Source organism: Vibrio sp. R11-SG3-ISO9 (genome assembly GCF_059834255.1).
The window spans coordinates 403700-488522 of the sequence record NZ_JCBDGU010000056.1; the positions used below are offsets into that span (position 1 = coordinate 403700).

Annotated in this window: 74 protein-coding genes and 2 pseudogenes (1 of these 76 only partly in view); 48 read left to right on the top strand and 28 right to left on the bottom strand. The window is 46.5% G+C overall.

The window, feature by feature from the left end:
- The 4 genes from putP to AC6R05_RS22765 all read right to left on the bottom strand — a co-directional run.
- Positions 1 to 524, bottom strand: the beginning of a protein-coding gene (putP, locus tag AC6R05_RS22750) for a sodium/proline symporter PutP (RefSeq protein WP_150870339.1). 967 nt of this gene lie to the left of the window's left edge; only the first 524 of its 1491 coding nucleotides appear in the window; the start codon lies at positions 522 to 524; its stop codon lies off the left edge, out of view.
- 145 nt (positions 525 to 669) lie between these two features.
- On the bottom strand, positions 670 to 1374 hold the full coding sequence (locus AC6R05_RS22755) for a 1-pyrroline-5-carboxylate dehydrogenase (protein WP_150869799.1): 705 nt from the start codon (positions 1372 to 1374) through the stop codon (positions 670 to 672).
- A gap of 11 nt (positions 1375 to 1385) precedes the next feature.
- Positions 1386 to 4517: a bifunctional proline dehydrogenase/L-glutamate gamma-semialdehyde dehydrogenase PutA gene (gene putA / locus AC6R05_RS22760; protein WP_500648739.1), complete on the bottom strand. Its 3132-nt coding sequence runs from the start codon at positions 4515 to 4517 to the stop codon at positions 1386 to 1388.
- 185 nt (positions 4518 to 4702) lie between these two features.
- Positions 4703 to 5527 (bottom strand): helix-turn-helix domain-containing protein, encoded by an 825-nt coding sequence (locus AC6R05_RS22765; protein ID WP_500648740.1) that lies wholly within the window; start codon positions 5525 to 5527, stop codon positions 4703 to 4705.
- 469 nt (positions 5528 to 5996) lie between these two features.
- Between AC6R05_RS22765 and AC6R05_RS22770 the strand changes: the two genes are divergently transcribed.
- Positions 5997 to 7100, top strand: a complete 1104-nt coding sequence (locus tag AC6R05_RS22770; RefSeq protein ID WP_500648741.1) for a PEGA domain-containing protein — start codon at positions 5997 to 5999, stop codon at positions 7098 to 7100.
- Positions 7101 to 7122: 22 nt separating this feature from the next.
- On the opposite strand, the gene AC6R05_RS22775 is transcribed toward AC6R05_RS22770, so the two are convergent.
- Positions 7123 to 7353, bottom strand: a complete 231-nt coding sequence (locus tag AC6R05_RS22775; RefSeq protein ID WP_172974273.1) for a hypothetical protein — start codon at positions 7351 to 7353, stop codon at positions 7123 to 7125.
- Between AC6R05_RS22775 and AC6R05_RS22780 the strand changes: the two genes are divergently transcribed.
- Both AC6R05_RS22780 and AC6R05_RS22785 read left to right on the top strand, forming a co-directional pair.
- Complete coding sequence (locus AC6R05_RS22780; protein WP_500648742.1) at positions 7244 to 9073, top strand: SUMF1/EgtB/PvdO family nonheme iron enzyme; 1830 nt, start codon at positions 7244 to 7246, stop codon at positions 9071 to 9073. The genes AC6R05_RS22775 and AC6R05_RS22780 overlap by 110 nt on opposite strands.
- A gap of 443 nt (positions 9074 to 9516) precedes the next feature.
- Complete coding sequence (locus AC6R05_RS22785; protein ID WP_500648743.1) at positions 9517 to 10251, top strand: helix-turn-helix transcriptional regulator; 735 nt, start codon at positions 9517 to 9519, stop codon at positions 10249 to 10251.
- A gap of 166 nt (positions 10252 to 10417) precedes the next feature.
- Here AC6R05_RS22785 and pdxH read toward each other — a convergent pair whose 3' ends face one another.
- On the bottom strand, positions 10418 to 11053 hold the full coding sequence (gene pdxH / locus AC6R05_RS22790) for a pyridoxamine 5'-phosphate oxidase (protein ID WP_032553753.1): 636 nt from the start codon (positions 11051 to 11053) through the stop codon (positions 10418 to 10420).
- Positions 11054 to 11219: 166 nt separating this feature from the next.
- On the opposite strand from pdxH, the gene AC6R05_RS22795 reads away from it, so the two are divergent.
- From AC6R05_RS22795 to AC6R05_RS22820, 6 genes are all read left to right on the top strand, one after another.
- Positions 11220 to 13037, top strand: coding sequence for a sensor histidine kinase (locus tag AC6R05_RS22795; RefSeq protein ID WP_500648744.1), 1818 nt, complete (start codon positions 11220 to 11222; stop codon positions 13035 to 13037).
- A gap of 48 nt (positions 13038 to 13085) precedes the next feature.
- Entirely contained in the window at positions 13086 to 14375 is a 1290-nt protein-coding gene (locus tag AC6R05_RS22800; RefSeq protein WP_500648797.1) for a sigma-54-dependent transcriptional regulator, read from the top strand.
- Between the two features lie 111 nt (positions 14376 to 14486).
- A complete protein-coding gene (locus tag AC6R05_RS22805) occupies positions 14487 to 15878 on the top strand; it encodes an HlyD family type I secretion periplasmic adaptor subunit (RefSeq protein WP_032553750.1) in 1392 nt (463 codons plus the stop codon).
- A gap of 62 nt (positions 15879 to 15940) precedes the next feature.
- Positions 15941 to 16612, top strand: coding sequence for a transglutaminase-like cysteine peptidase (locus AC6R05_RS22810; protein ID WP_500648745.1), 672 nt, complete (start codon positions 15941 to 15943; stop codon positions 16610 to 16612).
- Positions 16613 to 16617: 5 nt separating this feature from the next.
- Positions 16618 to 18528, top strand: coding sequence for a bifunctional diguanylate cyclase/phosphodiesterase (locus AC6R05_RS22815; RefSeq protein WP_500648746.1), 1911 nt, complete (start codon positions 16618 to 16620; stop codon positions 18526 to 18528).
- A gap of 15 nt (positions 18529 to 18543) precedes the next feature.
- Positions 18544 to 20658 carry a type I secretion system permease/ATPase gene (locus AC6R05_RS22820; RefSeq protein ID WP_500648747.1) on the top strand — a complete coding sequence of 705 codons (2115 nt, stop codon included), beginning with the start codon at positions 18544 to 18546 and terminating at the stop codon, positions 20656 to 20658.
- Positions 20659 to 20757: 99 nt separating this feature from the next.
- Here AC6R05_RS22820 and AC6R05_RS22825 read toward each other — a convergent pair whose 3' ends face one another.
- The 4 genes from AC6R05_RS22825 to AC6R05_RS22840 all read right to left on the bottom strand — a co-directional run bounded on the left by AC6R05_RS22825 (position 20758) and on the right by AC6R05_RS22840 (position 27186).
- Complete coding sequence (locus AC6R05_RS22825) at positions 20758 to 22434, bottom strand: flagellar assembly protein A (RefSeq protein ID WP_500648748.1); 1677 nt, start codon at positions 22432 to 22434, stop codon at positions 20758 to 20760.
- Positions 22435 to 22834: 400 nt separating this feature from the next.
- The gene (locus AC6R05_RS22830; protein ID WP_500648749.1) at positions 22835 to 24901 is read right to left on the bottom strand and encodes a tRNA(Met) cytidine acetyltransferase TmcA; all 2067 of its coding nucleotides are present in this window, start codon (positions 24899 to 24901) and stop codon (positions 22835 to 22837) included.
- A gap of 87 nt (positions 24902 to 24988) precedes the next feature.
- Positions 24989 to 25963 (bottom strand): ParB/RepB/Spo0J family partition protein, encoded by a 975-nt coding sequence (locus tag AC6R05_RS22835; protein ID WP_032553740.1) that lies wholly within the window; start codon positions 25961 to 25963, stop codon positions 24989 to 24991.
- Between the two features lie 5 nt (positions 25964 to 25968).
- Positions 25969 to 27186, bottom strand: coding sequence for a ParA family protein (locus tag AC6R05_RS22840; RefSeq protein ID WP_285465865.1), 1218 nt, complete (start codon positions 27184 to 27186; stop codon positions 25969 to 25971).
- Between the two features lie 1262 nt (positions 27187 to 28448).
- On the opposite strand from AC6R05_RS22840, the gene AC6R05_RS22845 reads away from it, so the two are divergent.
- Positions 28449 to 30422 carry a replication initiator protein RctB domain-containing protein gene (locus AC6R05_RS22845; protein WP_032553738.1) on the top strand — a complete coding sequence of 658 codons (1974 nt, stop codon included), beginning with the start codon at positions 28449 to 28451 and terminating at the stop codon, positions 30420 to 30422.
- 394 nt (positions 30423 to 30816) lie between these two features.
- Here AC6R05_RS22845 and AC6R05_RS22850 read toward each other — a convergent pair whose 3' ends face one another.
- Genes AC6R05_RS22850 through AC6R05_RS22860 form a run of 3 tightly spaced genes read right to left on the bottom strand, consistent with a single transcriptional unit; the run spans position 30817 to position 33056 of the window.
- On the bottom strand, positions 30817 to 31293 hold the full coding sequence (locus tag AC6R05_RS22850; protein ID WP_500648750.1) for a transcriptional regulator: 477 nt from the start codon (positions 31291 to 31293) through the stop codon (positions 30817 to 30819).
- On the bottom strand, positions 31290 to 32222 hold the full coding sequence (locus AC6R05_RS22855) for an ATP-binding cassette domain-containing protein (RefSeq protein WP_261884011.1): 933 nt from the start codon (positions 32220 to 32222) through the stop codon (positions 31290 to 31292). The genes AC6R05_RS22850 and AC6R05_RS22855 overlap by 4 nt, the downstream gene beginning before the upstream one ends.
- Before the next feature lie 9 nt (positions 32223 to 32231).
- Entirely contained in the window at positions 32232 to 33056 is an 825-nt protein-coding gene (locus tag AC6R05_RS22860) for an ABC transporter ATP-binding protein (protein ID WP_150896935.1), read from the bottom strand.
- Positions 33057 to 33420: 364 nt separating this feature from the next.
- Here AC6R05_RS22860 and AC6R05_RS22865 point away from each other — a divergent pair, with 364 nt between their 5' ends.
- Both AC6R05_RS22865 and ybiA read left to right on the top strand, forming a co-directional pair.
- Entirely contained in the window at positions 33421 to 33615 is a 195-nt protein-coding gene (locus AC6R05_RS22865; protein ID WP_032553733.1) for a PA3496 family putative envelope integrity protein, read from the top strand.
- Between the two features lie 205 nt (positions 33616 to 33820).
- Positions 33821 to 34369 (top strand): riboflavin biosynthesis intermediates N-glycosidase, encoded by a 549-nt coding sequence (gene ybiA / locus AC6R05_RS22870; protein WP_500648751.1) that lies wholly within the window; start codon positions 33821 to 33823, stop codon positions 34367 to 34369.
- A gap of 53 nt (positions 34370 to 34422) precedes the next feature.
- Here ybiA and AC6R05_RS22875 read toward each other — a convergent pair whose 3' ends face one another.
- Entirely contained in the window at positions 34423 to 35181 is a 759-nt protein-coding gene (locus AC6R05_RS22875) for a substrate-binding periplasmic protein (protein ID WP_500648752.1), read from the bottom strand.
- An 86-nt stretch (positions 35182 to 35267) separates the two neighbouring features.
- Between AC6R05_RS22875 and AC6R05_RS22880 the strand changes: the two genes are divergently transcribed.
- The 5 genes from AC6R05_RS22880 (at position 35268) to maiA (ending at position 41888) form a co-directional block, all read left to right on the top strand.
- A complete protein-coding gene (locus AC6R05_RS22880) occupies positions 35268 to 37643 on the top strand; it encodes a response regulator (protein ID WP_500648753.1) in 2376 nt (791 codons plus the stop codon).
- Positions 37644 to 37961: 318 nt separating this feature from the next.
- Positions 37962 to 39035: a 4-hydroxyphenylpyruvate dioxygenase gene (hppD, locus tag AC6R05_RS22885; protein WP_500648754.1), complete on the top strand. Its 1074-nt coding sequence runs from the start codon at positions 37962 to 37964 to the stop codon at positions 39033 to 39035.
- Positions 39028 to 40158: a homogentisate 1,2-dioxygenase gene (locus AC6R05_RS22890; RefSeq protein WP_500648755.1), complete on the top strand. Its 1131-nt coding sequence runs from the start codon at positions 39028 to 39030 to the stop codon at positions 40156 to 40158. Before hppD ends, AC6R05_RS22890 begins: the two co-directional genes overlap by 8 nt.
- Positions 40159 to 40167: 9 nt before the next feature.
- Positions 40168 to 41205: a fumarylacetoacetate hydrolase family protein gene (locus AC6R05_RS22895; RefSeq protein ID WP_500648756.1), complete on the top strand. Its 1038-nt coding sequence runs from the start codon at positions 40168 to 40170 to the stop codon at positions 41203 to 41205.
- Between the two features lie 14 nt (positions 41206 to 41219).
- Positions 41220 to 41888 (top strand): maleylacetoacetate isomerase, encoded by a 669-nt coding sequence (maiA, locus tag AC6R05_RS22900; protein ID WP_500648757.1) that lies wholly within the window; start codon positions 41220 to 41222, stop codon positions 41886 to 41888.
- 51 nt (positions 41889 to 41939) lie between these two features.
- Here maiA and AC6R05_RS22905 read toward each other — a convergent pair whose 3' ends face one another.
- On the bottom strand, positions 41940 to 43916 hold the full coding sequence (locus tag AC6R05_RS22905; RefSeq protein ID WP_500648758.1) for an acetoacetate--CoA ligase: 1977 nt from the start codon (positions 43914 to 43916) through the stop codon (positions 41940 to 41942).
- 282 nt (positions 43917 to 44198) lie between these two features.
- Here AC6R05_RS22905 and phhA point away from each other — a divergent pair, with 282 nt between their 5' ends.
- The 4 genes from phhA (at position 44199) to AC6R05_RS22925 (ending at position 46547) form a co-directional block, all read left to right on the top strand.
- Positions 44199 to 44993, top strand: a complete 795-nt coding sequence (gene phhA / locus AC6R05_RS22910; RefSeq protein ID WP_500648759.1) for a phenylalanine 4-monooxygenase — start codon at positions 44199 to 44201, stop codon at positions 44991 to 44993.
- Positions 44983 to 45321, top strand: coding sequence for a 4a-hydroxytetrahydrobiopterin dehydratase (locus AC6R05_RS22915; protein ID WP_032553721.1), 339 nt, complete (start codon positions 44983 to 44985; stop codon positions 45319 to 45321). The genes phhA and AC6R05_RS22915 overlap by 11 nt, the downstream gene beginning before the upstream one ends.
- 202 nt (positions 45322 to 45523) lie before the next feature.
- Positions 45524 to 45733, top strand: coding sequence for a DUF3283 family protein (locus tag AC6R05_RS22920; RefSeq protein WP_032553719.1), 210 nt, complete (start codon positions 45524 to 45526; stop codon positions 45731 to 45733).
- Between the two features lie 97 nt (positions 45734 to 45830).
- On the top strand, positions 45831 to 46547 hold the full coding sequence (locus AC6R05_RS22925; RefSeq protein ID WP_032553717.1) for a YebC/PmpR family DNA-binding transcriptional regulator: 717 nt from the start codon (positions 45831 to 45833) through the stop codon (positions 46545 to 46547).
- Positions 46548 to 46716: 169 nt separating this feature from the next.
- On the opposite strand, the gene AC6R05_RS22930 is transcribed toward AC6R05_RS22925, so the two are convergent.
- A complete protein-coding gene (locus AC6R05_RS22930) occupies positions 46717 to 46974 on the bottom strand; it encodes a DUF2798 domain-containing protein (protein ID WP_500648760.1) in 258 nt (85 codons plus the stop codon).
- 82 nt (positions 46975 to 47056) lie between these two features.
- Between AC6R05_RS22930 and AC6R05_RS22935 the strand changes: the two genes are divergently transcribed.
- Together AC6R05_RS22935 and AC6R05_RS22940 are read left to right on the top strand one after the other, a co-directional pair.
- The gene (locus tag AC6R05_RS22935; RefSeq protein WP_500648761.1) at positions 47057 to 47959 is read left to right on the top strand and encodes a LysR family transcriptional regulator; all 903 of its coding nucleotides are present in this window, start codon (positions 47057 to 47059) and stop codon (positions 47957 to 47959) included.
- 13 nt (positions 47960 to 47972) lie between these two features.
- Positions 47973 to 48848: an NAD(P)-dependent oxidoreductase gene (locus AC6R05_RS22940; protein ID WP_500648762.1), complete on the top strand. Its 876-nt coding sequence runs from the start codon at positions 47973 to 47975 to the stop codon at positions 48846 to 48848.
- Positions 48849 to 48955: 107 nt separating this feature from the next.
- On the opposite strand, the gene AC6R05_RS22945 is transcribed toward AC6R05_RS22940, so the two are convergent.
- Positions 48956 to 49837 (bottom strand): LysR family transcriptional regulator, encoded by an 882-nt coding sequence (locus AC6R05_RS22945; protein WP_500648763.1) that lies wholly within the window; start codon positions 49835 to 49837, stop codon positions 48956 to 48958.
- Positions 49838 to 49953: 116 nt separating this feature from the next.
- Between AC6R05_RS22945 and AC6R05_RS22950 the strand changes: the two genes are divergently transcribed.
- Positions 49954 to 50931 (top strand): DUF1254 domain-containing protein, encoded by a 978-nt coding sequence (locus AC6R05_RS22950; RefSeq protein ID WP_500648764.1) that lies wholly within the window; start codon positions 49954 to 49956, stop codon positions 50929 to 50931.
- 131 nt (positions 50932 to 51062) lie between these two features.
- On the opposite strand, the gene AC6R05_RS22955 is transcribed toward AC6R05_RS22950, so the two are convergent.
- Together AC6R05_RS22955 and AC6R05_RS22960 are read right to left on the bottom strand one after the other, a co-directional pair.
- Entirely contained in the window at positions 51063 to 51656 is a 594-nt protein-coding gene (locus tag AC6R05_RS22955; protein ID WP_500648765.1) for a short chain dehydrogenase, read from the bottom strand.
- A gap of 14 nt (positions 51657 to 51670) precedes the next feature.
- Positions 51671 to 52639 carry a haloalkane dehalogenase gene (locus AC6R05_RS22960; RefSeq protein ID WP_500648766.1) on the bottom strand — a complete coding sequence of 323 codons (969 nt, stop codon included), beginning with the start codon at positions 52637 to 52639 and terminating at the stop codon, positions 51671 to 51673.
- Positions 52640 to 52794: 155 nt separating this feature from the next.
- Between AC6R05_RS22960 and AC6R05_RS22965 the strand changes: the two genes are divergently transcribed.
- The 13 genes and pseudogenes from AC6R05_RS22965 (at position 52795) to rlmJ (ending at position 68217) form a co-directional block, all read left to right on the top strand.
- Positions 52795 to 53655, top strand: coding sequence for a LysR family transcriptional regulator (locus tag AC6R05_RS22965; RefSeq protein ID WP_500648767.1), 861 nt, complete (start codon positions 52795 to 52797; stop codon positions 53653 to 53655).
- 192 nt (positions 53656 to 53847) lie between these two features.
- Positions 53848 to 54531, top strand: coding sequence for a hypothetical protein (locus AC6R05_RS22970; protein ID WP_500648768.1), 684 nt, complete (start codon positions 53848 to 53850; stop codon positions 54529 to 54531).
- 28 nt (positions 54532 to 54559) lie between these two features.
- Positions 54560 to 55258, top strand: coding sequence for an ABC transporter ATP-binding protein (locus AC6R05_RS22975; protein WP_500648769.1), 699 nt, complete (start codon positions 54560 to 54562; stop codon positions 55256 to 55258).
- Positions 55246 to 56526, top strand: coding sequence for an ABC transporter permease (locus AC6R05_RS22980; RefSeq protein ID WP_500648770.1), 1281 nt, complete (start codon positions 55246 to 55248; stop codon positions 56524 to 56526). Before AC6R05_RS22975 ends, AC6R05_RS22980 begins: the two co-directional genes overlap by 13 nt.
- A 58-nt stretch (positions 56527 to 56584) precedes the next feature.
- Positions 56585 to 57340: an outer membrane lipoprotein-sorting protein gene (locus tag AC6R05_RS22985; protein WP_500648798.1), complete on the top strand. Its 756-nt coding sequence runs from the start codon at positions 56585 to 56587 to the stop codon at positions 57338 to 57340.
- 10 nt (positions 57341 to 57350) lie between these two features.
- Entirely contained in the window at positions 57351 to 58718 is a 1368-nt protein-coding gene (locus AC6R05_RS22990; RefSeq protein WP_500648771.1) for a hypothetical protein, read from the top strand.
- Positions 58718 to 59746, top strand: a complete 1029-nt coding sequence (locus tag AC6R05_RS22995) for a sensor histidine kinase (protein ID WP_285468027.1) — start codon at positions 58718 to 58720, stop codon at positions 59744 to 59746. Before AC6R05_RS22990 ends, AC6R05_RS22995 begins: the two co-directional genes overlap by 1 nt.
- A gap of 37 nt (positions 59747 to 59783) precedes the next feature.
- Complete coding sequence (locus tag AC6R05_RS23000) at positions 59784 to 60593, top strand: LytR/AlgR family response regulator transcription factor (RefSeq protein WP_500648772.1); 810 nt, start codon at positions 59784 to 59786, stop codon at positions 60591 to 60593.
- Between the two features lie 177 nt (positions 60594 to 60770).
- Positions 60771 to 63560, top strand: coding sequence for a M16 family metallopeptidase (locus AC6R05_RS23005; RefSeq protein ID WP_500648773.1), 2790 nt, complete (start codon positions 60771 to 60773; stop codon positions 63558 to 63560).
- 403 nt (positions 63561 to 63963) lie between these two features.
- A pseudogene (locus AC6R05_RS23010) lies at positions 63964 to 64245 on the top strand (hypothetical protein); the annotation flags it as partial.
- A 161-nt stretch (positions 64246 to 64406) separates the two neighbouring features.
- The gene (gene secD, locus AC6R05_RS23015) at positions 64407 to 66206 is read left to right on the top strand and encodes a protein translocase subunit SecD (protein WP_500648774.1); all 1800 of its coding nucleotides are present in this window, start codon (positions 64407 to 64409) and stop codon (positions 66204 to 66206) included.
- 2 nt (positions 66207 to 66208) lie between these two features.
- A complete protein-coding gene (secF, locus tag AC6R05_RS23020; RefSeq protein ID WP_500648775.1) occupies positions 66209 to 67147 on the top strand; it encodes a protein translocase subunit SecF in 939 nt (312 codons plus the stop codon).
- Between the two features lie 200 nt (positions 67148 to 67347).
- Positions 67348 to 68217, top strand: a complete 870-nt coding sequence (gene rlmJ / locus AC6R05_RS23025; protein ID WP_500648776.1) for a 23S rRNA (adenine(2030)-N(6))-methyltransferase RlmJ — start codon at positions 67348 to 67350, stop codon at positions 68215 to 68217.
- 269 nt (positions 68218 to 68486) lie between these two features.
- Here rlmJ and AC6R05_RS23030 read toward each other — a convergent pair whose 3' ends face one another.
- From AC6R05_RS23030 to AC6R05_RS23040, 3 genes are all read right to left on the bottom strand, one after another.
- On the bottom strand, positions 68487 to 69593 hold the full coding sequence (locus tag AC6R05_RS23030) for an alkene reductase (protein WP_500648777.1): 1107 nt from the start codon (positions 69591 to 69593) through the stop codon (positions 68487 to 68489).
- Positions 69594 to 69667: 74 nt separating this feature from the next.
- On the bottom strand, positions 69668 to 70861 hold the full coding sequence (locus AC6R05_RS23035) for an MFS transporter (RefSeq protein WP_500648778.1): 1194 nt from the start codon (positions 70859 to 70861) through the stop codon (positions 69668 to 69670).
- Positions 70862 to 70946: 85 nt separating this feature from the next.
- Positions 70947 to 71630, bottom strand: a complete 684-nt coding sequence (locus tag AC6R05_RS23040) for an SDR family oxidoreductase (RefSeq protein ID WP_500648779.1) — start codon at positions 71628 to 71630, stop codon at positions 70947 to 70949.
- 123 nt (positions 71631 to 71753) lie between these two features.
- Between AC6R05_RS23040 and AC6R05_RS23045 the strand changes: the two genes are divergently transcribed.
- From AC6R05_RS23045 to AC6R05_RS23060, 4 genes are all read left to right on the top strand, one after another.
- Complete coding sequence (locus AC6R05_RS23045) at positions 71754 to 72686, top strand: LysR family transcriptional regulator (protein WP_500648780.1); 933 nt, start codon at positions 71754 to 71756, stop codon at positions 72684 to 72686.
- A 100-nt stretch (positions 72687 to 72786) separates the two neighbouring features.
- Positions 72787 to 73179, top strand: coding sequence for a GFA family protein (locus AC6R05_RS23050; protein ID WP_032498153.1), 393 nt, complete (start codon positions 72787 to 72789; stop codon positions 73177 to 73179).
- Positions 73180 to 73189: 10 nt separating this feature from the next.
- On the top strand, positions 73190 to 73657 hold the full coding sequence (locus AC6R05_RS23055) for an OsmC family protein (RefSeq protein ID WP_500648781.1): 468 nt from the start codon (positions 73190 to 73192) through the stop codon (positions 73655 to 73657).
- Positions 73658 to 73665: 8 nt separating this feature from the next.
- Complete coding sequence (locus tag AC6R05_RS23060; protein WP_500648782.1) at positions 73666 to 74010, top strand: ribosome recycling factor family protein; 345 nt, start codon at positions 73666 to 73668, stop codon at positions 74008 to 74010.
- 32 nt (positions 74011 to 74042) lie between these two features.
- Here the strand turns inward: AC6R05_RS23060 and AC6R05_RS23065 are convergent, their stop codons facing one another.
- The 6 genes from AC6R05_RS23065 to AC6R05_RS23090 all read right to left on the bottom strand — a co-directional run bounded on the left by AC6R05_RS23065 (position 74043) and on the right by AC6R05_RS23090 (position 79783).
- Positions 74043 to 75245, bottom strand: a complete 1203-nt coding sequence (locus tag AC6R05_RS23065) for a Gfo/Idh/MocA family protein (protein ID WP_150896964.1) — start codon at positions 75243 to 75245, stop codon at positions 74043 to 74045.
- A 9-nt stretch (positions 75246 to 75254) separates the two neighbouring features.
- Positions 75255 to 75929, bottom strand: coding sequence for a hypothetical protein (locus AC6R05_RS23070; RefSeq protein ID WP_500648783.1), 675 nt, complete (start codon positions 75927 to 75929; stop codon positions 75255 to 75257).
- A gap of 13 nt (positions 75930 to 75942) precedes the next feature.
- Complete coding sequence (locus AC6R05_RS23075) at positions 75943 to 77163, bottom strand: Gfo/Idh/MocA family protein (protein WP_500648784.1); 1221 nt, start codon at positions 77161 to 77163, stop codon at positions 75943 to 75945.
- Positions 77164 to 77178: 15 nt separating this feature from the next.
- On the bottom strand, positions 77179 to 78204 hold the full coding sequence (locus tag AC6R05_RS23080) for a DctP family TRAP transporter solute-binding subunit (RefSeq protein ID WP_500648785.1): 1026 nt from the start codon (positions 78202 to 78204) through the stop codon (positions 77179 to 77181).
- A gap of 282 nt (positions 78205 to 78486) precedes the next feature.
- Positions 78487 to 78930: a type II 3-dehydroquinate dehydratase gene (aroQ, locus tag AC6R05_RS23085; protein WP_500648786.1), complete on the bottom strand. Its 444-nt coding sequence runs from the start codon at positions 78928 to 78930 to the stop codon at positions 78487 to 78489.
- A 13-nt stretch (positions 78931 to 78943) separates the two neighbouring features.
- Complete coding sequence (locus AC6R05_RS23090) at positions 78944 to 79783, bottom strand: shikimate dehydrogenase family protein (RefSeq protein WP_500648787.1); 840 nt, start codon at positions 79781 to 79783, stop codon at positions 78944 to 78946.
- A gap of 283 nt (positions 79784 to 80066) precedes the next feature.
- On the opposite strand from AC6R05_RS23090, the gene AC6R05_RS23095 reads away from it, so the two are divergent.
- The 7 genes and pseudogenes from AC6R05_RS23095 to AC6R05_RS23125 all read left to right on the top strand — a co-directional run.
- Positions 80067 to 80744 carry a 4-carboxy-4-hydroxy-2-oxoadipate aldolase/oxaloacetate decarboxylase gene (locus tag AC6R05_RS23095; protein ID WP_500648788.1) on the top strand — a complete coding sequence of 226 codons (678 nt, stop codon included), beginning with the start codon at positions 80067 to 80069 and terminating at the stop codon, positions 80742 to 80744.
- Positions 80737 to 81801 carry a 4-oxalomesaconate tautomerase gene (locus AC6R05_RS23100; protein ID WP_500648789.1) on the top strand — a complete coding sequence of 355 codons (1065 nt, stop codon included), beginning with the start codon at positions 80737 to 80739 and terminating at the stop codon, positions 81799 to 81801. Before AC6R05_RS23095 ends, AC6R05_RS23100 begins: the two co-directional genes overlap by 8 nt.
- Positions 81802 to 81828: 27 nt before the next feature.
- Positions 81829 to 82707 carry an amidohydrolase family protein gene (locus AC6R05_RS23105; protein WP_105058663.1) on the top strand — a complete coding sequence of 293 codons (879 nt, stop codon included), beginning with the start codon at positions 81829 to 81831 and terminating at the stop codon, positions 82705 to 82707.
- A 1-nt stretch (position 82708) separates the two neighbouring features.
- A complete protein-coding gene (locus tag AC6R05_RS23110; protein WP_105058664.1) occupies positions 82709 to 83059 on the top strand; it encodes a protocatechuate 4,5-dioxygenase subunit alpha in 351 nt (116 codons plus the stop codon).
- Between the two features lie 2 nt (positions 83060 to 83061).
- On the top strand, positions 83062 to 83901 hold the full coding sequence (locus AC6R05_RS23115; RefSeq protein ID WP_032553675.1) for a class III extradiol dioxygenase family protein: 840 nt from the start codon (positions 83062 to 83064) through the stop codon (positions 83899 to 83901).
- Between the two features lie 237 nt (positions 83902 to 84138).
- Positions 84139 to 84672: a YbhB/YbcL family Raf kinase inhibitor-like protein gene (locus AC6R05_RS23120; RefSeq protein ID WP_500648790.1), complete on the top strand. Its 534-nt coding sequence runs from the start codon at positions 84139 to 84141 to the stop codon at positions 84670 to 84672.
- 20 nt (positions 84673 to 84692) lie between these two features.
- Positions 84693 to 84823 (top strand): annotated as a pseudogene (locus AC6R05_RS23125) (AraC family transcriptional regulator); the annotation flags it as partial.

The window sequence follows — 84823 nt, forward strand, 5'->3', positions numbered from 1 at the left end:
AGCGTGTAGGACACAACACATACTGTGCCGATGATAACCGCTGTGGTGTAGTCTAAGCCAAATACTGTTTCAAACAACTTACCGCCCGCTACCAAGCCTGAGCTCGTGTAGAAAAGGAAGAAGAGAAGAATGAAGAAAGCAGAAATTGTTTGGATCAGCTTAGACGTATCATTGAAACGACGAGCTAGGAACTCAGGCAGAGTCAATGCATCTGTTGTAATGCTGTAAGTACGCAGACGCTTGGCACTGATTAACCAGTTGGCCCAAGTACCAACTAGTAGGCCACCAGCCAACCAGAAAGCTTCAAAACCTGCTGCATACGCGTAGCCAGGCAGACCTAGTAGTAGCCAACCACTCATATCCGACGCACCAGCAGAAAGTGCTGCAGGCCAAGGGCCTAGTGCACGACCACCAAGAAAGTAGTCAGTTGAGTTAGATGTACGTTTGTAAGCAATAACCCCGATTGCCAGCATCATAATTAGATACGCAATGAACGTTGATGTTATTGCAAAACTGTTTTCTATCATTTGATAGTCCTCATTTAGAAAAATCCTTCCATGCCTAGCCAATAAAACTTAGCCAACACAATGTTGGCCAAGTTTAGTCAGATAGGGTTCCTGATATCACGACACAACCGAAGCTGCCTCCAGTCATCAGTGGTGTTGAAGGTTAGTGGGCTTCGCTCCCAAGCTCAAGCAAGGTCGCATTACCACCCACGGCTGTTATATTTATGGTTCGTGTACGCTCAGTAATAAAGCGCAACGATAGGTGTGGATCGTGAGCAACATGCATTGCCGTCAGATCCGTTTCAGACACTAAACCGACGATAGCGCCGTCTCGCTTAGCAAGTTGTAAATTAATCGCTTGTTCAGTTTGTGGATTGCCCACATACGCCACGCTACGAACATCGCAAGCAAGCAGTTGCTGAGACGCATCGAACGATGTCGTTTGAACAAGGTTTGATGGCAGATTCGCTTGTTTTGCTGCATCCGCAATCAGAGTATTGAACTGAGTATCATCACTACACACAATCACGCTGTTACCTGCAACAAGCGCAGCCGTCAGCATTGCCGTTGCCGTTTGCAGCTTTGGTAATGAATCTTGAGTCTCATCAACGATAACCAAAGCTACACCACGGCCTGCCGCATATAGCTCATTCGTTTCGCCCGTAGGACCTACAAGTAGGTGCTCTTCAGCTAACAGAGAAGAAGCCTGTTCGATGTGATAGCCAGCAACCGCCGCTAATGGCGCTGATTGACTCTCGATCTCAGATTTTAATGCCAGAATTTGAGCACTCTTGTGATCAAAATCGGTTAGGTTCCACTGTTCCCACGCTTGAAATGCATCGGAAAAACCTGTCACTTGATGAACCATGATATCGCTCCTTATGCCTGCGCTTGAGAAAAGTAAACATCGGTAAAGCGGTATAGGTAGTGTGGTCCACCCGCTTTCGGTCCTGTTCCTGATAAACCTTGACCACCGAATGGTTGAACGCCTACCACCGCACCAACTTGGTCACGGTTGATGTAGCAGTTACCCACGCGAACGTGTTTTTCAATCCAACGGTAAGTGGTTTCGTTACGACTATGAATACCCATAGTCAGTCCGAAGCCTGTTTGGTTTATCTGTTCAACCACTTGCGCCAGCTCGCTCGCTTTGTAACGAACAATGTGCAGCACAGGGCCAAACTGCTCTTCAGTTAGGCAGCTAATATCGTTGATCTCAAAAGCGCTTGGTGGCACGAAGTCACCGTGTTCGCACGCGTCACCTAGGGTTAGTTGAGCAACACGCTTCTGCGTTTGAGTCATGTTCTCAAGGTGAGCCATTAGCTTCTGTTTCGCATTGCTGTCGATAACAGGGCCAACGTCAGTCTTGTGTAGGTGTGGAATACCAACACTCAACTCGTTCATCGCACCTTGGATAAGAGCGACAACGCGATCAGCAATGTCTTCTTGGATGTAAAGCACACGTAGTGCTGAACAACGCTGACCTGCAGAAGCAAACGCTGAACGAATAACATCACGTACTACCTGCTCTGGAAGCGCCGTACTGTCGACGATCATCGCATTCTGGCCGCCTGTTTCCGCGATAAATGGAACAGGTTTAGCTGTACGACTTGCCAATGACACGTTGATACGCTGAGCGGTTGGTGTAGAGCCTGTAAACGCCACACCTGCAATCGCATCGTGGCTAGTTAGTGCGCTACCGATTTCTGCACCGCGACCCGGTAGAAGCTGAATTGTGCCTGCCGGGAAGCCAGCTTGTTGCATCAACTCAACTGCGCGAGCAGCGATTAAGCTGGTTTGCTCTGCTGGTTTTGCAACGACAGTGTTACCTGCAACTAATGCAGCTGTAATTTGACCAAGGAAGATCGCCAGTGGGAAGTTCCAAGGGCTGATACATACAAACACACCACGACCTTGGCGAGATGCCAAACGAACTTGGCCATCAAAGCCTTTCAGTTCAAATTCTTGTAGGTTGTCTGCCTGTTTTGCGTAGTAACGACAGAAGTCGACCGCTTCACGTACTTCATCAATGCTATCGTGAATTGTCTTACCCGCTTCTTGATGACAGATTGCCACCAGCTCAGCAAGGTTCTCTTCCATCAGGTCAGCCAACTTCTCAAGAGCCGCAGCTTTAACTTCAACAGAAGTCGCATTCCAATCTGCGAACGCCGCGTCTGCGCCGCTGATCGCTTCGGAAACATGATCAAGGTTTGCGAAAGCCACCTGACCAACATTGATACGACGATCGTATGGTGCTGTTACTTGCTCAACATTCTGATCAGCCTTGATCATGCTCTCGGCAAGAGCTTCACCGTTGATGATCGGGCCAGCCGTCCACTGTTTATCCAAGAAGCCTTTTACTTGTTCTTCAAAACTGTGCGCTTCACTTTCGATATCAATGTTGACACCGTAAGAGTTTTTACGCTCTGGGAACACAGATGGTGGCAGTGGAATCTTAGTGTTGTTCAGCGTATCGAACGCTAGAAGCATGTCCACTGGGTGTTGCGTTAGTTCTGCCACAGGACAGCGTGCATCCACCAAGCGGTGTACAAACGAGCTGTTCGCACCATTTTCTAGCAGACGACGAACTAGGTAAGGAAGTAGATCCTTATGGCTACCAACTGGCGCGTAAATACGCACTGACTGTTGGTAAGCTTCCATCGCGTGGTTGTACAGGGAATCCCCCATACCGTGCAGGCGTTGGAATTCAAAATCTTTGTGGTCAGCCATTACAGCAATAGCAGACACAGTGTGTGCGTTGTGGCTCGCAAACTGCGGGAAGATGTTGCCACGAACACTTGGGCTCAGTAGGTAACGTGCACAGGCTAGGTAAGCAACATCGGTTGCTTCTTTGCGTGTGTAAACCGGGTAGTTATCAAAGCCAGCTTGTTGCGACCATTTGATTTCGCTATCCCAGTACGCACCTTTTACCAAACGCAGTGGGATCAGATCGCCCTGCTCTTTTGCTAAGCGGTTCAGCCACACCAATACCGGAAGTGCACGCTTAGAGTACGCTTGAATAACCAGACCAAATTTACCCCAGCCTTTTACTAGTTCGCTGCGGTAAAGTTTCTCGAACAGTTTTAGAGAAAGCTCTAAACGGTCTGCTTCTTCAGCATCGATGGTAATCGCAACATCAAGCTCGATCGCGCGGCGCAGTAACTGCTCTAGCGTGTCGCAAAGCTCTGTCAGAACACGCTCTTCATTCGCTACTTCGTAACGTGGGTGCAGTGCAGAAAGCTTGATAGATACTGATGGTGCAGGGCTAGATTTTGATGAAACATAAGTGTCTCGACCTACAGCTTCAATCGCCATTAGGTAATCTTTGAAGTACTTGTTTGCGTCTGCAGTCGTCAATGCCGCTTCACCTAGCATGTCGTATGAATAGGTAAAGCCTTTGTCACGCATAGGTTTGCCGTTCTTTTGTGCCTCAGCAATGCTGCGACCCAAAACAAACTGATGACCCATTACCTTCATCGCTTGGTGCATCGCTTTACGAATCACCGGCTCAGAAAGCTTGTTTACTAGACGGTTTACCGCCTGTGTTGGGCTCTGCTCATTTGATGAAAGGCCCACAACCTTGCCCGTAAGCATTAGACCCCAAGTGGATGCATTCACAAACACAGAGTCAGAATTCTTCAGGTGAGATTTCCAGTCAGCAACGCTTAGCTTGTCACGAATCAATGCATCCGCAGTTGCAGCATCAGGGATACGCATCAGTGCTTCAGCAAGACACATCAACAAAATACCTTCTTGCGTATCTAGACTGTATTCAAGCAGCAGTGCATCGATCATTTGAATCGATGTTTTGTCTGCACGAATCGTTTCGATAAGCGAGGTTGTCTTGTCCGCGATTTGTTGCTTTTCAGACTCAGAAGGCGTAGCTAGCGGCAGAAGCTGCTCTAGCCATTGGGTTTCATCCACCATATATAATGGTGAGATAAGCGACCACAGCTCACCAAGCGATTGCTCGTTGAACTCTGGTTTTAACACATCAGTAGCTGTAAACATGCGTTTTCCTTAATCTCACACCCGAACAAAAAACGTCCGAGATTTCTACAATGGCTGCAGTGTATTGAGAGTATATAAGGAATACTTGTCAAAAACTCCGAGTTTTTTGCTAAAAACTGGGTTTATTAACAAAACAAAAACATCATCACATATGAAACTTCAAACGAATGTGCCGTTTTGTTTCACTATTTAACAGTTATTTGCTTTTTGTATTGAGATGGTGACATCCCCTGAAGGCGGGAAAAAGTATGGGTAAATGCCGACTGACCAGAGAAGCCTGCCAGCTCTGCTACCTGACCAAGGCTGAGGTTGCCTTGCTCAATTAAACGGCGAGCGCGGTCGATTCGCTTACCTAATACGTACTGGTGTGGAGTGATGCCCATCTGCTCTTTAAACAGCATATGGAACTGACTTTCACCTAAGAACACACTACCAGCCAATTGCGCCACTGAGATTTTATTTGCTAAATGCTGTTCGATGTAGCGATCCAGCGCTTCAAGGTCAAAGCGTGACTCTTTAACGGATGTTTCAAACTCAGAGATATGGCGTTGTAAAAGCGCGATCACCGTGTCATTACAAGCTCGGCTTAATAGCAGATCGTCCGGACTTGCTTGCATCTCCTGCACAAGCATCTGAATCAGCTTTTGGATCTGCCCGTCCAACTGGAAGTAAACGTTAGATGACGCAAGCTGATTGATCTTCTCTAACATCAATGGGTCATCATTACTTGGCATAGGCATGTTCAACACCAAGATATCAGACTGCCCCACCACGCCACCGAAAGCATGATCAGAGCAAGCCGTTACTACACAGCCTTGACCAGGCCCGACTAAATTACCCTTACCGCTAACTTCGAACTCAGCTTGACCTTTAAGCCCGATCACCACTTGCGAATATTGGTGCTCGTGACAATCCATATGAGATGGCAAAGTCACGATCTCAGCAGGACGAGGGTCTGATAAGCCTAGCGGTGAAAGATCGAGGTTGGGCATGATGGGTAATTTTGGCATGTCGAAACAGTTTTGATAGTCACAGATCGGGGATAATACTCTGATTTTAGCTCAAGATGAATTTGTAAATGATCATGAGAGTCATTTAGCACAGGTAATCGCCACAAGATCATTCTTGCGATCACGGTGATCATGCCTCCGGAAAGATGATCAAGAGTGTACAAACTACGGGGAGTGTAAAACCAACTTTGAGCGACTTATGTAAAACAAGCCACCAGCGCTTCTTGGTGTGACTCATCATTGAGAATCTAATCGATAGGACATCGCAAGAGATTTTCGTATATAGCTCAAATAAATCACCTTCAGTTTATAAAAATTAGTAATAAGTCTACCCATTTCGGTAGATTGAAAGGGAATAAAACGGTATAAAGTCGGGTACTGTGTTAATTGCTAATAATCTAGTGACTTACAACTAGGAAGTAGACACCGTATCAACGAGCCAATTTCAATCTATAAGTTGCAGGGACCTATGACTAACTTTCGAATTTCAGCGCTTTTGCTTGCGCTATCCCCTCTTTGGGTATCTGCATCGGTATCAGCTGAAGAACTGAATCAAGTCGATCCCGTTTCAGCTATCGATGCAAAACTCACTGAGAAAAACTCAGACATTGAGCGTATTTCAGAAACCCAAGTATCGGCTGCTGAGAAGCTAAAAGAGCTACAAAACAACAACAGCAAATTGGTGCGTGAGGGTGAAGAACTCAAGGCAAAACGTAACAGAGCCAAGTCTGCACTCGATAAACAGTACAGCCGTCTACTTGAAGACCCAGAAACCGATCTTATCTCTTTCCAGAAAAGCTACCAAGATGCGTGGGCAGCCGTTAAAGAAAATCAATCGGCTCAGCTAGACAACCAACAAGCGATCAACGAGAGCGAAATTCACCTCTCTCAGATTAAGCAAAAGCAGGCTCGCATGAACAACGAGCTGGCCAATCTAAAAGAGCTAAAAGTTGAAGCACGTGTAAAACGCATTGCAACAGAGCTACGCGAAAGCGCCGTTCTAGAAACCAGCTACACCACGACTTGTGCCTCAACAATGACGCTAGGTGAGTGTACTGCTCAGGGTAAATACCTAACCAACCAAAAAGCGGTACAGACGTTCAAGAGCCAGTTGCTTGAGCAGCTCACAGAAAGCACATTAGCGAAGCAGAACTTGCAAGGTGTTCAACTCAATATCCATGTTCAAGACAGCCAACCAATCAAGAGTGGCTTCTCTGGTAACAACTCATACTTCATGCAGATGCAAGCTCAGCTACAAGCTAAACCTGAAGCAATTGCTGCATGTAACCTGCTGAACGTATCAACACGCTACTGTTTAACAGGCAGCGACGCAGCTGTGACTAGCAAAAACAATAAGCAATGGGCTAACGTGACCGTTCGTTCTGACCAGTACAACGACTCTGTTACGATTAATGGCATCAAGTATGGCAGCACACCACTGCAAGTTGCGCTACCAAGCGGTCGTCACCAAGTAACAGTTTCAAAGCAAGGTTACGAGTCTTACAACCGCACAGTGACGATCAACGGCAGCGATACTATCTGGGTTAAGCTTCTTCCAAACAAGGAAAGCTAAACCTGCCTATCGGCTTAGCGCTTTATAGAGCTAAGCCGATGTAAAACTCTCCATTGTGTTGATAGTGATACGACTCAACTGCAGCCAACATGGCTTTCGCTAAAACATTTGATTCACCCATTTTACGAATGAAGTAGCCCATCATGCGCCAAGGTTTACCCACTCTACTGTTTGCACTCGCTCCTAGCTTAATGGCACCCGCTATTTTGGCAGAAGCGACATCACCCGCTGTCACTACATCTGTTATCGACATAGAAAGCTCACTTTTCGAAAAACATGCCGATTTGGCAGCAGTCGAAAAGAAGATTGCCGACAAACAGAACCAAGTTGACAATCAAACAGAGCAAGTGGTCCGCCTTACCAAGTTATCTGAACAATCACAGCAAAAGCTTGCGACAGCGAAAGCAAGTTTAGAGCAAGATTACAGCCGCATGATTGATGAGCCTGATTTCGATATATCGCCAGCTCAAAACCGATTTCAAGATGCTTGGAAATCGGTAAAAGAGGGGAAACTGGCTGTTTCTGATTCTGAGCAAAAACAACAAGCGTTAATGATGGAACTAGAGGCCTTCCAAGCCGAAAAGAGTTCGATTGAAACTTCAATTGCGGATCTGGACAAAGGAAAACTAAGAGCGAGAGCCGATCGACTCAGAAGTGAGATCACCAAAACCGAAGAGAAGACGGTTAGCTTTACCAATCGCTGCAGCGATGACATGACACTAGCGCAATGCTCGGAGCAAACGGTGACATTGGCGCTTCAAAAGGCCGTTGAACAGTTCCAAAACAGTGTGATCGACAACGCGACAGAATCAAAGACAGCAAAAGAGCATTTGGCATCGACATCGCTAAACATTCACGTTCTACAACACAAAGTGACAAGTTCAGGTTTTGGTGCCGAAAACCGCTACCAAGCAAACATCACAGCAAACCTAGAAACTCGCCCAGACAAGAACACCCCTTGTCGCCTGCTTGGGATACAATCATCTCACTGCTTTACAGAAACTGACCAGAAAGCCGATGATCAGCAAAAAGAGGTCGCTTGGGTTAACTTGGTGGTCCGTTCAAACCAGTACAACGACAAGGTATCAATCAATGGTGTTAACTACGGCAGTACACCCGTTGAAGTCATGTTACCGACTGGCCAGCACATGGTGACGATTGAAAAAGAGGGGTACCTCTCTTTCCATCAAGAACTTAAAATTGCTCGCGACCACAACCTAAGAGCTGTATTGCAAGCCAAGCAAAACACACTCAACGTCGGTAGTAAGTTTGCTGATCCTATGGGTGATGATAGCCAGAGCCCAGAGATGATCGTCGTCGGTGCGGGTCGTTACCTGCTAGGTGAGAACAATGCTAAGCAAGTGACGATCAAAAAGCCATTTGCATTAGCGGCCACACCAACCCGAGTTCAAGATTTCAAAGCCTTCATCGACAGTACTGGCTACCAAACAGATGCCGAGCTGATGAACACCTGTGATACCTTCGTCAATACCGAGATCACTGCCGTATCGAATAGTTACTGGCGAAATCCTGGCTTTAAGCAAACTGACAGCTCACCTGTGGTTTGTGTTAGTCAAAACGACGCCAAGGCCTACACGCGTTGGTTATCTAAAAAAACAGGCTTTACCTATCGTCTACCTACACCGCAGGAGTGGGAAGCGGCAGCACGTGCAGGCCAAGACACCAATTTCTGGTGGGGTAACGAGTTCCGCTCAGGCAAAGCGAATACTGGCTGGGCAGGAACACCATGGTCAAACATCAGCACTTCGCCAGTGAAATCATTCTTACCGACCCCAACAGGGTTCTACGACATGGTAGGCAATGTATGGGAGTGGACAACCAATCACAAAGGCATCGCTAAGGGGGGAGCATGGAGCTTCTCTCCTGAAGAAGCTAAAGTTTTCAATGAACTCTACGTTCCACCGACAACAGCAGCCAACCACTTAGGCTTCAGAGTATTACGAGAGTTATAGGCTCTCGATTACTAACTTCTCGACTCCCCCTCTCACAAAACAGGGCTCTCACTTCTCATTTGTCGTGTTGAGTCTTGTTTATAGGGGAATTCCCCCCTTATGCATTCGCACTCCTAGGAGTAAATTTGTCGACAGAGTAGTAAGTCACTCTGGGTATCTCACTGATACCTCAGGTTAATTTGCATGACCCTCGTGAATTAATCTGAAATCTTCTACACGTCGACAAGGCAGATCTTGTCTTTAGCCAGCCCGTCTTCAGGCTGGCTTTTTTTTGCTTAAAATATGCTGTGGCGGATCAACTCGCGATACCCAGATACTCATCCCGCTCCCTATCCTTGATCATTCTTCCCTTGATCATCGTTTCGGGACGCTTCCATGAATTTACAATACAGCGTTATAAGAAACTGATATCATTAACTTAGTTCCGAAACTGAGATAATATTTTGTCGAAAACACTTAACTCAATACAACGCTCTCTGTTTGAACAGTTGCCGGGCTGCTGGGGATGCAAAGATACTGACTCTGTCTTTGTTTATGCTAACCAAGCCTACAATCGACTGATCGGTTTGACCGACAACCAAAACAGCGCAGGTTTGACAGACTTCGATATGCCAAGCCAAACAACGGAATGTGCGCAAGACTTCAGAGCGCAAGATAAATACGTGATGGAAACACGTAAGACTTTAAAAATTCTAGATATTCACCCATATCCTGACGGCCGTTGGCACGCCCATATTTTTACCAAAACGCCTTGGTTAGATGATGATGGCGAGGTGCAGGGAACGATATTCTATGGCCAAGAGCTGACTGATACTGCCATTTTGGAGGTGGGTCACTGGGTTTGCCAAGCGACCAGTGCCAAGAAGAGTGATGGCTCGATTGCTGGTTCAGAGCCTAGACAATCAAAGCTCAATAAGAAGCTCACAGCTCGCGAATCCGAAGTGCTGTTTTTGCTGCTGTTTGGAAAGAAGCCTCAGTACATTGCGCAGATTCTGACGATTTCGATCAAAACCGTAGAGGGTCACGTGGCACGCCTTAAGCAAAAGTTCGATGCCAACAGTAAAAGCCAATTGATTGAGTTTGCACTGGACTCTGGCCTTGGTTCTGTCATTCCAGAGAGCTTGCTCAATCGGCAGATTTCAGTGGTGCTGCACAGTGAAGTGACGACAACCAGTTAACCATGATACTCATCAACCACCCAATATGACTCACAACGGTTAATGATCACTGGCTTTTATCTCTCTTCCACCTCATTTCAAAAGCCATAAAAAAACACCGCGCCAATCTTTGAAGATTACAGCGCGGTGTTTAAGTATTTAGCCTTGGTAAACTCGGAACGCCTAACTACGGCGCAAGTCGATCGATATCCCAACGGTTATCTTGACGAGAGAACAAGAAACGGTCGTGTAAGCGATGTTCACCACCTTGCCAGAACTCAATGCTGTCTACTCGAACACGGAAACCACCCCAGAAGCTCGGTACTGGGATCTCACCCTTAGCAAACTTCTGTTTAAGTTCTAAGTACTTGCCTTCCAAGATGCCACGTGCAGAAATGCGGCTGCTTTGCTTACTTGCGATTGCCGCCAGTTGGCTCTCTTTTGGACGAGAAGAGAAGTACTTCATGTTCTCCACAGCACTCAACTTCTCTGCGGTACCAGTGATGTGCACTTGGCGCTCTAGTGGGTGCCATGGGAAGTGCAAGCTGATCTTGCTGTTGTGCTCTAGCTGCTGCGCTTTGCGGCTGCCAAGGTTTGTGTAGAAAACGAAACCTTGTTGATCGACATTCTTAAGCAACACAATGCGCTGAAAAGGTTGGCCGTCCTTATCGACCGTCGCAACTGTCATCGCAGTTGGGTCGGTAAGTTTGGCTTCAATAGCCTGCTCAAGCCAAAGATTAAATTGGTCAATCGGATCAGCCGCTAAGTCTTTGCGTCTCAATCCACCCTGAGCATATTCACGGCGAATATCTTTCAGTTCCATTTCGTTGCTCCTTTTCATTTTTTGTGATTCTGCGCTTTCGCATAGGGAAATACAAGTCTGTGGTAGCCGATTGTGCTATCTCTTGGATTCGGTGTTAACAAGATCTCGGTACTTTGATAGCCATGTTGCTAATCTATATACACTTTCAACCTGCTCTGAGTTCACCTTGGCCAACAAAATATCCCGTTTCTTCACCCCTTTTGTTATCGCTTCACTGTCATTGGGTGCAGCGGGCTTTGCTGCTACTCACTTATTGGCAGAGCAATATCAGCAACGTCTGGTTGGTGAACAGCTGCAAGAAGCCGCCAACAAGGCCAATCTTCAACTCGACTCTGAGATCGCCAAGTTCAAACAGGTGCCCGCAATCCTGAGTCACGACCCTCGAATCCTTGGGTACTTTTCAGAGCAGACCTCGGCTCAGCAGCTCAACCTGTTGTTAGAAGAGTGGGCCAACCAGAGCTTAGCCGACACGATCTACATCCATGACGATAGCGGTACCGTGGTCGCATCAAGCAACTATCAAGATCCAAAAACCTTTGTTGGTGAGAACTTTGCGTTTCGTCCCTACTTCAGTCAGGCGATAAATGGCCTCAGCTCGCAATACGTGGGGCTTGGTGCAAGATCGAATGTGCGCGGCTACTTTCTCTCATCTCCTTTATACGTGAAACAAGAGATTGTTGGCGTATTAACGGTAAAAGTAAGCCTAGAAAACATCGAAGAGATCCTAACCAGTGATGGGTTCGATATTGTGGTGCTCGACAACAACCAAGTGGTGTTTTTATCAAGCCAGCCACATTGGCTCTATCACTCCCTTCAACCGCTCACCCCTATTCAGCAACAGCAGATTGCCGAACAGCGTCAGTATGGGTTAGATAAGATCACATTGATTGATGCCTTCCTCGATTTACCACAAGCCGACAACGCTTTGCCGAGTGAGAAATTAAGCAGGATGGGGACATTTAACATCTACCCTGCTGCGGCCAGTAGTCAGCAGTACCAAGTCGTCGCGCTTAAAGGTCGTGACACAGAGATGAAAAAAGTCATGCAGATCGACGTGATATTCTTGGTGATATATAGCCTAGTGCTGTTGATCGCTTGGTCATGGCGTCAAACCTACAAAGCCAAAGTCGCGCTGACTACACTCAACCATAAGCTCGAAGAGACGGTTAATAAGCGTACTCTTTACCTACAACAATCAAACCAACAGCTGCAACAAACCATACACCAGTATCAAGAGTCGCAAAGTAAGCTCAAACAGACGGAACAAGAGCTGACACAAACCGCCAAACTCGCGGTATTGGGAGAACTCTCTGCGAGCATCAACCACGAGATCAATCAACCGCTAGCCGCCTTGAGAACTTACAGCGAAAACAGCCTCAAGCTACTTGAAATGGGGCGCGATGATATGGTGAAAGGCAACTTGGAAAAGATGCTAGCGCTTAACCTATCCATCACCGACATTATTGCACGTTTAAAAGTCTTTACCCGTAAGGTGACTAAACAAGAGAATCATACCGCCAACCTTCACCAAGCGGTCAACAATGCCACGGGAATCTTAAGTGCACTACTGATTAAACACGGTATTACGCTGCGCATGACCTCAATCAGTGACGATATCCAGATCGCGATTCATCCGACTGAGCTGGAGCAGGTGTTGGTGAATTTAATCCACAACGCCGCCCAAGCTCTACACCAGCAACCTAGCCCTCAGATCGGCCTAGATTGGCGGTTGGAATCTGAAACCTGTGTCCTGGATATTTGGGACAATGGCGTCGGCCTTCCGGAATCAAAGCTATCTCAACTCTTTGATCCCTTCTTCACCACCAAACCGGAGGGACTAGGGCTTGGCCTATCGATCTCAAAGCGGATTATTGAAGCGTATCACGGCACGATCACCGCAACGCGGCGCGAGCCTTGTGGCATGGTATTCTCACTAAGAATTCCCTTGCACAACGCATGCAATAACACCTCAAGCACTGATTAAGCGTGCTGATGATAATGACTGATAACAAGGAATGTCGCTTTGACAACCATGCCTGCACTCTATTTTATTGACGACGAACCTGCGATTCGAGATTCCGTAGAACAAGCAATGCTCATTGAAGGCATTGAAATTCGCTGTTTTCCTAACGCTGTAGAAGCGCTCAAGCAAATCCCATTAACCCAAGCGGGCGTCGTCATCACCGATATACATATGCCGGTGATGGACGGCATTCAATTTACCGAACAACTCTTAAAACACAATCCGCACTTTCAAGTGATTGTATTAACGGGTCATGGCGACGTTCAAACAGCCGTTACCGCAATGAAGGTGGGCGCTTGTGATTTTCTTGAAAAACCATTCGTTGTGGACGCTTTAATGGCTGCGGTTCACAAAGCCGCAGACAAATTAGCACTGGTTGAAGAGAACAACCTACTGCGTAAAGAGCTGGCGATGCAGACCCATGTCGGGCCTAAGCTGATTGGTCAGTCCCCCTCTATGGTAGCGTTAAGACGAGATTTAATCACTCTCGACATCCGCAAGGACCCGATGATCATTCTCAAAGGCGACATCGGAACAGGTAAACGAATTACCGCGCAATACACTCACGATTTACACAGTCATCAGAGAGGGGAACTCTACCCTGTAGCCGCGTTCAACCTACCTAAATCGAATCAAGAGACTTTTTGCGAGTTCCTCAAGCAACTGTGCATTAAGCACCGTGGAGGAACTCTCTATATACATGAAACAGAAGTATTAATGTCTCAGCAATGGGAGTGGTTTAAGCAAGTAAAGTCAACGCTGCTTCATGAAAACGAGTGCAATTCAAATGCAACTTGTATCATTATCGCATCCACGACTGTACCCGCTACAATTAAAGGGGAGTTTCGTCAGTTTGAGCTGCTACCACTAGTAAAAAGACCCGAAGACATTGGTTCGCTGTTTAAACATTTCGCGCGAGGTGCGGCAAGTCGATATCAACTGCCGCCCCCAATCATCACCAAACAAGATGTAGAGAGGCTCGTCGCCAAGCCTTGGCCTGAGAACTTGCGTCAACTACGCCAAGAAGCGGAGCTTAGAGTACTCACACAGGCAAAGCAGCCTGAGGATCAGGAACAAGATAAGAGTAGCGAAGATGAAGGGGCGTTCGATACGACGATTAAACAGCTCTCGCTTAGCGAACGTACCGACAACTTTGAGCAAATCATTTTGATAGAAGCCTTACATCGTCATCAAGGCATGCTCAAAGAAGTTCAACAAGAGCTTCAAGTCTCTCGTAAAACGCTTTATGACAAACTACGTAAGCACCAACTAGATAAAACAGATTTCAAAAACCGATGAGTGATTAAACATTTATAAATACAACGCTTTATGGGAACAAGATCTTAACATTTCTTAAAACTAAGAATACACTCAATAGGCTTGCACCAAATTTCGCAGACAAGGATTGTTATGAGCCAAAAAAGTTACAACAAGCTGAACGATACCGAACTTGAGTACGTCGATGATAAAACAGCGGCACTGCTACTCAATACGCCAACCAGCGCGCGTATCATGCTGTGGGTTATCGTTCTATTCTTTGTTGCTGCGATCGGATGGGCGGCTTGGGCCGAGATTGACAAAGTCACGGTCGGCCAAGGCAAAGTCATCCCCTCTTCTCAAATTCAAGTAGTCCAGAACCTTGAGGGCGGTTTGGTGAAAGAGATCCTTGTAAAGGAAGGCCAACAGGTACAAAAAGGCCAGCAGCTACTCCTTATCGATGATACTCGTTTCCGTTCCGACTTCCGCGAACGCGAACAACAAGTGGCCAACCTGACTGCAAGCGTACTAATGCTTTCTGCGTCTTTGACCAGTGTGGTGATTGACGAAAACTTCTCTGTCGACAATTGGCAACAGAGCGTCACACTCAACTACGGCAAACTGGCATTCCCACCACAGTTTATTGAGCGACAGCCTAATCTGATTCAGCGCCAGAAAGCCGAATACCGCCAAGACCTTAATAATCTTCGTAACCAACTCTCTGTTTTTGAACAACAAGTTGAACAGAAGCAGCAAGACTTGGTAGAGGTGAGAGCCCGTGTCGATAACCTGCGCCAAAGCTACAACTTTGCTCGCAAAGAACTGGATATCACCAAGCCGCTTGCTGATGAGGGTGTGGTACCGCGTATCGAGCTTCTTAAACTACAGAGACAAGTGAACGATACGCGCCGTGAGCTGACCTCTAGCGAGCTAAAAATCCCTGTACTACGCTCGGCAATCAAAGAGTCTATGCTCAGCCGCGTCGATGCAGCACTTAAATTCCGTTCAGAACAGCAAGAGAAGCTTAACCAAGCGCAAGATAAACTCTCTGCTCTTACCGAATCTGCTGTTGGCCTAGAAGACCGAGTCAATCGAACCGTGGTTATCTCCCCTGTTACAGGTACCGTCAAAACCTTAGGCATCAATACCGTTGGCGGTGTTATCCAGCCAGGTATGGACATTGTTGAGATTGTACCTACCGAAGATTCGTTGCTTGTAGAAGCCAAGATTGCGCCACAAGACATCGCCTTTTTACGTCCAGAGCTACCAGCCATTGTTAAGTTTAGTGCTTATGACTTCACCAAGTATGGTGGTCTAGAGGGCGTGTTGGAGCACATCAGTGCCGATACGACTCAAGATGAAGAAGGTAACAGCTTTTACATCGTGCGTGTGCGCACCGAAAAGTACAGCTTTGGGCACAACGAAGAGCTGCCAATTATTCCGGGCATGACTGCATCGGTTGACATTATTACGGGTAAAAGAACCGTTCTAGATTACATGTTGAAGCCGATACTTAGCGCTCAAAACAACGCATTGAAAGAGTAAGGGTGTGTGATGTTTTCCCCTTTCTACACAGATAACTGCCGCAGTAACAAGGCAGTTTGCCAATGAAGATTCGTTCCACAGTCGCGTTGCTGGCATTGATATCGTCTTGTGCATCATTTGCACTGAACACCACTGAGCAGCGCTGGGTGAGTGCGGTCTCTGAAACCTATGGTCAAAGGGCTGCTAAACGCGTGGAGACATGGCGATCGAATATCGACCAGTTTAGCACTCAAAGTGAAACGCAAAAATTGGAATCGGTAAATCGATTCTTCAACCAACTCTACTTCGTCGACGACATCGTGCTGTGGGGTAAAAAAGATTACTGGGCTACGCCACTCGAGTTTCTAGGAAGTAATGCAGGCGACTGTGAAGACTTCACCATCGCTAAATACTTTTCGCTACTGGAACTCGGTGTACCCGACAAAAAATTGAGACTGGTCTACGTCAAAGCGTTGGAGCTGAATCAGTTCCACATGGTACTAGCTTACTACTCCACGCCCAGCGCAGAACCCGTCATTTTGGATAACTTGAATCCAGAAATTAAACGAGCGTCAACTCGCAGAGACTTACTGCCGATATACAGCTTTAACGGTAAAAACCTATGGCTAATGAAGTCTTCAGCAGGAAACGGACAGCTTGCAGGTAAATCATCCAGATTGAGCTTGTGGAACGATCTTCGTTCACGCGAGCGCTCTCTAAAATTAAACAAACCCATTATCAATTACGATGAGTAGGTACAATGACTTTATATAAACAGCTTGTAGTCGGGATGGTAGCGGTCTTTATATTACTGATGACGTCAGTATTTATGATCGAATTTAATACCACTCGAGGCCACCTAGAAGCGCAGCAGCGCTCAGAGGTAAGCAATACCATCAATACCGTTGGTTTAGCGCTAGCTCCTTACCTAGAGGATAAAGACCCAATCGCGGTTGAGTCGGTCATCAATGCATTGTTTGATGGCAGCTCCTATTCGGTAGTAAGGCTCATCTTCCTTGATAGTGGTGACGACATCCTGCGTTCATACCCGGTAAAGCCGAGCACAGTGCCTAGTTGGTTTACTTCGCTCGACCTGTTTGAGCCGATTCATGACCGCCGTGTTATCACTAGTGGTTGGATGCAGTTGGCTGAAGTGGAAATTGTTAGCCACCCGGGCCCAGCCTACTCACAGCTTTGGCAATCTTTTACTCGCCTAGCAACCGTATTTGCTCTTATTTTTGTGATTGGTTTATTGGCCATTTCGTGGATCGTAAAACGATCGTTGAAACCACTCGACTTGATCATCGCCAAAATGAACCAGATTGCGAAGAACCAATTTGGTGAACCCCTTGCACGACCAAAAACTAAAGATCTGATCTTAGTCGTAGATGGTATTAACCATATGTCGACGCAAGTTGAACAAGCCTTTAAGAATCAAGCTCAAGAAGCTCAGCGCCTGCGTGAACGTGCCTATATCGACCCAGTATCGCAACTCGGTAACCGTGCTTACTACATGTCTCAACTCAACCAGTGGTTGGCGGAATCCAGCGTCGGTGGCTTAGCGGTTCTGCAAGCACAGTTCATTGCTGACGAATACGATGATAAGGGTTACCAAGAAGGCGATGCACTTGTCCACGACTTAGCAGAGCACTTACAAGCCTCTATCTCATCACCAGATCTAACCATGGCTCGTATTTCAAAAGATGAGTTCGGCTTTATCTTGCCAAATATCGATGAAAGCGAACTCAAACTCATTGCAGACAGCATCGTTAACTGTGTTCAAGGTTTAGGCTCCGATCCTACTGGGACGGCTCGCGCTAATATCTCACTTGGTGTGACTCACAGTAGCCAAAGCAAAACTAGCACAGAAATCATGTCGCTGGTGGATAACGCCCTCTCTATAGCAAAAGCGAACCGTGAAATGAGCTACGGCTACATCACCGCTGATGATCACGGCGCTGTGATGGGTAAACAGCAGTGGCGCACACTGGTTGAAGAAGCAATCATCAATGATCTCTTCACCTTCCGTCTGCAAGCGGCGAATAACAGCTTCGGTAAAACTTTCCACCAAGAAGTGTTCTCAGCGATTGAAAAAGACGGCGTTCGCTACAGCGCGGCTCAATACCTATTTGCACTTGAACAACTCGGTGCCAGTCATGAACTTGATCAGTACGTGATCGAGAAAATGATTGAGAAGCTACACGCTAAAGAGATCACTACCCCAGTGGCTATCAACATCTCAGCAAGCAGTATCTCAGAACCAAGCTTCATCCGCTGGGTTGGTGAAACACTAAGCAAAAATGCATCTATCTGTGACATGCTGCATTTTGAAATCCCTGAAAACTGCTTCGTTAATGAACCGCACTACACGGCACTACTGTGTACCGCAATACGCAACACCAACGCAGTATTTGGTGTTGATAATTACGGTCGTAACTTCCAGTCTCTGGAATACATTAATGAGTTCCGCCCAGGTTACGTTAAGTTGGACTACCTCTACACCCACAACTTGGATGATGAGAAACAGAAATTCACTCTAACGTCGATCTCTAGAACGGCGCATAACTTGGGTATCACCACCATCGCCTCACGTATCGAGACCCAAACGCAGCTTGATACATTGTCAGACAACTACGTTGAAGTGTTCCAAGGCTTCATCGTTGATAAGTAGTAAGGTGGTTATTTAATGCAAGATCCATTACTGAATTCGCTGATATACGTCAGCCGATACTACGGTCTAGCAAACTCCCCAGAGGCGCTCGTCAACGGGCTGCCTCTTGCGGATGGTAAACTCACCCCCTTCCTGTTTCCTCGTTCAGCAGAGCGCGCAGGGTTAGTTGCCAAAGAGAACCGCTCAAACCTAGAGAGTATTCCAGAACTGATTCTGCCAGCAGTGCTGCTACTCAAGCAGGGCGAAGCGTGTGTTCTCAACCGAATTGATTTTCAGAAACAAGAAGCAGAGATCATTACCGCTGAAAGTGGCATGGTGCCGATTCTCATTCCGTTGGAAGAGCTAAAAGCACAGTTTATTGGCCGCTACTTCCTAGTTAAAAAACAGTTCCGTTACGATGAACGCTCACCTGAGATTCTGAAAACGCGTCACGGTCATTGGTTCTGGGGCACTATCTGGGAGTCGAAAAAGATCTACCGTGATGTGTTGATCGCCTCGATTCTAATCAACCTGTTCGCGATTGCTGCACCGATGTTTACGCGCTTGGTGTACGACAAAGTGGTTCCCAACCTCGCCTTTGAAACGCTCTGGGTATTGGCGAGCGGCATCTTTGTGGTGTTCACTTTCGATCTACTGCTCAAATTAATGCGCAGCTACTTCATCGACATTGCCGGTAAAAAGTCTGACATTCTGATCTCTTCGAAGCTATTTAGTAAGGTTCTCGGGATTCGTATGGAAGCGAAACCAGCCTCCGTGGGTGCTTTCGCCAAGAACTTACAAGAGTTCGAATCAATTCGAGAGTTTTTCACTTCAGCGACCATAGGTTCTCTGATTGATCTCCCTTTCGCGATTCTGTTTCTAACTCTGATCTGGTTGATGGCTGGCGATCTGGTGTATGTACCGATTGTCGGTGTCGTAATTCTGGTTATCTACGCAATCATCATTCAAGGGCCTCTGCGCCGCACTATCGAAGAAGGTTCTCGGCTTGCTTCGCAGAAGTACGCGAACCTTATCGAAAGCTTGGCGGGTCTAGAAACCGTTAAGCTCTTCAGTGCGCAAAGTCAGTTCCAATTCCGCTGGGAAGAAGCGGTAGCGCACATGGCAAACTGGAATATTAAGAGCCGCCGAATCACCGACAGTATCCAGAATACAGCCGGGTTCGTTCAACAAAGTACTAACGTAGGTATGATCATCTTTGGTGTGTACTTGATTGCCGAAGGCGATCTCACCATGGGTGGTTTGATTGCAGCAACCATGTTGAGTGGTCGTGCGATTGGTCCACTAGTTCAGCTCTCTATTCTTTCGACTCGCTACAACCAAGCCAAGTCATCGATGACGTTGATCGAGCAGGTTATGGATATGCCTGATGAGCAAGAAGAAGGTAAACGCTATATCCACCGCCCAATCATTCAAGGCCACATTGCACTGGATAAAGTGACTTTCCATTACCCTGATTCACCAATCGCATCAGTGCGCGACCTCAGCCTCTCGATTACCCCGGGTGAGAAAGTTGCCATCATCGGTCGTATTGGCTCGGGTAAGACAACACTAGAACGGCTTATTATGGGGCTGTACAAGCCGACAGAGGGCCATGTACGCATTGATGATACCGATATGGAGCAACTGCATCACGTCGACGTACGTCGTAATATAGGCTGTGTCCCTCAAGACAGTAACCTCTTCTACGGTTCCGTTCGTGACAATATCACTCTAGGCCGTCCGTTGGTGGATGATCGAGATGTGATGGACGCAGCCAACCGAGCTGGTGTAACGAACTTCACTCAGCAAGATCCTGCTGGCTTAGAGCGCCAAGTTGGTGAAGGTGGCGGATTGCTATCAGGTGGACAACGTCAAGCTGTGGCTATCGCTCGCGCTTTCCTAGGCCGTCCTCCAGTACTGTTGATGGATGAGCCAACCAGTGCGATGGATAACCGCTCAGAGATGCACATCAAGCACCAACTTAATCAGTTGCTGCCGAGCGAGACACTTATCCTTATCACTCACAAGACGTCGATGTTAGATGTTGTAGATCGTGTGATTGTAATGGAGAAAGGCTGCATCATTGCCGATGGACCAAAAGCCAAAGTACTGTCTGACCTTAAACAAGGGAAAGTGAGAGCAGTCAGCTAAGTCCAAATAAGGATTAACCTTTCAACCTAAATGTAAAAAGGAGCCACTGGCTCCTTTTTTATTTCTATCGTTCTCTGCTCATAAGAATTAATGACGTAGCTACAGCTGTTCCCCAATGTCTTCTTTTTCCATCTTGAACGAACATTGAATCTCATATTGGTTAAACGAGAACACACTGCCACCATGAGTGCGCTTAGTCGTTACGGTTTCATCGCCATATTGAATCGTCACACGGGTATAGACCTTCTCATGCGCCTCGACAGTACACTCTTCAAGTAACGTATCAAATTCAGCCTCAAGGGTATCAATCTGCTGCTTAGTCGATTCAATCGCTTGGTTGTTCTGTTCCTTCATTGACTCTATGCGCTGCGCCTCTTCGTCTGTACGCTCCGCTTTAGGTCGCTTTTTGAATTCCAACTCTTGGCGAATCACATCCATGGTTTTCTCTTGAGCTGCTTTATAAACGTCTCTCAACGCACCCATCTTCTGCTTGTAGCTGTCATAGCGAGCAAAACAATGAACTTTAGTAGCCGTATCGCCCTCAACGCCTAGGAAGACACACTCCACTTTACCACCGACTTTCGCTTCACCGCCGCTTAACGTGCCGTGCTTCTTCATTCCATCAACGACAATCAAATCGTGACCACAGCGTATCTCATTACTCATACTGTGTACTGTCAGCCTAATGTCAGTACCTGCTTGTAGCTCTGAGTACTGAGCATAGCTCGCTTCAATAGCCCCCTTGGTCAGCACCTTACAGCTTTTACTCTCTCCCTCTTTAACCGTGTGACCAATGATACCTTTCGCGACTTTTATATCTCCTTGGGCTTGTACTTCGGCTGATTCAATAAACCCGCCAACCGTAACACTGCCCGTCGCCTTCACCACCATGCCCGGGTCGATGTTGCCGGACACAAATACATTCCCTTTAAACTTAACGTGCCCGGTTGCGACACTGACGCTGTTTAAACACAACGCCTCATCAACTTCGATGGTACGCTCTTTAATAAGTGGGAGTCCTGAACAGTTTGCGACAAGAAGATTCGGATCATCAGAAGAAATGGTTGTTCCTTTGCCGGGCTTGAGCAGGCTATCTTTACCAGGGAGTGGCGGAAGAAGTTTTCCTTGAACAGTAAAACCAGCAGTACCTTTGGTTGCTGGCGTACGCCTCATTACGGGATCGTTTTCTCCGACTGTAATGGTTTCGCCCAAGTCTCGCATATCGATTTTGCCAGACTCTTTGCTACGTGGTTTAAGGACCTGGTGAGTAATGTCAGGAACGAGCGCTTCAAATTTTGCGTCTTTCCCTTTTACGGGTTGTTTACCTTGAGCAACGGCTTGGGTGAACTTCTCCCCCGCTTTGAGTTTGTTGCTCATCACTAGCACCTTTTTCAATGCCAGTTTATTGATTCCTTTGGTTACATGAGCCTGAGCAAGTGCATGTACAATTTCAGCACCTCTTAACCCACGCCCTGCGTAAGCACCAGTAACAGTAATACTTGCAAGCATCTCATCGTCAGATAGCTCTACGACCATACTTGCATTACGTACTTCAGCGACAGCCACGCCTTCATACGCTTCACCCTTCCCCTCTTTTGCTAGGTTCACGAAGCGAATGATTTCATCGTCTAAAGGATAGAATTGGCTAGCTTCCAATTTCTCTAATGATGCAGGAAGCTCTTTCTGGTCAAAACTGCTGTCCACGACAAAGCCAGATTGCAAACGAGCAATCACTTCATTTCCGTCCTCAGACAATGTAACTATGTTGTCCCACATACGACTGCCACTTCCTTAGCAAAAGAGTATGATTTCAGTTTATAGAAGATACTGTTTTGTGAACATATTCCTTTTTCAATAACAAGGGATAAGTCACTTTACTCAATATTTTCTCAATAATGAGCTACTACACATCAATTGGCAACTTATTGACTTAAAGCATTAAATTGATCTGAAGGGCATCATCAAAGGTCAATTATGTGCTGGCATGCAGGATATTCTCCTGGTGCTCAACAAACCTAAGTTCAGTATTGCTAGTATAATTCACGATATTTTCAAGTTGTCAAAAGAAGGCAGAAGAACGAGGAATACGCTTTGAGGAATTGAGTTTACAGTGTAAATTGAGTTGTCATTCAGTTTACACTGTAAATCGATTATTGAGGCTGTTTAAATGGTGGCGCTATTTACACTGTAAATTGGAAAGCAGTAATCCAAGATCGTGTCGAAGAGCTGATTCGGTTTGCTTACGACCGGCAAGATTGGCTAACTCACTGCACTCTGTCCAAGTTCTTTTCTGAACAACTTTCCAAAGCAGTAAATCACTCGTTTGCTCTAGCTGCACTTTATCCAAGTTATAGATTAAGTTCTCTAGCATGAAACCAACACTATCAAAGCTGTTCCCTCCATCAACGTAATAACCGAGTAGAGGATTAATATCCTCAACCAAAAGTTGACGTGGTTGAGAGGATAGCAATGAACGCACAATGACTGGTTCAAGCGAGTGGTATGTCGTGGACAACAGATAACGAAGGCCGGAGTAAAAATAGAGACTCCCTTCCTCAACCCAATGACGACTTTCTTCATTCAAAGTTCGACACATCAACAATGAATGACAACCGCTCGACTGATCTCGCTGGTGGCCAAGGTGTACTGAGACGAAGCCATTACTGCACCAGAAGTCGACTAGCTCACCGGTCGCGCCAAAGCTCGTTGCCAAATAATCGAACTCTGCATTTGCTTTGACCAAGTGGGCAATCATTCGATGTCCCAAGCCCTGCCCTTGGATATCAGGGTGAACAGCAATTCTCATAATTCGAATGCATTTCTGCACTGCAGCTTTATCAAGACCTAAATGGTTAGCGAGAAGTGTCGGAGCCAGATGACCGCGAGGGCGACGCTTACCAAGCTGAACATCTTGAATAAGTTCATGTGACAATGCGCCCTCTTCAACCGTTAGAATGCACCCCAAGCAATGCTGGTCTGAAAACAGTGCGTACAGTGACATTTGAGGGTTGTCTAAAAGTTGAATCAAGTCATTAGGCGACGTTTGATAATGAGCGCTGACTAGTAAACCAAAACACTGAGTCAAGACCTTAGGGTTGTCGAGTAGCGTTTGTTTATCAAACTGATGCCAAGACAACCCTTCAAGTTCGACATCCTTTGGTAGAGCCTCGATATCAGAATCCAACAAGAAGGTATCAAACAACCAACTTTCCAACGGGTCGTTTACGTTCCAGCGTATTGGCTGTTCAAGTTTGAACGAGCGCCAGTTAGGGCGTTGCTCAGACAGCCACTTTTCAAACTTGATACCAAAGCCTCGTCCACTGCCCTCATATCCGTGAACCGTAGTTGAGAAAACCATACGATGATAGCTTTCAACCATACGTTGCAACATTGGCAACGGAATTGCTGCGGCTTCATCAACCAACAACAGGTCACAATCGGGTTGTGTTCTCAATACTTCGTCCGGAGCAACAAAGACAATTTTGCTTTGTTCATGGACGAGCGTATGTCGATTCTCCATAGAAGAGCTAGGAAGCAACTTCTGCGCATGTTCAAACAGAGGCTGTATCGCTTTGACGTTCGGCGCAGTGACTACAATCGTGACTGAGCTTTTAGCCTTAATAATATTAGCTGACGCGATACCCAGCGCGGAGCTTTTACCACGACCACGGTCAGCAGTTAAAACAAGTGGGCGCTTGCGATGACCAAACATTACTTTTTCAATCGCTTCGATAGCGAGCTTTTGTTGCTCATACTTATCGAAACCATCTGGTGTGACAACCACTTCAGGTAGCGCCGGCATTGCAGATACGTCAGCCACTTCAGAACCTTCTGACAGCGCCTTTTGCGATAAACAGATAAGCTTATCAAACTGACGTCTCAGCCAAACTTGCGATAAAGTAGTTTCATGGTCTGCTGGCGGGATGACAAATAACACCCCTCCCCCAACTAGCGCACCTAATGCCGCGGTAAAACTATTTGCATCAAACCCTGTTCTAAAATCACAAATCAGAACTTGGCACTCTTGCCCTAATAATTGTTGGCCTTTATTGAAGGCGATATTTGTAGCGCCGGCTACGCTTAGTTCACCCAAAACAAAAGCCGTGGGGCTGTCTAAATCAGAGAGATAAGACTCAAGCTCTTGAGATTGCCACGCTTGATCGCCTTCGAGTAGGACACCATAGCGGTGGTTATTATTTAGGGCTACTGTGGAGAGTTGAGTTAAGAAAGGGAGAGTCGTCATAAATTGCGTCCAAATTCGTCTAAACACAGTTTATCACAGGTAAATAAAAAGCCGCATCAAGCGGCTTTTAATCGGTAAGTGAGGAGCTTAGTTCAGTTTAGATTGAACAAAAGCGAGAATTTCTTCCATAGTCGCATCATCAACTTTTTTAAGATTCAATGCCAGGTTAGCGCCTTTACGACTGTAAGAAGCACGGCCCTTAACAAGTTCAACTTTTGGCGTTGTCTTTTTCGCTGGTGCTGGCGCAAGTTCAGAAATCCAGTTCTCTAGTGTTTCTGTCACATCTTTAGTCAAACGAGTAACACCTTGAGCGTCGCTGCGCTGCCAAACAAAACCATCTGTTGCATCGCATTTAGTTAGCAAGCTTTGTTGCTGTTCTTCGTTAAGGGCACCAAATTGCTTGTGCAGTTTAACGATTGTTGGACGACCTAAATCGCTCACATTTGGGTATGCTTGTAACAGCTCTAACGGAAGTGATGCGGCTTTCAATGCGCCACTCACTAATGCTTCACTACACTGGAACATTTTCGCCAATGCTTTTTGGTCCTCAGCTTCGCCTTTATCTAGCTTAGCTTGCATCTCTTTACCTTTCTCATAAAGAGATAGAGGTTTGTGTGCGTTAGCCACATCAGAAAGGAACTTAGCATGTTCACCGTTAATGTTCTCTGCTACATAGATAAGAAACTCTTTGTCAGCAAGAATACAAGACATACGACGACGGCTACCGTCTAGAACCTCAATCTTGCCATCTTTGTTCTTACGACCAACGGCAGGATATTGTTGTCCGCGTTCTTTAAGAGTGGTTAAAACGTCAGAAAGTGCATGTTCGTTTAGGAAAGATTGCTCACGAGCATTCTCTTCGAATACGACGGTTTGCGTTGCAACTTGGTCAGCAGGAATACGTACCAGCTCAAAAGAAACCATTTGTTCACCAGCAACAGCCAGTTCAATGACTTGAGCCTGTTCTTTTGCTGCGGTTTGAGCTTCTTGAGGAGTCGCTACTCGACGCTTATTCGCTTTACCAAATAGCTTTGCATTTAGATCAGATGTTTTAATTGCCATGTTAATTATCCCTGATTAAGTGAAGACCAGTTGCTGTGTAATACACGCTCTAGTTCAAGCGCACTCTTTTGAACGGCATCTTGAGCGACAGCAAGCGTCTTCTTACCACCCTCAAAATCACTTGTCGTTAAGTCGAAAACCGTACTGTAGGTATCGGCACAAGTTTCAAATGCACGACTACGAGGAATGGTTGCCATCATAACTTGGTCATTCAACAGGTAATTCATCTCAGTTAGTACAGAAACCTGTTTCTTGTTGTCATCTTCAAACATTGTTGGCATCAAGCGAATGAACTCAAGCCCTTTCCAGTCGTCTGGGAACATCTCGTAAACTGTTGGTAGATGCTGGAAAAAGTTAACTGTTGATGCCCAGTCCAGACGTTTTGCAGCACATGGGATCAATAGTGCGTTCGATGCGTACATTGCATTCCATACCAGCGGGTCAACGTGAGGACCTGTATCGATCATAATGACATCGAAGTCGTCAGCGATTTTATCAATCAACTTCTCTTTCAATAGACGAACAATGTCCAAAGACTGATCTTGAGAAAGGCTTTGCCAAGCTTCCGCATTGAACATTGCATCTTCCGGGAACGCTGACACAGTCTTCAAATTTGGGTATTGCGTAGGAAGTAGTACGTTCTTATGTAAGAACTCAGCGTCAACTTCTTGCCCTTCAGGAACATTGTCCAGCATGATATCAACCGCTGAATAGATGCTGTCGTGCTCTGCACCACTAATTTGAGGGTTCAAAAACAAACGTAAAGAGCCCTGTGGGTCAAGGTCAATTAGACAGATGCGGTAGCGCTTATCCAAGTTAAGAGAGAGACAAGCAGCCAAATGTACAGCTGTCATCGATTTGCCGGTACCGCCCTTCTGGTTCTGAACGTTGATTATCCAAGGCTTATTATCTGCGTGTTTCTTACGTTCATGGAACTTAGCAACACCCGCAGCATCCATTAGCATGTGTGCTTCGGTAAGAGAAATTGAGTAGTGGTTGGCGTTATTCTTTGTGAACTGGTGACCTTCAGATTCAAGCTTTGTGATCGCTTCGTCCAACTTACGACGTGTCAGGCCAGAGCGTGTCTCCATCATCGCCTTAGACATTGGAGGAAAGTGTTCATCACTTCGCTCTTCTAAGATGATCTCAATTCGGTCAGCCTGAACTTGTTGAGTCTGTTCGGCTAGCTGATAGAGCTTATCAATCGTTTGTTCTCTTTTCATTGCCAATTTCCGTTATGGTTAACTTAGTTAGAATTGTACAGCAAATAACAATAAATCCAACAAAAACATGAACATCCATTTATGAGTAAAATCACATAAAATTGATGGTATATGTTGTTTTCTATGTTAGGAGACCTGCCTAGGTGAACAAAAATAACTCAAAACATTTACTGTAACTACCAATGTAAAGTCACACATTTAAAGTGTTACATTGTCACCAATTTACAATGTAAATGAAAAATTGGCCGTTTTTCTCGGAACGATTGAAATTCAAGCACAAACTACGGCGAATGTGATTTCTACTGAAAAAACAGTTCATGAATAGTAGAAAGAAAAAGTACATTCGATTCTAGCAGCTAACAACAAGCATGAATCTAACGATGGTCAATATCAGAATGACATTATTTGCGTTTCACCAGTCTCTGAAAACGGAACGATGATCAAGGAGGCTTCTATTTTCATGCTTTCGTCAAACACAGTATTATGAAGCATGATCAAGGGGAGTTGACTAAACATAGGGTCGTGACGAGCTGAATTTGGACAAGATCCATTTACGGAAAAATGATCAAGAGTATACGACTCCGGAAGCATGTAATTTTAATGCTAAATTACGGAAGAATGTAGACAGACTGGGCTTTGAGCTCAATTCTCATGTTTCTACTTGATAAATCAATCGACACACAACTGAAATACAAATGTCATTGAATATCCTGATCATGCTTCCAACAGAATATTCAAACCAGCATCAAACCAATAATCTATATTTGAAGCGCAGAATGCGTTTAAACATGCAACAATTGTGGCTAGTTGTTATTAAAACAGGCCTTTCCATGATCATTGTTCCGATAAATACACCAAAATTATTACTCACATTCGATGTTCAGCGTACATAGTTTAACCGACGTCTGTGGATAAGCTGTAGAATGCTAATGATCATGCTTTCGGAACTATAATGATCATAGTTACAAGAACTTAGTGATCATTGTTCTGTGGTTTATTGATCATGCTTTCCGAGTTTCTTTGATCATGTTTTCGGACTTGTTATGATCATGCTTTCCAACGGTTTTTATTTTTATCCCAATTATTCAATAACTTACACGCAACCCGAGCGCTAGATCATTAGATCACTTAATCATTTAAGATCAGATTAATCAAAAAGATCAGTTATTTAAAAGATAATAAATTCTCTTTATTTATGATCATTTTTTCTTTATTCTTCAGGAACTATAGTGAAATTACGGCTAGTGTGATACGGATCAAAGATGAAACCAGATGAAAAGTTACTGATTAAGGCAAGAAGCCATAAAGATGGTCATTTATTTGAGGTATCAGAAAGCGCAGTAGAATGGATAGAGCAGTATCAACACTTTAAGGGAGTCACTAAAAGTATTGTTGAGCTCCTTAATCTTATCTCCTTGCGTGGCTTTAGCAGTAAAGATGGTTATGTATCTACGACCGAGATCATCGATGCGACAGATGGTCAGGTTACTCGTGCTGCTCTTCAACAACGACTCAGAGCAGCCGTTAACATTGGTCTCTTTAAGCAGATCCCTGTTCGCTTTGAAGAAGGTTTAGCTGGAAAAACCATGCTTCATCGCTTTGTTAATCCGAATCAACTGATTTCAGTACTCGGTGCCACCAGCTTAGTGACTGAAAGCGTTAAACAGAACGAAAAACAGAAGCGTTCTAAAGCGTTGGCTCAAACACAAGTCAACAAGCGTTTGCTGAATGAACATGGTCTGAATACTCCCCCAACGATGAAAGATGAAGCGGATCAGTTTATTGTCTCACCAACGAACTGGGCCGGTATTATTGATCAAGCGTTAGCGCCGCCGCGTACTCGTAAAAGCTATCAAAAATCGATGGTTTCGATCTCTGGAACACGAGCTGTGATCGAGACAAGATCATCGAAAAACATCATGACTGTTGACGATCTCATGACTCTTTTTGCACTGTTTACACTGACCGTGCAATATCATGACCACCATCAAGATGATTATCATCTTGATGCGAAATCAACACCAAACAAGACGCCGTTATATATTACCGACATTCTTTCTTTACGTGGTAAGAAGGACAGTGGTCCTGCTCGCGATTCTATTCGCGATAGTATTGATCGTATCGAATTTACCGATTTCCAATTGCATGAACTGACAGGCCGTTGGTTGAGTGAAAATATGCCTGAGGGCTTCAAGAGTGATCGATTCCGCTTCCTAGCACGCACAATCACTGCATCGGAAGAAGCGCCGACAGAAGGCGCTGACGGTGAAATCCGTATCAAACCGAATCTATACATTCTTGTTTGGGAGCCATCGTTTTACGAAGAACTCCTCACGCGAGACTACTTCTTCCTATTTCCACCAGAGATCCTGAAGCAGCATACCTTGGTATTCCAGCTCTACTCTTACTTCAGAAGCCGTATGGCACGCCGTCATTCAGATTGTATGTTGCTAAGCGAACTTAACCAGAAGCTCGCAAGAAACATCGATTGGCGTCGTTTTTCGATGGATTTGATCCGAGAATTAAGAAAGTTGGGTGAAGTCAGCGATCAAGACGATACTTTCTTAGTGAATTTATGGGGTTACCATTTAACGATCACCTCAATGATCGAAAAAGACAAAACCGTCGATTACCAGGTGGATATTAAATGTAACGTCGAAGAAGTATTGCGCTATTCACGCGCTCGTACCACCAATGCGGGCAAACGTAATATGGCGCCGACACTACCAAACCCTCTGCGTAACGAAATGGTTTCAAAACAGAAACTAGAAGAATTGTCAGAGATCATCGATGGTGAGTTCGAACCGATCCAACGAAAAGCCCCTTCGCCTCGTGGTAAATTAGGGCGCCGAGTTAAGCTGCGTAAACACTCTGTAGAGATCAATGCTGATGAAATTACCATTACTCTCTCAAAATATACCTCTCCAGAGGCTCTAGAACGCAGTATAACGGCTCTCTCCGCTATGACAGGGCATTCACACGCCTCGATTAAAGAAGAGTGTTCAGAGCTCGTAGAGAAGCTCGATTGGTTGAGAGTTGCGGAAGAAGTGATTCCGTACGAAACGCTAAGTCGTACTATCGAGCTGTACAACGATCGTGATACCAATAAACATCTATCGATCGAACGTTTGATTTCTGGATTGGCGGTAAGACGCAAAGTGTGTAAACAGATCCACGAAGGGCACCTCGACGAAAACGTCTTTTTAGCACTGGATGAGATGGCTATCGGCCACTAAATTTGTGGGCGGAACAGGCATGAACGGATAGAGTACGAGGTGAGTAAACAGTGACGTAATGAATCGTTCAATGAAATTGATTGGATATTGATGGTAAATCCACCTAACGCTGACAATTCACTGACATTGGCCATGAGGAAGCTGGTTATTATTTATCCCGAATAGACAACCTTTTGTCCTTTCTTATGATTAATAGATTGGCTCATATTTTGTTACATCATACTGAATAGATTTTTCGCGAGTTCCACTGGAGCTCGCTTTTTTTTGCTTATAAATCAGTAGGTAAACTCACTAACAACGAAATTAGTCGGCTATTGATCTTGTTTGATTATCGAAAGCATGATCAAGAGTGAGATCGAAACGCCCGTTAATTGCCTTGATCATCTTTCCGTTATCAGTGGGAATAAGAGGAGTGACCTACTTGATCACGGTTATGAGGGTGGTGAGTCATGAATTTCACATGTGATTCGATCAGCCTTTCCGATTCGCTTTGCCATCGCGGATCCTGTTGTTGGTTGGCAAACTCAAGTGCGAGCACACACAAATGCTGCATGCGTTTACTGCACCAATCACGAAGCTCCGTTTCAGCTGTTGCGTCGCCCGACACTGCCTGAAGCTTACTGTAGGCAAACATCACAAACTGAAAGGCCTTCTCTGACTGGTCGGTAGTGGATTGTTTGTAGTGGGTATAAACTCGTAAACAGCCATCGAGCCAACATGCAATGGCCTTGCTCTGTTTATCATCAATCAACGGCCCCCAGATCGCGTCTGGAGGCGTTAAGATCAGACTTTCAAGTTTACTTACTTGATCATGCTTTCGAGAACGATACCAATTTTCGATGTTCTCTAACCATGCGTCTAGTTCATTCATGCAACACTATCCCAATGTTTTACATAGTGATTTTCAGCAACTTGATTCACCTTATGCTGAATAATACTGCTTCGCTCGCGCACGAGATCCGCGTCTACCGAATAGTTTGGTTCATTTTTTACCAGTTCGCCAAATGGAAGATCAGGATCTGGTACCGCTGAGATCAGCAGCTTAGTGTATGGATGTTGCGGGTTGGTGAGGATCGATTGGGTTGAGCCCCACTCGACGATCTGCCCTTTGTACATCACTGCGGTCTCTTCAGCGATATAGTGAGCAGTAGCAAGATCATGAGTAATATAGAGAAAACCGATACCAAGCTCTTTCTTCATTCGTTGCATTAGATTGAGTACACCCAAACGAATCGATACATCGAGCATTGAGGTTGGTTCGTCAGCCAAGATGACTTGTGCGCCAACACCTAGCGCTCTTGCTAGGTTAACACGCTGTCTTTGGCCTCCACTGAGTTCATGTGGATACTTAGCTAAAGTTTCGATAGGAAGCTCAACCAGCTCTAATAACTCCTTGAGGCGGCTCTCAAGGGCTTGTTTAGAGTCGACCTGTTTGTGAATCTTAAGTGGGCGAGTTAGATGATGTTCAATGGTATGGGTCGGATTGAGTGAGCCGAATGGGTCTTGGAATACCATCTGTACCTTGCTGCGGTAGTCGAGAACCTCTTTACGACTCTTGAGTGTAGAGATGTCCTGACCATTAAACAAAATCTCACCTTCAGTGGCAGGGTAGACCTTGGTCATCAATCTCGCGCAGGTGCTTTTACCACAACCTGATTCACCCACCAGCGCTAGAGTTTTCCCCGCGTATAGGTCGAAGCTGACCCCGTGTAGCGCTCTAAAAATCTCTTCTTTGCCCAATCCACCACCGACAGTGAACTCTTTAACGACGTTTTTAACTTGGATAATTGGCTGTTGCATCATGCTCTCCTAGCTCGCAATCGCGTGTGACTGTTCGTGAATGTTTGGGAATGAACTCCACAGTTTTTGGGTGTATTCATGTTGTGGGTTATTGCGGATCTCATGCGCGTCGTTGACCTCGACGATTTGGCCATAGCGCATAATGGCAATGCGGTCACACAACTGACTCATCAACGCTAAGTCGTGGGTGATGAAGAGGATAGAAAAGCCAAACTCTTCACGTAGTTGGTGTATCTGCTGCAAGATTTCTCGCTGCACTACAACGTCAAGCGCCGTGGTCGGTTCATCCATGATGATCAGCTTAGGGTTGAGTGCCAGTGCGATGGCGATAACAAGGCGTTGTCGCATCCCACCACTAAACTGGTGTGGATACTCTGAGAGGCGATTGCGTGGAATGTTCACCAGGTCTAAGAGCTTTTCGGCTCGGTCTTTAGCTTGCTCGTCGCTCATCCCTTTATGGTGGCGAAGCACATCGGCGAACTGCTCTTGAATGGTTAGGACTGGATTGAGCGAGTTCATGGCACTTTGGAATACCATGGCAATCTCACTCCAGCGCAGAGTGTTAAGTTGCGAGTCTGAGAGTTTTAGAAGGTCTTGCCCATCAAACAAGATCTCTCCACCGGAAATAAACGCTGGCGGCTTGTGTAGACGGTTAATGGCAAAGGCGATGGTGCTTTTACCGCAACCAGACTCACCGGCGAGGCCAAAAATTTCCCCTTTGCTAATATGAAAGCTCACGGATTTCACCGCATTGAAGTCACCATCGTCGGTGATGTAGTCCACGCAGAGGTTTTTTACCTCAATCAATGGCGTGCTTTTTAGTTCACTGGACATAGTTATCGCTCGTTATGATATTGATAATAATTATCAATATCATGTTGTGCTATTAGGGAAAGCGGAGAGCATAGAAATGTTGAAGTGACTCGTAATTAATTTGCACCTGTTTGCAGGAATTTTCAGGTGAGGAAATGAGTTGTGAGGTGGCCAAAAGTGGGAGTTAGATCAAACCACATTTCTTATGGGGAATCTTTTAAATGTAATGGCATAAATTCGGCTTGGCAAAGTTTAAATGAGGCATTTGTTAATTAGCTTTATGAAGCGTCGGAATCATCACATTTCGGTACAGAAAATCTTAACAACAGAAATGGCATTTGCTACAGATTACCTGTCCATTACATGGTGCTTTTCGGAGGAAAACATGTCCATTAATTCAATCAACCATGATGAAATGACGAACATTGCCAACAAGTGGGATGGTGATGAAGAAGTATCCCTAAAACCAGAGAAACAGATGAAATCGGCTGAAGCTCGCCGTCGTATTGAGGCTCTTAGAGAAATTAGAGAAAGCGGTCTGAGCCTTGAAGAAGCGAGAGAATTAGGTCTGATTCACTGATCTTTGATTATTCCTTTTAGAGCGACCAAGCGTCGCTCTATCTGTATTTCCACCCTATTTACAGCATGATGTCTCTTCGGTTAAGTGAACCCCATTCACAGACTCACACTTCACTGGCGCACTCTATTTGACACCACTATCACGCAGCACTAATTTTAAAAGAAAAAGATAAGCGCTGAGATGCACTGTTGGTGAGGAGTAGAGGATGGCGAACTGCAAAGAGGTTCTGTTTTACGAGCCAGAAGACCCAAACGGTTACCTTTCAAATTTCGCGGCCTGTCCGATTCGCGTTGGCGATGAGATATGGGCGACCAGCGAACACTATTACCAAGCGATGAAGTTTACCTGCGAGAACCTTAGACAGCAGATTTACATGGCAAGCTCGCCTGCTGAGGCCTTCGCATTGAGCCGCGATTATGATGAACAAGTGCGCGAAGATTGGTATGACATTCGCGTCGAGGTAATGCGCTTTATTGTGACCGAGAAATTCAAACAGAACCCTTGTTTCGCTCTGTTTCTTATCAATACCGGTGACTCAGTCATCAAGGAGCACTCGCACAAGGACAGCTTCTGGGGCGATGGGGGAGACGGCACAGGTGAAAACCACCTCGGCAAGATCTTAATGAGCGTTCGCAGTCAGCTTAATGATCAGCCCGTCTGCTTAAAGCCTGTAGCGACACACAGTGAGCGTGACTTGCTGTCGGTACCTCTACTGTTTTCACGTCCTAGAGAGAGTTTTAAAGTTCATCACTAAAAAAGCCCCAAGATAATCTTGAGGCTTTCGCTTGGGTTGAGATATCTAGCTAATTAAAGGTATTTACCAACAATATCATCAAGTTGCCCATTATCTCTCATTTCTACCAAGCGCTGATTGATAAATGATTGCAGTTCAGGCTTCATTTGAGGGTCAAAGGCGAGGTGAATCGGGTAGTCACTGATTACCGAACCAAACCTTTGCAGTTGGTAGTCATTGATGTCGAGGTTTTGATCGTTGAGGTTGTACTTAATACGTGACTCCATCTCAACAAACACAGTGTCACCTGGGGTACGGTTAAGAACACGGAAGGCGGCAGTATAGTCCTTTACTCGAATCTCGTTGAGCTTACCTTCGGCAATGTAGGGCTCAAGGTTTGGATATTCAAAACCTAATAGTAATACTACTGCTTTGCCTTCTAAGTCATCGATAGTATTGAACTCAAATGGTTTTTTTCCGCTGCTGAGGAGAGAGTGTTTTACATTGTAAATCGGAATGTCTGAAAGGTTCTCAGATTGGATATTCCCCCAGCTTGGGCTGCCATAGGTTACCCAGTTGTCATTCTCGCGAGCTTCCAGCTTTGAGATCATACGATTGAATGGGTAGGTGTGATAATTGATGTCGTAATCGCTGTCTTGGAATACGGCTTCAACAATATCTGTGACCATGCCTTCGTGAGCGCCACCTTCCTCTTCTATCTGAAAAGGTTGGGCTTGGCTAGCAATGATGTAGTAATGAAGTGGTTCAGACGACACCGCGTAACCACTTGAAAATAAAGCTGCTATTGCAGTTGAAAGAAGATATTTTTTCATAACCTTCCCTGGTTATTTGTAGGACGACTACTATTATACTAGTTGAGTAATAGTAATTTACTAAACTTAAAAAACGGAATTTATCTATGGTGAAACAAGGAAAGCGCTATATCGGACTATCTCGTCAACTCATCGGGATAATCATCGCTATCAGCACTTTGTTCACTGTTATTGTGACAGGGCTCAGCCTATATGTTGAGTACCAAGATCGCGTTTCTTACATCAGCACTCAAATTGATCAAGTAAAAACCGGTCACCTTCCTGGATTAACCTCAAGTCTTTGGGTTGAAGACCGTGATCAACTGAATGTACAAGCCGAAAGCGTCTACCAACTGCCGACGGTCAGTTATCTCCTGATTGAAGATAGCAATCAAGCTGTGATTGAGCTAGGGCAGCCGATTATCGGCAGAGCCTATTCAAAAACTTGGGATATGGTCTATCAGTTAGGGGAAAAAGAATACCCACTGGCAAAACTGACGGTTCAGTCCGATCTTAATTTGATTCTGAATGACTTTGTTGATCGTGTACTTGTTTTAGCCGTGTTTGAAGCAGTGAAGGTATTCCTACTTTCACTCGTTTGCCTGACAGTCGTCTATCGTCTTGTCGTTCGACGTTTGATGACCATCTCTGCCCAAATAGATGAACAAGACCAGCAAGCCGGACCGCAAAAGCTTACACCTGTGGGGCACACCTATTCTGACGAGATCACCACACTCGAGTACAGTTACAACCAATCAGTAGAGCGTATTCGTCAACAGTATGAAGAGTTGAAGCAAGCTAAAGAAGCCGCTGAAGTGGCCAATCAAAACAAGAGTGAATTCTTGGCAAACATGAGCCATGAGATACGCACACCGATGAATGGGATCATTGGCTTGTCATCTCTACTGGCTGATATGGATATGCCAAAAGAGCAAAAAGAGTATGTGCGCATGCTCAATACCTCATCATTAACGCTGTTGGATCTGATTAACGATATCCTCGACTACTCAAAAATCGAAGCAGGGCACCTCGACTTGCAATCTGAGCCATTTCGTATTGCCAATATTATCGATGATGTAGAATCGACGTTCCGTATCAAAGCAGAACAGAAAGGCCTCAAATTCCAACTAGTCACCGACCCGCGTATTCCTGCTGTGATTAAAGGTGATGGCACGCAACTTCGTCAGGTGCTGAACAACTTGGTGGGTAATGCTATTAAGTTCACTGAGCAGGGCCATGTGACTCTTTCTCTGTCTCTAGAGCCATCATTGAATGGCGCTCCGAACAGCGATAAAGCTCGAATCAAGTTTGAGGTGAAAGACAGTGGCATAGGCATCGCGGAAGACAAGCAGCGCAGCATCTTTGAGAAGTTCCAACAAGCCGATGGCAGTACCACTCGTAACTACGGTGGCACTGGGCTCGGGCTCGCTATTTGTGAGAAAATTGTCACGCTGATGGATTCAAAGCTTGAACTGTACAGTATCGAAGGTAAGGGGAGCTCTTTCTACTTCTCCGCTGACTTTGATGTGTGCAGCGAAGTGACGCAAACCCAAGTGGATATGAGCAAGGTGTCGGTGCTGCTAGTGGACGACAGCCAACTCAATATGCGTATTACCTCGGCACAACTGAAGGCATTCGGTTGTCAGTCTCAGAGCTGTGATGGCGCAGAGAGAGCCGTTGAACTTGTCGCTCAATCGTTGGAGAAAAACACCCCTTACGACTTGATATTGATCGACAAAGTGATGCCATCAGTCGATGGTTTCCAGTTGGCAGATACCTTAACGCAACGATTTAAAGATCAGTGTCCGCTGCTTGTGATGATATCCGCCGATCCGCACCTTGAAGACGAACAGAGAGCCAAACAGGTGGGGTATGTGGCTTACATTGCACGCCCTTATCACGATAACCAACTGAAGTGGACGGTGAACCGTGTCCTCTCAAATAGAGCATCTGAACAAGGCTTTACCTATGCAAACCGCGGCGAGGTTTCTTTCAAAACCGTCGCTACTGAGCAGCCGAAACCAGAAGTAGAGCCGCCAGTTGAGCAAGCGCCACTGCCTCAATTCGAAGGTAAAGCGCTGGTGGTTGAGGATTCTCGAGTGAATCAGCAGGTTGCCAAAATGATGATCAAGAAATTGGGGCTTGAAGTAGATATCGCGGAGAACGGTAAGATCGGCGTCGAGATGTATCAAAAAGCCGACTACAAAATCGTGTTTATGGATTGCCAAATGCCTGTCCTCGACGGCTTCGAAGCGACCAAGCTGATTCGCGCCATTGAAGAGGGGTCTGAGCGACATGTACCAATTGTTGCTTTAACCGCTAACGTGGTTCAAAGAGACAAGCACCTCTGCTTCGAAGCGGGGATGGATGAGTTTATCGCTAAACCTGTTAACCAACATAAGCTGCTGGCTGCTGCCGAGAAGTTTTTGAGTCTGCCGAAGAAGGCGCTTGATAAAGATGGAGTCGAGCAGCAGATCATTTAACTTCTTTATTAATTGTAAACGGGCCATGCAAGATGAGTTGTATAGCCCGTTTTTTATGCTCGCCCGAATTCTGCCGACAAGCTTCAATGTAACAATTCATTCACACTTGACTTGCCTTGTAAACCCCGCCTTTAACCCTCAATCGCTTGATTGGGTTAGCTTTCAGCCTTTTTATTCTTGAGTGTAACATCTCGTTTACATTTTCATTGTGAAAGGTCGATTTTGCTGATTTTGTTGAGGATTTTCAATCTCACGAGTTCTGTTCCAAGTTTAAGTTAAGCGCGTTCTACGTGCTGCAATTTTCACAAGGAGAGAAACATGGTCGATAGCTACAACCCGTTAGGTACGGATGGTTTTGAATTCGTTGAGTACACAGCAGCTAATGATGAAGGGATAGAGCAACTGAAGGCGCTGTTTGTGTCACTGGGTTTTGCCGAGATTGCCAAGCACCGCTCGAAAGAGGCATGGCTATATCGACAAGGGGACATCAGTTTTATCGTCAATGCGCAGCCTCACAGCCAAGCTGAGGAGTTTGCGAGAGTACATGGCCCATCAGTCTGTGGAATGGCTTTTCGTGTTCATGATGCCAATGTGGCGCTACAGCAAGCATTGGACAACGGCGGTGAGGAATACATCACTGATATTGGCCCGATGGAGCTCAGCATTCCCGCGATTTATGGTATCGGCGAGAGTCTTTTGTATTTCGTTGACCGCTATGGAAAACAGAGTATCTATGACGTCGATTTCCGCTTCTATGATGATGCGGACCAAAGGCTAGCAGGTGCCGATGTCGGTTTGTACGAGATAGACCACCTGACCCACAACGTGAAACAAGGCAATATGGATTTATGGTCAGGTTTTTACGAGCGTATCGGTAACTTCAGAGAGATTCGCTACTTCGATATCGAGGGTAAACTTACGGGTCTTGTAAGTCGTGCCATGACTGCACCGTGTGGCAAGATCCGTATCCCAATCAATGAGTCTTCCGATGATAAATCTCAGATTGAGGAGTTCATTCGCGAATACAACGGCGAAGGGATTCAGCACATTGCCCTGACTACTGACGATATCTATCAAACGGTTTCGACCCTGCGTGACCGAGGCATGGATTTTATGCCAACGCCTGACACCTACTATGAGAAAGTCGACCAGCGCGTTAAAGGCCATGGTGAGGACACCAGTCGTTTACGTGATTTGCGTATCTTGATCGATGGCGCACCCACCAAAGATGGCATCTTGCTTCAGATCTTCACGCAAACCGTTATTGGGCCGGTGTTCTTTGAGATCATTCAACGCAAAGGTAACGAGGGCTTTGGTGAAGGTAACTTTAAAGCGCTGTTTGAATCGATTGAAGAGGATCAGATTCGACGCGGAGTGTTGACCGATGAGTAAATGGATCCCTTTTCCTCATCGTGAGGGCACTTGCTCTAAGCAAGCGCACGCCGACTTTCCAAAGGAGGCGATTTATGAGCGCGAAGCAGGCCGAAGCGGCTTCTTTGGCCCCGCTGCACACTTTCACCATCAACACGCTCCCACGGGTTGGTCGCAATGGGAGGGGGAGCTACGTCCTCGCGCCTTTGACTTTACTCGCGTTGAATCCGCTGTTCAGGTGTCGCCTTGGCAAGTGCCACACTTGTTGCACAATGCGAACTGCAAGATTCGAGTTTGGAAAGTTGAAAAGAGTATGGAGCACTTAGTCCGTAATGCCGATGGTGATGAGCTGTTGTTCATCCATCAAGGCAGCGCACATCTTTACTGTGACTACGGACACTTAGAAGTGAGGGATGGTGACTACGTCATGCTCCCGCGCTCCACCAGCTGGCGTTTAGAGCCTAATGAGCCGATGTTTATCTTGATGATTGAAAACACCGACGCTGCGTATACCTTGCCGGAGAAGGGCATGGTTGGGAATCATGCGGTGTTCGATCCGGCTGTGCTTGAGGTGCCTTCTATCGATGAAGCATTCCAAGCCCAATACTCAGAAAACGAGACACAGGTTCATGTGAAGCGCCATGACCAGACTAGTGTGATCACCTATCCGTTTAATCCGTTAGATGCGATTGGCTGGCATGGTGATCTGGCGGTTGTGAAGGTCAATTGGCGCGATATCCGACCTTTAATGTCACACCGTTACCATTTACCTCCATCTGCCCACACGACTTTTGTTGGGGCTGGATTTGTCGTGTGCACTTTTGTACCACGTCCGATAGAGAGCGACCCCGGTGCGCTGAAAGTGCCGTTCTACCACAACAACGACGATTATGATGAAGTGCTCTTCTATCATGCGGGTGACTTCTTCAGTCGCGACAACATCGAAGCCGGGATGGTGACATTCCATCCTGCAGGCTTCTCGCATGGCCCACATCCTAAAGCCTTCAAGGCAGGATTAGAGCATAAAAAAACTTTTACCGATGAAGTCGCCGTCATGATTGATACACGCCACGCTCTATCGTTCGCTGATGAACTCGACGCGGTAGAGAACAAACAATATGTCTACAGTTGGCAAGAGAAGTAGGGAGCAAGGATGAAATTAGCAACCAAGAAAAATGGGACTCGCGACGGGCTATTGATGGTCGTGAGCCGAGATCTTTCTCGATGTGTCCCTGCAACAGAGATTTTCCACGCACTGCATCTCTCGCCGACGATGCAGACAGCCATGGATCATTGGCAACAGGTCGAATCGTCACTGTCTGAACTTTATGAAGCGCTTAATGAGCAGAGAGTCGAACAGAGCGAACCTTTTGAGGCGGTTGATTGTGAATCGCCACTGCCGCGTGCCTACCAATGGGCGGATGGTAGCGCTTATGTCAACCATGTTGAATTGGTCAGAAAGGCGCGTGGTGCGGAGATGCCCGAGAGCTTTTGGAGCGATCCGTTGATGTACCAGGGCGGTTCAGACTCTTTCATTGGCCCTCGCGATGATATTGAATTTGCGAGTGATGAATGGGGGATAGACTTTGAAGGGGAAGTCGCCGTGATCACTGGTGATGTGCCGATGGGAGCAAATCGAGAGCAGGCAGAAGAGTCGATTCGCTTGTTAATGCTGGTGAACGATGTTTCCCTGCGAGGATTAATCCCAGCCGAACTAGCCAAGGGTTTTGGTTTTTTCCAATCAAAACCCTCATCTGCATTCTCGCCCGTGGCCGTTACCCCAGACGAGTTAGGGCAGGACTGGCACCAGAGCAAAGTCCACCTTCCTCTGATCTCGACCTATAACAACGAGCCGTTTGGTTGCCCCAATGCTGGAGTTGATATGACGTTTGATTTTGCGCAGCTGGTTATGCACGCCTCAAAAACGCGTCCATTGTCGACAGGCACCATCATCGGCTCTGGTACCGTGTCGAATAAACAGGGCACTGACCATGGCACGTCAATTCAAGAGGGTGGTGTTGGCTATTCATGTATCGCAGAGGTGCGCATGATTGAAACCATTCGTGATGGTCAACCTAAGACGCGCTTTATGACCTTTGGTGATTCCATCAAATTGGAGATGTTGAATAGGGAAGGGCAGTCGATCTTCGGTGCCATTGATCAGCAAGTGATTAAGTATCAAGGCTCGTAAGTAGAGGGTAAGCGATGAGTGAAAGGATCAAGCTTTACGGATATTGGCGATCATCAGCGGCTTATCGAGTCAGGATCTGTCTCAACCTAAAACAGCTTAGTTACCAGTCACAATCGATTCATCTGTTGCGTGAAGGCGGTGAGCAGCACAGTGCTGAATATCACCGCTTGAATGCCGCCGAGTTAGTACCTGTGCTGGTGGACGGTGAAATTTGCCTTAACCAGTCCTTGGCTATCATCCAATATTTGGATGACGAGTACCCATCCAACATAGTGATTCCGACACAAACGCCGCTGCGCTATCAGGCATTGGCGTTAGCTCAAGACATCGCGATTGATGTTCATCCGCTTAACAATCTACGCGTTCTGCAATACTTAGAGCGAGAGTTAGGCTGTGAGCAATCAGTGAAGGTGAAGTGGATGCATCACTGGATTGGGCAAGGGTTCTCGGCGCTTGAAGAGAAGCTTGCAAAGCATAGAGAGAAGTACGGCTCGTGTCGATTCAGTGTGACTGATACACCGTCGATTGCTGATATCTGTCTGGTTCCACAAGTGTATAACGCACAAAGGTTTGGAGTAGATATGTCATCCTATCCGCTGATTAACTCGATCGTTGCAGCGTGTAATCAACAGCAAGCCTTCATTGATGCTCTGCCTGAGAACCAAGAGGACGCGGGCAGTTAATCTGAGGGACAAACAGTAACGAGATTGCAAAAGGGGTAGCTGTATGAGCGGCTATCCTTTTTTCGTAATGATTTGCTTTATCTCTTCTAGTACCTCGGCATTGGCGATCGCACCGATGTTCTCGACGGGGTTGCCATTAACGACCTGTTTCACGGCCAGCTCCACCAACTTGCCAGAGCGGGTTTTAGGAATATCACTGATCGCAAAGATTTGGCTCGGGACATGCCTTGGTGAACACGCAGATTTCAACTGACTCTTAATGGTCGTCTTTAAAGGCTCGGTAAGCTCTATTTGTGATTCCAGTTGAACGAATAGCCAGATCTCTTCATTGCGCTCAGACGCTTTGCCCACGGCTATAGAGTCGACGATCCCCTCGATATGATTCACCTGTTGGTAGATTTCCGCCGTACCGATACGCACGCCACCGGGGTTGAGTGTTGCATCGCGACGTCCGAAGAATACAAAACCTCGATTGTCACTCTGCTTTACATCGTCTCCGTGGTGCCAAGTATCCTCAAAACGGCTCCAATAGGTGTCGTGATAGCGTTCACCATTATCATTCCAAAATCCGTTCGGGAAGTTGGGGAGTGAGTTGCAGCACACCAGTTCTCCTCGTTGTTCGGTTATGGCCTCTCCGTGACTGCTAAACACTTTTACATCCACTGCTAGGCCAGCAGCTTGGCACTCTCCTCGATAAACCGGAGAGATAGGGTTGCCCAGCACAAAGCAGCCACAAATATCGGTGCCACCAGAAATCGAAGCGAGATGTAAGTCGGACTTTATCGATTGGTAGACAAAATCGAACTGCTCAGGGTAGAGCACTGAACCGGTAGAACAGAGAGTTTTCAGCGCAGGTAAAGCGGTGTGCTCTGCTGGGTGAAATGGAACCTTTTCAAGCGCTTCTAAATACTTCGCTGAGGTACCAAATAGGCTTACGTCGGCTCGTGCAGCCAGATCCCATAATACGCTTGGATTTGGGCACATTGGGCTGCCATCGAATATCACTAAGCAAGCCCCACTCGCCAGTGCAGAAACATGCCAGTTCCACATCATCCAGCCACAGGTGGTGTAATAGAACACGCGATCGTGTGGCTTGATGTCGCAATGCAGTTGATGCTCTTTGAGGTGGTTGAGCAGTGTGCCACCAACGCTGTGCACAATGCATTTCGGTTTTCCTGTGGTTCCTGAAGAGTAGAGAACAAACAGCGGCTCATTAAAACTCACTTGAGTAAACTCGATGGTTCTAGCTTGGTAAGAAGAGATAATCGCTTGCCAGTTTTGGTGAGAGAGGGACGCTGGTGCACTGGCTTTGTTGGCGTAGCTTATCTGACAGACTTGCTCTAACCCTGATATTTGCTGAGAAAGTGCGTGGTTTTTCTCTGACATATCGAAGTGCTTACCATTAAAAGAGTAGCCATCACAGGTAAACAACACTTTCGGTTGAACTTGTCCAAAGCGCTCTAAAACGCTTTCCACACCAAAATCGGGCGAGGTCGATGTCCAAGTTGCTCCTAAACTGGTAGCGGCGAGCATCGCGACCACTACCTCTGGTAAATACGGAGTATACGCAGCGACGGTATCGCCTCTGGTGACACCACAATCTATCAGCCACTGTTGAATACGAGAGACATCTTCATACAGTGCCTGCCAAGTGTATTGAGTCTGTTCGTCCAACTCATTTTCGAACCATATCGCCAGAGTGTCTTGGTGCTGGTGGGCATGCTTAAGCAGGTTTTCAGCGTAGTTGAGTTTGGCTTCTGGGAACCACAAGGTATCTCGATTTGGCTGTGACTGCTGCCAACGAGGCTCACCTAAAATGGCGGTATGTTTTCCTTGTGAACCTATCACACCACAAAACTCCCACGTTTGCTGCCAGAAACGCTCTGGTTGCTCGACAGACCATTGATGCAGTGCGGGATAACCATCAAAACTTAACCCCTGTTGGTTTAGCTGATCCATGTACCTTGTGATGTTCGCTTGAGTAATGCGTTCTGAGCTTGGTTGCCAGATTGGTTCACTCTTATCCATGAGCGCCTCTTCGATAAAAAATTAATAGATTCAGTCTTGTACCGACGATCTCCAAAGTCAAACAATGGCTATCAACACGCTAGCACCTCACTTGTATAGCCCTTAAGTTACCAAGGTGGTGTTAGTCCCACTGTTATGCGTTTAAAAACTCATTAAAATCATAAGATTAAAGTTAATGTAAAATAATTGTTACAGGTTTAGTGTTGCTAATCCGTCTGTGCAAACTGGCGGTTAAGGGGAGGGCGGATACGCTTAAAGTAGGGAAGCAATTGGAGGGAAGTAGTGACTCATTATCATTCTAAACCTGTCAGCCAAGATGGGTGGGTAGATTGGAACAGCCAAGAAGATGCGATTTGGCATGACTTGGTTAGTAGGCAGCTAAATGTGATCCAAAATCGAGCCTGTGAGGCCTATTTGCAGGGGTTACGTTTGTTGGATTTGCCTTTAGACCGGGTACCACAACTACCTGAGATCAATCGAGTATTAGCCTCCACCACAGGGTGGCAGGTAGAGCCTGTGCCCGCATTGATTGATTTCGACCGTTTCTTTGCACTGCTTGGCAGCAAGCGTTTCCCTGTCGCGACCTTTTTAAGAACCCGTGACGAGTTCGACTACTTGCAAGAGCCGGACTTTTTCCATGAAATCTTTGGCCACTGCGCGATGCTGACCAATGCCAGTTTCGCGTCGTTCACCGAACATTATGGCCGTTTGGGTCAAGCTGCGACGCCAAAGCAGCGTGCTTATCTTGCTCGCTTATACTGGTTTACCGTTGAGTTCGGTTTAGTCAAAGAGCAAGGACAAACCAAAATCTATGGTGGTGGGATCTTGTCATCGCCAGCAGAAACACTCTACGCATTGGAAGAGCCAAGCGTCATTCGAGAAACGTTCGATCTTCAGACTGTGTTCAGAACGCCTTATCGAATAGACATCATGCAACCTAAATATTTTGTTATTGATGGTTTAGCGCACTTGTTTCAGTTAAGCCAACAAGACCTGATCGCCCAAGCCGATTTAGCTCGTCAGTCTGGGCTGTTACCACCACTTTTTGAACCGAAGGAAGCGACACATGCTGAATGAATTAAAATGCGAAGCCTGTACCAGTGATGCCAAAGCGTTGAATGAATCAGAGCAACAGACTCTACTAAAAGAGCTGCATGACTGGGAGATTGTCATCAGAGAGGGCATTCCGCAGTTGGAGAAAACCTATCGCTTTAAGAATTTTAAGCTGGCATGGGCGTTCAGCAATCAAGTCGCAGAATTGGCTGAAGAAGAGTTTCATCACCCCTCAATATTATTGGAATGGGGCAAAGTGACCGTGACATGGTGGAGTCACTCCATTAAGGGGCTCCATAACAACGATTTTATCTGTGCTGCCAAATGCGATGAGTTCAGACCAGATGTCTAACAAGGATATTGTTGACGAGTTGCGTCAAGCATTTAGGGGATTTGTGATTTATTTGTGATGAGAGTGCCATCATCGCTTAAATAGGCAAGCTAGAGGCTCTGTGTGAGCCTCTTTCTTATTGAATTCTTCTTATAATATTGGTTTTACTAGAGCCCTATATGCTATATTTCTCGGCCAAGTTTACTACAGACTGAGGCTGAAAATGTCTATCAACCTTTCACTCCTTCCACCCGATGAGAAAAATAAGATCGAGCTGGATAAGCAGGCTTCATTCCTCGTATGGCAATTGAAGCAGGCAAAATGTGGCCCTGAAGCCATTGTTGAAGAAGCAATGAAGCTTACCGACCCACAAGAGAAAGCTTGGTTTGATCAGTCTGTGGAGAAATACAAACAGGTAATGGGTGTCGCATAATTGCAGACCACGCTTACCCCAGCAATGCCGCAGAATTGAAATGATGCGGTTTTTTGCTAGAATTTGCCCCGTTAATTGAATCAGAGAGAAGATCCCGATGGGAAGAAGTTTTGAAGTGCGTAAAGCCTCTATGGCGAAAACAGCAGGCGCAAAAATTAAAGTTTATTCCAAGTACGGTAAAGAAATTTACATGTGTGCGAAGAATGGCGGTTCAGATCCAGATATGAACCTATCGCTTAAGCATCTGATTGCTAAAGCGAAAAAAGACCAAGTACCTGCACACGTTATCGACAAAGCGATCGATAAAGCAAACGGCGGTGGTGGTGAAGACTACGTACCAGCTCGTTACGAAGGTTTCGGCCCTGGCGGCACAAGCGTAATCGTTGACTGTCTAACAGATAACGGTAACCGTACTTTCCAAGACGTTCGCCAGTGTTTCGTTAAGACTGGTGCGAAAATCGGTGTTGAAGGTTCTGTTTCTCACATGTTCGCTCACCAAGCGGTATTCCAATTCAAAGGCGAAGATGACGAGATCATCCTAGAAACGCTAATGATGGAAGACGTAGACGTAACTGACGTTGAGCTAGAAGACGGCGTAATCACTGTATTCGCTCCAACAACAGAGTTCTTCAAGACTAAGACTGCACTAACAGCTGCTTTCCCAGATCTAACTCTAGACGTTGAAGAGATCACGTTCGTACCTCAAACTCACACGCCAGTAGCGGGTGATGATGCAGTGAAATTCCAGAAGTTCCTAGACCTTCTAGATGACTGTGATGACGTACAACAGGTTTACCACAACGCTGAGCTGTAATTCTGCGTTGTCGTGACAGTTCACTGAGCTGTCATTTGAATACTAAAAACCGAGCCATGTGCTCGGTTTTTTTATGTCTGCGATTTTACCTTGATCATTGTTCCGCCGGAACGATGAAAAAATCGGTGCTTTTTGGCTTTAATCATTACAAAAACCATTCGTCGACTCCCTATTCATCACACAGCCCTACTTGAGACGGTTGTGATTCTCTTGGCTTACATATCCACTCTGCGAGCTTTTGCACTTTTGGCAGTAGCGTAAGGCTAAGTACCAGTGCACATGGCCACGCCAACAAAAAGCTGTTTAGCCATACTGGTGGCCAATCGTGGCTGAAGCCCATCTTAGTGCCTGAAATAATGCCTGACATCAGTACTGCCATGACCAGTGAAGAGAGTGTCGCAGTGACATAGTGAAGTTTTTTATTCATCTCTGCTCCTAATGATTTTTCTTGTTCGTTGGGTTAAGGTTACTCTTATCCACAAATGAGAAAAATAGGCATATAAAGAACCATGAATTCCATATATGGAAACATTGATGATCTGTTTTTATTTTGTGCTGTGGTAGAGAAAGGCTCTTTGCTGTCTGCCTCACGTTCACTGCAGCTTCCTGTCTCAACCATGTCCCGCCGTTTATCTGCTTTAGAGGAGCGGCTTGGGATTCGCCTGCTTGAGAAAAAAGGGCGAGAGTTGGTTGCGACTGAGGATGGCGAAGCGGCGTTTCAATCCCTCAGTAGCGGCATGGAGTCATTGCAAGCTGGTTTTTTGGATCTGCTCAAAGGCAAGGATGTGATTCAGGGCAAGATTAAGCTGACCGTTCCACACAATTTTTATGGCAGCTTTCTGAGCAACACTATCGAGAGTTTTCTGATCCAGTACCCTAAGGTGCAATTGGACTTAGTCTTGAGTCAGCAACATTTAGTCCCAGAAACGGATCGTGACTTGCTCGTGACCTTTAATGTCTCCAACTTGGAAGGGATGATTGCGCGCCCCCTGTTTAAAGCCAAGCACGGCTTCTTTACTAGCCAGAAATACCTAGAGCGCAGAGGTGCCATAACCACCCCAGAACAGTTGGCGCAGCAAGATTGGGTCAGTGTTGACCATGTTACGGACATTCCGCTCTATAAAGGAGATACCCTGGAGCGCAATATCAGCATTCAGCCCAAGTTTGTGGTCAATGATATACACCGAGTCGCCGAAGCCGTTGAGAATGGCTTAGGTGTCGCTTCACTGCCGTTTCGTCATATCTCACCCAATATGGATCTCATTCAACTCCTATCTGAATACCATCGAGGTGACCGACAGGCATATTTAGTGTACAAAGAGAGAAAATATCAGCCTAAGGCGTTGACGCTACTGATTAATGCACTGATCGAGAGCATTCGATCTTTTCACAATGAAGCGCCCGCCTCATAAAAAGGAGCAATAAATGAAAGTAAGTTTTATCGGACTGGGTGTAATGGGTTTCCCAATGGCAGGTCACCTAGTTAAAGCCGGTTTCGAAGTAACGGTATTTAATCGTACTCACAGCAAAGCACTCGATTGGGCTGATAAATACCGAGGTAAAGCCGCTGAGACCGTTGCGGAGTGTGTAGCAGAAGCTGACGTAGTGTTGGTTTGTGTTGGCAACGATGACGACGTTCGCAGTATGACGACCAGCGAAACAGGTGCATTGGCGGCGATGAAGCCAAACGCGATCCTTGTCGACCACACCACGACGTCTGCACTGTTATCGGAAGAGCTCGAAGTTGCTGCTAACAAAGCCGGTGTTCGTTTTATGGATGCGCCAGTTTCAGGCGGTCAAGCGGGCGCAGAAAACGGCGTGCTAACCATCATGTGTGGTGGTGAGCAAGAGCTATTCAATGACCTTCAACCTGTATTCGACGCTTATGGTAAGTCATCCGTTCTTATGGGTAAGGTCGGCCAAGGTCAACGCGCGAAAATGGTTAACCAGATCTGCATTGCAGGTGTGTTGAACGGCCTGTCTGAGGGCTTAGTGCTGGCTGAGAAATCAGGCTTAGACATTCAAACTCTGGTTGATTGCCTTAAAAACGGCGCTGCTGGCTCATGGCAGATGGAGAACCGCGCGGTGACGATGTCGGAAAACAAATTCGATTTCGGCTTCGCCATTGACTGGATGATCAAAGACTTAGGCTTCTGCTTAGATGAAGCTGAGCGCCAAGGCATTCAACTTCCATTAACGGAAAAGACCAACAACGCATACAAGGCTCTGTCTGCACAAGGTGAAGGCCGCATGGATACTTCGGTATTGATGAAGGCAGTGGTTGAAGAGACGAAGAAGTAAAAGTCATCAAAGCTTCGTTTAGATAACGAAAAATAGCCGCTAATCAGCGGCTATTTTTGTTTGTACAAAGTGATAACGAGCCGTTCTCGCTCGTGTAAGGGAATTAACTATCTAGACTCGAGCATAACTCTTTTAATCACATCATGAACCGCTAGATTTAGAGGGCTTTGACGATCGACAAGACGCATGCAGGATACAAGGTTTAAATCAATCCTAAGCGCTTTAGGGGGCTCTATCGTATTAAGCGAAGCGTCCTTCCAACTGTCGCTTAGCACGCAGGCGTGTTCTCCTTGCTCGAGAATCTGCCTCGCAACTGAAAAATTGTCCACCGTGATACTGATGTTGGGGTCAATGCCATTGCTTCTCAACATTTCTAAATATCGGTAACGGTCTTCATTCCAGCCTTGACTGCGGATCTTGATAAAAGGCAATTGCAACGCCTCTTCCCATGTTAGTGGCCCCAACGATTTTGATACGGCGATCACCAGTTGGTCGGCCATGATGCGTTTCTGGAAGATATTGGTGCTGCGGTCTTCGTTTAGAAAGTGCACACCTAAGGTGATATCACCCTCTTCTAATTTTTGCTCTGTATCTGATGTCCAAGTCTTCAGCTCTATTTGTGCTTTGGGGAATGTTTTCGAAAGTTCCTTAAATAAACTAAGACCTGAAAATTCGAGTGTGGAGGCGAAGAAAGCGAGGGTAATTGGCCCTTCATAGGTAGCAGGGTCGAATGTCACTGGTGATGTAGCGGAGTGCATTAAGGATAAGGCTTGTTCAATCTTGGGCAAAATGGATTTGCTGTAGTGCGTTGGTCTCAACCCTTCCGTGGTGCGCTCGAAAAGTGGGTGTCCCAATTGCTCTCTTAGCTTGGCCATCTGCTTGCTGACAGCGCTCTCTGAGATCCCCAGCTTCATCCCAGCCCTTTTTAAGCTATTCGACTGACATAGCAATACAAAGGTACGCAGCAAGTTCAAGTCTACACTTTCCAAATCGGCAAGTCCTATTTTCCACGCTTTCCGTATTGGAAGTATAAAGTAATCACTGTCGGCGGAGCAAACAATACTCTTCCAAATGACATTCACTTTGAAATATAAAGGTCGCTACTATGAAAACACTATTTCCCCTTACTGCTGTCGCTTTATTCTCAACCAGCGTTATTGCAGCGCCAACTATTGTCACGGAAGATAATTTTGCTCAGGCATACACGAATATGCGCCTCGGCGCTGTGGTAGAAAAAGCGGGTGGTATCAACACATTTTTTGAGATGCCAGTACCGAGCAGTGTTCCTAAAGAGCAGTTCGTTGTACGAATGAATCGAGACACTTTCTATTCTGTTTCTGTCATCGATATGTCGAATGATGATGTCTACGTGACAGTTCCAGAAACCGACCAATATGTGTCACTACAAATTGTTGATGAAAACCACGAAACACAACCAATGATCTACGGTTCAGGTCGTCATAAAATCAGCGCAAAAACCGACCATGCATTTGTTATTGTTCGTGCTCTTGAAGATGATGCGCGCCGTAACCTGAAGATAGAGACCAGCAGCGATAAGCCGTTTGTTTTAAAAGAGTGGGATATGGCGTCTTTTAAGGCCATGGATAGAGCTGGCAACATCGATTTCAGTGACGGCTATGATCAATCAAAAGCATTTGGTAACAAAGAAAGTGGTCAAACTGATTACATGAATTATGTGGGTGCAGCTGGTGGTTGGGGCGGCGCGATGGTCGAAGATAACATCTATCAAACCAGTCAGTACTTCGATGCGAATGCATGTTACGAGACGACTTTCAAAGACCCGAAGGCAGGGGCATTCTGGTCAGCGACGGTTTACAATGCTGATGGGCGTATGTTTAACGATAAGGCTAACATTTCGAGTGAAATGGAACCCGTGATGAACAGCGATGGCACTTATACTCTCCGTTTTGGATGTGACGGTCAACCAAACAATATCCCAACGATGGAAGGTAACAATACGGGCAAATTTAATGTGCTTATGCGCCATTACAACCCTAGCGAGCCAGTCAGCAAAGGCGAGAAGGGTTACAACCCGGTGACGATGATTAAGAAGGTCGGTTAACTTAAATAGCCGAATTTAAAAAGTAAATCACCCCCTGTTCAGAATTAAATCCGATAGCCGCAGATCTGCGGCTATCTTTTGTAGCAAGTATGCTTTGGAGTAATATGGAGCTTAACGGGACGAGCTAGCTCTTATACAGCATCAAATACTATCCCTGTTTTTGGGCTTTCGATACTGGCACGATAATGTGTTGCCACATCAGCTGCAGCGATCCCTGAGCTACTGTCTATTCCCCAAAGATCCATCGTCTCTTTCACCATTCTTGGGCTCACAGCGTTTATTCGCTTACTATCATTTAGCTCTAATGCAGTGGAAGCGACAAAAGCGTTCACTGCGGCAACCCCCATTGCAATTGCGCTTGTATTGGGCATTGGTTGATTAGATGCTTGCCCCGAAGTGAGTGTGATAGAGCCACCCTCATTGAGATAATTAAGCCCGATACGGACCAAGTTAACTTGCCCCATCACTTTATTGTTAAATATCGTTTGATAACCAGCGTCCGGCATCTCTTCTAGGCTTCCCATCTGCCCATTGCCTACCATACTGATAATGGCATCGACTTTTCCTACGCTATTATATAGAGCTTGAATCGACTCTTTGCTTTCAATATCAACAGTATAGTTTCCATGACTGTGCCCAACAGCGATCACTTCGTTGTCTTGTTCTAAGTTGCTAATAACAGCCTTTCCAATAACGCCGTTGGCGCCAATTGCTAGAATTTTCATGTTGTTCCTTAATACTAATATTGAGTTTTTGCTAACCAACGAATGACGTTGGAGGCAATTTCTTGAGATTGATCTTCTTGCAGGAAGTGTGAAGCGTTCTTAATCGTGGAGTGGGGCTGACCTTGTGCTCCTTGAAAATTGGTCTGAAATTTAATGTCATAGCCACGCTCGACTAAGAAAGGATCCTGATCGCTAAATAGCGTGAGGACGGGTTTATGCCACTGTTTAAGCTTGTTCCAATCCTGATTGACTTCATCTAATTCAGAGGCAACGAGCTCGGGCATTTTTCTTGGGCCTGCATAATAATCAGCGGTTGGAAATGGCGCATCGTAAGCCTGCATCTCGACTCTACTGAGCTGTTTGGTGGTCAGGATTTGAAGAATTTCGCCAATGTCTAGTTTTTCGGAATGTTTAAAGTAGCCGGCCCAGTTCCCGTAATTTATGTTGTCAGAAAATTTGGTGATACTTGGCTTACCTGCGACGGCTGCCATTAGCTTGAGAACTTTCGGTACAAGAAATTTCTCCAGGTTTTTCATTTCAGACAATGCCGTATTTGCAAGTACGAGCCTATCTAACCATTCTGGTTCTTGAGCCAACACTCTTAGACCAATCATGCCTCCCCAATCTTGCATAAATGCACTGGCGTGTTTGATTCCAAGTTGGCGCACAAAACTTGTCATCCAGCGCACATGATTACCATAGGAATGGGTGTCGCTATTTACCGGCTTGTCTGACTTGCCAAAGCCAATCAAATCAGGAGCAATAACACGATATCCGGCTTCGACAAACAGTGGGATCATGTGCCTATATAGGTAGCTCCAAGATGGCTGACCATGAAATAGAAATATGGTTTTGCTGTTACTGTCACCTTCATCAACGTAGTGCATTCGCATGCCATCGACTTCGATATAGTTCGCTGCAAATGGATAGTCTGCTAGGTTTGAAAATGCTTCCTCCGGTGTTCTAAGAAATTGTTGATTCATCTTAAACTCCTTTTGGGTCTACTATTTTGACCATGTTTTTACCCCTCATATGTCAATGCTAGGGTTCGTTGTGGCAGTGGATGTGTTTACTTTAGATAATTAAGATGGTCGAAAAAAGCATATATTTTGTACCAAAATGGTCATATAATTAGACCATGATTGCATTGGAACATTTGCACGTTATTAACGTGATTCATCAGGAAGGCAGTTTTCGCAAAGCAAGCGAGCGGCTATTCAAAGCACGATCAGCGGTGTCTTACTCGGTTAAGCAGGTTGAAGAGTATTATCAAATAGAGATATTCACTCGTAACACCTACCGTCCTGAGCTCACACGCAATGGCAAAATATTGGTCAACAAAATTCAGCACTTACTGAATGAAGCCAATGATTTTGATACGTTTGCTCGGCAGATGAACAGCGAGGTTGAAACTGAGCTGAGAATAAGCTTTAGCGCTATATTTCCAATGGATAAGGTCACTCAGTTACTGGGAAAATTAAAGCAAGAGTTCCCTAAAACGATAATTCATCTGGACATTGAGACTGCCTCAGGTGAGCGGATGCTATTGGATGAATTAGTCGACATCGGTATTTATGGTGGCCTAGAACAAGATCCGAGGGTGCAGTACCGAAACATTGAATTTTGTAAGCTGCCCATATTCATCTCGGATAGCTTTCCATTGGCGGATGAACATGAGATCAGCCAAGCAGACCTGACTAAGTACCCTCAAGTTGTCGTTAAGTCTTCATATAAGACCAGCCCTGACTCGGGAATTTTGAAGGAAGGTATTCAGTGGTACGTCTCTGACCATAATACCAAGAAGTCGTTAATATGTAGTGGCCTTGGCTGGGGACGTTTGCCTATGCACGAGGTGAAGCAAGAACTTGAGCAAGGAAAACTCACCCAACTCAATGCGTTAAATACATTGGAAATCCCTGTTTATGTTGCCAAACTTAAGAATAAAACCTTAGGGCCTGTGGGCATGGCTGTGTGGAATTTTTTCCATGATTACCAATAATTTGTGTTGAAATTGAAGGTTAGTCTGGAATAAGAGACGAGCTCTTCTCTCCCCACTCGCGCACGTTTTTTATACTGCTCACGCACGGTTTTGACCACTCACGCCTCAGATTGACCGTTTGTCGCATTCACAAAATCCTTTTCATCAGTCGGTTTAACCTTTCATCATCAAAACAGGAAAGGGAATACCACGATGAAAGCAAGCCATACTCCATTCAATGCACTGCAGTCGATTAAAACGTCTCTCTTTGTCTCGACACTCGCTTTTGGGCTAGCGGTAAGTGCGCCTGTATCAGCTAACCCAACGCCACAAGCACTCTCTATGTACAACCAAGCGGCTCAAGGTGATGAAGATATGGTTGAAGCGGCGCATGATGTCCTTCAATCGATTCTCGACAAGGAAGGTGCAACACCGCTGACCTTGGTCTACTTGGGCAGTACTGAAACCCTTCAAGGGCGCGATGCTTTTCTGCCTTGGAACAAGATGAAATATGTCGAAAAAGGGCTCGCTACCATTGATAAGTCTTTGACTCTATTAAATAGCGTCGAGCAGCCTGTGGCTGAGCAGGAGAGAGTGCAAGGCTTGCCAGAAGCCTACCTCACCCGCGCAATGGCGGCGACCACCTATACCTCTCTCCCAGATATGTTTAACCACTTTGACCGTGGTTATGACCTCTATTTAGACCTGCTATCTGAAGACGAATTTGCACATCAGAACTTCGCCGCGACAGCGTGGATCTACCGCTATGCGGTCACCGCCTCGATTCGAGCAAAAGACTTCGCACAAGCACAATCATGGTTGGCTGTAATGGAAGAGAAAGATAGCAGCAACATTGAAACCATGACGGCGAAGGCACTCGTCAGTCAGGCTCAATAATATCCGTTCGAACAAGGGAGGTAATAAGATGATAGTGTTCGAAGCCATTAAAAAGCGGTACAGAACAGGTGAGCAGGTAGTGCATGCCCTTAATGGAGTCTCTGGAGCGATTGAGCAAGGCGAGATGGTGGCGTTATGCGGCCCCTCAGGCTCAGGCAAAAGTACCTTGCTCAATATCCTAGGAATGTTGGACCGAGATTACCAAGGGATGATTTCTATAGAAGGGCAGCCCTACCCAGAACAAGCTATTCCCGCTGCGCGTTTTCGTCGCCACGCTTTAGGTTTTGTATTTCAAAAATTCAATCTGGTGCCTGTCATGACTGCACTGGAAAATGTCGCTTACCCTCTGATGCTCAATGGTTTAAGCCTTGAAGAGCAACACAAGCAAGCGCAGCAGATGTTGATGCGTGTTGGCTTAGAGCAGTACGTTCACCATCGACCAGATAACCTTTCAGGTGGTCAGCAACAGCGCGTCGCGATTGCTCGAGCTTTGGTCCACAAGCCTAAGTTAGTGATTGCCGATGAACCGACAGCAAGCTTGGATAGCCACACTGCTAATAAAGTGATCGACATTATGCGCGAGCTTGGCCACGAGTTTGGCACCACATTTATTGTCGCCACCCATGATCCAAGAATGGCTAGCCGCTGTGATCGAGTGATTGAGCTGGTGGACGGCAAGATCGTGACCTCAACAATGAATCAGGAGGCCGTCTCATGGGCAAGTTAATGCAGTTTGGGTTTCTACATTCTCTGCGCCTAGCGTGGCTCAATCTCCTGCGTAATGGGCGTCGTAGCTTGTTGTCAGTTTTGATCGTGGCGATTGCCGTGTTCGCACTCACTTCCGCAGGTGGGTATGGACTTTATACCTATGAATCTTTGCGAGAGTCGACCGCGCGCGATACTGGGCACTTAACACTGAGCACACCGGGTTACTTTGAGCAGGACGAAGATACGCCATTAAGCAACGGTTTAGAAAACGCAGATGAACTGACAAAGATGATCATTGGCGACAGCGATGTGCGCGGTGTTCAGCCACGAGTCTACTTTAGTGGCCTTGTTTCCAATGGTTCTAAGTCGACCATCTTTATGGGAACAGGCGTTAACGAGCGTGAATTCGACATGAAAGGGCCGTTTTTAGATGTTCGACAAGGGCAGACTCTAACCAGTGTTGATTCACCAAGATACGACGATTCTGAGCCGCAAGTGATGCTGGGGAAAGACCTGGCGCGTAATCTCAAGGTGAGCATTGGCGATTGGGTTACGCTGCTCGCGACCACTAGTGATGGGGCCCTTAATGCCTTCGATTTTAAGGTGCAAGGTATCTACTCAACTGGCGTTCCTGAGCTAGATAAACGCCAGCTGTATGTTCATATCAGCCAAGCACAAGAGCTGCTGGCTACAGATCGAGTTAGCACACTGTCAGTATTCTTATTTGAGACTCAATTGACAAGTCAGGTTGATCAACGCTTGCAACAAAAGCTGGCACAGCGCAACGGCGATGCGGACAGCTCGCAGATCGAGATCACTCCGTGGCAAGATCGCGCGTTCTTCTACGTTAAAGTTAAAGATCTCTACGATCGGATCTTCGGCATTATGGGTGCGGTGATGGCGTTGGTAGTTTTCGTTTCTCTGTTTAACACCATGACTATGTCGGTCACAGAGCGCACTCGAGAGATGGGAACGCTGTCGGCATTGGGTAGTTATCCATCTGAAATCATTGTTGGATTCTTGAAAGAGGCTGGCCTGTTAGCGGTACTTGGTGGTTTGCTTGGGGCTTTCGCCAGCGCAGCCGTGACAGTTCTATTATTGGTTGTGGATGTGCAAATGCCACCGCCTCCAGGCCGAACTGATGGTTATCCGTTAAATATCTACTTCTCATTTGAATTAGTGGCCTACGCCATGGCTGGTGTGACTGCTATCTGTCTCATTGCTGCTTATTTTGCTGCTCGTAAGGGCGTAAACAAACCTATCACGGAGGCGCTGACTTATGTTTAATGATCTAAATGCCATTTCGAATAGACGCGCAAGCCAAACTGTTTGGCATCACACAGTAATGACGTGTTTGTTGATGTTGTCGTTTTTGTTTAGTGGCTCGAGTTGGGCGGTTGATTCTGAACAAGTGACAGAGATGATTGCCAAAGCCGATCGCTACCGACTCAACAGTGAGCAAGCGTCTAAGGTGGTGTCGGTGGTGCATCTTTTTGATAATGATAAGTTGGATAAAACTCGCCAGTACAACGTCTACACACGTCCAAATCGTGAATCACTGGTGATCTTTAAATCGGCAGTGGAAGCTGGGCAAAAGATGCTGATGATTGAAGACAACTACTGGTTGCTCATGCCTAAGTCGCGCCGACCTATTCGCATCACACCAATGCAGAAACTTTTGGGTGAAGCCTCGGTGGGTGACATCTCAACACTGACTTGGAGTGAGGATTATCAAGGTGAGTGGGTGCAGCAAGAGAGCGTTGAGTTGGATAACGGTGAGCAGGTAACGACACATAAATTAAAACTGACCGCTAAAACCAAGGGAGCAAGCTATCAGTCGATCGACTTGTGGTTAACCACTGATCGCGCATTCCCAATCAAAGCCGATCTCTACTTAAGATCGGGAAAGCTAGCCAAACAGGCATGGTTTGATGAGGGAGAGCGTAATGGGCTGCCAAGTGTGGTTGCGATGAGTCTGCTTGATAAGATTCAGCCGAATAAGCGTACCCTGATTGAGTATCAAGAGATCAGCGAACAGTCACTGGCGGATAAGTACTACAACCCTGCGTATCTGTCTCGTAACAGTGTGTCTGGGCTATAGGTTGGTGGTAATGAACACTTTGGCTTGTTTGAAAACGAGAGATGGTAGCCCTAAACGCTGGTGTGCGCGAGTTGTCGCAATGAGCACCGCTGCAACTTCTCTATTGAGCGCGAGCGTATTGGCAGATGATAACCAACTGAGCCTAGCTTGGGACTGGCAGGTCAGCGCTGAAACGGTGCAATCAAGGGAAACGCCATGGTTGAGTGAGCCTGAATATCATCGCCAGTCTGTGAATGCGTTACTCGATCTTGAAGTGAATTATGCTCAATGGCTTGGCTTGTTCTCGATTAAGGGCGATGACCTTTACCACAAACAGAGCCGACAAGAGATCCCCGATAGTCACAGTGATACACAGCTGATCGTGCGAGAGCTGTTTTGGCAACACAGTGTTAGCTTGTCTAATTCGCTGTTCGGAGATCAGTATATCGATGTCACGCTGGGTAAGATGCGTCTCGATTGGGGTGTTGGTTACGGCTATCGGCCATTGGATGTGATAAAGCCCTACCGACAAAATCCGGTAGGTATTGTTGCGGAAGAGGGCGCGGGCGTCGCATCACTCTCTATGTTTGACGATAGCGGTGAGTGGACCCTGCTTTACAGTGACTCTTCGTGGGGTTCTCAAGAGGTCAATCAGCTCGAAAGAGCGAGTGAACAACAAGGTGTGGGAATTAAGCGCTACAACTTGATTGGTGACCATGAGTATCAATGGCTCGCCTACTATGACGATGTCAGACATGGGTTGCTTGGGGCGAGCTTAGTTTCGGTGCTTAACCTAGCGTGGGAGTTTCATGGATCCATGGTCTACCAACGCCACAGCCTAGGGTACAGTTTGCCTGATGATCAATATCAGCCAGTTCAACTAGAGGAGCAAGGTGACGCTTTTCAAGCTCTTGTCGGGCTGACATGGGCTAACGACACCGGGCACAACATCGTACTCGAATATTGGTATGACAGTCGCGCATGGAGTGATTCTGAGTGGCAAACCGCAATCGATAGAGCCCAAGACTTATCGCAGATGCCGGCCACTCAGCCTTTGGCAAGTGCTTACACGCAGGGGTATCAGCACGCCAATATTGTTGAGCACAACCTGATGGCGCACTGGTCATTGGACTCAAGTGGTTGGCGACACTGGTTTGCTGATGGCGCATCTACATGGGCGTGGCTGGATGATGTTACCCCAACTCTGGATCTGATGATCGCCCCACAAGACGGCGGAATCATCGCAACACAATGGATCAACTATCAAGCAATAGACAATGGCAGTGCGTCGGTTGAACTGGAACTTGCTGCACGCTTTTTAGGCGGAAATAAGGATTCTGCTTACGCTAATTTGCCCGATAGTCATATGATTCTATTAAATATTAAAGGACGATTTTGATGAGTGAATCTGGATGTAAACAGTACTCTTGGTTTAAGAGTTGGTTAGTGACCACCCTGTTTTGTGTCGCGATTAGCGTGACAACTCAAAGTATCTGGGGAGGGCCACTGTTCACCAGTGCCATGATTAGTTTTGGCTTTGGCTACAGCGCGGTGTTTTCTTCTTTTGTCCTCATCAAGTTGTTTCCTGATACGTCACGCTTATTGGAGATCGCCATCTCAATGGTATTTGCTCTAACGGTCGGAACACTCAATGCGCACTACTGGTTGAATGGCTTCTTTGGGGAAGGTATATCTGAGCTTAAGTCGGTGATCTTCCTTGGAGTCATTTTCTGTTCGGTCAGCTACTACTATTTCTACACCAGAGAGCAAAAGCTACGTGCAGACAATGAATTAGAAGTAGCCAAGCGTCGCCAAGCAGATCAAGAGAAAGTGGTTGTACTCAGTCAGTTAAAGCAGCTACAAAGCCAAATTGAACCGCATTTCTTGTTCAATACTCTGGCAACAGTCAGCGCTTTGATCGAGACTGACAGTGGTAAGGCAAAGCTGATGTTGGATAAGCTTACTGAGCTTTTGCGAGTTACACTGCGTAATAGCCGAAGTGAACAATCAACCGTTGCTCAAGAGAGTGACCTTCTGGATGCGTATCTGAATATTCAGAAAATTCGTTTGGGTGAGCGCCTAACCTTCAGCATCGACAAGAGCCAAATCGACTCAACACAAGTGATCCCGCCATTTTTGATTCAGCCCTTGGTTGAGAATGCCCTCACTCATGGGATAGAGCCCAAGGCTGAAGGCGGTGAGATCTCGATTAGATTCAGTGCTGAGCAAGAGTATCTAACGATCGATGTGGTTGATAATGGCTTAGGGTTGTCGAGCTCGTCCAATAGCGGCGGTCATGGTGTAGGGTTGAGTAATATCCGCCAACGTATCGCGATGTTATTTGATGAGCAGGCAAGCTTATCAATCAAAGAGCAAGCTGCTGGTGGGGTGGTGGCTCAATTAAAACTACCGCTCTCAGGCCAATAGAAATGGCGATTTACAGTGTGAATTTTAAGGAAGAATCATGGCGAATATGGCAAACAATAACGGCTTTACGGCCATCATAGCGGACGATGAGCCCTTGCTTCGCCATCACTTAGATAAGAGCTTGGCTGACGCTTGGCCAGAACTCGACATCCTTGGTCGGGCACAAAATGGTACCGAGGCGAAACAGATGATTGAGGCGCACCAACCGGATGTGGTGTTCCTTGATATTCGAATGCCTGAGCTTGATGGCATGGCTCTCGCAAAGCAGCTGCAAAGACAGACGAACCCACCACTGGTAGTCTTCATTACCGCGTATGATGAATATGCGTTGCAAGCGTTTGAGCGTAATGCCGCAGATTACCTACTCAAGCCGATCAACGAGGAAAGACTATTCTCATGCTGTCAAAAACTCAAAGATCGCTTGGAAGTACGCAAATCTAACGCCTCTCCCGTTGATATGGGATCGTTAATGGAGCATATCCAACAGCTCTCTCAAACGGTCGCCACACCACAATATCTCACGTGGCTCAAAGCCCATTCGGGTGATGATATCCATCTTATCGCAGTGGAAGACGTGCTCTATTTCAAGGCTGAAGATAAATATGTGTCAGTGTTTAAGCTTGGAGAAGCTGGCGCTGTTGAGGAATTTATTCTGCGCACGTCGCTCAAAGAGCTGCTCGGTCAGTTAGAGCCTGATGTGTTTTGGCAGATACATCGCTCGGTAGTGGTGCGAGTTGCCGCTATCGATAAGGTCAGTAAGAGCTTTTCTGGGCAGATGTCCGCATATGTATCTGGGGTGAAACTGCCGGTAAGCCGTTCATCACAAGGGCTTTTTAAAGGGATGTAAGTCGATTAGTCGTGGCTCTATTAGTAAAATAGAACAGGCTATGATATTAAACGGATAGTGTGATGAATTTTATAAAATGACGATCTTGATCACAAAGATATTCATGTGATTTAGTATTAAACGATAATTATTCACTCGGTCTGTATATTGTCACGCAATGACATGTAAGAGGTTGTTATGAAAAATTATTGTTTAGTGGTCGCATTGAGCGTGACCTTGATCGGTTGTAGCTCTATCTCTACAGAAAATCGAATCCAATCTGATCCTGCTTGGGCATCGGGGCAGCTAGAAAACGGACTGACTTATCACGTCTACCGAGATATTGAAGAACCTGTATCGGTTCGACTTGTGGTGCATGCAGGTTCGTTCCAAGAAACCGAACAACAGGAAGGCTACGCCCACTTTGTTGAGCATATGGCGTTTAATGGTAGTGAAAACTTCTCGCAAAATGATGTCATCAGCTTATTCGAAGATGCAGGCGTTAGCTTTGGTGCCGATTTAAATGCTTACACCTCTTACCAAGAAACGGTCTACCAACTCGACCTGCCAGACAACACACAATTAACTCAAGCTTTGACTTGGATGCGAGATATCGGTGATGGTCTTGATATTGCTGACGTTGAAGTGGAAAAAGAGAAAGGCGTGATTCTGGGCGAGTTTCGCTATGCAAGACTTGAAGACAAGCAATTAGCCGACAAATTTTACGACTACTTTATCGAAGGTGGTCAGTATGAATCTCAGGATGCGTTGGGTACCAAAGCATCGGTCTTGGCGGCAGATCAGCAAGGGCTAAGAAGCTTCTATCAAACATGGTATCAGCCTCAGCTCGTTGAAGTTGTCGTTGCTGGTGACGTCGACAAAGAAGACGCAGTTGAGCTTATCAAGGAGAAGTTTGCAGACTGGGAGCGTGGCCAAACGCCTCGACCAGAGAAGCAGCGAATCACCTCGTTTAACGAAAATGACTTTGTTGAGTATGTAAAAGGTGGGGAATCGCCAAGCCTCAGCTTGATGTTCAATCGAGGTTCAGAAATTGTCTACACTCATGAGCAGCAGCATCAACGCTGGTTAGATGACCTCTCTCAGCGACTTATCCAGCAGCGCTTGGGCTCGGTATTTAATGACGCAGCCCTGCCTACTCAATGGCTACTCTCAGAACGTTACTCAATGGAGTATCAACGTTACTCTTTGGCCAGTGTCGCCTTTCCTGTCGGATCCCGTGAGGTTTCCCAGCAGCAATTTATCTCTACACTGACCTCATTGAGGGATTATGGTGTCTCTGAAGATGAAATCGTTAGTGAGAAACAGTACTACATAGATTGGCTTCAAAATGTTGAGCGTGAGTGGGATGCCATGAATGGGCTTGATCTCGCTAACTATAAGGTTAGTAGTTTAGCTGTTGAAGCACCAATGCAATCGGCGAAAGATGAGAAAGCCAGCTTAGAGGCTTTTGTCGGGAGCCTTAACTTAGACACCATCAACGCCAATATCCGCAGTCTACTGTCTAGCGACTACTTCTTGGTTATTGGAGTTGATGGTAGTGAAGATAAGGATGCGCTCACAGAGACGACAGCTAGCCTAAAAGCCGCTTATGCCGCACCTGGAATTAAAGTTGCACAAGTTGCTAACGATCATGGTTTTGTTGTTCCAAACACTACCGGAGAAGTGGTGCTTGTTGAGCAGGAATATGCTGACCCCTACATCCAAAAGTGGACCCTCAGTAATGGCGTAGATATGTGGTACCTGCGAGACACCTATGCCAATGACGAAGTTGGAATCTACTACACCAGTCTTGGTGGAAAAATGGCGCTCGATCCGAGTCTATATCCGGCGACAGAAATTGCTATTGCTACCATCGCACGTAGTGGCCTAGGCAGCTTCACGGGGTCTGAGCTTGAAGCGCATCTCGATAGAGAAACGATTGAGCTGTACTCGTTTATCGACTCAACCCGCCACGGTATTGAATTCAAACTCTATCAAGACGGTCTTGAGCAAGCCTTTGCCGCGCTTTACTCGATCGCCACTTCACCTAATATCTCGCCAAAGCAGTTAGACGCGGTAAAACAAGAGTTTATACAGGGAAGAACGGCCTTTCTTGAAAGTCCTATGGGGCAATTTGAACAGGCGATGAACCACAATACCTACCAAGTAAATAGCAGCCATTACTTGATTGATGGTAGTGCGGTAGAAAATGTGTCGGTTGAACAAGTTCGTCAACTTCACGATACCTTGTTTAGTAAAGATCGTCGCAACCAGTTGGTGATCGTTGGTGATATTGATCCGAGCATTTTGAAGCCATTAGTCAGCCAGTATGTGGCTTCGATTCCTTTGCAAGAGGCGTCGATTCCTGACTTTTCAGTGCCTTATAAACTGCCCAATAAAGAGCGTATCGACTTATCGGTCAACACAGAGAATAGCTCGGAATATATCTTACGAGTGATCTCAGATATTCCAGCTGCAGTGACTTCGAACTCTCAACCTGAGGTTGGAGTAACTGCTAAAGAAGTGTTTATGACGGATTTGATGCAACGTATCTTAACTACACGCCTAGACGCTTATGTTCGCGAAGAGTTGAGTTTGGATTACTCTCCTTATAACTACTGGATTTCACAAGATGGCGAACGCAGTTACGATTGGTTTATCGGCGCGTTAATTGCTCCGGACAACGCGGACAAAATTGAGACTGCGATTGATAAGGTCATGGCCGACCTACTGAAAGGCATCTCTGACAACGAGTTAAGGGCAGCGGGCAAACAACTCGTGAATGACTTCGCACCACTAGAATCGGCGCCTGTCGACCAAGCTTGGTTTGTGTCTCGCTATAATATGCATGATTTTGGTATGGAGGCGTTGTTTTATGTAGAAGGGACGGTGGATTCTATCTCCCGCCAAGATATGGATGCGCTTGCCGAACGTCTGTTTGGTGAGAATAGCCGCCACTACAAGAATATTCTGCGTCCTAAAAAGTAATGCTGTAGATAGCTGAGCAGATTTGCCTCAGCGGGTAAGCAACAGAGTTAAAGCCAAGCGTATTATGCTTGGCTTTTTTATTGGTTCGAGATTGTCAGCGTTGTGTCAAATATGAATAACGCCGCTTTTAAATCAATTGTATCTTTCATTGCTGTTATATATTGTCGTCGTTTCTACCATTTGGGATTGTTTTGAATTGTTGAAGTTAGGCGCGCGTTTAGTGTTGATGCTGTTTATACTGAGTTTTGGCTTAGTGAACAGTCATGGCTATTCGTTTCCCGCAAAGCCTTTTCAAACCGCGACGTCAAGCAGTCACTTGTGTCAGCAACTGGCGCGAGCTTCTCAAAAAGATACTTCTGAAGCACGGCATGCGTGTGAACAAACCAAGTTGATTCCTCCCATGGAGGACGGCTCGCACTATCACGACTCTGAATCGAGTCTACAAGCCAGCACGTTTCGTCGAATACTCAGCAATGAACAAGACGGTTCAAGTGATATTGAGCCCGTCTATCACCTGCTGATTGACTTCTCTCCCCCTTCTTTACTGGCTTCGTTGTTAGCGACAACCCCGATGTTGGACCTCAAACAGCACTGGACCAGTATTGTTAGCTCTCCGCCTTCCCGTTTGTCGGGGTGGAAAGAGGGCAATATTCAATATTCACACTTTCGAGAACTTCTTAGCTAATCGTTTGACCCTGATTGGTCGTATCGATGGCCCCTACGTCCATTGATCTCGCCAATCCATAAAACAATTCGCGAATGTGCTCTGCTGCCGTTCAATCAGTTTGCTCTGGTTGCGGTTAGCCATCGATCTCGTTCGCAAGATATTAGCCAAAATAAGAGATCTTGACTGTGAATAAACGCATTCCAAGAAAACAAATCAACCACTACGCAAAGTGGAAATACGTGGTACTTATCACCACCATCATCATCATGATTCTGAGCGCTTTACCTTCTTGGTTTGGTGAAGATGCCTCGGTTCAAATCAACAATCGCTCTGAGAAAACCATCGACGCGACGCAGGTGACTCAATACCTTGCGAGCGAAGGCATCCAAGCTAAATCGGCTTATCAGAAAGACAAACGTTTAGTGGTGATCTTAGAAGATGCCGAGCAGCAAGCGAAAGCCAAAGAAGTGCTTAATGAACGCCTTCTAGACAACGCGACGGTAGCGCTAGCAATGGAGCCAGCAGCACCAAAATGGTTGACTGATATGGGCTTTGCACCGATTCAGCTTGGCCTTGACCTACGTGGTGGTGTGCAGTTCTTACTCGAAGTAGATATGGCTCCGGTTTACCACGCGCAAGCTCAAGCTATGGTTGACGAGATCACAAGCCAAGTACGTTATGCCCGCGGCAAAGTGGTCAACAACAAAGTGGAATTTAACTTCCGTACCGATGCGGATTTTGAAAAGGCGCAAAAGCTGATTCGTGAAGAGTTCCCGCAATGGCTACGTGACCGTTTAGACAAAAAGCTGACCCTGACGCAATCAGAAGACGAACAACGCACGCTTCGCAACCTAACGGTTCAACAAAACCTACAAATCATGCGCAGCCGTATTGAAGAGCTAGGTATCACCGAAGCTTCAATTCAGCGCCAGGGCGAAAGTCGTATTCGTATCGAGCTTCCGGGTGTTCAAGACCCTGCAGCCGCGAAAGACGTAATTGGTGCGACGGCTTCACTGGCGTTCTACTCTGTCTACGATAACCCAACACGTAACACTCAAACGCTAAAAGACACTGACGGAAATCGTGTTGTTGTCGCTCGCAAAGCTGTACTTAGTGGCGAACACATTATCGATGCACGCAGCGGCATTGGTGAGATGGGTAGCGCAGAAGTAAACATCACGCTGGATTCAGCCGGCGGTAAGAAAATGTCTGAGTTCTCTCGTCACAACATCGGTAAGCCAATGGCGACTGTGTACAGCGAATACAGCCGCGACAGAGCCGGTAACAGCGAACAGACCAGCGAAGTGATCAGCGTTGCGAACATCCAATCTCAATTGGGTAGCCGCTTCAGAATCACAGGTGCAGGTACCATGGCTGAAGCGCAAGAGCTGGCTCTGTTGCTTCGTGCTGGGTCATTGACTGCGCCTGTGACCATCATTGAAGAGCGTACCATTGGCCCATCTTTGGGTGCAGAAAACGTGACTAATGGCTTTGCAGCTCTAGCATTGGGCCTTGGTCTTACTCTGACGTTTATGGCGCTATGGTATCGCCGCCTTGGTTGGGTCGCGAATGGCGCGCTTATCCTAAACATGGTGACGCTATTTGGTTTGATCGCATTGCTACCGGGCGCGGTATTAACCCTGCCAGGTATTGCGGGCTTGGTATTAACCGTTGGTATGGCGGTGGATACCAACGTACTTATCTTCGAACGTATTCGAGACAAAATGAAAGAAGGGCGCAGCTTCGCTAGCTCTATCGATCGTGGCTTTGATAGCGCGTTCTCGTCAATCTTCGATGCTAACTTCACCACCATGATTGTCGCTGTCGCTCTTTACACCATTGGTAATGGGCCGATTCAAGGCTTTGCTTTGACACTGGGCTTAGGTCTTCTAACCAGTATGTTTACGGGCATTTTTGCTTCACGAGCGATCATCAATTTGGTTTGGGGTCGTGACCAACGCCACGATGTAAGGATTTAAGCATGAGTACTTCAAAAATGACTATGTCAGACCGCTATTTTTCAGACAGTAATATGACTCGCCTGCGCAAGGTGATGTCGGTAATCTCTATCGTGCTGTTCATGAGCTCGGTAATGCTGGTGGCCGTGAAAGGGTTTAACTGGGGCTTGGATTTTACAGGTGGTGTGGTTGCTGAGGTTCAGCTCTCTGACCAAGTGACTAAAGATGCGCTTAAAACCGAGCTTGATACCGCTTTCCAACAAGACGTACAAGTGGTGGGTATGGCAGAACAAGACCGCTGGACCATTCGTTACAGTCAATTGACGGAAGCATCGCAAACAAGCCTAGTTGATGCCTTGGCATCGGTGAGTGACCAAGTGAAAGTGCTTAACAGCAGTGTGGTAGGCCCTCAAGTCGGTCAAGACATGGTTGACCAAGGTGGCTTGGCGGTATTGGTATGTTTCTTAATGATCATGCTCTACCTAAGTGTCCGATTTGAGTGGCGTTTAGCTCTAGGTGCTCTGGCTGCAATCATCTACGACGTGACCATCATCTTCGGTTTGTTCGCTTTGACTCAATTTGAATTTAACCTAACAGTACTGGCGGCGGTGTTAGCGATTCTGGGTTACTCACTGAATGACTCGATCATCATTGCTGACCGTGTACGTGAGATGCTGCGTGGCAACCCTAACGGCGATACTGACAACCTACTTAACGAGTCAGTCAAAGCAACGTTCTCTCGTACTATGGTGACCTCAGGTACGACGTTGTTGACGGTATCAGCGCTTTGGTTGCTTGGTGGTGCGGTGCTACAAGGCTTTGCGATTGCATTGGTTGTGGGTATCGCGAGTGGTACATGGTCTTCAATTTCGGTTGGTATCACTCTTCCGAAATTACTTGGCTTACAGCCTTGTCACTACCAAGTAAAGCCGGTTGATGAGCTGGAAGATAGCCGTCCTTAATCCAATATGCTTCGCATTGAGCATTTAGAGTTCGACACAATAAATGGCCCCAAGACTGGATTCGGTTTTGGGGCCTTATTTTTAGTGTGGTCAATAGGTTAGATAAAGTGACTCTATTTCAAAAATCTGCACATTGGCGCAGCACCTCTATCCAATATGACTTATGTTTATAAGATGTTAGTTGGAAATGAGGCAAAGCAATGGAATATCGACATCAATGTCATGTAGGCGATCACGGGGATGCACTCAAACATCCAGTATTGAGTGAGTTCGTTAAAATGCTCATGCAGCAGCACTCAAGTTTGACCGTGATTGACACGCACTCAGGGACTGCGCGATACGACCTAACCACAGCGCCGAGCAATCATGCGGGCGAATTTGCCGAAGGCGTCGGGTATCTATGGCGCAACAAGGGTTATCTACCAAGTGCTTTCTCATCATTTATCTCGATCTTGGAATACTACAACCCTAATCAACTGATAACTGACTACCCGGGATCGGCAGCGATTGCTTATCAGCATGGGCGCAGCCAAGACAGCTTCTATTTTTCGGATATTCAGCAATCTGAGGCGGATTTACTGCGCGCCAACATTGAAGAAATTCAGCAGCAGCGTGGCGTTTCAAGTGCGTTGCATGTCAGTGCTGGAGATGGGTTGAAAGCACTTCCAGAAGTCGTCGCCAAGAGTGACAGACATCAATTGGTAGTAATTGATCCGCCTTATGAGAGCGACGATGAGTATCTTGCGGTTATCGATGCGCTGGCCAAGGCCTATCAGAAGTCAGATAAGGTGTCGGCGTTAATTTGGTACCCGCTGTACACCGAAGATAAGAGCTCGCTGATCCTCAGCCACTGCTTTGATGCAATGCAATCGGAAGAGTTGCCGAACCCAATTAAGGCTGAGTTAAGATTGCGAGATCCGAAAGGGGATGACCGCCTGATAGGTAGTGGGCTGCTATTGTTTAATCCGCCACAAGGACTTGCAGGCAAGGTCGCCGATATTCTGGAGTTTTTGCATCGAGATCTGGCAACCCATGGAGAAGGGTATTGGCAAATGCGTGGCTTAGCATAACTAAGTTGATATAGCTTAGCGAACACTGTGTTAATAAGTCATTGTAAAAGATAAGGTTTTAATTGACCTAGCTCTAACTTATAAAAGTTGATTAATTCTTGTTAATCATTTAAAACTGAGACTTACAAACGGAGAGTTGCCCAAATTCAGCTTTGAATTGCGACACACTTAAACAAATAATCTCCATTTCAATCTATGCAGTTTACCCCCTAAACAGCATTAGGCTCGCACTAGTCACGCGAGCCTTTCTTTTGCCTATCGTTTAGCTTTTACACCGTTTGAAGCTGTTTTAACGTAGGATAATCGATATAACCTTTTTCTTTGCCGCCGAATAGAGTGGCGCCATCGAGTTGTGCTAGCTCACTGCCGTTTTGCAGGCGTGATACCAGATCGGGGTTGGCAACAAATGGGCGACCAAATGCGACGAGATCCGCGTAGCCTTTGCTTAATACTTCTTCGGCGCGCTGTGGCGTGTAGCCGCCTGCGACGATAATGGTGTTAGAGAATAATTCTCTTAGCTCGACTCGGAAGCTTTCAGGGATAACCGGTGCATCATCCCAGTCGGCTTCTGACAAGTGGAGATAAGCGATATCACGAGCTTGCAGTGCTTTTGCAGCCTCTAAAATCGTTGGCACTATGTCTGGGCAGTTCATGTCTTTGAAGGTGATGAATGGCGCCAAGCGCACGCCCACTTTGTTTGCACCAATTGCATCAATGACGGCATCCACCACCTCTATTAAAAAGCGAAGTCGGTTCTCACGGCTTCCACCATAGTTGTCGTTGCGCTTGTTTGAGTTGGTTCTTAGGAACTGGTCAATCAGGTAGCCATTGCCACCGTGGATCTCGACACCATTAAAGCCTGCTTCGATGGCTTTCTTTGCTGCGTTCGCAAAATCTTGAACCACTCGATCGATGTCTGCTTGGGTCATCTCTCTTGGTTGGATGCAATCGACCATATTGCCGTTGCCATTCTCATCAGAAATCCACACCTGAGTTTCTATCGGAGCTAAAGCTGACGGTGCTATCGGCAGTTCGCCTTTTTGAAAGGTAGGGTGAGACACGCGGCCGACATGCCAGAGCTGACAAAATATTGCTGCGCCTTGTTCTTTGGCTGCTTTGGTTACTGATTTCCAACCTTCAATTTGTGCATCGGTGTAAACGCCGGGAGTGAATGAGTAACCTTGAGAGTCATCAGAGATCTGCGTCGCTTCAGTGATGATAAGCCCAGCGCTAGCACGTTGTCGGTAATAGGTCGCCATCATGTCGTTGGGCACGTTTCCAGGTTGGCTAGTACGAGCGCGTGTCATGGGTGCCATAACGACACGGTTTTGCAGTGCTAGGCCTTTGAGTTCTGATGTTTCGAATAATTTGTTCATGGTCTCTACCTTGTTTTAATTCGGTGTTCTTTAATTCTGTGCTTTTTAGTTTTGTATTCGGGTTATAGAGCGGATTACTTGCTTTCAGCTGGGCTGAAAATCGAGTTGCTTTGTGGCTTATCAGCTCGGTTGGCTTTGGCGATAAGTAGCAAGCCAATGATAGGAACAACAATGGCTGCGAATGGAATCATGCCTGCACCTAGCTGGCTGTCGAGTACCATGCCACCAAGGAATCCACCGAAGGCATTCGCTAGGTTAAAGGCTGAAATGTTGGCTGTAGCAGCAAGTTCTTGTCCTTCGCCACCGTGGTTCATTACTCGAAGTTGCATGGCAGGAACGTTCGCAAATGATGCAATACCAAAGACAAATGCAGCTGCGACGAATAGGATTTTGTTATCTACCACTAGGCCTACCACAACCAGTGAAGCGATCATCGCGATTGCCCAAAACATGGAAGCTTTGCCTAAATCTTTATCGGAAGAGCGGCCGCCCAATGTGTTACCTATGATTAAGCCAACACCGACAATGACTAAGATCCAAGTGACGGAGTCTTGACCGTAGCCGGTGATGTGCATGGCGATAGGCGCAAGGTAGCCGTAAAGCGTCATAAACCCAGACCAAGCAAAAGCGGTGATCGCCAAGCTTATAAGCAGCATTGGATTTTTAAATGCCATTAGTTGAGTCTTGATGTCTTTCGCTTCGCTATGACCGCTTGATTTAATTGACGTTAGGATAGAAATCATTGCGATGGTGCCAAGTGCAGCAACGGTAAAGAAGGTGGTGTGCCAGCCGAACTGCAAGCTAATCCATGTACCAGCAGGAACGCCAAGAACGTTAGCCAGTGTTAAGCCTGCGAACATTTGACCAACCGCGCGGCCTGCCATTTTTTCCGACACTAGGTTGGTCGCGACAACCGCACCGATGCCATAGAAGGGGCCTTGAACTAAGCCAGCAATCACACGGCTAGCGAGCAGTAATGGATAGTTAGGCGCTAGGGCTGACAAGACATTACCAATAATGAATAGCGCCATTAATCCAATCAGTACCATCTTCTTATTAAAGCGTGCAAGGTAGATGGTTAAGATTGGCCCGCCGATAACGATAGCTAACGCGTAAGCACTGATTAGATAACCTGCTTGGCCTTCGGTGATCGAAAGGGATGTGGCAATTTGTGGAAGGATACCGGCGATAACAAACTCAGCGGTGCCGATTGCAAATGCTGCGAGTGTCAGTATCCAAACTTGGAATGGGATCTGTTCTTTTTTCATGATGATATGCCTATGTAAATTCTGGTGTGTTAGGACGCTTCGGTACACGTCCTAACGGTTGTTCTTTATGTCTTTGCGAGGTGTTTTAGCCGAGTAGCGCACCGCCATCGATGTCGATAATTGAGCCAGTCACATATGAGTTGTTAATCGCGAACAGGTAGCCCATGGCGGCCTCTGAAGCATCACCAACTTTGCCAACAGGTAAGTTATTCTTGGCGTTGTCGTACATGGCATTACGAGATGAGTCGTCCATATTCTTGTAGGCTTCGGTCATGGTTAAGCCTGGGCTGACGGCGTTCACTCGAATAGGCGCGAGTTCTTTTGCAAGCACTCTAGTCACGCTCTCTAGTGCGGCGTTGATAGCGGTTTTTACGTAAGTGCCGGCGACCACTTTGCGTGACAACATGCCTGTGGTAAGCGTGATAGAACCCTTGGGTTTGATGTAACGTGCCGCATGCTTGGCGACGTTCAGACTGCCCCAAAATTTGGTATCAAATGCCGTTTTTGCGTCTTCAAGAGCAACGTCGGTCACCTTTCCTGCGGGAGCAGATGAGCCAGCCGTGACCACCAAATGATCGAAGGGACCAATCGATTCGAAGTACTCGCAAATCGACTTTTCATTGCTGATATCAACGCCTGTATGTCGGCTTGCAATGTGTACTGTGTTGTCTTCGTTTCTCAATTGCATCGCTAATGCTTTACCAATGCCTGACGTGCCACCAATGATGACGAAAGTGCTTTTTTCTTGGTTCGTTACTACGTTGTTCATGTTCTGAATTCCTGCGTGTTCTGCTGATGGTTGCCATTATATTTATTCGATTAATTTTGATAATTGGCTAAAATATGAATTCATTATTCGGCTGAGATGAATGGTTGGCGAGGAAGAAGTAGCATGGATAAGTTTTCAGACATGGCGATGTTCGTCAGTATCGTGAAGCATCAAGGGTTGGCTGCAGCAGGGCGGGAGCTAGGTTTATCACCTGCGACCATGACGGCAAGGCTGCAGGCACTGGAAGAGCGATATGGCGTGAAGCTGTTGAATCGAAGTACTCGACATGTGTCTTTAACTGACTCTGGCGAGCTGTATCACAAGGCGTGTTTGGAGATATTGGATAACGTTAGCGAAGCCGAAAACCTGATTCAAAATGGCGTCAAAGAGGTTAAAGGTCCATTAAAGATCGCCGCACCGAAAGATATCGGCAAGCAGTACGTTTTGCCAATCTTGTCGGAGTTCTGTCAGCAATATCCTGACGTGATCCCTTACCTGTATTTGAACGATAACCTGTCGAATATTGCAGAGTCGGGCATGGACGTGGTGATTCGCTACGGAGAGTTAGTCGATAGCAGTTTGATATCAAGACGTTTGTCCCCGAGCCGACGTGTGCTGTGTGCTTCTCCTGAATATCTTGCGAAGCATGGTACGCCATTAACGCCGCAAGATTTAGCAGACCATGATTGCTTAGCAATGCTGCGCAGCAATGAAGAACTGAAAACATGGCACTTTCAAGATCACGATATGAAGAAGTCGATTACTGTTGTGCCAAAGCGATTCTCAGACGACGGTGAAGTTATTCGCTACTGGGCATTAAAAGGCGAGGGCATTGCGTTAAAATCGGTGCTGGATGTGCAAGATGACATCAATAACCAACGCTTGGTTACTTTGCTCAATGGCTATATGAAAAACTTCAATACCTCGACCTCAGTATCGAGTGCTGATTTGAATGTGGTGTACATCAGCAAGAAGTATCAACCTAAGCGAATTCGACTGTTCTTGGACTTTCTAATCGATAATTTTGGTCGTTTGACTGATAAATCAATTGATTAACGCGATATGACAAAACTCTCGAACTGAAAACGGGACTGCGGACAGAACTGACTGAACTGGTTATGATGTGAGCAATACATGGATGTTACTGGAGAGAACAATGAAAATAGTTGGCAACACGGTGATCAAACCATTTCATAAAGCGACCTGTCACTGCGGTGCGGTGGAGTTAGAGCTCAGCCTACCCAACGGAATCGAAAAGCCGCGTCGTTGTGATTGCTCTATCTGTCGTCGCAAAGGGGCGATTGTTGGCTCTGTTGCGCTGGATGGTATCAAGATCCTCAAAGGCGCAGAGTATCTTAAGTTATATCAATTCAATACCAACACCGCGAAGCACTACTTTTGCTCAAACTGCGGTATCTATACCCACCATCAACGTCGCTCTAGCCCAAATGAATACGGGTTCAATATTGGTTGTTTGGAAGGGGTGAACCCTTTTGATATTGGTGATGTGGTGACTAACGATGGTGTGAACCACCCTGCGGATCGCTAAGGAGAAAAGTATGTCTGATTATGGTGCTCTGATTCGCTGGCAGAAAGGCGAAGATGAGGTATTTAGCGATAACCAATACAGTCGTGGGCATATGTGGGAGTTCGACGGTGGCGTTGTTGTACCTGCGTCGTCATCGCCTCATGTTGTGCCACTACCACTTTCCGTTGAGGAAAATGTTGATCCCGAAGAAGCCTTTATTGCGGCGATTGCCAGTTGTCATATGCTGACCTTTTTGGGGATTGCAGCTAAGCGTAAGTACGTGATTGAGTCTTACGTTGATGATGCGATTGGCGTTCTTGAAGAAGATAAAGCGGGGCGAGCTTGGGTGAGTCATGTTACGCTTAGACCTCAAATTCAATTTGTTGGTGATAAGCGCCCGACGGATAAACAGCTCGAAAAGTTGCATCATCTGGCGCACAGTAACTGCTTCATTGCCAATTCTGTAAAAACCGAGATCACGGTAGAGATAGACTCGTAACCCACACTATGTTTTCAGTTGTACTAAATAGCTTTGTCCACCGCGTGCCAGATAAGGCGCAGGTGATCGCCTTAGCAGCCGAGAGTGGCTGTCAGTTAAAACGCATTCGACGTTCTCGGAATTGGATGCTGACGGGTGAAGAGGCGCAGCTACACAAATTAAGGGAGAAACTTAGCGATGTTCCCTTACTTTGGGTGGTGACTGCGATTGACAAAGTATTACCTAAGCCAACGGTTTGTTTGCAACAACTGCTTCAAAACTCGCCTTCGATGACCGTCGCTCAACTAGTCAGTGAATCTGGCTGTTCACTCGCAGAAGCGCGCATCGCTATTGATGAGTTTGAAGGGCTGTAAGCTCTCGATTTCCAGCCCATACTGTCTTGTTGTCACTGATTGAGTGTACAGTTAACCCAAGCCCCATTTTGATTGTGCGATTCTACCGTTGCGTCAGAGAAGCGAACGCCTTTGGCTCCGGCTTCAACGCGCGGAAACTGAAGCCAATCTGCGGGCGTATCTAAACCATCTTTATGCGCAGCGACAGCAAGCGCAAATTCAGTGTAAAGGTTCGCCCAAGCTTCTAATGCACCTTCAGAGAAACCGCGAGCTAAACGGGTTAAGCGTTCAACTTCTGGGAAAAGTTCGCCGCCTTGACCACGTGTTAAGACTTTATCTGCATCGCCAAACTTACTGTATTTGAGGCGTTCTGGGTATTCCATATCCCACTCTAATCCACCTTGATCACCAAACACACGTAGCCTCAGGCCGCCGCGATTACCTGAAGCAAGGCGTGTTGCCATTAAGGTACCCGGAATTGCACCATCGTATTTGGTCATCATAATGACGGTATCTTCGAGCTGTTTTGGGGCACCACAGACGTGCATTTGCGCCAAAATATCGGTCATTTCGAGTCCTGTTACGAAGTTAGCGAGATTCTGGGCATGAGTGCCGATGTCACCAGTACAGCTTGTTGAACCACTCTTTTTCGGGTCTAGGCGCCACTTAACATGTTCTGCCTGAGAGATATCTTCGTTCATCATCCAGTCTTGCATGAACTCAACATGCACTTGATTGATTTTGCCGATGTAACCCTTTTCGACCATTGCCTTTGCTTGACGAATCATCGGGAATGCCGTGTTGACGAAGGATACGCCAAATACCAAACCTGTTTGTTGTGTTAAGCGCATAAGATCCATTGCCTGATCAATCTCGTTGGTCAGCGGCTTATCGCACAATACGTGGATCCCAACCTCTAAGAATGCCTTGGCTGCATCGTAGTGCAGGTGGTTTGGGGTGGTTATCATTACAGCATCGACACCATCTTCACGTTGAGACTCTTTCTCGGCCATTTCGGAAAAAGAGCTGTAACAACGATCTTCATCGAGGTACCACTGTTGCCCTTTCTGTTTGGCCTTAACTGGGTCGGATGAGAGTGCTCCCGCGCAAATCTCCCAGTAATCGCTCAAACGAGCAGCTGAAGATTGAGTTACCGATATTCGACCGCCACCCACGATACCGAGGCGAAGTCGTCGAGATAGTTTTGGAAATGGGCCTGCAAAAGTTAAATCGCTCGGTAGCAATTTAGACGTCATGGTGTTCTCCTATGCGCTGATCGCGTCTTGTTGTGATTGCTGTTCTTTCGTTGGTTCAAGTTCCATCTCTATTGCCATGAATACGCCAGGAGTGATGGTTTCGTACTGATGCCAAGGATATTGACCTTCTTGGTTGTACATCGGCTTGTGGCTAGCTCCCGGTGCGAGAGTATCTTCTAAATAGAGGGTTGAGATATCTTTCTCAAAGCATTGTTGCATCTTGCCGAAGCCGACGATTTGAGTATGAATCTCGCGTAGGTGATTGAAGCCGACGTGCGTCTGATGCAAGCCTACTGTCAGTGGAACGCTGCCTGCGTGATACATCGAGAAAGCGAAGTTGCCAACTTTCTCTTTAGGCGACATCCAAAACTGAATGCCCTTCAAACGCTCTTCTTTGCGGACATCATAGGCAAGCGGCCAAGTTTGCTGGATGTTTGAAAGCAGAGCCTGTTCATCCGCGTAGGCGTCAAACCCTTCAATTAAAATCACACGTTCGATATTGGTTAATGTAATGTTCTGTACAATTTTGGACTCGTAAAAGTCCAGTGCTTGGGTGTTCACTGTAAACGGTGAGTCGGCAAGGTTGAGCAAAATTGCTGCGTTATCAATAGCAAGAGCGGCCTCATTCTCGACCAGTGTTGCTTTAAAGAAGGGTTTACCAAAATTCATTTCTCTTATTGGCATGACTAAGATCCTTTTATTCTGTCGTTGCGGGTTGCTGTTTGTTTTGAACGTTGGTGGTTACGTCAACACCTTCTGAGTATGGAAAGTCGCTTGGTAGCGCAGCAGGCACATCACAACGAGTCTCGATATTCTTAAAGGTGCGACTGTCACTCGATTGAATGATGCTCTCCATCACTTCGCAGACGTGAAGGGCTAGATCACCACTTGCGCGAGGTGCTCTTTGGTTGATAGCTGCATAAGCTAGGTCGACCAAGCCGAGTCCTCGAGAATCTTGATCGTGATTATGGAGGTTTTCTGCAACTCGCCAGTTTTCAAGCCCTTGCACTCGTGGTCGATAGCTCCAGCGAGCATCTTGACGTGTTTTGTAAAGCACTTGTCCGCCAAAAATATTGGTCCCATCTGTCGGATCTGGGTCAGCAATGCAGAGAGTACCTTCAGTGCCATAAATTTCTAAGCGAGGCAGCTGTGAATCCCAAATATCAAAGCTGGTCATCATGGCGCCAGATAAACCACTCTCGAAATCGAGCAAACTGGTGATGTGAGTATCAACTTCAACATCAATAAACTCTCCAGCTCTAGGCTGTGACTCAATCTCACGCTGCGGGAAAGAGCGTTGAGCGAGCCCTGCCACCTGCTTGATTGGACCAAGTAGCGCTATCATTGCCGTCAAATAGTATGGGCCAAGGTCGAAAAGTGGGCCGCCGCCTGGCTTGTAGTAGAAGTCAGGGTTAGGGTGGTGGCGCTCTACGCCATGAGTTCCTACAAATGCGTTTACCCCAATTGGTCGGCCAATCAGCCCCTCGTCAAGCAAACGCTTACAAGTCTGTACTCGGCTGCCAAGGAAGGTGTCAGGTGCATTGCCGACCAATACGTTATTGCGCTTTGCTTCCTCAAGAATGAGTTGCCCTTCAGCTAAATCGGTAACGAATGGTTTTTCAGAGTAAACATGTTTTCCTGCACGAACCGCTGCTAGTGAAATCTCGCCGTGCACAGCGGGAATAGTCAGGTTGAGCACAGCATCAATGTTAGGGTCTTGAATGATTTCCTCTGGAGTACATACCTTCGCAATATCGTATTGTTGCGCTTTTGCTCGTGACTCTTCGATATTTAGGCTTGCACACGCAACAATATCGATAATATCGAAACGTTTGCTGGTTTTTAGGTAGATATCACTAATGACACCACAGCCGATTAGGCCAATACGCAGTGGGCGAACTTGTTTATTTGTCGTCATGATTCTGGCCTCGTGTTATTGGTTGGCTGTTGCAGATTCAACAGATTGTTGCGCTGAGTTCATCCACTGCTTGTCGATTTTGGTCGAGAGCCAAGAGATCATTTTTGGTTGAGACGCTTGGCGGAAGGCGTCTAGCTCTTCTGATGTCAGTGTGGTGACTTGCATACCGTTCTTAGTTAAGGTTTCTAGACCCTGCGCAGAGTTAATCTGTTGAATGGCGCGGCCCACTGTCCCTGCAACTTTAGATGCTCGAGTGATGATGGCTTTGTCGCTGTCACTTAACCCTTGGAATAGGTCATCATTGATTACGAGGAAGTCGGCACTGTAAACATGGCCATCAAGTGTGATGTGATCTTGTAGCTCGTAGAGTTTCTTTTCGACAATGACGCTGACGGGATTCTCCTGACCATCAATCACGCCTGTTGTTAGGGCTGCTGGAAGCTCAGGAGCTGATATTGGCGTCGCATTTGCGTTCAGAATCTTCATAAACTCAATGAAAGACTGGTTTGGCATTACGCGAATTTTCATGCCAGCTAGGTCAGTCGGCTTCTTGATGACTTTCTTTGAGTTAGTGAAGTGACGAAAGCCAGTTTCGCCATAAGCTAGGGTTCGCAGGCCTGTCTGTTTTAAACAATGTTCAGCGAGCTTTTCGCCAAATTCACCGTCGAGCACCTTCCAAGCGATAGGTGAGGATGGGAATAGATAAGGAACTTCAAGTACAGCGGCTTCCGGACACACTTTAGAAAAAGATCCCGAAACGATCGTCATCCCTAGCATACCTTCTTGGACTGATTGCAGTAGTTCGGTTTCACCGCCCAGTTGTCCTGATGGGAATATTTTCACACTGATGTCACCACCAGATTCTGCCTCGACAAGATTTTTAAAGACCTGCGTTGCGGCCCCTTTTTTCGAGACTTGCCAGTTTTGCGAATCAACGTGGCCGATGCTGATTTCAGTTTTCGCTGCTAGAGCAGTATGAGAGAAGCTAAGTGTTGCAAGCAAAGACGCTGCGGTTGCCAGTGCTGTTTTACGAAATTCCATTATTGAGTTCCTTATTATTTTGACAGCATTTCTATTTGTAGGGTTGTTAACGTTTGGTTAACAAAATCAATGTTGGGTAATTAAGCTGAAAATCGGAAATTCAAAAAAAGAGTCGGATATTCGGTTTGTGATTAGACGTACTGCATGAGGCCAGAAAAAACGGGGCACAAGGTGAGGAGAAGTGTGATGACCAAACTCTGAGTGGCTAATTTAGGTAGGGTATTCAGTTTTGTTGAAACATTAAAAAAGGGGCTCGAGAGCCCCATGGAAATCTAGTTGGTATTACTTATCTAACAAAAAATCCAAAGCTAATTTGTAGCCTTTTGTGCCCATACCTATGATGGTGCCTGCAGCGACAGGTGAAATGTACGAGTGATGGCGGAAAGCTTCACGTGCATGCACGTTTGAGATGTGTACTTCAACCACAGGTACTTCAACCCCTTTAATTGCATCGTGAAGAGCAATCGATGTATGCGTGTAAGCACCCGGGTTAAACACCACGCCAGCGCATTCACCTTGAGTAAACTCACGGCCCGCTTTGTGGATGGTATCAATTAGGCTGCCTTCGGTATTGCTTTGAAAACACTCAGCGTCATAACCGTACTCCGCTGCGACTTTACGGCAGTTTTCTTCTACGTCAGACAGTGTTTCGTAGCCGTATTGTGCAGGCTCACGTGTGCCAAGTAGGTTCAGGTTAGGTCCGTTGAGTATTAAGATTTTTTTCATTGAGTCATTGTCCTTAACGTAAATTCGCAAGCTGTGTTTGCTTAAAAGTATTGAGTTGTTGAGTTGAAACTTGGGCACCTGTGAACAGGGTGAACGCATCATGTGCTTGATGGAAAAAGAGCTCAAAGCCACTCAACGTATTGATAGATTTCTGCTGTGCGGCTTTCAGAAATTCTGTCTCTCGCGGTGTGTATACGGCATCAAAACACCAAGCCTGCTCCTGTAACCAAGAGGTTTCAATTGGGCAGCCGGGTGTTTGATAGTGACCGATGGGCGTGCAATTGAGGACACCTTCTGCTTTCTGTACCGCTGTTTCTAGCGTCGTTTCATTCAAACATACGGTATCTATATTCTCAGCCGCAAGCAGCTTCGCTAGGCTATTCATTTTTGTTAGATCCCGGTCATATATTGCGATCTCTGTCGCACCGAGATCGGCAAGTGAAAAGCAGATTGCTTTGCCGACACCACCACAACCAAGCACTACTACTTTGCCCGGCTTGTGTTGACCAAATTGGTTAAATGCAGCGATAAAGCCACTGTAGTCTGTGTTGTAAGCGATGACTTGTTGGTCTCGTTTAACCAGCGTGTTAGCTGCACCGACTCGCTTGGCACAAGGCGCGAGCTGATCGGCGACCGATAGTATTTGTTCTTTGTAGGGGTAGGTAACGTTGGCTGAATCAATCTCGTTGTCGAACAAGTCTGTAGTGTACTGGTGGAGTGCTTCTGCGTTGTTGATGGTCAGCTCTTCGAGTTGATAGTGCAGTTCAATATTAAGCTTTTCAGCAAGGGCATTGTGAAAATCCGGCGATTGAGAACGTTGGATGTTCTGCCCTATGAGTCGACATTGAATCATGATTCACTCCTTATCGTTATTTGTCACTACGCTAGCAAAACCCTCTTTCTCGCGATAATTGTTTTTTCCTAACACCCATTCAATTTTTGAAGATTACCGATAGCGCAGGGCGCAGCACCTAAGCGGCAACTGGTGTAATTGCACTCCCTATCTCAAAATCTTATACCTTGCGAAATAATTGAAATATCGCGTTTGTCAGCACCTCTTTATAGTGAATACATCAGCGAGCAGTAACCACCTTTGAAGGGATTCACCTGCCGAGATCTATTAAGAGGGAACACAAATGCAGAACAACGTCGTAGTACAAAATATTCAGCGCGCAGACAAGGAGCTTATTGAAGGCCTGCGTCAATGTGGTGTAGCAACCATTCATGAAGCTCAAGGTCGTAAAGGCTTATTGGCTCATTACATGCGCCCAATTTTCCAAGGCGACGCGGTTGCGGGTTCTGCATTGACCATCTCAGGTGCAGCGGGTGATAACTGGATGATGCACGTAGCGATCGAGCAAGCAAAAGAGGGTGACTTCTTAGTATTCGCACCGACTTCCCCTTCTAATCACGGTTTCTTTGGCGACTTGCTAGCGACATCGGCGCAAGCGCGCGGTGTGGTCGGTCTTATCATCGAAGGTGGCGTACGTGACACTCGTGACCTGCGTGAAATGAATTTCCCAGTATGGTCTAAGGCGATCTTCAGTGAAGGAACCATCAAGGAGACACTGGGTTCAGTGAACGTGCCAATGAACTGTGCAGGCGCTCTGGTTTACCCTGGTGATGTGATGGTCGCGGATGAAGATGGCGTTGTGGTTGTGCGTCGCGAGGAAGCGGAAGAAGTTCTGCATGAATCACTAGCGCGTATTGAACGTGAAGAAGCAAAGCGTGTTCGATTAGCGAATGGCGAGTTGGGTCTGGACATCTATCAAATGCGTGGCCGCCTAGAAGAGAAAGGACTGAAATATGTCTAGTCATCCCTTCAGTGCACCATGTATGTGGATGCGCTCTGGTACATCAAAGGGAGCTTATTTCCTGCGTCAGGATTTACCGGAGAACGAGCAGGCGTGTGAGCAGTTTTTACTGTCGATGATGGGCACCCCCGACCCAAGACAGATCGACGGAATTGGCGGCGCAGACCCACTCGCCTCTAAGGTTGCGATAGTGGAATCGTCAAAACGTGAAGGCGTCGACGTTGACTACCTATTTCAACAGGTATTTGTTGACCAAAAGCTTATTAGTGGCAAGCAAAACTGTGGCAATATTTTAGCGGGTGTTGCACCGTTTGCGATTGAACGTGGATTGGTAGAAGCACAAGAGGGTCAAACCTCGGTTCGCATCTTTATGGAGAATACACAGCAGGTAGCAACGGTTACCGTGCAAACCCCAAACAAGCAAGTGACCTATGCTGGTGACTGCCATATTGATGGAGTCCCTAATACATCGGCTCCGCTAGCGGTCTGCTTTGAAGACACGGCTGGCTCTACCTGCGGTGCTTTATTGCCAACGGGGAATGAAATCGACGTGATTGATGGCGTGAGCGTAACCCTGATTGATAACGGTATGCCTGTCGTGGTGCTAAGAGCGCAAGATTTTGGCCTTACTGGTGACGAGTCTCGCGAGCAATTGGACGACAACGCAGAACTTAAGCAACGTCTGGAGTCGATACGCCTGCAAGCTGGGCCAATGATGAATCTCGGCGATGTTCGTGAGCTAAGCGTGCCGAAAATGACACTGGTGAGCGCACCTCAATATGGTGGTGGTATTTCAACGCGTACTTTTATCCCTCATCGCTGCCATGCGTCGATCGGTGTGTTGGGCGCAGTGAGTGTCGCGAGTGCCTGCATCTTGAATGACGCCCCAGCCAAGCAACTTGCTGAAGTCGAAATAGAAAAACAAATACATATCGATGTTGAACACCCAATCGGAAAGATGAGCGTGGTGCTAGACGTTGAACAAAATCAAGTGAAGTCCGCCGCGATCCTTCGCACAGCAAGAAAGCTGTTCGATGGCACCGTATTTGGACTGTAAGCCTGCTGAAAATAACAAGGAAGAAACATGGACGCTGATTACCTACCGTTCCACCCAAATCCAAGCAAGCCGAAGTTTGTGGTGCCAGAAGGCGCAGTGGATAGCCACTGTCACGTTTTTGGTCCTGCGGCTAAATTCCCTTACTCTCCGGCGCGTAAGTACACCCCGTGCGACGCGTCAAAAGAGCAGCTTTTTGCCCTGCGTGATCACTTAGGCTTTAGCCGTAATGTGATTGTTCAGGCTTCTTGCCACAGTACCGATAATCGCGCGCTTGTTGATGCGCTAGAGACCGCTGGTGAGTTAGCTCGTGGCATTGCATTCGTTGACGAAACTGTCACAGACGAAGAGCTACAAGCGATGGACAAAGCTGGCGTTCGTGGTGTTCGCTTTAACTTTGTGAAGCGCTTGGTTGATACGGTACCAACTGAAAAGCTTAAAGCGATTGCTGAAAAAATCCGCCCATTGGGCTGGCATGTTGTGGTCTACTTTGAAGCGCAAGATATCGATGATGTAACGCCGTTTTTAGAAGAGCTCAACATGACGGTAGTGATTGACCACATGGGTCGTCCTGACGTGACAAAAGGTGTTGATAGCCAAGAGTTCGGTAAGTTTATTTCCCTGATGGAGCGTAACCCAGATATCTGGTGCAAAGTGAGCTGCCCAGAGCGTTTGACTCAAACGCCGCCTGACTACTCTGATGTAGTGCCGTTTGCTAAAACCTTGGTTGATCTGTTTCCAAACCGCGTACTTTGGGGCACCGACTGGCCACACCCAAATATGAAGTCTCATACTCCAGATGATGGCCACCTAGTGGATGTGATCCCACAAATCGCTACTACTGTTGAGCAGCAGCAAGCACTACTTGTTACTAACCCTATGAAACTTTACTGGCCGGAGAGCGTGTAACATGACTTACCTAAATAATAAGCCGATCCCCGGCACAACCATGTTTGATGGCGCGATGGCGCGTAAAGGCTATGGCTTGAACAAGATGTGTCATTCACTTAACGAACAAGCGGGGCGTGATGCATTTTCAGCCGATGAAATGGCTTACTGTGACAAATATGGCCTGACGGAAGCTCAAAAGACGGCAATCAAGGAGCGTGATGTTCTAGGGTTGATCGCAGAAGGTGGCAGTATCTATTACCTTGCCAAATTCGTCGGTATGTTGGGACTCAACATGCAAGATATTGGTGCGATGCAAACGGGTATGACAGTTGAAGAATTTAAACAGATGTTAGTAGAGGCAGGGAAATAGTTATGGCAAAGATCGTTGGCGGAATTACCACTTCCCACATTCCTTCAATTGGTAAGGCAATTGAGAACAATCTACAACAAACTGAATACTGGAAGCCTCTGTTTGATGCGTATCCACCGATTCACCACTGGCTAGATGAAGTTCAACCAGATGTAGCAGTCGTTTTTTATAACGATCACGGCCTAGAGTTCTTCCTTGATAAGAAACCGACCTTCGCCATTGGTGCCGCGCCAAGTTATAAGAATGCCGATGAAGGCTGGGGTATTCCAACTATTCCAGAAATCAACGGTGACCCAGAGCTGTCGTGGCACATCTGTAACGAACTGGTTGAGAACGAGTTTGATATTACCATCTGCCAAGAGATGAAAGTTGACCACGGTCTAACTGTACCAATGCAGCTGATGTGGCCAAACTTCAGCTACGGTCACATGAAGGTGATTCCGGTATGTATCAACGTAGAACAGCACCCAATGCCATCACCTAAACGTTGTTACGATCTAGGTAAAGCGATTGGTAAGGCAGTAGAAAGCTACGATAAAGACTTGAAGGTTGTTGTGCTTGGCACTGGTGGTCTTTCTCACCAGCTAGACGGTGAGCGTGCTGGTTTTATCAATAAAGAGTTCGACCTTTACTGCATGAAGAAGCTGATCGACAACCCAGAAGAGCTGACTAAACTTTCGATCTACGACCTAGTAGAGCAGGGCGGTGCGCAAGGTGCGGAATTTATTATGTGGCTTGGTATGCGTGGTGCATTGACTGGCGAGCTTAACGTGCTGAAAAGCAGCTATCACGCCCCCGTGTCGAATACCGGCGCTGGCACCATGTTGATAGAAAACCGTTAGATCAATTTCAGATTTAAGCTTTCTAAAGCCCTAGAGTGTCGTGCTCTGGGGCTTTTCTTTGCCTGGGTAATACAGCTATAAAACCGTATTTCTTTTTGGCTCTCCCGCCATAAAAATCTCCGAAACCCCTAAAAGTATCAAATGTTGCTTAAATTAAACTCAATGTGATACTTATAAAGATATTGTGCGATGTTACTGACGATAGACTGATTCCGAACTCACAAAAGGAATCGAACAATGAAACTACCAACACTATCTCTACTCGCACTAGGTCTTTTTAGCGCAGGCTCAACTCAAGCATTTGAGCTGGTTAGTCAAGACGTTCAGGAAGGCCATCCAATGGCTAAGACGTTTGAATATCAGGGCTGGGGTTGTGATGGCGAGAATCTGTCGCCGCAACTGATGTGGAAAGATGTACCGGAAGGCACCAAGAGTTTTGCTATCACTGCTTATGATCCAGACGCACCAACAGGCAGTGGTTTTTGGCATTGGGTCGCGTTTGATATTCCAAGCAAAACAACGGAGTTAGAACAAGGCGTTGATATCGGCAAGCTTGGTGGGAAAGAGGCTCGTATCGATTACGGAAGTACAGGTTTTGGCGGTGCTTGTCCTCCAAAAGGTCACGGTATGCACCGCTATCAGTTTACGGTTTGGGCACTGCCAAAGGCGACCTTAGGCCTCGATGAGAATACGCCGCCGGCCGTGGTAGGCTTTACACTTAACAGCATTGCTATCGACAAGGCCACACTAACGGCAACTTACACACGTTAGTCGACCAATTAGGAGGCGTAATGAGCGCTCAGTATCAAGTGACTCTGTTTCGAGCCGAACAACTTCAGAAACTCAGAAATGTGCGAGTCCACTCTCCAAGTATTATTCAAATCATGGCTGGGAGTAAGCGACTTTTTTGGAAAGACTCTGT

What these genes read in the sequence shown, in the direction of transcription:
- hppD (WP_500648754.1), top strand. Translation starts at nt 37,962, where the DNA reads ATGGTCGATAGCTACAACCCGTTAGGTACGGATGGTTTTGAATTCGTT.
- pdxH (WP_032553753.1), bottom strand. Translation starts at nt 11,053, where the DNA reads ATGGAACTGAAAGATATTCGCCGTGAATATGCTCAGGGTGGATTGAGA.
- AC6R05_RS22780 (WP_500648742.1), top strand. Translation starts at nt 7,244, where the DNA reads ATGCGCCAAGGTTTACCCACTCTACTGTTTGCACTCGCTCCTAGCTTA.
- AC6R05_RS23120 (WP_500648790.1), top strand. Translation starts at nt 84,139, where the DNA reads ATGAAACTACCAACACTATCTCTACTCGCACTAGGTCTTTTTAGCGCA.
- AC6R05_RS22800 (WP_500648797.1), top strand. Translation starts at nt 13,086, where the DNA reads ATGCCTGCACTCTATTTTATTGACGACGAACCTGCGATTCGAGATTCC.
- maiA (WP_500648757.1), top strand. Translation starts at nt 41,220, where the DNA reads ATGAGTGAAAGGATCAAGCTTTACGGATATTGGCGATCATCAGCGGCT.
- AC6R05_RS22775 (WP_172974273.1), bottom strand. Translation starts at nt 7,353, where the DNA reads ATGTCGATAACAGATGTAGTGACAGCGGGTGATGTCGCTTCTGCCAAA.
- rlmJ (WP_500648776.1), top strand. Translation starts at nt 67,348, where the DNA reads ATGGAATATCGACATCAATGTCATGTAGGCGATCACGGGGATGCACTC.
- AC6R05_RS22895 (WP_500648756.1), top strand. Translation starts at nt 40,168, where the DNA reads ATGAAATTAGCAACCAAGAAAAATGGGACTCGCGACGGGCTATTGATG.
- AC6R05_RS22810 (WP_500648745.1), top strand. Translation starts at nt 15,941, where the DNA reads ATGAAGATTCGTTCCACAGTCGCGTTGCTGGCATTGATATCGTCTTGT.
- ybiA (WP_500648751.1), top strand. Translation starts at nt 33,821, where the DNA reads ATGGCGAACTGCAAAGAGGTTCTGTTTTACGAGCCAGAAGACCCAAAC.
- AC6R05_RS22985 (WP_500648798.1), top strand. Translation starts at nt 56,585, where the DNA reads ATGACGTGTTTGTTGATGTTGTCGTTTTTGTTTAGTGGCTCGAGTTGG.
- AC6R05_RS22880 (WP_500648753.1), top strand. Translation starts at nt 35,268, where the DNA reads ATGGTGAAACAAGGAAAGCGCTATATCGGACTATCTCGTCAACTCATC.
- putA (WP_500648739.1), bottom strand. Translation starts at nt 4,517, where the DNA reads ATGTTTACAGCTACTGATGTGTTAAAACCAGAGTTCAACGAGCAATCG.
- AC6R05_RS22840 (WP_285465865.1), bottom strand. Translation starts at nt 27,186, where the DNA reads ATGAAAAGAGAACAAACGATTGATAAGCTCTATCAGCTAGCCGAACAG.
- AC6R05_RS22825 (WP_500648748.1), bottom strand. Translation starts at nt 22,434, where the DNA reads ATGTGGGACAACATAGTTACATTGTCTGAGGACGGAAATGAAGTGATT.
- AC6R05_RS23075 (WP_500648784.1), bottom strand. Translation starts at nt 77,163, where the DNA reads ATGACGACAAATAAACAAGTTCGCCCACTGCGTATTGGCCTAATCGGC.
- AC6R05_RS23100 (WP_500648789.1), top strand. Translation starts at nt 80,737, where the DNA reads ATGTCTAGTCATCCCTTCAGTGCACCATGTATGTGGATGCGCTCTGGT.
- AC6R05_RS22920 (WP_032553719.1), top strand. Translation starts at nt 45,524, where the DNA reads ATGTCTATCAACCTTTCACTCCTTCCACCCGATGAGAAAAATAAGATC.
- AC6R05_RS22860 (WP_150896935.1), bottom strand. Translation starts at nt 33,056, where the DNA reads ATGTCCAGTGAACTAAAAAGCACGCCATTGATTGAGGTAAAAAACCTC.
- AC6R05_RS22990 (WP_500648771.1), top strand. Translation starts at nt 57,351, where the DNA reads ATGAACACTTTGGCTTGTTTGAAAACGAGAGATGGTAGCCCTAAACGC.
- AC6R05_RS22890 (WP_500648755.1), top strand. Translation starts at nt 39,028, where the DNA reads ATGAGTAAATGGATCCCTTTTCCTCATCGTGAGGGCACTTGCTCTAAG.
- AC6R05_RS23045 (WP_500648780.1), top strand. Translation starts at nt 71,754, where the DNA reads ATGGATAAGTTTTCAGACATGGCGATGTTCGTCAGTATCGTGAAGCAT.
- AC6R05_RS22975 (WP_500648769.1), top strand. Translation starts at nt 54,560, where the DNA reads ATGATAGTGTTCGAAGCCATTAAAAAGCGGTACAGAACAGGTGAGCAG.
- AC6R05_RS23005 (WP_500648773.1), top strand. Translation starts at nt 60,771, where the DNA reads ATGAAAAATTATTGTTTAGTGGTCGCATTGAGCGTGACCTTGATCGGT.
- AC6R05_RS23095 (WP_500648788.1), top strand. Translation starts at nt 80,067, where the DNA reads ATGCAGAACAACGTCGTAGTACAAAATATTCAGCGCGCAGACAAGGAG.
- AC6R05_RS22805 (WP_032553750.1), top strand. Translation starts at nt 14,487, where the DNA reads ATGAGCCAAAAAAGTTACAACAAGCTGAACGATACCGAACTTGAGTAC.
- AC6R05_RS22940 (WP_500648762.1), top strand. Translation starts at nt 47,973, where the DNA reads ATGAAAGTAAGTTTTATCGGACTGGGTGTAATGGGTTTCCCAATGGCA.
- AC6R05_RS23115 (WP_032553675.1), top strand. Translation starts at nt 83,062, where the DNA reads ATGGCAAAGATCGTTGGCGGAATTACCACTTCCCACATTCCTTCAATT.
- aroQ (WP_500648786.1), bottom strand. Translation starts at nt 78,930, where the DNA reads ATGAAAAAAATCTTAATACTCAACGGACCTAACCTGAACCTACTTGGC.
- AC6R05_RS23080 (WP_500648785.1), bottom strand. Translation starts at nt 78,204, where the DNA reads ATGGAATTTCGTAAAACAGCACTGGCAACCGCAGCGTCTTTGCTTGCA.
- AC6R05_RS23065 (WP_150896964.1), bottom strand. Translation starts at nt 75,245, where the DNA reads ATGACGTCTAAATTGCTACCGAGCGATTTAACTTTTGCAGGCCCATTT.
- AC6R05_RS22950 (WP_500648764.1), top strand. Translation starts at nt 49,954, where the DNA reads ATGAAAACACTATTTCCCCTTACTGCTGTCGCTTTATTCTCAACCAGC.
- AC6R05_RS22995 (WP_285468027.1), top strand. Translation starts at nt 58,718, where the DNA reads ATGAGTGAATCTGGATGTAAACAGTACTCTTGGTTTAAGAGTTGGTTA.
- AC6R05_RS22845 (WP_032553738.1), top strand. Translation starts at nt 28,449, where the DNA reads ATGAAACCAGATGAAAAGTTACTGATTAAGGCAAGAAGCCATAAAGAT.
- AC6R05_RS22930 (WP_500648760.1), bottom strand. Translation starts at nt 46,974, where the DNA reads ATGAATAAAAAACTTCACTATGTCACTGCGACACTCTCTTCACTGGTC.
- AC6R05_RS22925 (WP_032553717.1), top strand. Translation starts at nt 45,831, where the DNA reads ATGGGAAGAAGTTTTGAAGTGCGTAAAGCCTCTATGGCGAAAACAGCA.
- AC6R05_RS22915 (WP_032553721.1), top strand. Translation starts at nt 44,983, where the DNA reads ATGCTGAATGAATTAAAATGCGAAGCCTGTACCAGTGATGCCAAAGCG.
- AC6R05_RS23110 (WP_105058664.1), top strand. Translation starts at nt 82,709, where the DNA reads ATGACTTACCTAAATAATAAGCCGATCCCCGGCACAACCATGTTTGAT.
- AC6R05_RS22755 (WP_150869799.1), bottom strand. Translation starts at nt 1,374, where the DNA reads ATGGTTCATCAAGTGACAGGTTTTTCCGATGCATTTCAAGCGTGGGAA.
- AC6R05_RS23105 (WP_105058663.1), top strand. Translation starts at nt 81,829, where the DNA reads ATGGACGCTGATTACCTACCGTTCCACCCAAATCCAAGCAAGCCGAAG.
- AC6R05_RS23040 (WP_500648779.1), bottom strand. Translation starts at nt 71,630, where the DNA reads ATGAACAACGTAGTAACGAACCAAGAAAAAAGCACTTTCGTCATCATT.
- AC6R05_RS22970 (WP_500648768.1), top strand. Translation starts at nt 53,848, where the DNA reads ATGAAAGCAAGCCATACTCCATTCAATGCACTGCAGTCGATTAAAACG.
- AC6R05_RS22820 (WP_500648747.1), top strand. Translation starts at nt 18,544, where the DNA reads ATGCAAGATCCATTACTGAATTCGCTGATATACGTCAGCCGATACTAC.
- AC6R05_RS23000 (WP_500648772.1), top strand. Translation starts at nt 59,784, where the DNA reads ATGGCGAATATGGCAAACAATAACGGCTTTACGGCCATCATAGCGGAC.
- AC6R05_RS23060 (WP_500648782.1), top strand. Translation starts at nt 73,666, where the DNA reads ATGTTTTCAGTTGTACTAAATAGCTTTGTCCACCGCGTGCCAGATAAG.
- AC6R05_RS22875 (WP_500648752.1), bottom strand. Translation starts at nt 35,181, where the DNA reads ATGAAAAAATATCTTCTTTCAACTGCAATAGCAGCTTTATTTTCAAGT.
- AC6R05_RS22765 (WP_500648740.1), bottom strand. Translation starts at nt 5,527, where the DNA reads ATGCCAAAATTACCCATCATGCCCAACCTCGATCTTTCACCGCTAGGC.
- AC6R05_RS22965 (WP_500648767.1), top strand. Translation starts at nt 52,795, where the DNA reads ATGATTGCATTGGAACATTTGCACGTTATTAACGTGATTCATCAGGAA.
- AC6R05_RS22770 (WP_500648741.1), top strand. Translation starts at nt 5,997, where the DNA reads ATGACTAACTTTCGAATTTCAGCGCTTTTGCTTGCGCTATCCCCTCTT.
- secF (WP_500648775.1), top strand. Translation starts at nt 66,209, where the DNA reads ATGAGTACTTCAAAAATGACTATGTCAGACCGCTATTTTTCAGACAGT.
- AC6R05_RS22835 (WP_032553740.1), bottom strand. Translation starts at nt 25,963, where the DNA reads ATGGCAATTAAAACATCTGATCTAAATGCAAAGCTATTTGGTAAAGCG.
- AC6R05_RS23055 (WP_500648781.1), top strand. Translation starts at nt 73,190, where the DNA reads ATGTCTGATTATGGTGCTCTGATTCGCTGGCAGAAAGGCGAAGATGAG.
- AC6R05_RS22830 (WP_500648749.1), bottom strand. Translation starts at nt 24,901, where the DNA reads ATGACGACTCTCCCTTTCTTAACTCAACTCTCCACAGTAGCCCTAAAT.
- AC6R05_RS23030 (WP_500648777.1), bottom strand. Translation starts at nt 69,593, where the DNA reads ATGAACAAATTATTCGAAACATCAGAACTCAAAGGCCTAGCACTGCAA.
- AC6R05_RS22960 (WP_500648766.1), bottom strand. Translation starts at nt 52,639, where the DNA reads ATGAATCAACAATTTCTTAGAACACCGGAGGAAGCATTTTCAAACCTA.
- AC6R05_RS23035 (WP_500648778.1), bottom strand. Translation starts at nt 70,861, where the DNA reads ATGAAAAAAGAACAGATCCCATTCCAAGTTTGGATACTGACACTCGCA.
- AC6R05_RS22850 (WP_500648750.1), bottom strand. Translation starts at nt 31,293, where the DNA reads ATGAATGAACTAGACGCATGGTTAGAGAACATCGAAAATTGGTATCGT.
- AC6R05_RS22815 (WP_500648746.1), top strand. Translation starts at nt 16,618, where the DNA reads ATGACTTTATATAAACAGCTTGTAGTCGGGATGGTAGCGGTCTTTATA.
- AC6R05_RS22855 (WP_261884011.1), bottom strand. Translation starts at nt 32,222, where the DNA reads ATGCAACAGCCAATTATCCAAGTTAAAAACGTCGTTAAAGAGTTCACT.
- AC6R05_RS23070 (WP_500648783.1), bottom strand. Translation starts at nt 75,929, where the DNA reads ATGCCAATAAGAGAAATGAATTTTGGTAAACCCTTCTTTAAAGCAACA.
- AC6R05_RS22980 (WP_500648770.1), top strand. Translation starts at nt 55,246, where the DNA reads ATGGGCAAGTTAATGCAGTTTGGGTTTCTACATTCTCTGCGCCTAGCG.
- AC6R05_RS22955 (WP_500648765.1), bottom strand. Translation starts at nt 51,656, where the DNA reads ATGAAAATTCTAGCAATTGGCGCCAACGGCGTTATTGGAAAGGCTGTT.
- AC6R05_RS23090 (WP_500648787.1), bottom strand. Translation starts at nt 79,783, where the DNA reads ATGATTCAATGTCGACTCATAGGGCAGAACATCCAACGTTCTCAATCG.
- AC6R05_RS22935 (WP_500648761.1), top strand. Translation starts at nt 47,057, where the DNA reads ATGAATTCCATATATGGAAACATTGATGATCTGTTTTTATTTTGTGCT.
- AC6R05_RS22905 (WP_500648758.1), bottom strand. Translation starts at nt 43,916, where the DNA reads ATGGATAAGAGTGAACCAATCTGGCAACCAAGCTCAGAACGCATTACT.
- AC6R05_RS23050 (WP_032498153.1), top strand. Translation starts at nt 72,787, where the DNA reads ATGAAAATAGTTGGCAACACGGTGATCAAACCATTTCATAAAGCGACC.
- AC6R05_RS22865 (WP_032553733.1), top strand. Translation starts at nt 33,421, where the DNA reads ATGTCCATTAATTCAATCAACCATGATGAAATGACGAACATTGCCAAC.